Raw genomic sequence first — 115,343 nt, 5'->3', positions numbered from 1 at the left:
CTTTTCCAGTTCGGATTGCGCCGCTTTCATAAACGTTCGGGCACCGACATAATCAAATTCATCAACGTGACCGTAGTATTGGTCGATCAGTTGGGCAATTTTTCCACTTTGTTGCTGTTGCCCGAAAAAAGTGACCATTTCGCTAAATAAGGAATAGTCCCCATCTTTAGGTAAGGCCCAGGCTAAGTGTTGAGGTTCACCAACCGTAAAAGCGATAGCGAGTTCGGTTTTAAAGCGACGGTTTAGATCCAGTTCGACCGAGTCGGTAATGGTGTAGTCGATGGTTTCATCAAGCACCATGTCCAAAAGTTCTTCACTGGTGTGTTCGTCGGTTTCTCGCCAGCTTAATTGTGGAAATTGGCTTTTTACATCCAAAAGCATGGAAGAGTGACTCGAGTTCGCAACCACGCGTAAGTCACCTTGCAATTGACCGAAATGACGTGGCCAGGCTTTGCCTTGTTTGAAAACCAGTTTGGCGGAAATTTCTTGGTAGGGTGGGCCAAAAAGATACTTTTGTTTTCGATCGTCCGTTGCTGAAAGCCCTGCTGCAGCCATATCGACCATGCCATCGTCGAGCGCTTTAAAAATCTGACCGATACTGTCCTCGGTCTCAAAAACCGGCGTTACGCCAAGATAGTCTGCAAATGCGGTCGCTAACTCATATTCAAGGCCAGCTGGACCATCTTTCTGAACGTAATAAGTCGTAGGACTATTGCGAGTTACAATGCGCAACATACCCGATCGCTTTACTTTCTCGAGTTTGCTTAATTGAGGTTCCTGACAACCCGTTAGCAATATGCCTAGGGGAAGCGCCAGTAAAAATGTGAGTAAATATGTAGGTATTTGTCGCAAACTGTCACCAAACTTCGTTAATTGCGTCCAACTATGATGCATACTTTCGGAATCCTTGAGTGAGATTATGGTCCCTGCGTTAGCTAAATTATCGGCGCTCAAAGCGGTAATCGCAAGTTTTTCGTGTGTAAAAATTAACCTTGCTTGTCTGAATTTAGGCTGAATTCCGGGAAATATAGGAGCTGGAAACGAGGTACGAGGAGGTTGATTTGGCTGGTTTAAAACCGAATTTAAGACTCAGTCATTCGGTATTTTTATCAAAATATGTGCTTGTGAGTACATGATTAATACCATTTAGTTATTAAAAGCCAGTGAGAGCGACAATCTTTCATTCAACTATTAAGCTTATCATTGGACGTATTGACCCCAACGAATGAGTGCCAAACAGTCAACTGGCTCTTATCAAGTCGGAGCTTTTCGAGTAGAATTGGCGCTCATTTTATCCCCGACTGCGAACGAGAGTGAATCACATGCTGATCCTGCGTGGTGCCCCCGCTTTTTCTGAATTCCGTTTAGCCAAATTCCTTTCCAATTGCCACAGCAATGGCCTCAAACTAAAAGAAATATACGCCGAGTTCGTACACTTTGCCGATGTCGACGGAAGCTTGTCGGATGATGAAATGGCTGTATTGGAGCGTCTTTTGACCTATGGGCCCGCAATTCCGGCACATGAGCCTCAAGGCTCCTTGCAAGTGGTTGTTCCTAGGCCGGGGACAATCTCTCCTTGGTCATCGAAAGCATCCGATATCGCTCACAATTGCGGATTAACGAAAGTAAAGCGACTTGAGCGTGGCATTGCTTTTTATCTGGTGAATGAGAAAGAAGAGCCGCTTTCTGAAGACGAATTGCAAAAAGCCAGAACATTTATTCACGATCGTATGGTTGAAGCAGTACTTTCCGGCTTTGACGCGGCCGAAGTCTTGTTTAAAGCGGAGACTCCTAAGCCTTTTATGCGTGTTGATATTCTGAAAGGTGGACGCGAGGCATTAGTAAAGGCGAATGGTGATTTAGGGTTGGCGTTGGCGGACGATGAAATTGACTACCTGGTAGAGCGCTTTAACGAACTGCAGCGAAATCCGAGCGATGTTGAGCTGATGATGTTTGCTCAAGCCAATTCAGAGCATTGTCGCCACAAGATTTTCAATGCGTCTTGGACCATCGACGGTAAAGAGCAAGACTTGTCGTTGTTCAAGATGATAAAAAACACCTACGAAGTTGGTCACGAAGGCGTGTTGTCTGCGTATCGTGATAATGCTGCCGTCATTGAAGGATTCGAGCAACCTAGGTTGTGGCCCGATGCTGACACCCACGAATACGAGTACCATTTAGAACCCGTCCATATTTTGATGAAAGTGGAGACTCACAACCATCCAACAGCGATTTCACCCTATCCGGGTGCTGCTACCGGTTCAGGTGGAGAAATCCGTGATGAAGGGGCGACCGGCATTGGTGGCAAGCCGAAGGTTGGCCTTACTGGTTTTACGGTATCGAATTTAAACATCCCAGGGTTTGAGCAACCTTGGGAAGTTGATTACGGCAAACCCGATCGAATTGTGTCTGCGTTAGACATTATGATTGAAGGGCCATTGGGTGGTGCCGCATTTAATAATGAGTTTGGCCGACCCAATGTGTGCGGTTATTTCCGAACCTATGAGCAAGCGCATGAATTCAGTTACGGCAAGGAAGTTCGCGGGTACCACAAACCGATAATGATCGCTGGCGGGATGGGGAATATTCGCGCGCAACACGTTGAGAAGAACGAAATTAAACCGGGCTATAAAGTGGTTGTCTTGGGTGGACCCGCGATGCTCATTGGGTTAGGCGGTGGTGCGGCGTCTTCAATGGCCTCGGGATCCAGCCTGGAAGATTTGGACTTTGCATCCGTACAACGCGACAACCCAGAAATTGAGCGTCGCTGTCAGGAAGTCATCGATACTTGTTGGTCCATGGATCACAACCCCATTGAGTTTATTCACGATGTTGGTGCCGGTGGCCTGTCCAATGCAATCCCCGAGCTGGTTCACGATGGTGAACGCGGCGGAAAGTTCGAGTTACGCCGTGTACCGAACGATGAGCCCGGCATGAGTCCGGTAGAAATATGGTGTAATGAAGCACAAGAAAGATATGTACTGGCTGTCGCTCCGGAAAATGTCGAGCGTTTTACGGCTATTTGTGAACGCGAGCGTTGTCCCTTTGCGATTGTTGGCGAAGCAACCGAAGCGTTGCACCTGTCATTAAATGACGAACACTTTGATAATCAACCTATCGATCTGCCCATGGATGTCCTTTTTGGCAAGCCACCGAAAATGCATCGAGAAGTGACGTCGGCAAAAACAACCAAAAATCCATTATCGATCAATGCCGATGTCAATGAAGCATTGAATCGTGTATTGGCGCTTCCGGCAGTAGCGGATAAAACCTTTCTGATTACCATTGGTGACCGAACGGTCGGTGGATTGGTCAGTCGCGATCAAATGGTTGGTCCTTGGCAAATTCCAGTTGCCGACTGCGCGATAACCGCTTCTACCTTACAAGCTTACACTGGTGAAGCCATGGCGATGGGTGAACGCACGCCGGCCGCTTTGTTAAATTACGGTGCGTCGGCGCGTATGGCGGTGGGTGAGGCAGTCACCAATATTGCGGCTGCGCGAATTGCTCAACTGTCTAACGTTCGATTATCGGCGAATTGGATGTGCGCTGCGGGTTTTGAAGGCGAGGATGCCGGGCTCTATGAAGCAGTGAAAGCGGTGGGTATGGAATTGTGTCCCCAATTAGGCATTACCATTCCGGTCGGTAAGGACTCCATGTCAATGCGTACTTTATGGCAAGAAGGGGACGAGCAAAAATCAGTGACCGCACCCATGTCGTTAATCATAACGGCGTTCGCACCGGTGCAAGATATTCGCAAAAGTTTAACACCGCAATTACGTACCGATAAAGGTGATACGCAGCTGCTATTAATTGATTTGGGCGGCGGTAAAAACCGCTTAGGCGCAACGGCGTTAGCGCAAGTTTTCAATCAATTGGGTGATGAAACCGCCGATGTGGACAGTGCAGAACAATTAAAAGGCTTCTTCGATGCGATTCAGTCGTTAAATGAAGCGGGAATGATTCACGCTTATCACGATCGGAGTGACGGTGGCTTGGCTACAACGCTGATTGAAATGGCATTTGCTGGTCATTGTGGTTTGAACATTGACTTATCTTCTTTAAATGATGATGCATTTGGTGTGTTGTTTAACGAAGAGCTTGGAGCTGTGATTCAAATTGATTCCAATAATTTGAAACAGGTAGAGCGGGTTTTTTCTGATAATGGTCTGACTGATCAAGTGCATTCCATTGGCAGTATTACTGATAATAAGCAAATCAACATCCAACACAATGGCAACACCTGGTTAAATCGAGAGCTCAACGATCTTCGCGCTATTTGGTCGGCTACCACTTACCAAATGCAAAAGCTGCGTGATAATCCGGAATGTGCTGAGCAGGAGCATCAGGCTAGATTAGATATTCATAACCCTGGGTTGCAACCGAAACTTTCTTTCGATATTAACGACGATATTACGGCTGGTTTGGCTCAACAAAATAAGCCCAAAGTGGCCATTTTGAGAGAGCAGGGAGTCAACAGCCATTTGGAAATGGCTGCGGCGTTTATTAAAGCAGGCTTTACGGCCATTGACGTTCACATGAGCGATATTTTAACTGGCCGCGTGACGCTCGACTCGTTTAAAGGCTTGGTTGCTTGTGGTGGCTTTTCATACGGCGACGTTCTTGGCGCTGGTGAAGGTTGGGCCAAATCCATTTTATTTAATGCGGTGGCTCGCGAGCAGTTTGAAAGCTTCTTTAAGCGCGAAGATACTTTCACTCTGGGGATTTGTAATGGGTGTCAGATGCTTTCTAATCTGAAAGAATTGATCCCTGGAGCCGATCATTGGCCGCATTTTGTGCGCAATAAGTCGGAGCAGTTTGAGGCGCGTTTCGCGATGGTGAAAGTGGAAAAATCCCCCTCGATCTTTATGCAGGGTATGGAAGGATCGCATATTCCGATCGCGGTGTCTCATGGCGAAGGGCGTGCGGAGTTCAAAACGAATGACCAGGCGAATAAAACCAATACTTCCGGTTTGGTTGTGGCACGTTTTATCGACAACTATGGTCATGAAACCGATCACTATCCAGCAAATCCGAATGGTTCACCGTTTGGAATCACGGCACTTACCAATGACGATGGTCGAGTAACGATCATGATGCCCCATCCGGAACGTGTACAGCGCAGCGTGCAAAATTCCTGGGTGCCCGATGAGTGGGGCGAAGACGGTCCGTGGGTTCGTATGTTCCGTAATGCCCGTGTTTGGGTTGGGTAACGAGATAAAGAAGTCTCAAATTAAAAAGTCAGCAAATTGCTGGCTTTTTCGCTTATAGAACGACAAGCTAACGGCTTTCGGTTTGAAAAACATTCCGCGCTTTTTAACCATTGGGTGCATATTCCGAGTTTGCACATTCAACCGAAAAAATAGTTTTCGCTCGAGGTGTGTCTGATGAAGCGCGGTTGCAATACCCGTCGCACCTGAGATTCAGGTGTAAGAACTGCCTGAATTTTCGTTTCTGACAAGGCGCGACGAAGTTGCATGGCTGATCCCAGTCAGGAGGAGTAACGCGGTCAAGGACGAAAAGGCGGGTGTTTATAAAACTTAAAACTCAGACGCTTCGGGTATATAATCGCTTCCTCTTTAAACTCTAACTTCGATTACCATGCTTTCAAAACTGTTCAAGCCCAAATGGCAGCATAAGGATAAATCTCAACGCAAGGTCGCAATTGAAGGGTTGGATCCCGCGCAGCAATTGCAAACATTAGTGACCATTGTTGAAACCGAAGCATTACCAGAGCTGCGACAGTTGGCACTGGAAAAAATCAACGATAGAACCGCATTGATTCAGTTATTAGCGGATACTTCTCATCCTTCAGACTGGGTTTTGATCGCTGACCAGCTATTACAACATCAACACATAACGGTTGAACGGTTAACCGGAGAGTTTGAAAAACAACGAAGTCAATGGCCTGCTTTTAATATCATCGATGTGATTGCTGGTTGCCCCAATTTAGACTTATCGCGCGCACTGTTAAACAGCATAAAAGACACCATCGACTGGGTACAGCTGGTTAATCGAGCCAAAAGTTTTGAACTCAAACTTGAAGCTGTCGAGTGCGTTAGTGACATTGAACAGTTGCAGGAACTGCAAAAATCGGCAACGCATAAGCAAGTAGTACAAGTCATTCGCCAAAAATTAACCGAAATTAGGCAGGAACAAAAACTGCAAACGGAGACAAAAGAAACTGCGGATCAGGTGATCGTTGCCTTATCGCGATTAGCGAAGTTGCCTTGGGACAATCAGTTGGAAGGCAAAATGATTTCTTTGGAAAAGAAATGGAGTCAACTCGACTCCCAGTGGCTGACCGAAAAGCACTCGGCTTACCAAGAAGCGTTGTCCGCTTGTCAGGCCATTTTGGAAGCTAATCGCCAGCAAATGCTGACGCAAATGCAACAACAAGCCGCACTGACGAAACAAAAGCAGTTGTGTGAGCAACTCGAACATTTGATCAACGAACTTAAAACGGAAAGTCTTGATTCGGTGCAGTCTATTAAAGATGCCTTGTCAATTCTCGATAAAAACTGGCAGCAGTTGGCGGAAGAATTTAAAGTCGATGCTGAGTTGAGTGGGCAATATCAAGGACGTAAACAAACGCTGGAAAACTATTTTGACCATTGGAACCGATTCGAACAAAACAAACCCCAATTTGAAGAACTGATAGCTCAATTACCGATTGAAGGGTTTTCAGGTTATAAAGAGTGGCTCAATCGCTGGCGGAAATTATCTCGCACTTTGCATTGGCTAAACGACTTACAAATTCCACAAGCGTTACAACAGTGGCAAGAGCAATACCAATCGGTTGAAAAACACTATCAATCACTATTACAAAAACAAAAATCAAAGCTGAGTTATTTGCAAAATAAAGTTCGCGAACTTTCACGACAAATAAAACAAAAAAACTTAATTGCCGCAAATAAACTTTATAACTACATTCAACATCAATACTCAATGCTCGATGAAAGCTTCCAACATCGTGCAGACCGCGCCCTGGAAAAAGTTGTGGACGACTTACAAGAGCTGAGAGATTGGCACAAGTTTGCAACAGAACCTAAAAAGCAAGACCTGTGCGAACAAATGAGGCAACTGGCTAAACAATCCATGTCGGCCACTGAACGAGCAAAAAAAGTGCGAGCGTTGCAACACCAGTGGCAGGAGTTAACCGCATCGGATACGGAAGTCGATCAAGCTTATTGGAATGAATTTAAACAAGCCGCAGATGAAGCTTACCAGCCCTGTTTAGAGTACTACCGTCAACAGGATGCAATTAAAGCGGATAACTTACAAAAGGCAATGGCTTTTTGTCAGCAACTGGAAGATAAGTACTCCACTACCGATTGGAGCAATCCTAATTGGAAAATACTGGATGGTTGGATGAAAGACATTGAAAAACAATGGCGTGAATTTCAACCTGTTCCACAAGAAGAGAAAAAAGTGTTGAGCCAGCGCTTTCATGAAGCAAAACGTGTTTTTCAGAATAAATTAAAGCAGCATAAACAAGAAAACTTGGAAGCGCGTGAAGTATTAATTGAACGAGCGAAAAAGCTCCAAAAACTTGACGACTTAGAACAAGCCGTTGAGCAAGCGAAGCGTTTGCAACAACAATGGAAAGAGTGTGGCATTACTTTTTTTAAAGCTGATCGTCAAACTTGGTCCGACTTTAGGGCGATTATGGATGACGTTTTTGCTCGTCGAGATGCTGCGTATAAAGCCCAAAAGCAACAGCTCCACGATAATGTAAATCGATTGAAGTCGCTTACCGAGCAAGTTGCGCAATTGGCGAAGCTTGACGACGATGAGCTGAAACACAGTTACGATTCTTTTGAGCAACTCAAGCAAAGCTGGCAGGGCGATGAAGCGCTACCAGAAAAACAAAAACGTCAATTACTGCAGCAATTCGATAATGCATGTCGACAATATCAACATCAATTTGATGGTATTGGTGAGCGAGCTAAAGCTTTGCAATGGGAAATCTTTAAAGAGTTTATTCATGATATTAACGCTTGCGAAACACACATTTTGGCTGGAACCCAAGCCGATGTCTCCGAGTTAGAGTCCAAGTTAAGTCAGTTGGATGAAAGCGTTGATGATAATCTTACACAAGTTTTAGCCGCACGGTTGAATTCGTTAAAATTGGGCTCTGTGAAAGCGCCTGAAAATGAAGACACTTTATTGGACTTAATTTTGCAAGCTGAGATCATAGCGCAGGTTGAGTCTCCGCAAGCTTATAAAGCGCAGCGTATGGAAAAGCAATTAAGTTTACTGGCTGATACGATAGGACAAAGCATCAGTAAACCAGAGCAACAAAAGCAAGTTAAGGCGCTTTATTTAAAGGCATCGTCTATTGCATTGATTGCGCCGGAAACCCGAAAGTTGGTCGAGGAACGGTTCGATACGGTTTTTAGTGCTTTTAAACAAAAAAAGTAAGAGAATGCCTTGAAGTAAGAGCGTATTTACATTGTTGCAGAAGCGCGGTTGAGCGAGTGAATTGCGGCTTCGAGTACTGGTAACCGCAGGGGCAGTATGGCATAGTTAAGCCCATTGAAACTTGTGGCTTAAGCGTTAATGTCGATTAAATTTTCATCATCTGCAGAAAAGGATTTCTGGCAACAACAAGCAACTGCTTTACTCAATGGCATTCGTCGTGGTTTGGAAAAAGAAAGCTTGCGCATCTCTCCCGCGGGGCTGATTGCACAAACACCTCATCCTAAAGCGTTAGGCTCAACGCTTACCCATCGATACATCACTACTGATTATTCTGAAGCACTGTTAGAGTTTATAACCCCGCCTAGCACCGAGTTAGGGCAACCATTAAAGTGGTTGCATTACATCCATCAATTTGTTTATCAACATTTGGGCAATGAACTGTTGTGGGCAACCAGTATGCCTTGTGTCATGGGTGAGGAAAAAGACATTCCGATTGCTTATTACGGGACATCTAACAGTGGTCGTATGAAAAGTGTTTATCGAGAAGGCCTTGGCCATCGATACGGTCGTTTTATGCAAACCATTGCTGGTGTTCACTATAACTTTTCGTTGCCTGATGAGCTTTGGCAAGCGTTACATCAACTGACTGATTCAAAACAAACGCTACAAGATTTTAAGTCTGAACGCTATATGGGAATGATCCGAAACTTTTTACGCAATTGTTGGATCATTCCCTTTTTATTTGGGGCATCTCCTGCATTATGTGAGAGTTTTATTAAGGGGCGACCGACTCGTTTGGAGCAATTAATTCCGGGAACACGTTATGGAAAATTTGCCACGTCACTGCGAATGAGTGATTTAGGTTATCATAATAATGTGCAGTCACGTTTAAAAGTCTGTACCAACTCTTTGCCGCAATACATTGCTGATTTGGAACACGCCATTCGTACAGAAGATCCTTATTATCAGTCCATCGGGGTAAAGGTTGACGGCAACTATCGGCAACTTAACGACAATGTATTGCAAATTGAGAATGAGTTTTATAGCAACATTCGGCCTAAGCGTACTACTCAGTCGGGTGAAAGACCATCTAAAGCACTGCGTAATCGAGGCGTGGAATATATTGAAGTTCGTGTATTAGATATTAATCCTTTCAGCCCTGTCGGTATTTCACAGCAACAAATGGATTTTTTGGATGTGTTCTTATTGCATTGTTTGATAACCGACTCACCACCCATCACAGAACGGGAAGAAGCCGAAAATACCAAGAATTTTTCACGTGTCGTAAAAGGTGGACGTGATCCGGAACTGTACCTTTGGAAAAATAATAAACAAGTTTCGCTTACGGAAGTGGCGAAGCAATTATTTTCTGAGTTTTCATTTTCAGCCACGCTTCTTGATAAAGCGTATCAGGTTGAGCAGTTCAGCCAAGTATTAAGTTTGCTCAGTACTCAAATTGAACAAGCGGAACAAACGCTGTCTGGTCAGGTCGTTCATATAATAGAAAAACGAAAAGATGGCTTTTTCCCATTTGCTTTTGAGCTTTCAAAAAATTATGCGAAGCAACTAATGTCGGAGCCGCTACCTGCCGATATTCAATCTCAGTTTGAGGAAGAAGCGCAGCGTTCACTTGCTGCACAGAAAGAAATAGAGCAAAGTGATACACGCACGTTTGAACAGTTTTTAGCGGATTATTTTGCGGACTGATTGAAAATAATTAAAGCGGTTAAGTTGCGGCATGCAATGTATAGTCGCTCTAACGAAAGCGTATGCTTGAACGCATCGGATGTATCCGTGTTCGCTTGTAGAAACTTTCTTTAGAAGCAATAAGAAGATTCAAAAGCGTTTAACAAAGAAATAACAACGTCTAATACCAAGCAATAACACTAACAAATCATTTGGGGCACAACATGTCTACAGCGACATTATCAACGTTTATTTTTTATCTCGCACTGATGATGGGAATTGGGGTTTGGGCCTATTTTCAAACGCGAAACCTTTCCGATTATATTTTAGGTGGGCGAAAACTCGGTAGTTTGGTTACGGCATTAAGCGCCAGTGCATCCGATATGAGTGGCTGGCTGCTGTTAGGATTACCCGGCGCCATTTATGCCAGTGGTTTAAGTGAAATGTGGATCGCGCTGGGGCTTGCCATTGGTGCTTATTTTAATTGGCGAATTACCGCGCCCAGGTTACGTGTTTATACCGAAGCGGTTGATAATGCGATCACATTACCGGATTATTTAAGCGGACGTTTTGAAGATAATTCAAATATGCTGCGTGTTATTTCGGCGATGGTGATCCTTGTCTTTTTTACTGTATACGTGGCTTCTGGATTAACCGCTGGTGCAAAACTATTTGAAGCCTCATTCGCAATGGATTATCACATTGCACTCGTGGTCGGCGCTTTGGTGATTGTAAGCTATACGTTTATCGGTGGATTTTTAGCGGTAAGTTGGACTGATGTTGTACAAGGGTTATTAATGGTAACCGCTCTCGTAATTGCACCGCTTGTGATGGTTTATGAAGTAGGGGGGTTATCCGATGCACAAACAACCATTGCAACCGTCGATGGTTCAAAATCGGACTGGTTTAATGGTCAATCGGCTTCTGATTATTTGCTTTCTATCAGTTTCTTTTCGTTGATGGCTTGGGGACTTGGTTATTACGGACAACCGCATTTACTTGCTCGTTTCATGGCGGCGAGATCCGTTCAGCATGTGCATCAAGCACGTCGCATTGCTATGAGTTGGATGATTGTCAGTATGATGGGAGCCCTGCTCGTGGGTTATTTTGCAATCGGTTATTTTCATGGAAGCGAATATCAATCGTTATTGACTGAAGACAGTGAGAAGGTTTTTATTCTTGCGACTCAAGTATTGTTTAATCCGTGGGTAGCTGGATTTTTGTTGGCTGCCATTCTCGCTGCCGTAATGAGTACGATTGATTCGCAACTGCTAGTAAGCTCCAGCGCAGTGACTGAAGATTTTTATCGTGTATTTTTGCGCAAACATGCGAGTGACTCGGAACTGGTGTGGGTAGGCAGAGTTGCCGTGTTAGTTATCGCAATGATCGCGACTTTAATCGCCACAGATAAAGACTCAAAAGTATTGAGTTTAGTGAGTAATGCTTGGGCGGGATTTGGTTCAGCATTCGGTCCGGTTATTTTACTCAGTTTAACCTGGAAGGGTATGACACGAAATGGTGCGTTAGCCGGTATGATCACTGGTGCATTAACCGTAATTTTGTGGGTGACGTTCAAAAAAGAGGTTGGTGGAATGATGGCCGAGACTTATGAAATGATACCCGGTGTTATTTTAGCGACGATTGCGATAGTTTTAGCGTCGCGAACACAACGTCCGTCTGTTCCTATGTGTGAAACTTTTGAAAGAGTGCAACGCGCCTTGAATTAAAGGGGGCGAGGTACTGAAGCGAGGAATCAAAAAGAATTATTTCGAATGCAACATTTTTGACGATTTAGGAGTCAAGAACAATGTCCATCAATATTAGAAAAGCAGCGCCCAATGATGTGCCAGTCATTTTGAGCTTTATTCAGGCCCTGGCGGATTATGAAAAACTGAGTCACGAAGTCGTAGCAACTCACGAAAAGCTGGAAGAAACCCTGTTTGGTGAGCAGCCTATCGCTCATGTAGTCATTGCCGAATACGAAGGACAACCGGCCGGATTTGCGCTTTATTTTTACAACTACTCAACATTTCTGGCTAAGCCTGGGATATATCTGGAAGACCTATTTGTTTTGCCAGAGTATCGAGGTAAAAAATTGGGTAAAGCGCTACTCATTCATTTAGCCAAAGTTGCGCTTGAACAGGATTGTGGTCGCTTTGAGTGGTCGGTGCTAGACTGGAATACTCCAGCTATCGACTTTTATCGTGCAATGGGGGCGCAAGGCATGGAGGGTTGGACCGTACAGAGAGTGACCGGCGATGCCTTAACTGCGTTGGCTAACAGTGATCTTTAGCGATTGTAGATTTTGGGCCTCATTGATGTAAAGCGCTATACATCTCTTAAAATTTGGTAACTTTTCAATAGGATCTTTCCATGGAGTGTAAATACCATCCCGAAGTTAATGCTTCCTGGTATTGTCATCGTTGCGATGTTGCGTTTTGTATGGACTGTGTTCCCGAAGACAATACCAGTGTTACACCGCGTTGTACTCTGTGCCGGGGCTATCTCGAGCCCATGGGGATCAGCGAAAACATCACTCCATTTTGGCTTAAAATCGGACACTTCTTTATTTATCCTATGGCGTTGCCGCTGCTGGTTATCGCATCGCTCAGTGCAATTTTATTAACCTATTATTCGCAGCCTGGACGATTGAGTTTAATGGCTATTCCCATTCTTATTGCCTGGATGGCCTTCGTTACTAAAGTATTTTTTGCGGTGATGGAATATACGGCCTATGGCAATCTTGATAAGCCAAATTGGAAGAAAATGATGGCGCTTGAAAATGGCTGGATGTTTTTAAAGTTAATGGCCATGTTTGTGCTTGTCGGTGCAGGTCTCTATAAATTAGCTCAACTGAGTATCATTCTAACCATAGGCGTTTCTGCTTTTTTTGTGCTGGCTTATCCTGCGATCAATATGATTCTTTGTATGGATAAAAGCATGTGGAGTGCGTTAAATCCTGCTCGAATTATTTTTGTCATGTCAGCTGTCGGTGGCAGCTATTGGATCTTATTCGCCTTGATCATCATGTTTTCACTGACGGTGTCGTTTGGTACCGAGTTTTTGGCTGGCAATATTTCGTACAAATTTTCGGTTCCGTTAATTCATTTTTTTTCATTGTATGTTTCTTTTTCCATGTATCACATGTTTGGTTATGTGATTTACCAATATCATTATGAATTGGACTTTTCCGTGCACCGTCAAACACTGCATCAAAATATTAAAGCTCACGGTAAGCACACCAGTCATTTAACGAACACTCAAACAAAAGAAGATAAAAGTAGCGGTGTAACAGAGGCTGAAATTTTTATTCAAGAAGGACGCTACGAAGAAGCTGAAAAAACTTTAATTGAAGCCCTTAAACAAGACGAAAATGATAATCAAACGTATGAGCTTTTGTATAAATTATTTGGTTTAAGCGGCAAGGTCGATAGGATGGCCATGCTATGTGACAAACACCTGGGGCTGCTGCTAAAGGCACGATCCGGAAACTTAATGCGGATGCATTATCTTAACACTTTGAAGCACAAACCGGATTTTGTACCGACCGACCCGCAAGTCGCTCACCAACTGATAAAAGTTTTAAATCGTAAAGAAGACGCTAAACCCGCTTTTGCACTATTGAATTACCTGAAAAAACAACATATTGAATACCCAGGGTTGGCCGATGCTTGCTTTGTGTTTGCCAAGTTTCTTACCGAAAAACTGAATAAGCGACAGGAAGCCGCGAAAATTATTCATTGGGGGATCAATATTGCCAGCGGTGACTTAAAAACGGCCATGCAGAATTATGTAAAGCTATTGGTTTAATGTAAGCTCTTAGTGTTTTTTATTATCTCATAGTGGTGATGATTCAGGTTGTTTTGGTGGCTCTGTTCTCATTTGGGGTTTAATATTTAAAATAATTTATCTCATAACGCGACAAAATCTAGAAAAGTGTCTATTCGTTATTACATGGCCGAAGTAAAGCCAGGAAGCAGTAATGACACATTTAATTGAAAGACGTACCGCAAGACGGTACTCGGTTAACCTACCTGCCAGATTAATCACCGCGCAGGAAACCCGCTGTAAAGCGCGAGTTATGAATATTTCCGTTTCTGGTATTCAGTTTGAAGTGGAAAATAGACATATTCCTTTACTCATGCCTGCCGTTGCGCGCGGTAATCCAATTGATACCGTTCCTTTGCTTATTCGCATCGAATTACCTCAACCATTTTTCGAAATAGAAATTAAACTGGGTATTGTTTACTTTAACCGTATTTCACATCATCTATCATCGGTAGGATGTCGGTTTGAAGCTTTTCTTGAAGACAGCGCTGAAAGACTGCAGGCTTATATAGAGAGCATTCAGTACTCCGGTGCCGAAGAGGTTGAAGTACTTTCGGTTGAGCACCAGGAGTAATCAGATTGAGTTCGCTTTAAGCTTTCTTTCGTACATACATTGCCTCATCGGCTTCATGCAGAGCCTGTTCGGGCTCCCCGCCAACCGGTAAATAAGATATTCCAACCGAAAACTGAATACGAGGATGACGCACACTGTGATGTTGCAGATGAGTTCGAGTGGTACTCACTCGTTCTTGAATGTCTTCTGGTTTAACCGATTCTGCCACAACAATAAATTCATCGCCGGCGTAGCGGATAATATGATCTTCCGGCCGAAAGTTGATTTGTAAGGCTTTAGCGAGCCAAGCGCGCACCCATGGGTGTAATTCCACGCGCTTAGTTGAACGTGCCAGCGACAGAAAGAAAAGTGCAATCAACAAGTCGGAGCAGACCTGAACGATTGTGCTCCATCGCCAGAGCAGTCACTCTTCCATTGTGAGTGTCCGCGAGTTGTTGTCCGAGAGTTGGGCTGATAGTTACTCAGAGCGAGTTTTTGTTTATCTCAAAACAGTATGGCCAACCGGTGTGCGATCTACAAGCCGTTGTCACAATTAACGCTTACACTAATTAGGAGCATCAAAGAGGAGAGGGTTTGTTTTGGTGCGCGATAAACTGTGGGATTGGCTTTTTAACTTGCAAGAAATCAAAGAGTTAGACGTTGATAATGAATGGCACGAGTATTTCATAAGCGTTTTCGTTTTTTGTTTAAGTTGCGAGGTGCAACATGAGAATATTGCGATATATTTTTCTAGAATTTTGGCGAGTCGTGCATATTGGCATTAGCCAATGGGATATTGAAGATGAAAATTTTGATGTGCATTCATCCAACCAGGAGCAAGCCGTTTAAGCTCAAATGATAACATTACTCGACGCATTAGATTCCGTATTCTCTTTCAACTTTTGAAATTCGAACGCGGAATGAACGGTACCATTGTTTGCGACCTTGTTTCTGCGCTTCGCGATGTTCGATGTTCGCCTTCCAGTTTTTAATGGACTCAATATCGGACCAATAAGAAACCGTGATACTGAGATCTTCGCGAGCGGACTCGATCCCTAAAAATCCGGGTTGTTGCTCTGCCAGTTTTTCCATACGTTTGGACATCTCGCGATAACCTTTTTCATCGGGAGTTCGAATGGAAGTGAAAATTACGGCGTAGTAGGGTGGTTTGGGTGTTTTTGCAATCTGAGTCATAGGTTAATTGAGTTGGTTCATGATGATGAGCGCAAGCATACATTGACTCTAACTCAATTGTTGTTAAGGAGCAATTATGTGATGTGTTTGCTTTAACGTTAATGGCTCAAAATGTCCTATTGTTGTCTTTCTCCTGTCCTGATTAGTAACACAGACTGGCGTATTCTGATGATTCAATGTTTAAAGTGAGTTGGAGATTTTTATGAAAAATAGCGCGCTGTTAGTCATCGATGTACAGAATTCGTTTCCGGAAACGACCTATTGGCAAAGTGAGCAATTTGAATTGTTTAAAATACCCATGCTAAAGTTAATTGATAGTTGCTTGACGCAAAATGTCCCTATTGTGCAAATATTGCACGCCGAGCGTGATAACAAAAGCAGTCCGTTTTATGAAGGTTCTGGGTTGATACAAGCGATGCCATTTTTACCCGACTGCTTTAATGTGAGTTTCACCAAACATGTTCATAATGCGTTTACCGATACTCAGCTAGCCGATTGGTTAAATCAAAATGATATTCAGCGCTTGCTGATCAGTGGTATTCGAACGGAGCAATGTTGCGAAACGACAGCACGTGTCGGGAGTGACTTAGGTTTTGAAATTGATTTTGTTCTTGATGCCACTCTAACGTTTGATATGCACGATCATCAAGGCAATATCATTTACGCACAAGAAATAAAAGATAAAACGCGATTGGTATTAGAAGGCCGTTTTGCCAATATGACCACGACTGACGAGATCCATGAAAAGTTCAAAAACTGAATTAATCGATTGTTATTTTTTAATTTTACCCGGCTTTTTACCTCTGGATTTAGCCGGGCCTTTGCAAGTATTGCTTACCGCGAACAGTGAACGAAACGTGTACCGACTTCATTACATTGCTCCATTAGCCACGCCGTCTATGCAAGGTGGCTTGGTGGTAAACAATGTCGCACCATTACCTGAAAAACTACCAAAAGCCTGTCGATTAATCATTCCTGGAGTGAGCCAGACGCGTGTATTTTTAACGTCAAAAACAGGGAAACAAACGGTTCAATGGTTAAAACAACAAAAGCGCGTGCCTAACATTTCTTTGGCTACCGTCTGTTCCGGTGCGTTGATAGCGGCAAAAGCTGGCTGGTTGGTCGATAAGATGTGTACAACACATCACGATTTAGTGGACTCTTTAAAGCAATTGGAACCTTCGGCTTCTGTTGTTGATAACCGTTTATTTGTAAAAGACGGCTGTGTTTGGACCAGCGCAGGGATCAGCTCTGGTATCGATTTGATGTTGGCTTTTTTGCAACAAGATACTGATGCTGCATTTACTGCTCGAGTTGCCCGCGAAATGGTCATTTATTTTCGGCGCAGTGGTGATGACCCTCAGCTGAGCCCTTGGTTTTCCGGTCGTAACCATTTGGATGATCGCGTACATCGGGTTCAGGATTTAATTTGTCATTCACCAGAAGTCAATTATTCGATTGAAGAGTTGGCCTCTCAAGTTCATATGAGTCCAAGAAATTTAACGCGCCAATTTCGAAGAATTACCGAACTCACGATTCAAGAGTATCGTGAGAAAATAAAAATCAGTCACGCGGAAAAATTGCTAACCGATACCCAAACGAAAGTTGAACTTGTCGCCGAAGCCAGCGGCTTTCAATCGGCTCGAAGCTTTCGCCGATCCTGGCTCCGTTATCACAAGGAATCTCCGACTCAATATCGAAAGCGTGTTTCTAACTAAATGCCATCTCAACAATGCCTTTTGCCGCTTATGCCGCGTTGCTGACGTTTTTCCTGTGCTTATTGATCGCAGGTAAACTCCGCTCTTTTCAACGTCTGTACCATGTGTCAATAACACCGTTCAATTTTTGAGAGTGCTTCTATTAACCGCTTTTTCCGATTTAAGCAACTTCGGCTTGTGACTCTCGACGGTTAAATAAAGATTCAACCAAAGAGCGCAAGTTGTTTCTGAATTGTTCTTGTTGATGAGCTGCAACGTGTTGCTCATCGGACGGTTGGTTATTAGGTTCTACATTTAGCAAGTTAAGGCCCGAAGTTATATCATCAATAAGCTTAAGCGGTTCGCTGAACTTTTCGGCGTTGTCCAGCAAGGTATTAACCTGACCCAGAAAATCACCCAAGCTTGTAATCGCATTTTGCACCGGCTGATCACTGTTCGACTGATAAGCTGCAATAGCACTTACACTGGTGATCTGTTGCAAGTGCAGATCCATCCTGGAAAGCTCATCTGAATCGAAGTTTAATTCAGTCGCTGCTTTAAACGCCTGGTCCAGATTTCCGCTGTAAAAATCCTGCGCTATGTCATCAACGTCGGAGAGTAAATTGTTTATGGCTTGCAACTCGTCTTCGTCCAGTTCGCCACTCACATTGAGAATAAAAGACCCGGACGAAGACAACTGCTGACCGGCCTGCAAAGAGCTGGCGTTGTTCGACTGATGAAAGGATACGGATTGACTGGCTTGTAAATCTCTGGCGATTTCAATGGTTACGCGGTCTCCGTCTTGCGTGGTGAGATTTAATGAAAAACTTCGGCTTTGTGAAAAGCTTCCGGCTACATCCAGTTGAGTCAGGCGACTGCTGATTTGATCGGTTTGATTAATAGTCTCTCTGAGCTCATCAATACCGCTGGTCACTCTTTGGTACGTATCGTTAATTTCGCCCTCCAGCGTTGGTGTGAGCAGTCCCAGTCCTGTAATAATGTCTTTGGCTTCATTAAAACCTTTTTCAAAGCCAGCCAAAGCTTGGTCGAGTCGGTTATTCAATTCTTTTTGCGAAACGCCGTTGGCTTTGTCTGTTGCCAGCCGTTGTTGAATAAAATCCAGAATATTCGCTGCCGCTTGTTCTGAAGTGATTTTCTCGACCGGCTGAATCGTATAGTTACTCGCTTGTACCGGAGGCTGAACTGCTTGGCTTTGGTTAGGGTTAGATAAAGGGCCTTGAGCGAGCCGTTGGTAGGCTTTTTCGAGAATGCTATTAAACACCTCAAAGCTGTCTCGCGGTTGCCTATTGGGTTGTAAACCGTTCGCTGACGGTAGTGCTTGGCTCGATGGTTTGTTCCCATTTCTGAATATGCCATTAAATGGGCCACGTTCACCAGGTTCCGAAAAAGGAAGTAGGTTTGAGAGGTGATTTAACATGGGACTCGACCTGTAAAAAAGTATCCATTTAGTTTTAAATCGGCCTGAAACATGACGACTTTAGGCTCAATGGAGAAAACACGTTCGATATCTCAAATTTTCACGCATTGGCGTAGCATAAAGACTGTATCTTTTTGATTTTATGGGGAAAGCTTGTGGTTTCAATTAATCAAGCAAAGCGTTTTCTGTTTTTATTCCCCACCTTAAAATAGACTAATATTACAGTATTTATTCGAACGTTTTTGTGCGGGAGACAATATGAACAGTTACGTTATTGGTGTGATCGCAATTGTCGTTCTTATCGCAATTGTGGCGCTTGGCTTCGCTCGGCAAAAAAAGGATGAAGATGAAAAAGAGAAGCGATGAAGGCCTGCTAGGTAGAGTTGTTTATAGCCGTAACTTACCGTTGTATGGCGTATCATGCTGTTGCTGAGCTCGACAAAACATCAAAGATTAGAATAACCGATAATATGCTCTGCTTTGAGAGTAAAGCATTTCAGATCGCGTTGAATACAAACTCGATGACTTCCCAAAGTAGAGGATAAGTCGTTGTAATGAGCTAAAGTCAGTGTGTCTGCTGGTTTATTATTAATAGAAGTAATCAAGTCGCCTACCTGTATATTTACGTGGCTCGCCGGAAGATCTGGGAAAACATATCGTACGACAAATTCACCGCTTTGAATTTTTCGAAGTTCCAGTCCCAGTAAGTTGTAGTCTGTATGAAATGGTTTTTGAGGGATTAAATAGAAAGCGCTCTTTTGATAATCGATAACGGTTTTAAACTGATTCAATAAGGCATTTCCAATGATCCACATTTCATCTTCATCGTTTCCGGGAATTAAATTGACTTTCACATTGTTAAGCTTTATGTCTCCAAGCGTCAAAGAGGGTAAGGTAACGCGTTCGTGCACCGTCATTCCACTGAGGCCAAAGTCGGCCGCGCGTACACGAGTAGAGTGAACTTTGACGTTATTGTTGTCTGTGTAGGCACTGCTGATTTTTAAATAGTGACGGCTGCCCGTGTCAATAATAAACTCCGTTTTAACGCTGTGGTTGTTATTAAAAGCAAGCTCGCCATCAATACTAATTTTGCTAAAAAAGCTATTGAGCGGATACGATTTAGCATTGGCTTCGGGAATATAGTGTTTACTTGAGAGCGCAATGCTGTTTTGGTTGTGGTCGAACTCCCAGGTAAAGTGTTTTAACATGTCGTGACCTATGACACCATCAAATACGGCTTCATCTTCTCGAAGAAAATATTGAGAAGTCGTTATGGGTATATAGGCGGCTTTCATGTTGTCAAAAGCCACACCGCCGAGATCAATGCGCTTAATATCGACTTGATAGGCTTGGCTCTTTTCTTGGTCACCCCAGCCACCCATCGATAAATGAAATCCTGGCTGTAAGTTAAGCTTTCGTACTTTTGGTGAATCCATCAGTACAAGAAAACGAGCACCAGTATCTAAAAGAAACAGCAATTCTTCGCCATTGACTTTTGCATAAATGTAAGGCTTTTCACCCAGGAACACTGATTTTAGGTGTATTCTTTTTTCATTTTCAAATATGGGTTGTGCATTGGAGTTAATTTGCATCATTCGGATAGAGTTTATGGTTTTGCAGCCATCGATGAATAACAATACAACGAGGATTGATATTAGTGTAATAATGATTTTTTTTAACATGGATGAAGGAAGGTCATGAATTTCAGTCCATATTAAACGATAGAATGTGAAACAAATGTGAAATTTTTGTCTTAAGTGAAAACGATGTTTGATTTGCAAAGTTCATTCAGGTTTTTAGGTATCCGCTCGGCTGATGATTGTATAGCTTGATTAATCGCTCTAAAATATTCAACGCACACCCGATTCGAAACAACCATTGCGGTCGACTTTGACGAGTCAGCAAGGGTTAACTTTTCTTCCAGGTTTTTAACTGTTCGCGTGCTGCTTTACCATGAGGTGATTCACCGTAATAATTTGCCAGGTAATTAAGTTCTATGGATGCGCTCCGAATTTTACTTCGCTTGGCCAGCGCAATACTCCACTCGAATAGGAGCTTAGGTAACTTTTCATGCTCGGCGTACACTTTTTTAGCTTCTTTAATTAAGGGTTCACTGGTTTGTACGAGATCGTTCCTGAGCTGTCTGTGCAACAACCCAAAAAAAGCTTCAATGTCTAACTCTTTAACGTTAACGTGCTTTGGGATGGCTTCGTTAGCCACCAATAGAACGAAACCGTCGGCGTTGATGTCTTGCAAATTGAACGCAAAGACGCGATTCACCACCTGTTTATAACTGGGCTGAGCGGGATTTACTTTATCGAGGTTGTATAGGCTTTTAAGCGCTTCGAAATGCGAAGGAACAAGTTCCAGTGTATTCTGAAGTTCATTACGAGCTTCTTCAAACTCCAGTTTGCGAATGTGATCGAGCGCCTTATTATAATGTTTAACCTCTAGGGAGATGTCGTTTTTTTGTTGTTTTTCCTTTCTTACTGCTTTTGATGGCCTAAATAAAAAGCCCAGTAAACCTCCAGCAAGCAAGCCTCCAAAGTGTGCCATGTACGCGACATTACTTTCCGTTTCGGTAACTTGAGACAAGGCTTCTTTGATCAACCAGAAAACCAGAACTAGAAATGCAGGCCACTTAAATTGATTAAAATAAAAGCCAAACCAGGCAAAAAAACGAATCTTTTGTGTTCCATAATAGGCGGCGTACGCACCCATTAAGCCAGAAATTGCGCCTGAAGCACCGACCAAAGGCATGTAGGGCTTGCCGTTTAAATGACTAAAAAGCAGCGCTCCTGTAATACCTGCTGCAAAGTAGAACAGTATAAATTTAAATGAACCGAATAGTCTTTCAACGCCTAAACCGAACAAGAACAAAAACGCCATATTGCCTAACAAGTGAAATATATCGCCGTGTAAAAACGTGTGCGTAATGATCGGCCAAGTTGAAATTGTGTCGGGTCGAACTCCATAAGCGTAGCTTATAATTTTACTTTTCTTCTCCTCCAGTTCTTTTGATAGCCATCGCCATTGTTGAGCGTTATCGGAGTTACTGTTTCCCAGTTGTTCTCGCAAGTATCGACGAAAATCCTGATCATAGATCATAAAATATATACGTGACGGACCTTCCTTATAAATCGCAGATAAATCCGCATAGTGCTTTTTTGCACTGGGTGTTTGCAAGTAATTTTGAAAAGGTTCCAGCTCAACATTAAATAAACCGGAATCTTGATAATATTGAATGGTTTCCTGTTCTTTAATACCATCGTTAAACTGAAATATAAAAAAAGACGCAATGGTAATTATTATGAGGGCAAAGGTAACGTAAGGAATGTGTTTTTTATCGAGTCCGATTTCGGTAGGAATTATCAGTAGCATGTTTATTAACCATCATATGATTGGTGCAAAGAGTCACTTACTGGCGCAAATTGAATCTCTGTGTGAGATATTTTTTGGGGCTGTGTATCGATAACCTTTATGATTTTCTGAGTAAGTTTAGCTCGTTTCACTGATTGGAAACCAGAGAATCGAAAAATATTTATAAGCTTTGAAGAATATAGATGAGTTTTTATTGAGCTTAAATACGTATATACAAGTTAATGAGTTGCTCTGGACTCCGACTTCGTAATGTGTGTTTTAGATTTTAAACTCTGCGCATATTTCACTCACATGGAACATTCCGTTTTGTAAAATATTACCCAAATTCTTAATTTTTATTGATAGGGATATTTCAATATGAGAAACTCGCGCGCTTATTTTTCGGTGAATTTAGTTTAGATAAAAAATTTACGAATTAACTTGTCTTTTTTTTAATAAGTTAAGGTCGATTATGCGGTTTTTATTTTTATTCCTCGTATTGTCTTTTGGTTTTCCATCTACTTCCTATGCGTTTGAACGATGTATACCTTTTAAACAAAGGATGGCCGAAACGTCCATTGATAATCAAAAAGGTAACAAAGGACTCGTTAAGCAAACCAATAAAGAGACGATGTCGGGCGACTCTGGAAAGAAAGGTGATATTGGTAAAAAAATTATTGAATCAGAGAATAAATTTGCGATCGATAATTGTGAGCCCATGGTTATTCCACCAACGGCACCAAGTAACTTATCCGGTAATGCTAAAGTAACATCAGGCACGATAAGTGTAACCTTTACACCGTCAAAGATGCTGACCAAAACGGGGTATTACGTATTACAAGAGTCTTTTAATAATGGCTCTTATACAAATAAAACACCGCCATCACGATCTGTTTCGAGTTTTAATTTGAGTAGCAAAAGTAATGGTAACTATAAATATCGATTAAAAGGGTGTAACGAAGACTTTAATTTTGGGCGTGCTGCGTGTTCAGCTTGGGCGTACAGTAATGATATTCAGGTGATGATAAAGCCTTCCACTCCAAATGCCCCTAAAAATATTAACGATGTGGATGGAAAGTATACGGTCAGTTGGCTTAAACCGGCTGGGCAAGTGACCTACTATAATGTACAAGAGCGCCTGTTAGGTGGGAGCTGGAAAACGATTGCTTCGTCGCACTCTGCGACATCCATCGCTCGTTCTGGTAAGTCCAATGACACGGCTTACGAATATCGAATACAAGCCTGTAACACCTACTCCTGGTCATGCTCTTCTTATAGCGGTGCCAATAGAGTAAACGTTGAGTTTAGGCCAACAATTCCATCGCCTCCAAAGTCTATAAATTCAACCGCTACAAGTTACACCGTAGAGTGGAGTAAACCCGCTGGCTCAGTGAGTTATTATATTGTTCAAGAAAGGGTAGTCGGAAAAAGTTGGATTACCATTGCCAACAGTCATAAATCCATTTCATTGGCGAGAAGTGGTCGTAGCAATAATACAAATTACGAGTATCGAGTTCGAGCGTGTAATTCTTATTCATGGGCTTGCTCTAATTATTCTGCTGTTAATAGCGTAAAAGTGCGTTTAAAACCCTCGCAACCTTCAGCGCCAACGAATAATGCGAGCTCAACAGGGAGTGTGACGATAACCTGGCCTAATGTTATTGGAGCCACCTATTATGATGTTCAAAAACGAGTCAACTCCGGAACTTGGAGCTCGGCTGCAAACGGAGTTTCTGGTACATCGAAAAGTGTTTCCGGCCTTACCGATGGTGTTTGGGAGTTTCGACTCCGAGCCTGCAATGGATACAGTTGGGCTTGTTCTAACTTTGGAAGCGTAGGTAATAAAACAACGGTAAAGGTTAAACCCGCAACGCCTTCTGCTCCAACCGCTCCGAACTCATCGACTGGTAGTTTAACCTTAACTTGGCAAAACGTAAGCCGCGCTTCTTACTACGACATTCAGAAAAGAAAGAGTGGAGGAAGCTGGGTAGCGGCCGCTAGTGGAGTTAAGGCAATAACGCGATCTCTTTCGGGCTTAACGGATGGTAGCTGGGCTTTTCGAATTCGCAGCTGTAACACCTATAGTTGGTCTTGTTCTGGCTACAGTGCAAGTTCAGCGGAATCGATAGTTAGAGTTATCCCTTCTCAGCCTGCGGCTCCTAGTGCTCCATCTAATGATGCGGATGGGAACTATAGCCTTACTTGGAGCAAGCCGCCCGGTACGGTCTCTTTTTACGATCTCCAAGAAAGAAAAAATTCTGGCAGTTGGGTAACGATCGCGAATAATACATCGGCTCTTTCTAAATCAATGACGGGTAAAAGTAACGGGAATTACAGTTATCGGGTAAGAGCTTGTAATGGATTTGATTGGGCATGTTCGAGTTACAGTACTGTTGCTAGCGTGCTCGTTAATGCCGTTCCTGTTGTGAATGCTGGTGTCGATAAAACAGTTGATGAAGGTACTCTTGTTGCTCTATCAGGTTCTGCCGTTGATCGAGATGGAACCGTTGTTCAGTATCAATGGCGTCAAGTTTCAGGTCCAAACGTTAGTTTATCGGCTAACAATAATCCAACGATTCAATTTAACAGCCCTAATGTGGCTAGTGATACATCTCTATTATTCGAGTTAAAGGCAATAGATAATAATGGTGCTGAAGGCAGTGATAGAGTTACCGTTACAATTAAAAATGTTAATTTAGCGCCCGTAGCTAATGCGGGCCCAGACTTGTCTGTAAACGAAAAGACGGCTTTAAATTTAGTTGGAAGTGGTACCGACCAAGATGGACACATCGTCTCTTATCATTGGGAGCAAGTATCAGGTACTGCCGTAACGTTAAATAATAAGACTTCTTCCACGTCTACCTTTACAGCACCTTCGATAAACGAAGATAAAACACTGATCTTTTCTTTAAAAGTGGTTGACAATAATGGAGCGGAACATTCGGACACCGTATCTGTTTTGGTGAAAAACATAAATGAAAAACCGATCGCGAATGCAGGTGGCGATCAAAGTGTTAATGAAGGAACTTTTTTAATACTGAACGGAGAGCAAAGCTATGATCCTGATGGAAGTATTTCGAGCTATTTATGGGAGCAAGTCTCCGGTGAAACGCACTATATCAATAGCAGCAGATCGTCCGTTGCAAATGTTAAATTGCCGTATATTGTAAGTGATCAAGAATTGTCATTTCGTCTTACCGTTACGGATAATGAGGGTGCAACGTCTCATGACATCGTAAAAGTAACCCATAAAAATATTGTCGGGGGCTTAGTCATCGATGCCGGTGAAGATAGAAACTCTCGTTATCATGACAATGCGTTTGTAATCCAGTTTAATGGCGAAATTATTGACAATGACAAGTCGATTGCATCGATAAGTTGGCAGGGACTGCATCACACTAACTTATACACTATGGAGTCTGCAAATTCTTTAAGTGCGAGGGCACGATTTTCAGCTTTGGATCCGAGCTTGGGAGAAATCGAAATCGACTTTAAGCTTACGGTAACGGACTCTTCTGGCAATAAGGCGGAAGATATTATAAAGGTTTCTCTAGAGCCTAACATGCCGGGAGGTTGGTGGAATTTAGGTGAGTGTGATAACAGTACTGGATTGCAAACTCAGATTTGTCGCGACTCGAATAGTTGCGAACAAAATGCGATTCGAAGAGTGAGCGCTTGTGAGAAAATCGAATTTCCTTGTAGTGGTAAGTGATATGAAAGTATTGATGTCTATCTGCTCATTGGTTGTTATGGTTGACGCTTTTGCGGATGAAGTTGTTCTAAAAGATAATACGATCATTCAAGGGCATTTTAATGGTGCGACTGCAGATAGTATTTATTTCATCAGAGATAAGAAACCTTTAGTCATTCCGGTTGAAAATGTGAAGTCGGTTTTATTTCACGATCGGAATACAAAGAAAAAAGCGGTCACTCTAAATAATCTAGAAGAAGCGTTCTATTTGGTTTTGACGTCACATCTAGGAAAGGATAGCAAACCGGGTGATCAAGTGGTTGGTCAATTGGTATCCGATGTTAGTCTCGGTGAGGAAGTGTTTTCAAAAGGAGATGTCATGAAGGGCGTTATTGTCCGCGATGAATCGAACATTTTAAGTGTTGATTGGTTAAGTATTGAAAATCGCACTATCAAGGCCGTTTTTTCGGATAGACAGATTGTGACAACAAACTTGTCGGAACCTGATTGGAATCGCTCGGAGTCAGCTTTGTATACGCCTGGAAAACGTAATGTGGATCTATCAAAGCTAGTTAAGTTAAATGGACATTCCATTCATATACCGCAAGGTATTGTATTAAAAATAGAACTTAAATAACCATTGTAAGGAAATTAAACGTGAAATTTTATCGAAGCGTAAAATTACTTCTGTTGCACGTAGCCATTTTAACTATCCCTACAATTAATGCTAATGTCGCGGTGAAGCCTCAAAATGCTGAGTCTGCAGATGAAATAGTTACCAGTATAAGAGGTGTTGCAGGTGAGGATATCGATCTCATTACGCGCATTGTCTCGTTTAGAAATGAAGACCTTATTGTAAAAGGTAATTCAAAGCAGCTACCAATCAAAGTTATTCGAGTGCACGATGTTACTCGTCAAGCACCTGCATTAAGAGTTCCTTTTGCATTAGGAAACTGGGATATCGAAGTGCCAAGGATTTCTGGTTACCGGGGTATTCTTAGGTCTGACAATACGCGATTTAATGTGAACGACCCAGTTGATGTATGGAGTGCCGGATTTTGTAACAATCCAGTGTACCGGCAAGGTCATTCAGATCCCAAAACGGACCTTTATTACTGGATTGGCCTCAACTTAGAAGTACCCGATAACGGGGCAAGAGAGCTTTTGTTCGCGAAGCAAAATGTAAACGGTCAAGAAACCGTAGTCTATCCCAATATCGTTTCTATAGACGGCACGAAAGGTCAAGTTAAGTATGTGACTACCGACAACTGGAAAGCGGAATGTCTCGACTTACCTCAAGGCAATCGAAGTGGCTTTCTAGTCACTTCGCCAGAAGGTGTTAAATACACATTCGATACTTTTTCAAGTCCTCGTTCACAATGGAATGAGTTGATTCCCGAAGGAGAGGGTAATGATGTTGCCGATGGTTATGTATGGGAACATTCAATGGGCATGAATGTGTATGTGAGTAAAGTCGAGGATGTCCATGGTAATTATCTGGAGTATCGCTATGAGTCTGATGAAAATGGTGGTCTTTACGTTTCTGAAATTGAAGCAAGTGATGGTCGATTTGTTAAATTCAATTATGATCTAGTTGATTTAACAGGACATAAGTTTTGGACGCCTATTGGGAAGGTAAAATTTTTAAGAAGTGTTGTTCATTGGTCTGATGATAGAACAACCGAACTCAGTAAAATTGAATATAATTACACCCAAATCGATTGGAACGATACCTATGCGTCTAATTGGGCACTGAGTTCTGTTTGGCGTCCTGATGGTAATTTCTGGTCATATCAGTACTCGGACCATTCGTACGTTGCAAATTACAGCGAACAACCCGCGACAGAAGGTTACGAATGTGTACGGTGGGAACTCGCATGGGACTTATGGACATGCGGCGCCACATTTTCTACGTTGCCTTCTAAGATCGACAGTGTGTATACGCCTGCAGGAGCCACTGTAAAGTTCAAATACGAAGACGGCAATTCTGCTCAGCATGCGTTTTCGAGACTTGATCAAAGAAACTGGGGCACCCATCCGATTAGAACTTGGGAAGTGACCGCTCGAGGAATCGATCAAAACAATGATAATTTTTATGACTGGACTTATTTTACGTGGTCCGCTCGCAACATGGAGGATGAAGAAGATGCGGTTGCGGAAGGTTTCCAAGAGAGTATTGGTAACCCTAATGCTGCAATGAATCGAGAGTCAATTAAAGTATGGGTTATCAGTCCTTCTAATCGAATTGATGAATATAAGTTTTTTCGGGGGCAAACGATAGCTGAAAATAAAGCAAGGTACAGTCACTTGTTCATGGGGCGACCGTGGAGGCACCGAGTTTACGATTTCGATGGAACCAATAGAACTTTGTTGAAAGAAACAAAGTACAAATGGAAGAGTATTAAGATGGTCGGTGACAATGCGCGAGAATGTTGGATACAGGAATGCGATAAGCCTGACTTATGGCAGACTGTTTTAGAAAAAGTAACGTCAAAAATGAACGGTTCGGTATTTACGAAAGAGTATTCAGATTTTGATGCTTTTGGTAGCGCACGAAACTTAACAACGACAGGGCAAGTAACAAAACGAATTACGTTTACTTACGAGAACGACTTAGACAACTGGATTCTTGGCCTGATTAAGTCTGAGACTTTGGAGGGAGTGGGTACGAAAAGTTTTGAGTATGAAAAAGGGAAAGTTAAAAAAACGAATGTGTTTGGTAAGGTGGTCGAGTATGAATATTATACCGATGGAAGTTTAAAAAAATATAAGTGGGCAAAAGATACTGCTCAACTAGATAATGAAGTGCTGTATGAAGATTATCATCGAGGCGTTGCTCAAAAGGAAACGCATCCTGAAGGCGTTGTACTTGAGAAAAAAGTAGACGACGCGGGTAATATTGAGTGGAGTAAAGACGGAAGAGGCTTTAAAACGAGTTTTAAATACGATGCGCAAAATCGAGTGACCTTTATTGATCCGCCTATTAACGCGGAAACGGAGTTCGATTGGTACGGAGATAATGTGTTTCAGAAAAAAGAAGAGCGCGGAAACTATCGAAAAGTCACCAAAGAAGATGGGTTTGGAAGGCCTATTTGGGAGGCAGTAGCGGATATCACTAATCGGGGTTCTAAAACCGTAATGGCGATGGAATATGATCGTTTAGGTAGAGTGTCATTTTCTTCTAAGCCATCATTTATTGATTGGGATATGACTTCATTTTGCTCTGCTACTTCAACGGGAATTCATAAGAAATATGATGCGTTGGGGCGAGTTGTTGAGACGACTCACAGTGAAACCGGAGATAAAGTGATTCGATGTTATGGCACAAAATGTAATGAAGGTCGTGAAGGCTTGCCTGAAGTAAAGCATGGGTATTTGGTTGTTGATGGCGATGGCTACGAAACTATTTACAATTATAATGCTTCGGGAAGTCCTGACTCTGGCGAACTAAGTGAGATTGTTCATCAAGTTTCAAAGAGTCCTGTTAAGTATATTTCAACAACTTTAGATCGGGATTTATTAGGAAATATCCGAAAGATTAATCAAGGTGATTATGTTCGCGAGTTTGTATATAACTCTAAAAAGTGGTTATGGAAAATTATTGAACCCGAACGCGCTACGGAAGAGCTGATATACGATTATGCCGGAAATGTAAAAGAAAGAAAGGTTGGTAATGTTTCTACTTACTATACTTACGATGACCTAAATCGATTGAAAGTAATTTCATTTGATGATGATACCCCCGTTATCTCTTATCAATATGATAAGAATAACAATGTTGTTAATGCTGATAGTGGTGACGTAAAAATTACTTATACCTACGATGAAATTAATCAACTTACAACAGAGGAGTTGGTTGTCGAAGGGAACAAATTTACGACAGTGATGGATTATGACTATTATGGAAACTTATCAACGGTTACTTACCCGAGCGGTAACTATGTTCGATATGAGCCGAATGCGTTTGACCAGCCAAGCTTTATGAATTACGACTACAACAAATATATTGCTGAAAACATCTATTTTGATGCTTTCGGAAAGGTTAAACAATTTAAATACGGAAATGGACTGACTTATAAGCTCGATAGAAACAGTAAAGGTATGCCAGAACTACTGACGCTAAAGGACAAAGACGAAGCCTCGGTTTTGGAATACGTCTACAATTACGACAAACGTGGTAATTTTATCGGGATTGAAGATAAAGTTTTAACCGGATATTCAAAAGCGATGACATACGACGGGATGTCTCGGCTTACTAGTGCTACGGGAAGCTGGGGAAGCCTTTCATTTGACTATGATAATGTTGGAAATATTAAATCGAAAGTCATTGGAAACAATACAATAACCTATAATTACGATACTTCAAATCGTCTGGAAAGTTTGTCGAGTGGAAAGTCTTTTGATTATGACGGTTTTGGTAATATTACTAGCGATTCGGTGTTTAATTTTGATTATGACTCAATGCAAAACCTTAAAGCCGTGAGTAATGCATCGCATAGTCATGAATATTTATATGATGCGAACCGTAACAAAACCATAGAAATTAAAAATGGTAAGAAACGTTATTTAATTCATAATAAATTGGGGCAGTTGATCTATTCAACAGGCACATCGATAAGAGATGAAAGTAATGAATACGCTTATCTCGACAGTTATTTAATTGCGCGATTCGACTGCAATGTCAACGATAAAGACTGGGACAAAGACGGCATCCCTGGCTGTATAGAAAAGCGGTACGGTGCAAGCGATGAGTTAGCAAGTGATGCTGCGCAAGACTTTGACTTTGATGGTGTTTCAAATTTAGATGAATATAATAACAACACGGATCCTAGCGTATTACTCGATTCAGATAGTGATGGAATGAGTGATCATTGGGAAATGCTGTATGGTTTGAATGAGAATGTAAACGACGCTAACATGGATTTAGATGGTGACGGAATATCGAATCTTGATGAATATTTAAATGGGCTAGATCCAACAGTTGCTGCTCCACCGCATGTGTACAACTTTGACTACTCTGTCAGCTTTGCTGAAGACTCGAGCGGTTCTCCGCATCACTTAAACATGTTGGTAGATAACAACGGAACACTCCATATATCCGGAAATAATTATCGAAATACGGGAGATACCTTTAACTATAAGCTTTTTGCTTTTGATGAAAATGGGACGTTAAGCTGGAAGTCGAACGTTAACCCATCTCGTTCTTATGATTTAATTAACGACTTTGTATTTTTCAATGGGAAAATTGTTGCAACATTATGGTATCAGAATCTGGTTGAAATCAGTTTAGATAATGGAACCGTGCTCTCAGAATTACCAATAAGTGGTAGCTTTGTTGAAACGCATGAAAACAACCTTTACCTAGCCTCCAATACACAATTGAGTAAAGTCAACAGTTCGTACGATTCACTATGGTCTGTTAGCTTGACAGATACAGTGAAGGGATTAGAAGTCGATCCAAACGGTAATGTTTTTGTCATTTATGATTATGAGTATGATGCGTCATCCAACAGTAATACCACGCGATTTGAAAAATACGCAGATAATGGTGCTCTTTTGTGGAGTAAAACTTTAAATGGCATTTATCGGAATATTGCTGTGAATAGTTTAGGTGATATTTATGTCGTTGGTGGTGTTTACAGTACCGTTGTTAAGATTCATCGATTCTCAGGGAATGGAGACATTATTTCCGAAGAGCAAATTAATGGTGCAAACTTAAATATCAGTGACATCATTGTTAAAGGCGTTGATCGTTTAGTGGTTACTGGTTCATTTGGCAACAGTGTTGATTTGGATGTTGACTCACCGGATGGGTACTTTTCGGGAGGTTCTTCGACCAACTCATTCGTTCGATTGTCACAAGGCGGAGAGTATACGAGTGGTTTTATAACCAAGGGCTTGCGAACCAATCGCTTAACCTTTTCTAGCCTAGGTGATTTATTTATTTCTGGGTATGGAACAGGCACTGTTGAGTTCGATGGCGAAAGCCAGTCAATGGGCAACAAAGCATTTATCTTAAAGTTAAAGTCAGCAATACAATAAGGGATATGGGTGATGAATAATTTGAAAAAACTATTTGGCTACTTGTTATCGCTTGTTTTGTTGAGCTTTCATTTATCGTTGAGCGCAGAACAAATCACTTTTTATCATTATGACTTGCTAGGCTCTCCGGTTGCCGCAAGTGATGAGGCAGGAAATATTAAGTGGCGGCAGGACTATAAGCCCTATGGAGAAAAAACCAATAAATCACAAGACGTTAGTAAAAACGAAATGTGGTATACCGGAAAATTGCATGATGATGTTACTGGTTTAACCTATATGGGTAAACGGTATTATAATCCAGAGATCGGTCGCTTTATGGCTATCGATCCTATTCTACCGAATCAAGCTGCTCCCCATACATTTAATCGTTATGCTTACGCAAACAATAATCCGTATAAATATACTGATCCAACAGGTGAGTTGGCATTTTTGATTCCTGTTGTAATCTTTGCGATCAAAGCGTATGACGTATATGACACCGCAAGCACTTTGGCGGATCCGAATGCAACGAATGCGGAGAAAGCTGTCGCATTAGGAAGTAACGTTATTCCTGGCAAAGCAATCATTAAAAAGCTGGATAAAATCACTGGAGGCTACGGAGAAGAGGCGATAAATAAAGCGGCAAATAAGCTGGCTAAAACGTGCTGTTTTGTAGCTGGAACGAAAGTGTTGTCCGAGAAAGGATACGTTAATATAGAAGAGTTGAAAGTTGGAGACAAAGTATGGTCCAAGAGTGATGAAAGTGGTGAAGAAGCGTGGAAGCCAATCATTAATACTTGGGTTAAGCAAGATCGTCTGATATGGAAACTGATACTTGCGAATGAAGAAACTAAAACCACGCTTGAAACTACGGATGATCATCCGTTTTGGGTAGTCGGTCAGGGTTGGACACAAACCCAAGATTTGAAGGTTGGCGATGTTGTTGAAAGAAAAGGTGGTTTGCTCGCCGAGGTGAGCTTCGTTGAGCAGCTTAATTCCAAACAGGTGACTTATAATTTAAACGTTGCCGATTTTCACTCTTATTTTGTTACGCAAGACAATATTTGGACACACAACAGCAATTGTGACCCCGCATCTAAAGGTAAAAACGTAACAAAAGTTGCGGATAAAAGCGTTTCGAAAGGGTTAGCTGCCTATCAAAAGCATAAGTCTGAAGTGGATAATCTAGTCGCAGAACTTAATTACACAAAGCGAAAGAACGCTAAACTGGAAGTTGATGGCGGCGTAATTGGAGCGATTGAGTATACTAAAAAGACCGGAAATAAAGTGAAAGGCTCCGATCACCTTCAGAAAGGTCGAGATATTAGAAATAAAATGAATAAGATCAAGAAGCGTGTTGAAAATGCTCGTAGTATGTCTGAAGAACATAAAGCTGAATTGCTTAATACGTTAAACCATTATATCAAACGTTTAAACTCTGCATTGCAAGGTACTAAGTAAGTGACGTCTCTCTCTGAATTAGAAACGAGAATCAATGAAGATGGACCTTTTGAGTGGGTCGAACCCGACTCCGTAAGAGGTATTGATTGTGACTTAGTGTTAAGAACGAATCAGATTAAATGGTTTAACATTAACGAGGATCAAGAGTCTGCAGATGAATTGATTGCTGATTATATGAGTGAGTGCTTGAAGGAAAAAGAGTGGCTAATCAAAAATCGCTTAAATGTCCCTGAGAGCATAGACGTTGACGGAACCCAATTCTTTGAAGGGGTGTGTTTTCTGATCGGTCGGCTCGGTTCCAGTTATTCCGCGAGTACTTTAATAATTTATGATAATTTATTGTCAGAAAACAATGCTTCTGAAATTTTTGATTTGTTGGAGGTTGAATACAATAAACACAATCATTTTATTAAAGATATATACCGTAACTTTATTTTGGATTTGGTAGAACGGAACGAGACTTTATTAATGAAAAGTGGCGTATTAAAATTAAGCCATAAACTGTTTATTTCTATGGTAGATAAGAGCGGTTTCGTTACAATCGATAATGACGATTTACGATACTTTACTTCTGGAGAATCGCGCTTGAGTTCTTAAAGGAGTAATGTTTTGAAATTTGACTGTGAAGTTCACTGAACTGTATAAAAAAGGGCGTTGTTAGCGCCCTTTTTTTGTTAGCCGTTTATTGTACCATTCACAATGGGCTCGAAAGCGGTGAGGCTGTCCAGCATCGTGTTATTCCCCAGACCATGGGTTGGGAATAAGCTGGCAAATTGACCTTGCTCACCGTGCAATGCCATGTAATTAAGAATGACGGTTTCAACCAGAAGATTCACGTTGTTTGCGGCTGGGGTAGCCGACGTTTCAACAGAAGCATCTGGACGCATATAACCCAATTGCTGATGACGGGCTTGAGCGTCAGCGTTCGCACCGATTAACCGTGGAGCACTTCCTGGGTTATAAACCAAGAAGAAGGAGGCTGCGGTTGAGGAATTGTCTCCCGTCCACTGACCTTTACCGCGACCATCTTCGGAGTTGTCGATCATGCCATTGCTGGCAACGGATCCATCACTGAAAATATACATCATGAGCGGTTTACCAACACGGGCTGCGTATTCAAGACAAGCGCCCATACATCGACCGGCACGTAGGTCTCGTATTTCACCGGTACGACGATCACCTGTATGGTAATCGTATCCACCCATTGTTATTGTGCCTGCACCCGCAAAGCCATTAATGACCATTTTCATGACCGAAGCGGTTTTGCGAAACTCTCCATCAGAGTCAAACTCTTGCTGAGTAAAAATACCATTTGGTCCAACAATATCGGAATCCAGTGATGGATCCAGTGTTGCTGGATTACCAAATCGGTCAGCTAGATCGGCACTTTTAACGTAAGAACAAGTTACAGAGTCTTCGATGTCTTGCTGGCGAGCTACCTGTGTATCCACTTGCGCCATTTTCCTACGCGATATACGTTGAATGGTTTCCATAACCCGTACCGCATCGTCTTGGCCAAGAACATTCAGCAAATCACCAACGTCAACCAGTCCAGTCACATCCGATGGGCGGTCGACTTTTGTTGGGAGAGCAGCGGGAAGAATCATGGAAGCAGGTGCCATTGAGTTCCCTCCCGACTCTGAGCTTCGAGAACCAATCAAATCGAGAAGGGAGCCTCCTGCACCCGCTTTAAATATTCCATACATAGGGTTATGTGGATTGTTGCCGGTATCGTTGTCTGAACGTGCAGGTATGATCGCGCCGTTGATATTGGCTCGGTTACCAATCGATACTTTCTCAAGAATGCCTCGTAAAAATGCACTGTCGCTGTGAAAAGCTAAGCCGAGTTCAGTGTTAATAAATTCTCGATTTTGTGTATCGGGATTCACAAGGTTGGGAACCATGTCACCGGGTAAGCCAAGCTTGCTGTAACCTTCGGTTGTGAGAAAGTCCATTTGGCCACCTGGACCCCCAACGAGTACGTTTGAGCCCGAAATATTAACGCCGCCAGCTAAATCAAAACAGATAAATGGGATTTTATCGTTACCTTCGGCTTTTAGGTTGCATAAGCCATCCCGAAGATCCGCGGTTTCACCGATGAGATCAGCGTAAAGTGGATTAGAAAGTACACTTAAAACTGACGCACCCACTAAAGTCCCCGTTCCGGCAAGGAGCCCTTGCGCCAGCATGTCACGACGGGTAACAGGACGTTTATGAGCCGCATGCAATAAAGGTGCATCCGGGTGAAGTGTTTGTTTAATACGTTTCATGATCGTTCCTCACCTCGAATTATTGAACCAGCATGATGGCGCTTCCAGCGGCAGCGGCACATACGGCTTTCGTTACTTTTACGGTTCGACCTGCTTCACAAGCGTTTCCACAGGTGGTCAGTTGGTCAATTAATGTGTTCAGTTCATCTTTAACATCTGCCGATTGAGGCTGAGTGGATAATCCTGTTCCCATCACTCTTTCGAGTAAAGGATCGATCAGCGCGTCACGACCTGAAGCATCGAAGGATACGCCAACTGAGCCTGTAAAGTTAAAGTCTGGGAAGGTACTCGCTCGCAAGTTCGTGTCGTCCATTAAAGCCGAGCAATATTCAATAGCCAATTGCGTCACTCCCATTTGGTTTGACGACAAGAAGCTTTCTACGTCTTCTTTGGTGGGCAACTGTTGTTTTACCGTGAGATAGATGTTTCGAACGTTGCTGTTGTTCATGTCTACACCGGTCATTTGGCTCAACGTCGCGTAAATTTCGTCAAAAGTACGTACACCTATTCTTGGCGCAACGGGATTCGCGTCAGGTGGATCGGGTAATGGTTGCGGATCGGCTTCAATTCGAACATTGGTTTGGTCCGCCAGTTGTTCAAATGTCAGGAAAAACTCGTCATTCGAAGGACCGTTTTCCAGAGCGATGACAGTGCCGAGCGTCGAAATGACTTGGCCAGAGTTTGGACTGTAATCATTGCTGTTTAACGTTATATCAATGTTGCGATAAGCCTGTCCTACATCGGCTTCTTTTCCGTTAATTCCAATGCTTATGCCTCTTACTGGGATATTCTCCGGGGTGAACTCAGAGTCAAGGCTGATAAAGAAAGGCTCGGTAAATAAGTAACTGTAGCTGTCCCACTGCGCCACTTCAAAAACGATGTAAGCGCGCGCTGCGTTGGTAGTGTCACTAGGATCCAAAACTTCAGAGATATTGAACAAGAGGTAGAAGCGTTCGCCTACACCGGCTTCAAAGTTTTGGGTGATTTGTTCTTGAGTGAGCGCGCGATTATGGATACTTAAGAACTTGATAACACCGGCCCAATTAAAGTCGTTGTTGGTTTCTGCGCCAAGCACAAGTGCGTAGGTGTCGTTCCACTCATTGAGTGTACCAGGGTCAGAGCCATCGATATCACCGGTATACTCACCGTTGACATAGATGCGACGGCCATTTACTGGGTCGTAGGTAACCACTACGTGTTGCAGTGTTGCTTGCAAACGTTCGTCTGCGTCCGCAGTTGAAAGGGCAGGTTCTCCGTTGGCATCTGACTCCGAAGTACGGTTCAGGAAATTGTAGTTGTAGAGGGTTTGGCCAAGCGTGAAGTTTCGGGTCATCGCTCCACCGGAATAAGTTACGATACGTGCCGGACCTTCTTGAGTGACATTCGCTGGTGCGATCCAACCTTCAATGGAGTATTCGTTTGTCGCGGTGATTTGATCAAACAACTTTTTACTGTTGGAGGTACTACCTCGCGCACTTCCGCCCTTGAGGTCGATACCCCAGCCACCAACCCATTCAAATTCACCGTCGATAATCAGTTTTAACGCAGGCTCAACACCGCTGGTATCGTTGGCTTCATTTCCTGTTCCTTCTTTGAATTGCCAGGTCGCAATAGCGTTGGCTTCAAATCGACCTCCAGAAGAAGCTGGAATGCCGTCTAGTAGTCTCATGGCTTTACTGTGAATGGCATTTTCATCCAGTGTTGCCACTTCAATATTTTCGGAGAACTGGGTAATCGCAGCTTCCATTTCATTGCTATTCGATTGGCAGTCATCCCAGCAATTGTGGAATTCACTGCGTAACCGTACAACGAATCGGGAGCTAGCTGGCGTATCTAAATTAATTCGACTGCGAGCAGCTGCATAGGCCGTATCTAAATTGCTGCTTGCAAAATAGGGTGAGGTTGCTGGTGAACCTGATTCCGAATGGCAACCCGAGCAATATTGAGTGAGTAGGGGGTAAACGGTACTTTCAAAAAGACTGGGATCGTCTGGAAAGGTTTTGGTAGCACCCGGATCGGAAAGCGTGGGCGGATCCGTGAGGACAATTTCCGTGGTTGCGCTGGCCGTTGCACCCGCCCAGTTACTGATATAGGAGGTCATTGTATCTGCGCAAGCGGTGTTACTGGACAGCCAGCAATTATGACCACCACCCACTTTCACTACCACACGTGAATCGACAGGAGAGCTGAGATCGACAACGGTATTCGCTTCTGCGTAGGCAAGGTTAACATCATCCTGCCGTGCAAAAGTAGGAGATTGCCCACCTTCATTATGGCAGTTACCACATTTGTCGAGTACATTGTTCCAAAAATGAGTTTGAAAACGTTGCACATCATCGGTTGCGGGAGGTGGACCAGAGTAATTGCTGCCACCGCCATTGTTGTTGTTGCTATTGTTTTGATCCACTTCGGGACCGCCGCCGGTACAAGCTTGCAGCAATAAGAGTGGAAAGAAGATTACCGCACTTTTTTTAACGAGAGCGGTAACAGAGTTGGGTTGTTTTACAGTGTTCATCATTGTCTCCAAGTTCTGTTATACCGCTTAATTGCCTTTGCAATAAAGCGCGGATTCAGCGAAAACCTGTTTCAGGTTATATCCATTATTTTTGAAACTGGTGACCATCGTATTGACTTGAGTGCGGTCTGCCGCATCGCCCGGCGGACGTAAGCAAACTGCCTTGAAGACTTTTTTAACTTGGCATTGAGCGAATCGTTCGGAGTAGGCAATTTCTTGACCCATTGATTTGGCACCATTTCCACCGCCTGGTAGGGATGCATCCCAACCTAAAATGGCGTTTTGGCCTTTGCGCCAGTAGTTGTCCCAACGATCATCGGGTGTAATAAAGCCGTATTTAAAGTTGTTTTCATTGATGTGATATTTGGGTTGAACTTGGTCTGGGGTATAAACAATATTGCCGACTTCTCCTTCTGGATCATTTTCTGGGTCATAGTTCCATTCGTAGTAAGCAAAGGCTTGAGCCATGGGGTCCATTCCAGCGTGACAACCGAGGCAATTGTTAAGGAAGATTCGACTGTCGCCCCCTGGGCTACGTGTGACATCTTGGCGAATACGATCGGGAGTCCGAGTGTTGTCTTTTAATTGTTCCAGGTCGTCACACATGTGATTGAGTAAAGTGAAACGGAACATGGCGCGGTTCGTACCGGCACTGAAAAAGGCTTTGGCTGCAGCGCGAGTGGTCATTACACCAGCGGTGGCATCTGTGGGTAGTCCGGTTACGCTCGATTGAGCGCGTCGTTCAAGTCGGTCTTTTAAGCTGACATTATTGTCTTCGAGATACTCATAATGGTCGTTATTATTGAGCGCGTAGCTTGGCGCACCGGAGCTGCTGTCACCGACATAAATCACATCATCAAATAAAATCGTTCGAAAATCTTCTTCATCACGAATAATGCCGATGACCGTCGCTGTGTAATCATTGAGTGGCGCGAAAACTGTTTGTGGCTCGTTGGTCCAGGGAGTGATAAAGTTTTTTAGAGTGACGTTATAGAAAGCATCGTTTTCCATTGCCAGATTTGCGGCGGCAATTGCATCCGCTTGACTACCGGTTTGTAACAGGCTTTCCATCGCATCGAGCATTGTATTGCTTGGGTGAGTGCCTGCTAGCCTATCATGGATAACTTTCGCTTGTTCTCGCGGCCCAGCCCATGTGTTTGCGCTGATGATACCGGATAAGCCCGCTACCGCCATCCAGCGTAAGGCACGCTTGAGCGAATTGTTATTTACTCCACGGGCAGTGGAGTCGGATGTTGTTTTCATAGCCAGCCTCATTTTCTGTCTCGATAAAATTTTCCGCTCATCTAGGGATGACGAAAATTTGAATCTAATATTACAAATATTATTTTTTTATTAGAGTCTTGGCTGATTGTAGTGTTAAACCACATTCGTTTTCGTGATATTCACCACAGAATAATCATTCAACTCGGTCATAATAAGTAGAATGTTGGTTATTGTGCGGTTCGGCAAAGCACGAAACGGTTGTATACCGCTAATTTGGAGCTCTTAGAGCTTCTACGAACTGGACGAAAAAGTCTAGATACGGTACATAAATATGCGAAAAACCTGTGTTAAAAAGTTAACAAATCAGTGCTTTTTATTGGTGTGCGCGATATTGTTGGTTGCTGGCTGTACCAGTGATGACCCTATTGCTGACAGTTCTCAAAGCCCAGATCCTACCGTGTCGGACTTCCCTGTTGCTTATATTAAACGACCTGTACCGGTCGATGAAGACGAAAATCCGGTTTCTGAAAACATTAACGACCCGACCGCATTTAATCCCGGTGCCGTGCTTTATATTAAAGACCGAGCACTGCCGAGTGCTCGAGAACGCGATATATCAACTCAGGCATTTATCGATCCTAACGCGCCTGATCAAATCCCCTTGTATGATGTAAAAGACCTTTCCATATCCCCCGATGGTTTACGGCTTGTATTCGCTATGCGTGCGCCGGAAATTCCAGATGCCGACGATGACGATCAGCCGAAGTGGAACATTTGGCAGTACGAACTTGAAACGAATACCTTAAGCCGGGTGATCAGTTCGGAAATTGTGGCGGAAGAGGGACACGACATCCAACCCAGCTATTTGGCGGATGGACGAATCGTATTCACGTCAACGCGGCAACGCCAGTCGAAAGCCATTTTGCTCGATGAAGGAAAACCTCAATTTGAAGGCCAAGAAGAGAGTTTAAATACCGATGCCTTTGTTTTACATGTGATGAATGACGATGGCTCGGAAATAAAGCAGATTACCTTTAATCAGAGTCATGATCTTTACCCCACATTAATACGTGATGGTCGTATTGTCTTTTTAAGGTGGGATCAAATGGGAGCGTCCGATTCACAGTCTTTATATTCCATTAAGCCAGACGGTACCGACTTACAGCGTCTATACGGATATCACAGTCAGAATACAGGTAATGGCGGTGTGCGAGCCATATTTACCAAACCACAACAAATGCCCGATGAATCCTTATTAGTGCTCAGTAAACCAGAGCAAAGCTTGAGTTTTGGTGGTGACCCGGTTCGAATCGACCACAACAATTATTTTGAAGCCAACTTGATGACGGATGGTACTTCAGGTAGCGGACAAGAATCGATTTCAGCAGACACCGTGAATACGGATAATACGCCTTCTCCAGGCGGGCTATTTCATAGTGCATTTCCATTGTGGGATAACACCGATAATCGGGTTTTGATCAGCTGGTCTCCTTGTATGCTGAGAGAGGTTGTCGCTGAAACTCAAGAAAACATTATTCACAGTTGTTCCGAAGAAAACCTAGGCGCATTTGCCAACGGTGAATTGCTGACTGCTACACCGCAGTACAGTATTTGGATGTGGAACCGAACGCAAAATACCTTATCGCCTGTTGTGATTGCAGAAGAAGGGCTTTGGATCACGGAGCCGGTGGTTTTTCAAGAACGACTTAATAACCCGAGTTTTATTAATGATGGCGTTCCGGGGGTAGACACCAGCCAAGAGTTGGTGAATGAAAATGTAGGGGTGCTGCATATTCGTAGCGTTTACGATTTTGATGGCGTTGACAGTACCGCTAATGGCATTGCAGCTGTCGCCAACCCTGTTCAAACACCGCCGGATACACGACAAGCCCGATTTTTACGCATCGTTAAAGCGGTGAGTATGCCTGACGACGACGTGTACGATTTTGACGGCTCTGCATTTGGTGTAGGGCGTGGGCAATTAATGCGTGAAATTTTGGGGTATGCACCAATCGAGCCTGATGGCTCTGTTAAGGTGAAGATACCGGCAAATGTCGCATTTACGATTCAGGTTCTGGATGAGTTTGGCCACAGTTTAAATAATGATCGTCATGAACATTGGTTGCAATTAAGGTTAGGTGAAGAAAAAGAGTGCGCGGGTTGTCATGCCCCGCAAAGTGAAGCGCCTCATGGGCGAGCCAATGCGGAGGCGCCTTCTGCATACTTGGGAGCGCTAGGTAATTCTGAATTCCCAAACACCGAACCATCTTTATATAGGGATGCGAACGGCGATCCTGCTTTTCCACAAGATGGCGAAACCATGGCAGAGTTTTATACTCGCTTAAACGGCGTACCATCACCGTCTCTTGATGTTGTGTTTTCTGACATTTGGACCGACCCAAGTGTGGCGACACCGGGCGCCGATATCAGTTATCGGTATCAGGATTTACAAACACCAGCACCGATCGCTTCGGCATGTGCCAATCAATGGCACTCCGGTTGTCGTATCACAATCAATTACCCCGAACATATTCAGCCAATATTTGACTTAGAACGAATCGTTTACGATACCGATGGAATGACGGTTCTTGAAGATAATACATGTACAACTTGCCACAGCCTGGTAGATACCGTTAATAACCAGCCTCAAGTTCCGGCTGCACAATTAGAGTTGACTAGTTTACCGTCTGCAGATGAACCCAATCACTTTCGAAGTTATCGAGAATTATTTTTTGGTGATGATCAGTTAGAAGTGGTGGATGGTGTGGTGGTCGATCGTTTAGTGCCTCGAGTGATCGTCAATGCTGACATTGATGGTGATGGAAGCGGTGATGGTGACTTTTTTATCTTTCAAACCACTGATGTAAACGGTCAAGTTATTTTCTTCCTTGATGACGACGGGATGTTTATCTATGAGCCTGACTCGAACACAGGGTTACCAACAGAGTTGCAAGATACCGACGGCACAGTGCGTTATCAAACGGATGCTGACGGAAACCTATTAAGAGATCCGGCAGACAACAGTCTGATTACCATTGCGCTTCCTGTTCCGGAACCGAATCAGATCATGGTGACCGAAGCTGTTGAAGAAGCACCTTACCTTTCGTCACAAGGAGCCGCTGGTAATGCCAATCGCTTTTTTGATTTATTCAGGTCTGGTTCCCATCAAGGGCGTTTATCCGATGCTGAGCTAAGATTAATAGCGGAGTGGCTTGATATTGGCGCGCAATATTTCAATAATCCATTTCTTGCACCAGAAAATTAACAATAAAAGGCTTTTCATTGATGTTTATGGTTTTCCGGCGAAAGGAAGGGCGGAGTATTCAGTATCAGCGTTTATCATTGAGATGGGTGCTGCTGTTAGTTGCATTGATCACTCGTTTCGGTTTTGCCGAGGAAGAAGCGATTCAGCCATTATCAGCGAATCAAGAGCTGCAGCGCGTCATTGTGGTAGAACCTTTCGCAAATATCCAAACTGGACCTGGTCGTGGCTTTCCGGTTTTCCATATTGTTGAACAAAAGGAGTCACTCTGGATTATCAAGCGCAAAATGAATTGGTTTCATGTGCGTACTCTAAAAGGGGTTGATGGCTGGGTACCCTTAGAAATCATGTTAAAAATGCAAAATCCAGATGGCACGGCCGTCAATTTTTCTTCCTATACTGACCAAGACTATGTAAGGCGTAGTTGGGAGTACGGCTTTCGTGCCGGTGATTTTGGAGGCGCCAATGTGTTGGCGATTTCAGCGGCTTGGCAATTTACTGAAAACCTAGCCACTGAGTTAGTGATAGGGCAAGGTTTGGGTGATTTTTCTGAAGTACGACAGTTTACTTTGAATGTTACTAATACTCCTTTTCCAGAGTGGCGTTATTCTCCCTACTTTGGCATTGGCGGTGGTATGGTAAAAGTCATACCAAATGCTGCTTTGGTTCAAGAAATTGATCGCGAAGACGAAGTTGTCTTCGCAACGATGGGGTTAAAGTCTTACATCACTGATAGATTCCTTTTCCGAATGGAATATCGCAGCTATGTGATTTTAACGACTCAAGAAACTAACGAAGAAATTGAAGAATGGACAGTTGGATTCAGCGTATTTTTCTAAAAATTATTATTTGTAGCCTGTTGTTTGCATCGGGTGTTGCGTGGTCTGCGGATGCGACACCTCGTAAACCCAATGAAATATACAATCCCGAGTTGGAGCGGCAGCAGATCGATGAAGCTTTAATTGATGATGAAGACTTCGATATTGGATTGTTTTTTGGCACACTCGGTATTGAAGACTTTGGTGCTTCTGAGCTTTATGGCCTTCGTTTTAACTATTTTATAAATGAAGATTTTTTCCTTCAGGCGAATATTGGAGAGGCAAAAGCCGGGCTTTCCAGTGCGGAACAGTTATTTCCTGGTAACGCCGTTTTCTCCAATGATAAAAACTATCGCTATTATGATTTAAACTTGGGCTGGAATATATTTCCAGGGGAAGCGTTTTGGAGTGATAACCTCGCGATAAATACGGCCTTTTATTTTGTTGCTGGCGTGGGCAATACGTCATTTTTGGACAATGAAGAGTTTACGTTAGTTTATGGGGCTGGTTATCGCGCTTTAATTTACGATTGGTTTTCTTTTGCTGTAGATACACGTAACCATCGATTCAACACCGAATATCCAGTTGGCGAAGTGAAGGCTACTCACAACCTGGAATTCAGTTTTACATTTTCCTTCTACTTTTAACTTGACGGGTGAGACTTATGAAGGTTTTAAAATTTTCCCTTATTTTTGCACTGTTCAACTTTGGACTTTCTTTTGCAAAAGAGATCAATCAACCAGCTCCGGATTTTACATTAAAGAGCATGACCGGTGAAAACGTAAAACTCAGCGAGCTTCGTGGAAATGTGGTGATGATAAATTTTTGGGCGAGCTGGTGTGGACCCTGTCGTCAAGAAATGCCGTTACTCGACGAGTTTTATAAAAAATACAAAAAACTGGGCTTTGTCTTGCTCGGCGTGAATGTCGAAGAAGACTCTTCCAAAGCGGCAGGCTATTTAAAAGAGGTACCGGTGACTTTTCCTATTCTTTACGATAACACCAACAGCGTGAGTAAAATGTACGATGTTGATGCGATGCCCAGTACCGTTCTTGTCGATCGCAATGGTAACATGCGTTTTTTGCATCGTGGTTACAAACCTGGCGATGAGCGTGAATACAAACGTTTGATGAAGAAGTTGATGCGAGAGTAATTCTGTGTCGACTACTTTTAAAAGAATACTTTTTAAGTTGTGCTTGGTATTGGGCCTAAGTGGTTGTGCTATTGAGCCTTGGGTAAAACCCTATGAGCGCGACAACTTGGCCGATCCCATTATGAGCATGAGTCGTGACGCTATTTCGATGAACTATATGCATCACGTTTATCAGGCTCGTGAAGCTGCGCGAGGGGCTGAAGGCGGCGGTGGTGGTGGCTGTGGTTGTAACTGATGTGATTTTGTTTGAGTCTTTTTGAAAGAGCGATGTTGAACTGTGTTTAAATTGTTTAAACCTACTCTTATTTTACTTATTGCGTTATGTAACACGCTGAATGCCGCAGTATTACCGGAAGATCGCAGTGATGTGATGTATCACAGTTACGACGGCGGTGGTATGAAAATCGATGGACCTTCGATTTTGGTGCGAAAATCTTTAAAGGATAAGTTTTCGGTTTTTGCGAATTATTACATTGATAATGTCAGTGCGGCATCAATAGACGTTGAAGCAAACGCTAGTCCTTATATAGAAAAACGAAATGAATACACGGTAGGGCTTGATTATTTATTCAATAAAACAACCATAAGCACCAGTTATACCAACAGTGAGGAAAACGACTATGTGGCCAATACGGCTTATTTAGGCATTTCCCAAGACTTCTTTGGTGACTTATCGACGCTGTCTATTGCGTACATGAAAGGGTGGGATGACGTATTTAAAAGAGGCGATCCAGAATTTCAAGAGGAAGCCGGGCGTCAAAATTATCGAATAAACTGGACTCAGGTGCTCACTAAAAACTGGACAGCTACCGCAGGTTTTGAAACCGTTACTGATAAGGGCTATTTGAATAACCCTTATCGTGTGGTTCGTTTTCTTGATCCAAACTCTCCCTTAGGCTTTAGTAAAAAAACAGAAGTTTATCCTCGTACGCGAACCAGTTCTGCATTTTCAATCAAATCCATTTATTACTTGCCATACCGGGCTGCGATTAAGTTTGATGCGCGTACGTTTAGTGATACTTGGAAAATTAATGCGACTAACTTTGAATTAGCCTATATTCACCCTTACGGAGATCATTGGTTTTTTGAAGGAAAGTACCGAACTTATCAGCAGACGCAAGCTGAGTTTTACAGTGATCTATTTGACTCTAGAGATGCACAAAACTTTATGGCTCGTGACAAAGAAATGAGTGCTTTTTCAGATTACACGATAGGTTTTGGAGTCAGTTACGAGCGAGAGTTTAAAGAACTAAATTATTTTAAAAAATTCAGTGTGAACTTATTTGTCGATTATATGCAATTCGACTTCGATAATTTTCGTAATGAAACGATACGAACAGTGAATGGAGAAACGGTAAATCCTGGGCAGGAGCCACTTTATCAATACGATGCAACTGTTACGCGCTTATTTTTTTCCATTTGGTACTAATTTTTGCTGAGAACAAAAACCGAGTTATTGAGTGACAATAATTGAATTTGCTCATTGACTGACTTACCTAGGTTCTCTCCGCAAAATAATTAAACAATGGAATGCGTTTCGCGCCAAATAAGCCGGGATGTTGATCGAAATATCCGGGAATCGGTTCGTCGCAAAACTCGCAACATCCGTTATTTAAATGCCATTGCCCTAATACGTACCAATCCCGCTCGATAATAAGCTTTCCACAATTCGGGCAATAAGTACTGCTGCCAACGTTATCGTGTACATTACCGGTGTAAACGTACCGCAATCCGTTCTTGATGGCTAAGTTTCTAGCACGCGTGAGTGTTGTGGGTGGAGTATGAGGTGTATCCATCATTTTCCAGTCCGGGTGAAAAGCGGTGAAGTGAAGCGGTACATCGCTTCCCAAGTTTTCGAAAATCCAATGTGTCATTTCATCAATTTCCTTATCACTATCATTTTGCTCGGGTATTAAAAGCGTCGTGATTTCCATCCAGCAATCGGTTTCGAAGTGAATGTATTTCAAGGTTTCTAAGACATTTTCTAAGTGACCGCCACAAATTTTCTTATAAAAACTTTCGGTGAAGCCTTTTAAATCAATATTGGCGGCATCCATGTACCGATAAAACTCGATCCTGGGTTCTTCACAAATATAACCTGCGCTAACCGCTACGCTTTTTAAACCTCGTTCATGGCAGGCGATGGCGGTGTCACGGGCGTATTCGAGAAAAATAACCGGATCGTTATAGGTAAAGGCGACGCTTAAGCAGTGATGATCGACGGCTGCTTGGGCAATTTGTTCAGGGCTTGCACTAGAAGCGAGAGTGTCCATTTCGCGGGATTTACTCATGTCCCAGTTTTGGCAAAATTTGCAGGCAAGATTGCATCCAGCGGTGCCAAAAGAAAGCACCGGTGTGCCAGGGAAAAAGTGATTTAACGGCTTTTTCTCAATCGGATCAATACAAAAGCCGGACGAGCGACCATAACTGAAGAGCTTTATTTGGTTATCTTCCCGACCACGTACGAAACATAGGCCCCGTTGACCTTCGCTTAACTTACAAAGTCGAGGGCACACATCGCACTGGATCTTGTCTTGATGTTTGTCGTCGGTAACGACGTGCCAATATTTCGTCGGGACTGTACTCATGATGAGCTCCGGATTCGAAAAATAAATGAAATAGGCGTATATTTGAATAAATTGTAATCAATTTAACCTTTTCAAGTCGAGCTTTTGGCAATGTTAAGGAGACCGTGTGAGTACACGACAAACGGCTGTGGCAGGGTTGTTTTACCCCAACGACTCAAAACAACTTATTGACGAAGTAACCCAGTACCTGGAGAACGCAATACTTTCGCCAGTTCGTGGCGTTAAAGCGCTGGTCGCACCTCATGCTGGTTTTGTTTACTCGGGTGCTATTGCGGGAAGCGCTTACAAAGCGTTAGCAAAGCGGAAAACTCCGATCCGACGGGTTATTTTGCTGGGACCGGCCCATCGTGTTGCGTTTTCTGGAGTGGCTGACAGTCAGTACGACCGGTTTCAGTCGCCACTTGGCGATGTGGAATTAGACCGAGTAACGTTAAGTCACTTGGTAAGCCAAGATCGAGTGGTTCCCTTGGAAAAGGCGCATCATCAAGAGCACAGTCTTGAAGTTCAGCTGCCGTTTTTGCAACAGGCCATTGAGCACGAGTTTACTTTAATCCCTTTAGTCATCGGTGATGAGGAGCCTCATCGTGTGTGTGAGCTATTGCATTCCATTTGGCAGGAAGATGACCTAATCGTTGTTAGCAGCGATCTCAGTCATTATTTAAGTTATGAAGACGCCGTTGTTAAAGACAGAACGACCAGTAGTACAATATGTCAGTTGGTTTCGACTCTGAATGGTTCTCAGGCATGCGGTTGCAATCCTCTGAATGGACTGATTGAATTTGCACGACAAATGCAATGGCAAGTCCAATGCATTGATTTGCGAAATTCCGGCGACACGGCGGGCGATAAATCACGTGTAGTGGGGTACGGCGCGTATGTTTTTTACTGAAGAACACAAGTTAAAGCTATTGAGTGTGGCGCGTACCAGCATCGAGTACTATCTGGATAATAATGAAAAGCTCAATATTTCGCTTGAAAAATATCCTATGGAATTAGTTGATGAAGGCGCTTGCTTTGTGACTTTGCGCAGGCAAGGCGAGTTGCGTGGCTGTATAGGGCATTTGAATCCTTATCAGTCTTTGATTATTGATGTATCCGACAACGCGGTCGCCGCCGCCACATTAGATTACCGCTTTCCTCAATTGTGCTCAGAAGAGTTATCTAAGATACATATAGAAATATCCGTTCTCACGCCAGCCAGGCCCATAAAGGTTGATAATGAAGCGGAGCTTTATCGTAAATTGCGTCCCGGAGTGGATGGGTTAATTCTTGGAGAAGCACATCAACAGGCAACTTTTTTGCCGAGTGTTTGGCAGTCTTTAAATTCTGCTGAAGATTTTGTAAAACATTTAAAGCGAAAAGCAGGATTACCTGAAAACTACTGGAGCGATGAATTGAGTTTTTCAACCTATCAAACGGTAGGTATTTCGGAAGAATCGGTGCGTAGTTCATAAACCGTTTGTGCTATTTATCACAAAAATAGGAAGAATATTGCAGATCGGATCTGTGAATGATCTTGAGTTGTTACATAATTACCAAGCAATATTGGACCGTAATTCAGAGATAAACACACTCTATTTTTAGTCCAATTTGTTTTTACTGGGAAAATTGCGTTTTGTTGGAGAGCCTCCTAAGCTTTAAAAACAGGATGTGTTTTACGAAGATGTATTTCGTGACCCTACCAACAAGAACAACACGGAAGAGTTGAGTAAGCAAACATTTCCTCAGTAGGGCTTTGTATTCTTATAAAAATAAAACATTGTAATGCAAATCATGGCCCAGTTAGTTTTGATGTGAAATCGCAAAAAAGGGCAGTATTATGATCGCTACTCAATCTCGTTCAAGACCATTTCGACCTATGGAACCTATTGACTATGACTCAAAGACTACACGCGTATGTTTCCGGGCGGGTTCAGGGAGTGTGGTATCGGGCAAGCGCGCAACAAAAAGCGAAGCAACTTCGGTTAGTCGGTTGGGTGAGGAATCTTAAAGACGGTCGTGTCGAGCTGGTGGCCGAAGGATCGCAAACTTTACTGAATCAATTAATAAATTGGTGTCGGCAAGGGCCGGAGTTGGCAGAGGTCTCGGATATAGAAAGTCAGTGGCTTGAAGCGACAGGCGAGTTCAATGACTTTGAAACGCGCCCAACCGTTTGATTTTCTTTTCGAACCTCGAACCTCGAACCTCGAGCTTTGCTAGTATTGCCGAGTGATATCGACGTAGAGCGTTAGCTTTTGTCCGGGTTGAAGGTATTTTTCAGGATTGATGCGGTTCCATCGAACCACATCGGCGACTTTAACTCGGAACTTACCGGCAATGCGTGCTATCGAGTCACCGCGTCTCACCTTGTAGCGGATCTTCCGTGTTTTGTTTTTGATGCCTCCGTTTTGAGCAACTTGTCCGTGCTCACTCCAAACAACCAGTTTTTGACCAATTCTCAGTGGGTCGGTTGGCGCCATGTTGTTCCAGCTGGCGAGTTGACGCATGCCAACCTTATATTCACGTGATAATGACCAAAAAGAGTCTCCCTTTTGGACAAAGACTTCACGCTTTTCGCCTTTACGCTGGCGATTCTGTTTGGCGGCTAATCGGTTCGAGCTGCTTTTCAAATAACTGCCTGACTTATAAGACGCTGTAGGGATTAATAAGGCTTGCCCTTGGCGTATGAGGTTGCCTCGAATTCCATTGGTAGAGCGGAGTAAGTCGACCGTTGTGTTGAATTTTTTCGAAAGACTTAACAAGCTGTCTCCTGGCTGAATTACATAGCGTTTAAAGGCGATTCGATCTTTTGGTGCCGTTTTCTTGAGCGCATTTTCAAAGATTTCCTTGTGAGCGACTGGTACCAGTAAGTCTGTATGCTTTTTGGGTTCGGTGGCCCAATGATTAAATGCTGGGTTTAAAGTATAAAACTCATCCATTTCCAGCTCGGCCAACTCGGCAGCGACAATCAAGTCTATTTGTGAGTCTACGGTCACTTTTGCAAAATAAGGTTTGTTTTCAATAGGTGTCCACTCTAACGCGTATTGCACGTCATTTTTTAATAAATCAGCCAAGGCCAGAAGTTTAGGTACATAGGCTTCGGTTTCGCGTGGAAGATCCAGGTTAAAAAAATCGGTCGGCTTGTTCTTCTTTTTGTTCTTTCTAATGGCTCGTAGTACATTGCCTTCGCCAGAGTTGTAAGCGGCAATTGCGTGCAGCCAGTCACCGTTAAAACGATTGTGCAGATACTCCAAATAATCCAGCGCTGCAAAAGTAGAGTAATAGACATCACGGCGACCGTCGTACCACCAATTTTGTTCCAATCCAAAACGACGTGCCGTTCCAGGAATAAATTGCCACATGCCGGAGGCGCGGCCGTGCGAATAGGCGAAGGGATCAAACGCGCTTTCAACAATTGGTAACAATGCCAGTTCTAACGGCATTTTCCGCTGTTGCAGCTCATTCACTATATGGTAGAGGTAAGGCGTCGCTCGTTCACTTACCCGGCTAATATAGGCAGGGTGTCGTGCATACCAATTACGCTGTGCAACAACACGTGGGTTATCTGGAATGTCGAGTTGAAACTGCTCACGGATGATCCACCATAAATTATTGGTATCCGCTACCTCGTTTTCGAGCTCTTCCAACAAGATTTCTTCAGCGTTTTCTTCCAAAGGGGGGCGACTTTCAAGCTGAATGTTTTCGATTGGCGTTGAAGGAGCGATTTGCTCGTCAATTAAGCTACCTACGGCTTTATTGTTTTGTTTTTTCTGTGGTGCTGAAGATATAAGACTGCAACCGGAAAGTAGAAAAAAGGCAAAAATCGTAATCAGCGGAAATCCTCGCGTGATAAATACAGGTAAATTGAAGAGTTTGAGAATCATTGTCCGATTTATGGTCCTTTTTTCTGGCGATTAGGCTAACACGCTGAGGTCGCACATGTTATTTTCTGTTGAGATAAGTGTCAAATGTCAGAAGCCATCTTTCCACTGCCGGATCACGGCAAAAACCTCCGTATCGGTTGACAACGAGTGGCCACAGAAAGTTTCAGCCGCTTGTTTAACCTGTGATAGGTTTGCCCTTAAAAAGGGGTTGGTCGCGCGCTCCAAGCCGATGGATGAGGGGACGGTTGCTTTATTTTGCGCCCGCATTTCTTGTACATTTTGTATTCGTTCAAGTAATTCGATGTTATACGGCTCAACCGCTTCGGCAAACGTTAAGTTTGCCTGAGTGTACTCGTGCGCGCAGTAAACCTGGGTTTGCGATGGTAACTGCGACAGCTTCTGTAAGGAGTGCCACATTTGTTGGGGAGTGCCTTCGAATAAGCGACCACAGCCGCCGGCAAACAGGGTGTCACCGCAAAACAGTCGATTGTCTCCGTAGTAGGCGATATGGCCTAAGGTGTGCCCGGGTACTTCGATAATCTGAAATTGGCAACCCAGCGACTCGATGGTAATTTGTTCATCTTCGCGCAGTGAATAATCCACCCCTTTGATGGACTCTCCTGCAGGACCATAAACCGGGCAGGCGTATTCTTGCTTTAGATCGTTCAATCCGCCCACATGATCGAAATGGTGATGGGTGATTAAAATAGCACTTAAATTTAACTTATGTTGCTGTAGGTATTGTAAAACGGGTGCGGTTTGACCCGGGTCGACAAGTACACAATTTGAGTTCTGCTTTGTTCTAATTGCCCAAATATAGTTATCGGAAAAGGCATGGATTCTGTCGACAAATATCATTTTTGCAAGCTCTAAAGTTTGTGTTGGAATACTTTAAATGTTCTGTTGAACTGTCAAATGCTATACTGAACAGGCGTCGCTCAGCTGTATTTACACGAAAGTATTTATATCAGCCGACATCTTAGAAAAGAGTATATCATGCTTAATCGACCCATCATCGACACCACACAAATTACTGAACCACTCGAGTGGAATCTGTTAGCTGGGGGACAAAAAGCCAATACTCATATGCAGCAGGCATTGGAGCAGATTCTACCTGAATGTTTTGGTTATTATGGAGTAACGCTTGGGCCACTTGCCGATAGTCTGGTTTTGGAGCAAAGCCCGGTGAAACACTGGTTTCATTTAGCCAGGCAGTCCAGAGGTCCTGTCGATGCGGTTATTGATTACGATACGGTGCCTATTGCATCAGATTCCGTGGATTTGGTGGTTGTGCCGCATTTATTAGAGTTTATTTCTGAGCCGCACGCACTATTACGTGAAATTGAACGAATTATTATTCCCGACGGAAAAATGATTATTTCCGGAATCAATCCGTTGAGCCTCTATGGTTGCCGGGCTCTGAGTTGTCGAGTCATGCGAAAAAGTTGCCGTGAAAAACGACTGATTGGGTTGTCGAGGTTAAAAGATTGGTTGATGCTGCTAGGCTTTTCGATTGAGCATTGTTGCGGTTTGGATGCCAATGTGTCCGAAATTTCCATGGACCCTTGGTGGCGGCCTTTTACCTCAAGATTTAACAGCCATTATCTGGTGATCGCCAAAAAAAGCGTTTCTACTTTAACACCGATTCGACCGAGTTGGCGTGATAACCGAAAACTGGTTCCTGCCCGATTTGCTGAACCGGGTGTTCGTCGATTGGTGGAGCGTGAGTTGAAAAAAGTTCAAAATTAACGCTTTCAATTTTCCTTATCGAGTTTCTTCTCTGATTTGTTTTACAATAATGCTCGTTATAAGCTCGGGTCACTCCTATTAAGACTTGATAAAAAGAGACATTGCGTGGAAAAAGTAGAAATTTTTACTGACGGTGCCTGTAAAGGTAATCCGGGGCCTGGTGGTTGGGGGGCATTGCTTAGAATGGGTAAACATGAAAAGGAGCTTTGTGGAGGAGAGCTAAATACCACCAATAATCGAATGGAGCTGATGGCGGCAATTGAAGCTTTAAAGGCGTTAAAGCGGCGTTGTCACGTGGTCATGACAACCGACTCCCAATACGTTAGGAAAGGAATTACCGAGTGGATGGCGGGGTGGAAGGTGAGAGGTTGGAAAAACGCAGCTAAAAAGCCAGTGAAAAATGCGGATCTTTGGCGACAATTGGATGAGTTGGCACAACAGCATAAAATCGATTGGCATTGGGTAAAAGGGCACAGTGGTCATGAAGAAAATGAACGCGCTGACGAGCTCGCAAACCTCGGTGTACAACAAGTGTTAAACCATTAATACGAAAGAAGATATCAGATGCGACAAATTGTACTGGATACTGAAACGACCGGGCTGGATCCATCTCAGGGTCATAAAGTCATTGAAATTGGCTGTGTTGAACTGGTGGACCGTAAGTTAACGGGAAGGCATTACCACCAATACATTCATCCCGATCGTGTGGTAGAACAGGAAGCGATCGACGTTCACGGAATCACCAATGAATTTCTTGCTGATAAGCCACGGTTTGTCGAAATTGCCGATGAGTTTATGGCCTTTGTTGAAGGTGCCGAATTGGTTATTCATAACGCACCTTTCGATATTGGGTTTTTAAATTGGGAACTGCAATGTTTGGATGATGGTCGTGGCAAAATGGAAGATTATTGCAGTGTTCTCGATACGTTAGTATTGGCGCGACAAATGTTTCCCGGTCAAAAAAATAACCTGGATGCCCTTTGTCGCCGTTATGGAATCGATAACTCCCATCGTACTTTACACGGCGCATTGCTCGACTCGGAAATTCTGGCAGATGTATACTTATTGATGACAGGAGGGCAAACCTCTTTAACGTTGTCTTCCCACCAGGATTTTTTGAACCAGAGTAAAGAAGGTGCCGGAATTCGCAGAGTTCGAAAGTCATCACCGTTAAAAGTGATTGTTGCGGATGAAGGTGAGCAGGAAGCACACAAGATGAAAATGGAAACCATACGAAAGGCGGCAGGTGGACACGTGGTTTGGGATCAATTCGAGTAAATTTACTTTACATTAATTTCGATAAGAAAATTTTGTATCTGGCTTTAATAGTCAATCGGTTTTCGCCTTTTTAAAGCGTTTCTTACGTTTAATGATTGAGTTAAAACTAAAAAAGCGGCCATTGCCGCTTTTTTAGTTTGTACAGCGATTATCTAATTCATCAATGCCCAGAACTCTTTACCTTATTTAAAGAGCACTTACCGTCTTTCCACTCACCTTGCATATTGTCACATAACGCTTGCAAATCGTGATGGTTAATCAATTTCTTCTCATACATGCTGGCGGTGGAAGGTTCCAGCGTGTTGTACACCATAATCAAGCCGACAATACTCATGGTAATGGTGTAAGGAAATGCCATAACGACCATACGACCGTAGGACAATCGTATGAGCGGTGCTAATGCGGAAGTCAGTAAGAATAAGAATGCCGCTTGGCCATTAGGCGTAGCAACACTTGGGATATTGGTTCCGGTATTGATGGCAACGGCTAACATATCAAATGTATCACGATCGATAGTGCCATCTAGGGCGGCTTTGGCTACTTCGTTAATGTAAACCGTGGCAACGAAAACATTATCGCTGACCATCGATAAAATACCATTGGCTAAATAGAACATGGCAATTTGGTCAGTGCCTTCCATTTGCAGAACGGCATTAATGATCGGAGAAAAAAGCTGGTTGTCTGCAATTACTGCAACAATCGCAAAAAAGACCGTGAGCAGTGCGGTAAAGGGTAAGGCTTCTTCAAAGGCTTTACCAATACTATGTTCATCAATTACGCCTGTAAATGCGGTTGCTAATACAATAACGGAAAGCCCAATGAGTCCAACCTCGGCTACGTGAAACATCAATGCAATCACTAACCAAACAGCGGTCAATCCTTGTAAAGCCAGAGAAACTTTGTCTCGAAGATTTCGTTTTTCATCTTCAACTTGGGCGAACTCTTCCATAATACTGCGCACGTTTTCTGGAATTTGTTCTCCGTAACCAAATTTCTTAATTTTTTCCAACAAAAAGCAAGTAATCAGCCCTGTGATTAAAACCGGAATAGTGATAGGAGCCATTCGTAAGAAAAACTCACCAAATCCCCAACTTGCACGTTCAGCAATGAGTAAGTTTTGAGGCTCTCCCACTAAAGTACAAACGCCTCCGAGTGCCGTACCCACGGCAGCATGCATTAATAAACTCCGTAAAAATGAGCGAAATCTATCAAGGTCGTCGCGGTGAAGTTCATGCACGGCTTCATCGTCACTGTGATCATGATCGTGATGAAACTTCTTACCCGATGCAACTTTATGGTAAATCCCATAAAAGCCAACCCCAACCGAAATGACGACGGCTGTGACCGTTAAAGCATCTAAAAATGCTGATAATACGGCTGAAACCGCACTAAACATGAGCGACAAAACCGGTTTAGAACGGATACCTAATAATATCTTCGTGAAAGTAAATAGCAGCAAGTCTTTCATGAAGTAGATCCCTGCAACCATAAAAACCAATAATAAAATTACAGGTAAATTCGATTGTATTTCATGGTAAACCGTATCTGGACTCGTTAAACCAATGAAAATCGCCTCCAGCGCCAACAAACCTCCCGGTTGAAGGGGGTAGCATTTTAAAGCCATTGCTAGCGTAAAGATAAACTCTAAAATCAGAGCCCAACCAGCGATGGTTGCACCGGCTTCTCCAGCACCAAAGTAAATGATAGGGTTAAGAATAAGAAATCCGACAATTGAAACTTTGTACCAGTCGGGTGCGTTCCCAAGAAAGTTATCCAGAAAAGCTACTCGTATTGATTGAGACATTAATAGATCCTATTACCGAGTTCGATTATTTTTCGTTTATTTTCATGCAAATAGCCATGCTCTACGCGATTTTAGTCGGTTTTACCACTTTTGCCCAGTGATATAGGGCGTGAGTGAATAATTGTTTGGCTAATTGGTTTTTCTTTGAGCAGCGAATGCAAAAGAAAGGCTCTGTTTTTTTAAGGTGACGATGATGCATTGCGCCATTCAACTAATTCACTTTGGCGGTGAGTCGAGACTTTCAAAATGATGGTATAAGGTATATCCTTAACATTCCAGGTTGGAACTCAGACCAGTTGTCTATCGTAGAATATTGCAATGACCGATAATCAAAACAAAGTTACTTATCATATGACCACGCCTATCAAGGCGAAAAGTCCTGCGGCCTTTGCCGAGCAGTATATTGTGGAATCTATTTGGCGCGGAAAATTTGCCGCGGGCAGTATTCTACCAGCAGAACGTGAATTATCCGATTTGATCGGCGTGACACGAACCACATTGCGAGAAGTGTTGCAACGTTTAGCACGGGATGGCTGGTTAACGATTCAACACGGTAAACCTACGCAGGTGAATAATATTTGGGAAACCGCAGGTCTCAATATTTTGGATACTATTGTTCGCTTGGATGATGAAGGATCATTAACCATAGCGGATAAGCTGTTAAACGCGCGTACTAATATGAGCGCGATTTATTTAAGGTTAGCGGCGAAAAGTAGCCCCGATCAACTGATCGAATTATTGAAAGAGCTGGATCATGTAGAAGATACAGCGAAAGGGTTTATTGATTATGACTGGCGGTTCCACCACCAAGCTACAGTAGCCGCAGGAAATCCAGTTTACACTTTAATGCTGAATGGATTTAAGAGTATTTATTATCGGATTGGAGAGTATTATTTTTCCAGCGACAAAGCCAGAATGTTGGCTCGCGATTTTTATTCGGAGTTATCCGATATTGTTAAGCAAGGTGATCTTGAAGCCCTTATAGAAAGGTTGTGGAAGTACGGTCATGAGTCTGGTGATGTTTGGTTGGAGATGCGAAACAAACTGAACACATTGGGTGACTTAGAAGACGATAATTAACACGTTAGATAAACGACAGGTAACCTACAGAGTTTTCTTTTCGTTACGTTGTCGCGGCAGCCTTTTCCTGTTCTTTCAAGATTTCTTTTGGGATGGCATCGAGTAGAAAAGGCTGATCGTTTTCATCAAGACTTTCCAATTTTACACTGAACCCCCAAAGTTGATGTAAATGCTTGAGCACTTCTGTTCGGCTCTCCGCTAAGGGGACACGGTTATGAGGGGTGTGACGAAGGGTAATGGCTCGATCGCCTCGTACATCTACATCGTACACCTGAATATTGGGCTCATTCATGCTTAGATTGTATTGATTGCTCAATACTTCACGAATTTCTTTATAGCCAGATTCGTTGTGAATGGCTTCAATGGATAACGTGTTTTCTCGATCATCATCAAGAATTGCAAACAGTTTAAACTCACGAATCAAGTGCGGTGATAAAAATTGTGCGATAAAACTTTCATCTTTAAAGTTTTTCATGGCAAACATCATGGTTTCTAACCAATCTGAACCCGCAATATCCGGAAACCACTTTTTGTCTTCTTCTGTCGGATTGACACAAATACGCTTTATATCTTGCATCATTGCATATCCCAATGCGTAGGGGTTTATGCCTGAGAAATAAGGGCTGTCAAAGTCCGGCTGATAGACCACATTGGTATGACTTTGTAAAAACTCAATCATAAACCCATCGGTTACTAATCCTTGATCATAAATGTCATTTAAAAGAGTGTAATGCCAGAAACAGGCCCAACCTTCGTTCATAACCTGGGTTTGACGTTGTGGGTAGAAGTATTGCCCAATTTTTCGAATGATGCGCACAATTTCACGCTGCCATGGCTCAAGAAGTGGGGCGTGTTTTTCTATGAAATAAAGAATGTTCTCTTGCGGATCTTTGGGAAATCGTTGTCTCATTTTTTCAATATCGTCTACTGCCTTTTTGGGAATTGTCCGCCAAAGTTCATTAACTTGAGATTGTAAAAATTCTTCTCGTTCTTTTTGGCGTCTCTTTTCTTCACGCATTGAAATTGGGTAAGGTCGTTTGTATCGATCAACGCCATAATTCATTAACGCGTGGCACGCATCCAACAGTGATTCGACTTCGTCAATTCCGTAGCGCTGTTCGCATTGTGAAATGTAGTTTTTGGCAAACAATAAATAATCAATGATGGCTTCTGCATCGGTCCAGGTTTTAAACAGATAATTGTTTTTAAAAAAAGAGTTATGGCCAAAGCAGGCATGCGCCATGACCAAAGCTTGCATCATCATGGTGTTTTCTTCCATTAGGTAGGCGATGCAAGGATTGGAGTTAATTACAATTTCGTACGCAAGACCCATACGGCCACGACGATATTGTTGCTCATTGGTTATAAAGTGTTTGCCAAAGGACCAATGGTTGTAACCAATTGGCATCCCAACGCTGGCATAAGCATCGAGCATTTGTTCCGCAGTGATAACCTCGATTTGATTCGGATAGGTTTCCAAACCAAACTTTTCCGCAGTTTGCTCAATAACATCATAATATTCTTCAATCAGTTCGAACGACCACTCTGATGAAGTCGATATTGGTTTTTTACGCTTCTTCATGCCGCTTGTTTCCTGAAGAATTCTCGGAATACTGGATATATATCACTTTGTTGTTGGATATGTTGAATGGCAAAATTATCAAACTGCTTTAGCAAGTGTTCGTATTGATGCCACAGACTTTGATGCTCGCGCTGCGTAATTTCAACATAAGCGTAATAACGTACAACGGGTAAAATATTTTGTGCCAAAACTTTCCCACATAATGGTGAGTCATCATTCCAGTTATCACCATCGGAAGCTTGCGCAGCGTAAATATTCCATTCGTTTGGTGGGTAACGTTTTTTCACAATTTCATCCATCAGTTTTAACGCACTCGATACAATGGTGCCACCCGTTTCTTGTGAGTAGAAAAACTCTTGTTCGTCAACTTCTTTGGCTTGCGTATGGTGGCGAATGTAAACCACCTCAACGTCTTTGTAACTGCGTGTTAAAAAAAGGTACAACAAAATATAAAACCGCTTGGCCATATCTTTGGTGGCTTGGTCCATGGAACCTGATACATCCATTAAGCAAAACATGACTGCTTGAGAAGTCGGATCGGGACGTTGTACGTAATTGTTAAATCGTAAGTCAAAGGTATCAATAAATGGAATTTTTTTAATGCGCTCCTCTAGAGCTTTGATTTTTTTCCGGAGTGTTTCTGCTTCTTCCTCAGAGTAAGGCGGATTTTCTAATAGCTCGGAAAGCTGATTCTCCAGTTCTTTTTTTTCCCTTTTCGGCTCCGAGGTTAAAGCAATACGTCTAGCCATTGCTGACTTAAGTGAACGAATGACACTGATATTAGTGGGTACTCCATCGGTTGTATACCCGGCTCGAACGGAGCGTGTTTTGGTCATTTTCTTTAATTGATTCTTTTTCAGATTTGGTAGTTCAAGATCGTCAAATAAAAGATCGAGATACTCATCTTTTGAAATTTCAAAAATAAAATCGTCGGAGCCTTCACCGGAATCACTCGCCCGTCGACCACCTTGGCCTGCACCTCCGGAAGGCGGTCGCTTAATTTTATCGCCAGTAACAAAATCCTTGTTACCCGGGTATATGCGCTCCTTTTCGCCCCCATCACCATGACGGAATGTGGGTTCTTTAATGTCTTTGGACGGAATCGATATATTCTCACCTTTTTCCATATCGGTAACACTTCTTTTACCGATTTGGTCGGTGATGGCTTTTTTTATCTGCTTTTTATAGCGTCGCAAAAACCTCTGTCGATTTACCGTACTCTTATTTTTCGCATTCGGTCGCCGATCGATCAGTTGCGCCATTTTTTACTCCGAGTGTTAATAACTATTGGTTTATGACGATTTTCTGACACGGAGGTACCATTCGCACAAAAGTCTTACCTGCTTTTCGGTATAACCTTTTTCGACCATACGCGACACAAAGTTTTCATGTTTCTTTTTATCTTCTTCCGAGGCCTTAGCACTAAAGGAAATCACAGGAAGCAATTCTTCGGTATTTGAAAACATTTTCTTCTCTATGACTGTGCGTAACTTTTCGTAGCTGGTCCAATTCGGGTTGTTTCCTTGATTATTTGCTCTGGCCCTAAGAACAAAGTTAACCACTTCGTTACGAAAATCTTTAGGGTTGGAAATGCCGGCGGGCTTTTCGATTTTTTCCAGTTCTTCATTGAGTGAGGCACGGTCGAAGTTTTCACCCGTTTCCGGATCTCGATACTCTTGATCTTGTATCCAGAAGTCGGCATAAGTCACGTAACGATCAAAAATGTTTTGACCGTACTCGGAGTAGGACTCTAAATACGCGGTTTGGATCTCTTTGCCAATAAACTCAATGTAATTGGGAACCAAAAATCCTTTAATGTGTTCCAAGTATTTTTCGTAGGCTTCTTGAGGAAACTGCTCACGCGCAATTTGTTGTTCGATGACATAAAGTAAGTGGACTGGATTAGCTGCTACTTCGGTTTGATCGAAGTTAAATACACGAGATAAAATTTTAAACGCAAAGCGAGTGGAAAGTCCGTTCATGCCTTCGTCAACGCCAGCATAATCGCGATACTCTTGATAAGATTTGGCTTTAGGGTCGGTATCTTTTAGACTTTCTCCATCGTATACCCGCATTTTAGAATAGATGCTAGAGTTTTCAGGCTCTTTTAATCGGGATAAAACACTGAATTGCGCCATCATTTTTAAGGTGTTTGGCGCACATGGTGCTTCAGATAAAGAACTGTTAACTAACAGCTTCTCGTAAATGCGTATTTCTTCTGAAACACGCAAGCAATAAGGAACTTTAACGATAAATACTCGATCAAGAAAAGCTTCGTTATTTTTATTATTTTTAAAACTTTGCCACTCCGATTCGTTGGAATGCGCAAGAATTGTTCCTTCAAAAGGGAGTGCTGATAATCCTTCGGTACTGTTATAGTTACCTTCCTGAGTCGCAGTAAGTAAAGGGTGTAATACTTTAATGGGGGCTTTGAACATTTCTACAAATTCCATTATGCCCTGATTTGCGCGGCATAATGAACCAGAATAACTGTAAGCATCGGGGTCGTTCTGAGCAAAGCTTTCAAGCTTTCGTATATCGACTTTACCAACCAGTGATGAAATGTCCTGATTGTTTTCATCACCTGGTTCGGTTTTAGCAACTGCGATTTGGTCCAGTATCGACGGTTGCAATTTTACGACTTTAAACTTGGTAATATCACCTCCGTATTCATGCAGTCGTTTCACTGCCCAAGGTGACATGATTTTATTTAAATAACGTTTTGCGATTCCATAATCTTTTTGCAGAATGGCGCTGTCTTCGTCGGGGTCAAACAAACCTAAAGGTGACTCAAAAACGGGAGAGTCTTTCAAACAATAAATGGGATTCACTTCCATCAGTTTTTTTAGCTTTTCAGCTAAAGAAGATTTACCACCACCGACCGGACCCAATAGATAAAGTATCTGCTTTTTCTCTTCCAATCCTTGCGCGGCATGTTTGAAATAAGAAACAATTTGCTCGATGGAGTCTTCCATGCCGTAAAACTCCTCGAACGCGGGATAACGAGCAATCACTTTATTAGAAAAAATCCGAGAAAGGCGTGGTTTACGCGATGTGTCGATCAGCTCTGGCTCGCCAATCGCTCTTAACATGCGTTCTGCCGAAGTAGCGTAAGCCAGCGTATCTTTTTTACACAGGTTGAGGTATTCCTGCAGCGAAAATTCTTCCTGTTGGTGGTCTTCGTAACGTTGTTGATATTTATCAAATATGCTCATTTCGCACCTCTTTGATGTTTATTCAACCTGTCGGATGGGTTGACTCTAATACTCGCCCTAAAGTGTTCCTCCTAGCTCAACTGATACGGTTGGCTGTTCGGAATTATTCTCATTAGTTGTAACGTCAGCCAGTTCTATTCCAGTTATCTTTAATCTTAGTTAATAAATGGTTTTTTGGTATTGAAATCTAATGATTATTTTTCAATATCAGGGGATGAATAATTTTTGAACGGTTTCAAAAATTAATCGCCAGTTGTTGGTGCGCTGCAAAAAATATGAAATTAAATCTCAGAATATAAAGTCTTTTATTTTCAAGTGGTTGGTACCAATTGCCAATAAACTGGTCTGCCCACTTGCGTTGCTTTTCAACTGTGGTTAGCATTGGTAGCGGATAAAATTAGAAATCAATTCGAATAATACCAATAAATGTGTCTTGGGTTATTTTTTCACCATCTGTTTCGGCTAATGAATAGCGTTTTTAGGTGGTTGAACTTCGACCTGGCACGACTAGCCTAACTGGGAGAGTTAAATGAAAAAATTCACGCTAGGAATGTTAACCCTGGGGAGTTTGATTCTAGCTGGGTGTAGCAGCGATAAAACAACAGAGCCAACTGCACCGAATAGAGCATGGGCGGTTTTTAAACCTTCAGAAGCCGATATTCCAGTTCCTAATGATTTACTTTTTAGTGGTACTGAAGATTTAACTCTTAATATTCCAGTTGCCGATCCGAATGACTACAGCGATCCTTTAAACGCAGTGTCTGCGTTAGATGGCTGGTCAACCGTAGCGCCGGTCGCATTTGATTTTGCGCACACTGATGACACCATTACTTTAGATGCAGGGAGTGTTTCGGCTGGCTCAACGGTTCGAGTGTTCGAAGTCTTAGCGGATACCGATTACAATAACCCTCTAAATGGTGTGGCGCCTACTTTTGCGCCCTATGGTTTAGTTGGTGAAGTTCCAGCCACTGAGTTTACTGCAGTCGCGCAAGGAATGACCGTTGCAATTATTCCCTTAAAACCATTAAAGCCTCGTTCAACTTACGTGGTTGTAGCGACCAGTGACATTACTGCAGGTGGTGTTAATGTCACTGCTGATACGCAATACGGCATTGTGCGATCTGACACGCCGGTTTCAGGAAGTTTAGCTGGGCTGGCACCGGTTCAAACGTTAGTCAATATTTATGAAGATTTGGCATCCGCTGCAGGTGTTGATAAAGACTCCATTGTTCTCTCTTTTGCGTTTACCACTCAATCAGTTGGAAATGTTGTCGGTTCTGCCAAAAGCTTTTACATCGACCTTCCGTTTTCAATGGGCAGTTATCCTGCGACAACATTCAGTACGCTTATGACGGATACCACGCCTATCACTGGAATTGGTGCTGCTGACTTATACGAAGGCACAATTGATCTGAACTATTACCTTTCCGCACCTTCCATGGCAAACCCTTTGGCACCCATCAACGAGTTCTGGAAAGCGGCTGAAATGGTCCCGGTAAACGGTAGTATGGTTCCGAACCCTGGTGCCGGTGGACATTTAACTTATGTTAACTCTTTACCTCAGGTGACGGGAGTTGAAACGGTGCCATTGCTCGTATCGATGCCAAAAGTTTCATTGGGGTGTACCAAGCCCGCTGAAGGCTATCCGGTGATGCTGTTCCAGCATGGTATAACGTCTAACCGAACGGCTATGTTAGGCATTGCCGATACGATGGCTGCACCTCCATTGTGTACGGCGGTTGTTTCTATGGATATGCCGCTTCATGGTATCGATGAAAATAATGCGTTACACCTTGCATTACAACAAGCTTCAGGCGGGTTAATTGGTGTTTTTGAAGGTTATGATGGCTCCACTTTACACGAAAGAACGTTTGGCGTTGATTATTTGAATAATGAAACCGGGGCAGCAGGACCCGATGGTATACCGGATTCATCGGGTGCTCATACTATTAACCTTCAAAGCTTGTTAACCTCACGCGATAATTTACGTCAAGCGGTTATGGATTTATTGACGCTTGAAAAAGCGGTACCTGCCATGGACGTTGACGGAGGCGGCCCTGACTTTGATGCGAGCCGGATTTCGTTTATGGGGCACTCGTTAGGGGGTATTGTTGGTTCAACTTTTGTTGCAAACGCTGACTTGGTATCCGTTAATGTGTTAGCGAACCCAGGTGGTGCAATTGCGGAATTGCTTGATGCTTCCGATACGTTTGGTCCACGAATAAGAGCTGGAATTGCGGCTGCGGCTGGCTTGGAAGTAAGCGACCCAGAGTTTGCTGGCGTATACGCACAGTTTAAGTTTGCAGCGCAAACGGTCATTGACAGTGGCGACCCTATCAATACAACCGATATCGCCATTGCGAACAATATTCCAACCTTTATGCTTCGTGTTGAAGGCGATGCGGTAGTTCCTAATAATTCTGCGACCGCTCCTTTGGCAGGAACGGATCCGTTAGCAGCGTACCTTGGATTAAGTACTGTTTCAGGCTCTATTCCTGGAGATGGAATGACAGGGTTGCGGTTGATTTCGCGGTTTAACCAAGGCACGCACAGTACGGTTCTTTCACCTGATGTACCGGCTGCGACTGCGGAAATGCAAACACAAATCGCAACCTTCATAGGAAGTAGTGGCACAGCAATCACTGTATCCGACGCGACATTACTTGACTAATCTCCCAATAAGTTAGGTACAATGCCCTCGCCAATTGGCGGGGGTTTTTTGTTTTTAAAGTTGAATCATTGGAGATAACACTTGGAATTTTTAAGTGAATACGGGCTATTTTTGGCTAAAGCAATCACAGTCGTTGTTGCGATTGTGGTCATCATTGGTGCCGTTGTCAGCGCCGGCCACAAAAATAAAACGCAGCACGCAGGGCATATCACGGTTACCAATTTGTCAGAAGAGCTGAAAGATCTGGAAGAAGGGATCCGAAAAGAGACGCTGAGTAAAGATGAGTTTAAAGCGTTTCAAAAGAAAGAAAAGGCTGAGCAAAAGCAAAAAAACAAACAACAAAAACAAATGGCGAAAGAAGAGGACTCTGCGAAAGAGTCACACTCCAGTCGTTTGTTTGTGATTGACTTTGAAGGTGATGTTCAAGCCTCTGCGGTTGAAAATTTGCGAGAAGAAATCACCGCCATATTAAGTGTGGCGGATGAAAATGACGAAGTATTAGTTCGTTTGGAAAGCCCCGGTGGAATGGTTCATACCTATGGCTTGGCTGCCTCGCAATTGAAGCGGATAAAAACCAAAGGCATTAAACTGAATATTGCAGTGGATGAGGTGGCGGCCAGCGGTGGTTATATGATGGCTTGTGTTGCCGATAAAATTTTAGCGGCACCATTTGCAATTATCGGGTCGATTGGTGTGTTGGGGCAGATCCCTAATTTCAATCGATTACTGAAGCACAATAAAGTGGATTTTGAACAGCATACTGCAGGCGAGTATAAACGTACCTTAACCATGTTTGGTGAAAACAGCGATAAAGCTCGCGAAAAGTTTAAACAGGAGTTGGAAGAAACGCATCAGCTCTTTAAAACTTTCATTCACGAAAACCGAGCAACTCTCGAGCTGGAAAAAGTGGCTACCGGTGAGCACTGGTACGGCACTCAAGCGTTAGAACTTAATTTGGTGGATGATATCAGTACCAGTGATGACTTTATTGTGAACTGGGCTTCCGAAAAACCCGTTTTTAAAGTGAAATATGAGATTAAAAAGCCTTTATCTGAGCGTTTACCTGTTTCTCTTGCTCATGGCGTTCAAAAGGCTTTGCTGAATTCGTGGCAAAAGTCGGAAAGTGCCAAGCTGTTTAAATAGAGTAAGAAAGCCTTCGTGTCATGGAAAGCGATTGAATGCTCTATAATTTAACAATGAGTGCTAATGGTTAGCATGTGAACGGCGGTTATTGAATATCGAGTCAATGCTTTGGAGCATTATCATTCCATTTAAGAGTCGCGAACAATGAATAAAACAGAAAAACCTTTTGGTAGCTGGTCATCACCTGTAAGTGCCGAGTTGGTTGCGGATAAAGGCACGCGTTATGGCCACATGCAAGTATTTCAAGGAAAGGTTTTTTGGTTGGAGAGTCGGCCTCAGGAAAAAGGTCGGGGCGTTATTGTCTGTTGGGATGGTTCGAACCGAAAAGATATGATCCCTGAGACTTACAGCGTGCGGACCAAAGTACATGAAATGGGCGGCGGTGATTTTCTGGTAAGTCATGCGGGAATCTTTTTTTGTAACGATAAAGATCAAGCCGTTTATTTAAGAGAATGGTCCGGCAATGTTCGAGCAGTAACAGACATAACTGGAATTGCTGGTGAACATCGGTTTGCTGACTTTTCAATAACACCCGATGAACATTTCCTTTTTGCTGTTCGTGAGCGGCATGATCGTCAACCTGTAAAAAATGAGATTGTTGCAATTGACGTTACAACCGGAAAACAACAGGTTGTTGCAGAAGGCTTTGATTTTTACAGTTATCCACAGGTTTCTCCAAAAGGACATCGCCTATGTTGGACTTGTTGGAATCAGCCTGAAATGCCTTGGGATGGAACTGAGCTTTGGGTTGCTGATATTAACCCGGATGGTAGCCTGCAAGCCGCTCACAAAGTTCGAGGTGGTAGTGAGGAGTCTATATATCAGCCTTCATGGAGCCCCGATGGTGTTTTGCATTATGTGGGGGATGCCTCCGGCTGGTGGAACCTTTACTCGTTTCGCGATGGGGTGATTAATGCGCTGACACCGACTAACAATGACTGTGGATTACCTCAATGGGTATTCGGTACTTCAACCTATTGTTTTGGTGCAAATAACAACATTTATTTATGTTACTTCGAAGAAGGACAGCAATACCTTGCGCGTTTAGAAGCGGACAACGGCCATATCGAACCTTTAGCACTACCGTTTCGTGAGTTTCCTGGGCAAGTTCACTTTCATCATGGTTACCTCTATTGTTTGGCCGGTGCGCCGGTCATGCCGATTGGCGTTTATCAAATCGATCTCAAAAATTTGCACTATGACAGGCTTTGTTCAGAAAGTAGGTTGCCGGTATCACATGAGTTTGTCTCTTTAGCGAAACCGGTTTGTTTTACGTCAGCATCCGGCTATCAAGCGCACGGCTATTTTTATGAACCTCTGCATCCTCAGTTCTGCGGTACTCAAGGTGAAAAACCACCATTAATTGTCATGTCTCATGGCGGACCGACAGGGGCTACGGCGACAACTCTGGACTGGGCCATTCAGTATTGGACTACGCGAGGTTTTGCGGTGGTGGATGTGAACTACGGAGGAAGCAGTGGGTTTGGACGAGAATACCGCAATGTGTTACGTGAGCACTGGGGCATAAACGATGTTAACGACTGTGTCTATGCGGCGCGTTTTTTAGTGGAAGATAACTTGGTGGATGAGGCAAGGCTTGTGATTCGTGGTGGTTCAGCAGGCGGCTTTACAACACTGTGCGCGTTAACTTTTTTCGATGACTTTGCTGCCGGTATGAGCCGGTACGGAGTTGCTGACTTGGAAGCTTTAGCTGTGGACACTCATAAATTTGAAGGGCGATACTTGGACACGTTAGTCGGACCTTTTCCGCAGGCGCGCAAAACCTATCAAGAACGCTCACCAATCCATCATACCGATAAACTCTCTTGTCCAATATTATTGTTACAAGGCAGTGATGATAAAATAGTGCCGCCTACACAATCGCAACAACTGGCGAAGGCTTTGGCTGATAAAGATATTCCGCATGCCTATATCGAATTTGAAGGTGAAGGGCATGGTTTTCGGCAAAAAAGCAACATTATTAAAGCCTTTAAATCGGAGTTGGCTTTTTATCGAAAAGTATTTGGTATTGAAAGTGAAGAAGCACTGCCTGACATTTCTTTTCAATAAACCGAACCCTGATATTGGATGACCAAGGTTCGGTGCCATTAAAGAACATCTATAAGATTTTCTGTTAAAAATAATAGCGGAAATCGACGCCAGTCATTCGGGGTTTTCCACGAGCCGTTGCCTCAGAGCCCACTGGGCTAGCAATACCACCACGGAAAGTTAAGTAATTCTCATCGGTTAAATTGGTTCCCCATAGTGAAACGTCCCAGTTGCCGGAGGCATCATAATAACTGATTCGGGCATTTAACAAATCGTACCCAAGAATGCGCTCATCGCGCGGAGTCGTCGGCTCCGAAATACGATCGCCTATGTGTGAATAGTTCGCTGCAAATACTAAGTCACCTGCTCCCAGATTCAAATTGTATTCAAAGTCGAGATTCCAACTTTGTTTAGGGGTAGAGGCTAATGGCTTTCCAACCAGTGATTCCGTTTCACCAGGAAAATCATCGGGATTGTAACGGGTGTATTCGGTATCCAGGTACGCCCAGTTGGCACTCATACGGAAGTTTTCATTCACCTGCCAGAAAAGTTCCAGTTCGGTTCCGCTTCCTTCAGCATCGGCGTTACCCACATTATAAGTTGGGACCGATCCTTGTGGGCCGGTGAGCTTTAATATTTGCAAATCTTCGTAATCGTAAGCGAACAATGCCAAGTTAAATCGTAAGGTGTTATCCATCCAAGAAGATTTAAACCCTGTTTCGTAACTCAGGACTTGTTCTGATTTGAAAGCCGGATCGAGACCCAGCGAGTTAAACCCACCCGACTTAAAGCCTTTGGAGGCAGAAAAATAAGTCATAAAGTCGCTGTTCCATTGGTAATCAATCACTAAACGTGGTGTCCAGTCGGTCCAGCTGTCTTTTTGTCGAACATTATTAAACTGATCGTAAAAAGCAAAGCCAAATGGCACGCCGCCACCAATATAACTGGGTAACAGAATTTCATTTTGCCATTGCGAATGAATGATTAAGGTTTTTTGATCGTGGGTGTAACGCATTCCGGTTGTGAGATCCAGCTTTTCGGTCAATGCCCAGGTAATATCAACAAATAACGCCATGGATTTAAAGTAACCGTCATTGTAGGTTTGTTCATGCCACTCAGAATCGGGACGAGTGAGATTCGCTGCCGTCATATCGGCCGCTAACTGATCAACAGGAATACCGGTTAGTTGTGATAAAACGGCCAAATCGCTGGCAAAGTTTTCGCTTAGGAAACTTTGAATACCGGCACCCACAGGCATAAACCCAAGCTCTCCCGGATTGGCGATACCATCAGCATTCATATCGGGCCACATGTTTGCCGCGAGTAAATTGCTACGGTTATCCCACAAAATAAACGAGTCTAGCGTTTGAATATCCAAAATCACGTTGTGCGTTTGCTCGGCGTGTTCGTTAAAATAATTGGCGCCAAAGGTCCAGCGGTGTCCTCCATCGCTTACACCCGCCAACCGAAGTTCTTGACTGAACTGACTTTGCGTTTCTTCATTCGCGGTAGCAAAGCGATAGCGTGGGTTCGCACTGCCGTCTTCCTCTTCAAAATTTAAAGAGTCAAACTCGCGGTACGCGGTGATGGAAGTGAATACAGCACCTCCTAGATCCTTTTCGATTTCTAGTGAAGTTCCCGCCACATCGCGCGTTTCTTCACCTGGGTCGTCGGCTTGATAAGCACCAAAAGATTCTACCGGGTCGTAAGCATCCAAAAACAAGGCATTGGGGTTCAAAGAAGTAACGAGCGGGGGATCATTATCCAGTTTTGACCACTCGGCTCGCCAGGTCACTTCGGTGCCTTCTTGTGGAATATAAAGGAAAGCCATGCGTGCCGACTGATCGCTTTCTTCACCCAAATCACTGGTACGCAACCCTTCGTTGTAGGGTGCAGGAACAGACGCATTGTTATTTTCAACGTATCCGTCCATTTGGTTTATATTGATGCTACCGCGGAAAAAAAGGTTGTTGCTGATCGCCGAGTTAAGTAAACCTTCAAACTTTCGTTTTCCGTATTCACCCAAGGTTAAGCTGATATTGCCTTCGGTATCTTGAGTTGGCTTTTTTGTGATCACATGGATCGCGCCGGCGGCGGCGTTACGCCCAAACAAGGTTCCTTGTGGCCCTTTTAAAATTTCTACGCGCTCGATGTCATTAAAATTAAGTTGTGCACTACCGCTACGGCCTACGTAGACGCCATCGATATATACCGCTACCGCTGGATCGGAACCAATTCCGAAGTCATTGGTTGCAATACCACGGATCCGATACTTAGGCTGTGTTACGGAAAGATTATTGGTTTCAAGACCAGGTGTATAGTTACCTAAATCATCGATGTTTTCTGCGGCTAACGACTTTAATGTCTCACTGTCGAAAACAGCAATGGCAATAGGAACTTCTTGTAGGTTTTCTTCTCGGTGTTGGGAGGTGACGGTTATGACATTATCTTTTTCTTCGTGCTGCTTTTTATCTTCCGCATACAGTAAAGGGCTGCCTAAAATGGAAGTGACGGTTATGGTCAGCAACGAACGTTGAAAACAGGGAATGGCCAACATAGAGAGTCTCCCAGCATGTTTGGTTGTATTTTTGTTTGAATTCTTTTGTTATATGGAACGAAGGTACTACAACTTCAGGCTAGGGAATACTGAATTAAAAGTCGCCTCTTCGTTTAGAGTTCTAACCCCTTGTTATTGTTGATTAAAATGGGAGCGTTGGCCGTGGTCTGCGTGTTGCGATGCGACGAAGAAGGAAACTTAAACGATGTTATGATTTTGCAAGTGCGAGTGTAATGGTTTGTAAAAGGCAGCTTTTCGCTTCGTTTTGATTGATCATGCCTAATGTGAGTTCATACTCCAAACGTAAAATTTGCGTATAGACAATGCGTGCACGGCCTTCAACCTGATCGAGACCTAGTGCATTAAAAAATGCAATGATGGTGTTGATTTGTCGTTGCTCAATCGCTTTTACCAAAGGAGCAAATCGCTTATCACGTAACCCTTGGGTGCGAAACGTATGCTCTAAAATTCGAAAGTCGCGTTGCGCGGCTTGCGAAAGTATGTGTTGATAGGTGAAATCGCTGAGTGTGTCGATTAATTGCTGATCCGCCATCGGGTGTTGCTTCATTTGTTGTAACACACCAAACGCTTGTTTTTCGAAAATCTCTACGTCAGCAACGGCTTTCTCACTAAAGTGGACGAAAGCATCGTGTATAAGATCGAATATGTCTTTGAAATAGTAGGTGGTTGCGGCGAGAGGGACCTGAGCCGCTTCCGCCACGGCACGATGACGGACACCGCGCACGCCTTCTTTAATGATGATAGCCAATGTGGCATCAAGAATGGCTTCGCGGCGCGCTTTTCCGTCGGAACGAGTGGGCAAACGCCCGCGGTAACTGATCGCGGTTTCATTCATAACCGAGTCTTTATCGCAGAGTTTGTATTATTGTAGCTTACGCTGAGCGCTCAAACTCATGACCAGCACTTGGATTGTTAAAGGTCGCTAAGTCGAGGTCATTTTCGGATTTGCTGACGATGCAGGCAACCGTCGCATCACCGGTGATGTTGACCGCGGTACGCATCATATCCAGAAACCTGTCAATTCCGAGCAACATTCCTATCGCTTCGGACGGTAAGTTGACCTGGTTCAATACCATAGTGAGCATCACCAAACCCACGCTTGGTACGCCGGCTGTTCCAATGGACGCCAGTGTGGCCATTAAAATTACGGTTAGGTATTGCGTCATAGTGAGATCAACGCCGTACATTTGCGCTATGAATACCGTCGCAACACCTTGCATAATTGCTGTACCATCCATGTTTATTGTTGCGCCTAACGGCAGGGTAAAAGATGCGGTTGTCTTTCCAACGCCTAATCTTTTACGAGCGACCTCCATGGTTACTGGTAATGTTGCTGCGCTGGACGATGTACTAAAGGCAAACAGCAGCGCCGGGCGCATTTTCATGATTAATGTGAGTGGGTTAAGGCGTGCAAACAAGGTAAGTAAAATTGGGTAAGTGAGTGAAGCATGAATGACGAGAGTCACCGCAACCAAAATGAAATAAACAGCTAATTCACTTATGGCATCCATTCCTGTTTGATACACCACTACTGCCATAATGCAAAATACGCCGTAAGGGGCAATGTGCATCACTATGGTAACCAGCTTTAAAATTACATCGTTTAATGAATTAAAAAACTCAGCCACTTTCTGCCCGCTGGTACCTGCTCGAGAAATAGCAATTCCAAATAAAATGGCGAAAATAATCACTTGCAGCATATTACCAGACGCCATTGCTTTAATTGGGTTATCCGCCACCAGGTTACCAAGAACATCTGTTAATGAAGGTGCATTTTTTATTTCGTAATCGGTGGCCTTTAAAGTGATATTGGCACCAGGGTCGAAAATATTGGCCAAAAGTAAAGCAAGTGAGATTGCGATGGCGGTGGTCAATAGGTAAAGCAAAATACTTTTTCCACCCAGCGCACCGAGTTTTTTGGGATCGCTCAGCGAACAGGTGCCACAAATCAAAGACACCAGTACTAAAGGAACCACGACCATTTTCAGTGCATTAATAAAGAGCTTTTTAATAATATCAAAGCCCGAGATCAAATAGGTGCTAACAAATTGGTCTAGGCCAGCACTGAATTGGCCGACAAAAGAAAGCAGGATTCCAAAAACAATACCTGCTGCAAGGCCGGTGAAAATCTGACCGCTCAAACTCATCTTTCGAAAGCTGGAGAACATAATAATCCCAATGATTTGTTGTCGTTATTTTACTGAAGCTGGGGCCATACGAGTGCCTACTTGAGCTTCAAATCTGTGCCGCAAGACTATCAGGAATTATGCGTAGGTAAAAGTCAGATGAGTAAAACGGCTTAATTAATGAGCGCCACAACAATGCTTAAACTTTTTTCCGCTACCACAGCGGCAGGGATCGTTTCGGCCAATTTTGGGGGCGACTCGCTTAAATGGCTCGACCACGCGATCTTTTTCCGGGCGTTGTGCAAACCAGTGTTGATAAATGGCGCGAGCTGCCGAAGGAATTTGATCTTTCCACTGCAGAATCTGTTCTCGTGTTGCGTTTTCTCTAACACCTGCGCCAGAGCGGCCACTGAAAATCATGATAGGATAAAGCCATTCTTGTAAGGCGGATTGCGCCGACTTCCAGTCTTCGGCTGTTAAGGTGATGCCTTTCATATATCCGCGGCACCAGTTTTCGACCACCAGATCGATGGAGTCGTGTAAGTCACGCTCTAAAAACAGCGGGTGAAACTTGTCGGGTGCGCGTGACAAGATGGTTTCGATGCCATTGAGGTGCCGAACTAACAGTGAAAACATGGCTTCGAACTCTTCGATATTATCGCCTTGCCATTTTTCCGTTTGAAAAACAAGAGGTAACCATTGCTCTGGGCTTATCATTTGAGGAGAAGAAGCGAGTGCAGTAAATAAGCCATCGATGGTTGACAGATCGAGCGCTTTTTGCTGCTTGAGATACGTTTCGAGTTGGGTCAGCTCGTGATCATTCAGTGGTGTAATAATTTGCATAAAGGGGCCAGCCTGCGCTCGGTTGAATAAGCAATATCAATGTTATCAGAAGTTAGGTATTGATGGGTATTTGAAGCTTTGAGAGTGCATGTTGGCACTCTCGATTGATAGGCTTCAGGTGCGTTGGAAAGGGTAAACTGAACCTAAGTCTAGTATCTGTGTTAACTCATCCAGTGCCGTTCGAGACTCTACCAATAATTGAGGGTCACTGAGATCTTCGGCAACCAGGCTGTCACGATAATGTTTATCGACCCACTGATTTAAAGTGTCAAACAGCTGATCATTCATAAAAACGTTAGGGTTTGTCGCTGCCAGCTCTTGTTCATTCAATACCACGCGTTGACGTAAACAAGCGGGTCCACCACCGTTTTTCATGCTTTGTTTCACATCGTAAATTTTAACCTGCTTAATCGGTGTGTTTTGGGTCACCAGTTGATCCAGGTAAGCTTTTACTCGCGGATTTTCGTCGCATTCACCCGGGGCTATAATCGCCATGGTTCCGTCATTTAAAGAAACCAGTTGACTGTTGAAGAGGTAGGTATTAACCGCGTCGAGAACGGATACCTCTGCGGTAGGCACTTTAACGAAGAAAAACGCCTGATCACCATAGGCTTTTTGAATCGCCGCGAAAGTTTCGTCGGTATTGAGAAAAGCTTCTTCATGATAAAAAAGCACATTCCGATTACCGACAGAAATCACGTCGTTATGGAAAACACCCGAATCAATAACGTCTGGGTTTTGTTGTGCAAATACGACTTTTTCAGGATCTAACTGATGCAACCGCGCAATGGCTTGTGAAGCTTCAAAGGTTTGACGGGCAGGAAATTTTTTCGGTTCTGGATGACGTGTATCGAAAGCGTACTTGCCAAACACAAAAAACTCCACACCATGACTGCCATACTCCGAACAAAAGCGCGTATGATTCGCTGCACCTTCATCTCCAAAATGGTCGCCTAACGGCAATGGTTCATGGTGGGCAAAATGAGCTGGGTTGCTAAAAATGCTCTTTAAAATGCGGGCAGTCGTGGGAGACTCAATGGAACGATGGAATTTGTTGGCCAAATTAGCTGCAGTGAAATGAACCTTACCGTCTTGGGTATCGGCACTGGGTGATACAGTACAAGCATTGGCTGTCCACATGCTGGAAGCGGAACAAACAGCCACAAATACTTGAGGCGCCTGCTGATAAGCTGTTTTTAAAACCTGCTCGTCGGTACCGCTAAACCCTAATTTCCGAAGCGTAAAAACATCGGGACGCTCCAGAGGTGGAAGGAGCGCTTGTTTTAATCCCATATCGTGCAAAGCTTTCATTTTTTGCAGCCCTTGCTTGGCACCTTCTTTTGGGTTCGATGCCTGAGCAGCATTATTTAACGAAGCAACATTACCCACCGATAGGCCTGCGTAATTGTGAGTGGGCCCTACCAGACCATCGAAATTCACTTCAAAAGCATTCATAATTATTAATCCTACTGACAAGCGCCGACAAAGAGTTCATGCAGCGCGCAACAAAAGCAAAAAGGGTGTATACCCGAAGCGTTCGAATTTTAGGCCTTATAAGCACCCGCCTTTTTGTCCCTGACTGCGTTGATTCTCTTTACTGGGACCAGCCATGTAGCGTCATTGCGCCTTTCCAGAAATGAAAGTTCAGGTACTTCTAACACCTGAAGTTCAAACGCTTCGGAGCTCTGAATAAATATCGAACGTAATTGTTCGAATGCTTCCGTAACATTTTAGCTCAAGTCGGAAACCGATAGGTTAGCCTAGCAGGAAATTATAAAAAACAAAAGTTTTTGGCAGATTTGAGTAAATGAGTTATGTTTTTATAAGTTTCTTCGTTGGAATTTAGATCTTAAGCGAGAAAATTATGGGTAAACTTTGTGAAACGATTCCAATGCAAGTTTAACTCGGTATAATGTTTTTTAAATCGCTTAAACCCCGCTATTTACAGGCTTTGAGAATAAATATGCAAGAACAGTTGAATAATATTCTAGTGCAGGATGGGTTATTAAAACTGACCCAGAAATTCCCTCAACCTTTCGAAAAGCAAAGCCCGATAAAAATCAATGAAAACTTGAGTGTCCAGTTACTGGATACTGGTGTTTTGTTGGTGGAGCCAACGACAAACAATGGATGTGACCTGGTCATTTCTTCCGGCGTGCATGGCAATGAAACAGCACCGATAGAAATTGTGGATAAGTTGGTGTCTTGTATTGTCGAGCAGCAGCTTTCAGTTAAAGCACGTGTGCTCTTTATTATTGGTAATCCGATTGCGATGAATATCAGTGAACGATTTGAAGTGGAAAACATGAACCGATTGTTTAATGGTAAGCATCAAGGAAAAAATCATCATGAAGCAAAAAGAGCGGCTAAGCTAGAAGGCTATGTGATGGATTTTTTTCAAGAACACAATAATCATTTACGATTGCATTACGATTTGCATACTGCCATTCGAGCATCCAAATACAAAAAGTTCGCTGTATACCCTTTTCCTGATGATCGCACTTGGAGTAAAGAGCAACTTGAGTTTTTTCTCGCCAGTGATATCAATACCATTTTATTAGGCCACAAACCTTCAGGAACCTTTTCTTACTTCACCAGTCATCGATTTAAAGCGCATGCCTTTACGGTAGAGTTAGGTAAGGTGAAACCGTTTGGTGAAAACAATATGCAAGAGTTTGATGCGATATCGAATAATCTGGCGCTCCTGATTGCCGGAGAAAAAGTAAAAACTAAACCATTTGATAATCAGGACTTTAATTTATTTCAGGTGAAAGACGAGTTGGTTAAACAGTCGGATAATTTTGAGTTAAACATCGAAGACGATGTTGAAAACTTCACGGCCTTCGAAGAAGGATTTCAATTAACGGATGATATTGATGGAGGCTATCAGGTTCAGGAAAGTGGTGAAGCGATTGTGTTTCCGAATGCGAAAATTCCAGTTGGCCAAAGAGCCGGACTTTTAGTGGTGAAAACCCAAATTTAGATTGATAACAGTTTGTACAAACTACAGGAGCTATTATGAGCAAAGTTAAAGTTTCGATAATCGGTGGTGCAGGTTACGGCTCTGCGGAAATTTTACGACACCTGTTGGTTCGAGATGACGTAGAAATTTTACGTATTTCCAGTAAAGATTATGTCGGCGACCCGATCAGCAAAGTGCATCGGTCTTTGGTTGGATACGATGACCTGATATTACAAGATATTTCTCCGCGTGAATGTGCGCAAGGTGCTGATATTGTATTTTTGGCCATGCCGCATATTATAACCGCTAAAGTTGCTATGGAACTCTTCGATTTAGATGTTCGAATCATCGATTTATCCGGCGACTTCCGCTTGCAAGATCTACAAGATTACACACGCGATTATGCACCAGAGCATCCTTGTCCTGAGCGCCTTGGTACTTTTGTTTATGGAATGCCTGAGCTGAATGAAGCCACCATTAAAGACGCGAAACATGTTGCGAGTCCTGGATGCTTTGCTACCGGGATTGCTATGGGCTTATTACCGTTGGCCAGTGCCGGATTATTAAAAGGCGTTAACGTGCGAAATGTTTCTATGACCGGATCTTCGGGCTCTGGTGTAAAACCACAAGCGGGTACGCATCATGCGATTCGTGTAAACAATTTAAAAACCTATAAAACACTGCATCATCAACATCGTTCAGAAATTATTCAAACGTTAAAAGCTGCTGGTGGTGATAAAATTGCACTTGATTTTGTACCTGTATCAGCACCATTGGTGCGTGGAATATTAGCGGTTTCACAATTGAACTTACCCGAAGGGCACGATGCTGAATCCATTCAAAAAATATATCAAGATTATTACGACGGTCATAAACTCGTTACTGTAATGCCGGTTGGTGTTTCTCCGGAAGTGGTCGCGGTAGCGGGTACCGCGAGAGTGGAAATTGGTATAACTGTTCGTGTGGACGAAGAAACGGGCGTCAAAACGTTGTGCTGCACGTCGGCGATTGATAATTTAATCAAGGGTGGTGCAGGTCAAGCGATTCAAAGTTTTAATTTGATGACTGGAAAGCCTATGCATTATGGTCTGGATAATCCGGGAATGTGGCCTTAGTTTTTCGGACGATTTTTTCTTATTCGGCAAATTCTGGTAATGTAAACGTTTAAAAAAAAGACGAATAGCTCCAAAGTAAAGCGTTACGTTATCCGAATTTGTCGAAATTAATTGGCAACAATGAAAACAATACTATGACAAACACAAACAAAATTGCAGTTATCAAAGTAGGTGGTGACGTATTACTGGACGTAGCCGAGCGTGAAGGATTGGCTGCTAATGTTGCGTCACTTGTCGAAAAAAATTGGCGCGTGGTTTTGTTGCATGGTGGTGGCCCACAAACCAATCGATTACAGGAACAGGTTGGCCTGACTCCGAACAAAGTGGGTGGACGTCGCATAACAAGCGAAGCCGATTTGCGAGTGGTGAAGCAGGCAATCGCAGGTGAAGTGAATGTCGAATTAACCTCTGCCTTGTTAAGGGTTGGTTTGAAAGCGTTCGGTTGCCATGGTGCATCTGGCCAATTAATTCAGGCGGTGAAACGCCCACCACGAGTGATGTCAGGTGCGGGTCCCGAACCGATTGATTTTGGCGAAGTAGGTGACGTTACAACGATTAACGCCGAGTTGCTTAATGGTTTGCTTGCCTTAGACTTAGTTCCTGTAATAGCGACGTTAGGTGTCGGTGAAAAAGGTCGCGTGTTCAATATCAATGCCGATACAACGGTGGTACAAATTGCAAAAGCTTTAAAGGCGGATCTATTATTGCTAACAACGCAAATTGGTGCTGTTTTTGAAGACTTAAATAAACCGGAAACTCGCATTACCGATATTACGCCCGGTACTGCAAAACAATTCATCGAGCAAGGCGTTATCCAAGGTGGGATGATTCCAAAAGTGGAAGAAGCCGTTTCATTATTGGATGAAGGTGTCGGTACCATTGCCATTGTTTCTGGTCGAGAGTCGGGCGCTTTTCTTTCCGTTGCAATGGGCGAAAGCCGGTTTGGCACCCGTATTCATCTTTAGTTTTTAGTGGCGTTTTCACAGCGATGTCTTGCTGGTGGGTTTATATCATTCGTGCCAATGATGGTTCTTTGTATACCGGAATTACAACCGATTTAGAACGTCGTTTTCAACAACACTTACATGGAAAAGGTGCGAAGTTTTTTCGCGGTAGAAAGCCGAAGGAAATCATTTTTAGTGAAGGAGAGCATACTCGAAGTACTGCGAGTCAACGTGAAGCTGAAATAAAATCTTTGACTCGTCAGCAGAAGCTTGAACTCATTACTAAGGGGTGTAGCAACCCTTTGTGACATACTTTTGAAAAGCCGTATATTCCATACGGCCTATAACATTTCAGTCACTGTAACCGAATCACCATTGGATATACTTAATAGCTCAGCCGTAGTGTCATCAATTTGAATTTTATTGTCGCTTATTTTGGCTGACGTTAAGACGCAACGAAAGTCAGAAATGCTTTGGTTAGCAATCAAGTAATTTTTCCCTGTGTGACTTTTACCTATAAAACTTACTTTTAATTGCTGACAACGTTTAATCGTGTCGATTTTGTCTGGAGTGGTTTCAATGGTTGGGCCTGCATCGAAAATATCAACATAACCTTTGTACTCAAAACCTTCCTTCTTTAATAGTTCTAACGCTGGTTCAGTATCAGGATGAACACGTCCCAAGGCTTCTTGGGCATCTGGAGTGAGCATAGGAACATAAATAGGATACTTTGGCATAAGTTCAGCAATAAACTCGTTACTTTCTTCTCCGCTCATGGTGTCCGCAACATCAAAGTCCATATCAAAAAAGTGACGACCCAAGCTTTCCCAAAAAGGAGAGATACCATTGTCATCGGAGTATCCACGCATTTCAGCAATGATGGTATCTGCAAATCGATGGCGTTGGTTTGCCATAAACAAAAACCGGCCTTTTGAAAGTAACTTTCCGGCACCACCACCGCGGTGGTTGGGAGACAGGAACAACGTACAAATTTCGGTTGTGCCTGTGTAGTCGTGTCCAAGAATTAAAGTCGGAATGGTTTTGTGAATCCCTAGTTTGGGACTGGCATGTACCGTTGTGCCTATTTTGTAAGTGTAAAAGGGTTGTTCCAAACCAACGGCTGCTGCCAACGCAGAGGTGCCAACAACCTCGCCTGTATCCATATTTTCAAGAACAAACAAATAATTTTCCGGACCGGGCTCAGTGACTTCTTTAGAAAAAGATTCCAACGAGAGTTGAATTCTTTCTTTCACTTTATCCGGATCTTTTGGCAGTGTGGTTAACCCGGTACCGGTCGTTTGTGCAAGCGCAGCGATTTGATCCGCATCGGCCTCTGCAACGGGACGAAATAGCATCATGTCTGGCTTAACTCCTATGAATAATTTTGAGTCTATGCAAGCGCTTAAGTCGAGAGTGCAGTGAGCGAAAAATTATCGCGCAGTCAGATTGGACGACTTGAAAGCTAAAGCTAAAAGCTTCAGGTAACCTGTTGTTAACCTTCAAAATTTTAAATGAACTTCCGTTCAATTGACGGTGTTCGAAAGCTTTTGCTTGCATGAAATAAACTGATTGAACGGAACATTATAGCCACAAACTTAAAATTTAGGTAAGTGCTTATTTTTATTGAATAAATATACAGCACGAAATGAATAAATATTTTTCGTTGAAAAGGCTGGAAATCTGCTGTTAAAAAAGCCAAGATACGGATACTTTAGCACACGAACTTTTGGCCGTTTCAGGTCTGTTTCTTAAAGCCAAATCAGTTAATACAGGTACACACTATGAGTAATGTTTCGCGCGAGACTTTTGATCAGGTAATGGTTCCCAATTACGCACCAATGCAAATGATACCCAGCAAAGGTGAAGGCAGTCGCGTTTGGGATGTCGAAGGAAAAGAATACATCGATTTGGCTGGCGGTATTGCGGTTAATGCATTAGGGCATTGTCACCCAGCAATGGTTCAAGCATTAAACGAACAGGCTAACAAGTTATGGCATATGAGTAATGTGTTCACGAACGAGCCAGCGCTTAAGTTAGCAAAAAAATTAATTGATAATACATTTGCTGACAAAGTCTTTTTTGCTAACTCAGGTGGTGAGGCAAACGAAGCGGCTTTTAAATTGGCGCGCAAATACGCGAAAGATCATTACGGTGAAGAGAAGAACCAAATCATCGCGTTTTACCAAGGCTTTCACGGTCGTACGTTGTTTACTGTGAGCGTAGGTGGACAAGAAAAATACACTAAAGGCTTTGAACCCTTACCTGCCGGTATTAATCATGTGGAATACAATAATCTTGATGCTTTAAAACAGGTTATTTCCGACAAAACCTGTGCGGTAGTGATGGAACCTGTGCAAGGTGAAGGTGGAATCATCGTTCCTGACGCCGAATTTGTTAAAGGCGTTCGTGAACTGTGCGATCAACACAATGCTTTATTAGTATTTGATGAAGTACAAACCGGTATGGGGCGTACCGGAAAACTTTATGCGTATATGCATACCGGTGTTACACCGGATATTTTATCGTCGGCGAAAGCCTTAGGCGGAGGCTTTCCGATTGGTGCCATGTTAACAACTGAAAAAGTTGCAAAGAGTTTTGTGGTTGGTACACATGGTAGTACTTATGGTGGCAACCCCCTGGCATGTGCGGTCGCCAATGCGGTGTTCGATATCATCAGCGATCCCAAAGTACTCGAAGGAGTGAATGAACGGCACGAGAAAATTAAAGCTAAACTTAATGCCATCAACGAAAAATACGCTGTGTTTTCCGAAACTCGTGGGCAGGGCCTTTTGATGGGAGCTGCGCTAAACGAGACGTACAAAGGTCGCGCTCGCGACTTTATGAATGCCACTTTGGAAGCTGGAGCTTTGGTTTTAATGGCAGGCCCCGATGTGATCCGTTTGGCGCCTTCTTTGTTAATTTCGGACGAAGAAATTGAAGCGGGATTAAATGCGTTGGAGCAGGGGGTTGCTAAGGTCGCCGGATAACGGACAGTTTCTAGAGATGAGTTGCTAGAATTGAGTTAAATACTTTATAGGGGCGGGTTACAAACCCGCCCCTACTTGACTGGATGAATTAAAATTTCATAATTTTCATGCAACTCGTAACTCGTAACTCGTAACTCGCTCATCCTTCCCGTTTAATTGCTGCTTCTATATGCGGCCACATATTATCCAATACCAAGGGTTGCGCTTCCGCTGTGGGGTGAACACCATCGGCCTGCATCAGGTCCGGGTTGTCGCCAACACCATCGAGAATAAAAGGAACAAACTCGGTTTGATATTTATCCGATAACTGCTTATATGCGTTATAAAAAATCTGAGTGTAAGCGGGGCCATAATTCGGAGGGACATGAATACCGGTGAGTACAACGTGTGCACTTTGGTTTTTGGCAAGCTGGATCATCTGTTCGATATTGCGTTTGATATCGGGCAGTTTAAAACCTCTGAGTCCGTCATTTCCACCCAGTTCGATCACAACAATTTGCGGTTTGTATTTTTGCAATAAGTCGGGCAGTCGCTTTAACGCATTGCCGGTGGTTTCTCCGCTGATACTGGCGTTAACGACTTCAAACTCTGGGTACTCTTGTTTTAAACGTTTTTCCAGTAGTGGCACCCAACCCGATTCCAGCGGAATATTATAAGAAGCGCTGAGACTGTCACCCAGTATCAAAAGGTTCTGTGCCGTCACTTGGATACTGCATAAAGTAATAACCGTTAACAAAATTCGGCTAAAAAAGTGATGTGATTTCATGTAGGCTCTAAATTTGTTTATCCTGGATATGAGAGAAATATGCTATCAGTGTCGCTGCTAAAAAAACAAGTCAATACCTATTCAGGTCCTTTAACGATACTTGATGAAGTCAGCTTCGAAGTGGCAGAAGGTGAGTCGCTGGCCATTGTTGGCGCTTCTGGTTCGGGTAAGTCTACATTGCTCAGTCTTATGGCAGGGTTGGACACACCGACCACAGGGCAAGTGGTGTTACTGGATAACGATTTGACACAAATGGACGAAGACCAGCGCGCCGAATTCCGCGCCCACAATGTGGGTTTTGTTTTTCAGTCGTTTCACTTGTTATCGACGCTAACGGCACTGGAAAATGTGGCGTTACCAATGGAACTCAAACGAGGAAAAAGCGCAATTGAACAAGCGCAAAAGCTTTTGGAGCGAGTCGAGCTTTCTCAGCGGGCTGGTCATTATCCAAACCAATTAAGTGGCGGTGAGCAGCAGCGTGTGGCTATAGCGCGTGCGTTTGCAGCCAGTCCGAAAATATTATTCGCCGACGAGCCGACCGGCAACCTTGATACTCACACGGGTGAACGCATCGCCGACCTGTTATTCGAGTTAAACCAGTCGCAAGGAACCACATTGGTTTTGGTGACGCACGATAAAACTCTGGCCGATCGCTGCGACCGCCAAATTGAATTATCAGCGGGTCAAATTTCCAGACAGTCATCAAAAAAGCCTTCTGAATCTACGGTGACTTCACATGCTTAGTTTGAGTTTGGCTTGGAAACTGTTTTGGCGCGATTGGAAAAGCGGCGAATTGAAAATTCTAATATTCGCTCTCTGGATCGCTTTAGGCGGTTTAACCGCTGTCACTTTATTGGTGGACCGCATTGATCGAGGCATGACCAAAGAAGCGGCTCAGGTTTTAGGTGCGGATCGTCTAATCTCATCGCCGCGAGAGTTATCCTCTGAACTTGCTCAACAAGCGGCACACTTTCAACTAAAAACGTCTTCGATGCTCTGGTTTTCCAGTGTCCTGGTTGCTGGCGATGAGTTTCATTTGGCAACGGTAAAAGCCGTAGATGAACAATTTCCCTTAGCTGGCACGTTGGCGTTAGCCAATCAACCTTTCGTGGTAGGCGAAGAGAGTCGCGGTGCTCCGAATCAAGGTGAAATTTGGTTGTCTCCTCGTTTGCTTAACCTATTGAAAGTGAAAGTAGGTGATAGTGTGCAGGTCGGTGTTGCCAATTTTAAAGTATCGGCAGTGATCGTCACCGAACCGGGAGGGAGTAGCTTTTTCAATTTTTCGCCCACCATGATTATGTCTCTGGCCGACGTCCCACAAACGCAAGTGGTGCAACCGGGCAGCCGACTCAGTTATCGACTGGCGTTATCGGGAAGCGAAACGGCTCTGCAAAAGTTTGATGAATGGGTGGAAGGCAAGTTGGACTCATCACAACGTATCATTGGTGCAACGTCCGAAAACCAACAGTTAGGGTCGGCCTTGGGGCGCGCGAAAAATTACTTAAACTTGTCCGGTGTGTTGGGATTGTTATTAGGTGGAATTGCAATCGCAATAGCGGCGAATCGTTACGCTTTGCGCCACTTTGATCACAGTGCTTTATTACGCTGCATGGGACTTAAGAAGAATCAGGTATTGGCCATATTTTGTCTGGTGCTGGCATTGGCAGGAGTATCGGGATCGATTTTAGGCAGTGGTACCGGATATATCGTCAACGAAGCCCTTGTATTGGGTTTAGCCGAACTGTTACCTGAGCAACTGCCTGGGCCTCAATGGCAAACGTTTGCGATCAGTATCATAACTGGGCTTACCGTACTTTTGGGGTTTGCCTTACCTGCGCTTTTGAAAATTCGCTCGGTTCAACCTATGCGTATTTTACGACGTGACTTAGAGCCTTATTCACTGAGCAGTTGGGTAACGATTTTGATCGCCGTGTTATCACTCGCGCTGATTCTTTATTGGTACGCACAAAACCTGCGGTTGGTTGGCGCTGTCATTATTGGAGGTGGCGTATTGACTATCGTGAGCTTACTCGTGGCGTCAGGGTTGTTGAAGCTGGCACGCCACTTTACACGTAACAGCAGCATCGCGTTTAAGTTTGGCATTGAGCATTTACAACGTCATAAAAGTGCATCATTGATCCAAATCTCTGCATTTGGCCTAACGCTTACCTTAATCTTGACCATATTACTGGTACGCAACGAACTGATTGCCGATTGGCAAGCGCAATTGCCAGATGATGCGCCCAATCATTTTATGGTCAATATTCAGCCTGAAGAAGTCGAACCGCTTAACCAACTTTTTTCGCGTGAAACGATAGTTGCAGCCGATATTTTTCCGGTGGTAAGGGGGCGTATTGTTGCGTTAAATGGTGAGGAACCCAAAAGTGTATTACCGGAAAAGTCACAACAACATAATACGCTTCGTCGCGATTTAAACCTAACGTGGTCCGAAACGTTTCCCGCTGCAAATACTTTGATTGAAGGTGAGTGGCAAATGGTTGAGGCCACTCAGCCCGAAATCTCCATGGAACAGGAAATGGCGGAAGCTTTGCAATTGGCTTTGGGTGATGAAGTGACGTTCAAGATTGGCGCTGAAGAAATCACTGCAACTTTGACATCTATCCGAAAAGTGGACTGGGACTCGTTTCAACCCAACTTTTACGTCATTTTTAATCCGCCTGCGTTGAAAAATGCACCGGCTACTTACATTACCAGTTTTTACTTATCGGCTGATCGTAAGCTTTTACTCAATCGCATTTTGGAGCAGTTTCCGACAACGTCGGTCATTGAGCTGGATCTGATATTAAATGAAGTTCGTAGCGTGTTGGATAAAGCTTCTTTGGCGGTAGAAGTGGTGCTGGTGTTTGTTGTGCTCGCAGGATTGGCTGTCCTATTTGCGACGACACGCGCTACCCTCGATGAAAAGCTCTACGAGTCAGCGGTATTAAAAACGTTGGGAGCCAACCGAAAGTTTGTTCGTAAAACAACGCTGGTTGAGTATTGGGTGTTAGGTATTCTTGCCGGCGGATTAGCAGCGATGGCCGGTGAAGGCTTGGCCTGGTCACTTTATACTCAAGTATTTAAAATGGAGGCTGAGTGGCATTGGTGGCTATGGATCACCGCTCCGGTTTTAGGTTTGTTGATGGTTGTTCCTGCAGGCATGATCGGCAATCGTAAAGTATTGCGACTCCCACCGATTGCTATTTTGAACCAAAATTAAAAACGTCATTGGGCTACCGAATTTACTAACGGTAGCCGGTTTGCATTCAATGTCTGATTAAAACTTATTCAGATAACGAGGTGCTTATTCAACTAACTAATTGAAAAAGTTAAGAAAAAAACTGGGACACTGTCGCCAGTTTTTGTAAAAGTTCTTAGGTTGAGTAAAGTTTTATTTGATTTCATTTTCGGTTTCGTCCAAAAATAAATAAGCCTTAGACTTGATCCATTAGAAAAACAAATTACACTGCAACGCCATAGGCTGCTTAAATCACCAGCCAAAATCGACGGTAAACTGAATAACGTTTGCCTGAGTGCGTTCAATTATAGGTTGTATGAACTTCTCGATAAAAATTTCTGGAGCACATTGATCTCACATGGGAAAATCACTGGTAATTGTAGAGTCTCCTGCAAAAGCGAAAACGATAAACAAATATTTGGGAAAGGACTTCATTGTTAAATCAAGTGTGGGGCACGTGCGTGACCTGCCCACTGGGGGAGGATCTAAGTCTACAGTTGACCCCAAAGAGCGTGCTCGGCAAGCGGCCATCACTCGTAAAATGGCGCCAGAAGAAAAAGCCAGGCACAAAGCTGAAAAGGCCAAGCAGCAACTGTTTAATCGAATGGGGATCAACCCGGAAAAAGGCTGGGAAGCCCACTATGAAGTGCTTCCAGGCAAAGAAAAAGTCATTAAAGAATTAAAAAGTCAGGCAGAGAAAGTCGACCAAATCTATCTCGCAACGGATTTGGACCGTGAAGGAGAGGCCATTGCCTGGCATTTAAAAGAAATCATCGGTGGAGATGAGCAGAAGTTTCAACGTGTTGTCTTTAACGAAATCACCAAAAAAGCCATTCAAGCTGCCTTTTCTAAACCCTCTCACCTCGATCTGAATTACGTTAACGCGCAACAGGCACGACGTTTTCTTGATCGTGTCGTCGGTTTTATGGTTTCTCCGCTGTTGTGGAAAAAGGTTTCTCGCGGTTTGTCAGCAGGCCGAGTGCAGTCGGTTGCGGTTAAATTGATTGTCGAGCGTGAACGTGAAATTCGAGCCTTCAACCCAGAAGAGTACTGGGAATTACAGGCGGATCTGAAAGCGGCTAAAACCGAGTTGCGCATGCAGGTTGCACGTAAAGCCGGTGAAAACTTCCGCCCCAAGTCGGAGTCGGAAGTCAAACAAGATATGGCGGCGATAGAACAATCGGCCATTTCGATTGTTTCGCGCGAAGACAAGCCCTCTCGCAGCAAACCCGGTGCGCCTTACATTACTTCGACTCTACAGCAAGCTGCCAGCACACGATTAAAGTACTCGGTTAAAAAGACCATGATGTTGGCGCAGCGCTTGTATGAAGCCGGTTACATTACGTATATGCGTACCGACTCTACGTTTTTAAGTGAAGACGCGTTAAACACATGCCGAGATCACATAGCGACTGCGTACGGTGAAAAGTATTTGTCCGACAAGGTGATGCACTACGCCAATAAAGAGGGTGCGCAAGAAGCGCATGAGGCGATAAGACCGACGAACGTTTCAACAACCGGTAAAGAATTAATGGGTATGGAGCCCGATGCGGTAAAACTTTATGACATGATCTGGCGTCAATTTGTCGCCTGTCAGATGAGTATGGCACAGTATGACGTAACCACGTTAACAGCAAAAGCCAATGACTATGAGTTGCGAGCAAAAGGTCGCGTGATGCGCTTTGATGGTTGGACGCGTGTGCAACCACCGATGAAGAAAAATGATGACGAGGTGACATTACCGGATTTAAAAAGTGGCGATGCCTTAAAGTTAAAAGAATTGCTTCCGAAACAACATTTCACTAAGCCTTCTCCTCGTTACAGCGAAGCCGCATTGGTAAAGGAGTTGGAAAAACGTGGCATTGGTCGGCCATCAACTTACGCTTCGATTATTTCAACCATTCAAGATCGTGGTTATGTCAGTTTACGCAGTCGCCGTTTTTATGCTGAAAAAATGGGCGAAATTGTTACCGACCGATTGAACGATAATTTTAAAGAGCTGCTTGACTATTCTTTCACCGCCAATATGGAAGAAAGTTTGGATGAAATTGCGAAAGGTCACGCCAATTGGAAACAAACACTAGATGCCTTTTATAAAGATTTCAGTCACCAGCTAGCCGTTGCCGAAAAGGCGCCGGAAGAAGGTGGCATGAAAAACAATAAAGCGGTGGAAACCAACATAGAGTGCCCGAGTTGCGGTAAAAACAAAATGGCAATTCGAATGGCGACGACGGGAGTCTTTCTTGGTTGTGCGGGCTACGCGCTGCCCAAAGATGAACGCTGCACTCACACCATGAACTTGATCCCCGGAGAAGAAGCCGAGGCCGTCGATAAAGATGAAGAGGCAGAATCGCGCAACCTCATGCTAAAAAATCGTTGTAAGTTGTGCGGTACGGCAATGGATTCTTTCTTGCTCGATGAAACACGAAAATTGCACATTTGCGGTAATAGCCCAACCTGCGATGGATTTGAAATTGAGCAGGGCACGTTCAAAATCAAGGGGTATGATGGCCCTATTATCGAGTGCGATAAATGCGGCTCTGATATGGAATTAAAGTCTGGTCGTTTTGGCAAATACTTCGGTTGTACCAACACTGAATGTAAAAACACTCGAAAACTATTGAAAAATGGTGAGCCGGCACCGCCAAAAGCGGATCCTATTCCCATGCCAAACCTGAAATGTCAAAAAGTGGATGATACTTATGTGTTACGCGACGGTGCATCCGGTATTTTTCTGGCAGCGAGTCAGTTCCCAAAAAATCGAGAAACACGGCCACCGTTAGTTGAAGAAATACTCATGGTGAAAGATAAGCTGGATCCTAAATTCAGCTACTTAACGAAAGCGCCGGTCGAAGATCCTGACGGTAATAAAACGGTGATCCGCTTCAGCCGAAAATTCAAAGAGCAATACATCATGAGTGAAAATGATGGTAAAGCGACAGGATGGAGCGCGCACTTTAAAAATGGCAAATGGGTGGAAACCGAGAAAAAGTCAAAAAAGAAATAATTTCTATTTTTGATGACTTCGTTAGCGCCAGATACGCAGGTTAAAAAACTTGCCGAACCTAGGAGAGAAATCGGCGAAAATGCTGGCGCAAATTCAGGTGCATACATTAAAAGATATTGAGGACCTTGGTACAGTAAGTGGTTATAAAATACTGAAAGCCAGTGGTGCTAATGTCAGCCTAAATATGTTGTATGCACTGTATGGTGCAATACGTGGTACTCACTGGAATCGATTGCCTCCAAAAATCAAGAGTGATCTCATCCGAGCGGCTCAGTCTGAAGACACTCCTTTTCGCAAAAATTAATGGTTAGGAATTATCATGTTCAGTTTACTTTATCCCATGATTCGTTCTGTATTGTTCCAAATGGAACCGGAAAAATCGCATGACCTTTCGTTGTCATTGATGGGTAAACTGCAAGACTCCCCATTTCGTTTTTTAATGGCACAACCCAGAGTTTCGGATCCCTTCAGTTTGTGGGGGCTTAGTTTTCCAAATCGAGTGGGACTTGCTGCCGGACTGGATAAAAACGGAGCTTACATTGAAGCTTTAGCGGCATTGGGCTTTGGGTTCATTGAAGTCGGTACGGTTACGCCACGCCCTCAAGTTGGAAATGACAAACCTCGATTATTTCGTTTACCAGAGTCGCAAGCCATAATTAACCGCATGGGCTTTAACAACCTTGGTGTCGATCACTTAGTAGAAAATGTTAAGCAATCGCAATTTGATGGCGTTTTAGGGATCAATATTGGCAAAAATAAAGATACACCAGAAGAGCGTGCGGTAGATGATTATATGATCGGTATGGAAAAAGTTTACCCTCATGCTGATTACATCACGGTTAATATTTCTTCTCCCAACACCCCGGGCCTTAGAGATTTGCAGTTCGGCGAGGTGTTGAATGTGCTGTTGCGCTCAATCAAAGAAAAACAGCAAGCATTGACGACTCAATACAGCAAGCAAGTTCCAGTGCTCGTTAAAATTGCACCGGATTTATCGGAAAGTGAAATCGAACAAACAGCCGACCGTTTTCTTGCTTATCAAGTGGATGGTGTGATTGCGACCAATACCACGCTTTCACGCGACGCGGTACAAGGCCAAACACACGCAAACGAAAACGGCGGTTTGAGTGGACAACCGCTTACGGAAATGAGTACGCAGGTGCTTGCAAAATTAAACCAAGCATTAAAAGGAAAAATTCCAACCATTGGAGTGGGTGGTATTTATAACGGTGATTCCGCTGTCGATAAAATTCGAGCGGGTGCTAGCCTTGTTCAAATTTACAGCGGCTTTATTTACAGCGGACCTGCGTTAATTCAGCAAACTGCCAATGCGTTAAAGTTGGCGCAAAGTTAATTATTGAAATGACCGATCTTGATACTCTGGAAGATTTACTTTATCGCTCTTTTGACGACTTTAAATTGTCGAGCGAAGAAAAGTTCAGCTTGACGTTTTTGTTACAACATGAAAATAACCACGAGGTATTCAACTTTGTACGTAACAAAGCATTTGTAATCGCTAATGAGCATTGTCGTAAAAGTCATACGACTAGCTTAAAAGCGTTAAAATGGCTAGAGCAAGTCATTAAAACTCTGGATGCTTTGCGGGTAGGAGACGGTCCTGGTCGTGCAGAAGCTTACTTTAGTCCGGGCAATCGTTGTGTGGATACTATAATGTCGCTTTGCCGAAAAGCCAAACAAAGTATCAATGTTTGTGTTTTTACAATTTCAGATGATCGCTTATCTCAATCGTTACTTGATGCCTATCGTAAAGGAGTTGAAGTAAAAATTATTACGGACAACCACAAGTCGGATGATCTTGGTAGTGATATCAATTGGTTGGTTGAGCAAGGCATTCCAGTTAAAATGGATTTAAGTTCAAATCATATGCATCATAAATTTGCCATTTTTGATAATGCTACTTTAGTTAATGGAAGCTTTAACTGGACTCGAAGTGCGAGTAAGTACAATCAGGAAAATATCGTGGTGGATACTGATTTTCATTTGATAAATGAATTCAACAACCAATTTAATAAACTTTGGAATCAATTTTAGCCGAACGATCTTATGATTCATTACTTTTTATGAAATAAATATTCATTTCGTCGGACTCATCATTTAAGTTGGAATTAAAAAGAAGGATTTATTATGACGAATAGGCGAAAGAGTCGTCTTAGACAAAGCGGTTATCGAATTGTTTTTTTTATTTGGATTGCTTTGATTATTTCTTCCATATGTTCGCTTTTTCCTGCTTTGGCAGGCTGGTACACTCCTTTACTCATCTTCTTAAGTTTATTGGGCGCTATGCTCATTGCCTTATGGCCATGCCATTTTTGTAAAAAATCTAACGGGTTGAAGGTTCAGCGACATGAACTTCCTTTTCTGATTTATCTCTATCCAAGATTATATTGCTGTCATTGTCATAGCGCACTTTTAAGTGGAGATTAAAGTAGTAAATCTCAGCATGAGAATGTCGTGGGCAAAATAACTCCATAGCTCATATTGTGCATCCACCACAAGTTCATTAACGTAATATCGCAATCCATTGTTTTAAAAGATTTATTTGTAAATTCTTAATTAACATCTACTCTTATTGTTGAGGTTTAAACCTAAATTAATTACCAGAACCACTCTGCTTGCTGTAGCTGATTCGTTCAGAAGATGATTTGTGGCTCAGTTGAGTTTTAAAGCATTTACTTCTATTTAAAGCGGTCAACGGATTAATTTAGGTTAAGTAGCCAGTTAAACAACAATCAGGACGGGTGGGTGAGTATGAAAGAATATGCTATCCGAGCTTTGCATAGAACCGTTGTATGTTTTTGCATGGCCGTATCGTTTCAAGCAGTGGCATCGGAAGATGAAATTGGTGCGATTTCGTTAGAGGACTTACTGAATATCGAAGTGGTGACGGCTTCTAAATCTGCTCAAAAAGTATCTGATGCTCCGGCCACAGTCTATGTCGTTACTGACGAACAAATCAGTCGTCGTGGTTATCGGCACCTTGTCGAATTATTGGAAGATATTCCTGAAATTGAGATTCAACATCGAGCGGTTGCTGAATACAACAACTTTTATACCTTTCGAGGCATCAGTGGTAATGAAAAATTTGTTGTTTTACTCGATGGGTTTCGAATTAACTCGCCACACGGAACTCCCCATGCTGTCGCCACCAATTATGGATTATCCGATGCAAAACGTGTTGAGGTGATACTTGGCCCTGCGTCGGCATTATACGGTGCTGATGCATTTGGTGGCATTATTAATATTATTACTAAAACGGGAGAGCAAGGGCAAGGAGCTAAGGTGCATATTGGATCAGGTTCGTTTGGTACGAAAGACCGTTCCATTAATTATGGTTTTTCTAAAGATGACTTCTCTTTAATGTTCACTGCACAATTGTATGACAGTGATGAACCGAATATGGCGCAAGAATATCCTGAGGAGTTCAGTTGGTACAATGAGCGATATGCGACAAATGGTGAAGTTAGACTCGCTCCTTTTTTGCCTGACATTATTTTGGATCTCGGTGATCCTCGCCCTTACGCGACACCAACCGAGTCACACTTTTACCATTTAGGTGCTAGGCTCGGAAATCTAGAAGTCGGTTATGCGCAAGCGTATGAGTCTCATAATAACTCGGTTGGAATGCTACCCGATTATAATCTTTATGTTGAAGATGCCGTGTTCAATACGAAGATTTCTAATTTGTTTATGCGCCATACTTATGAGTTCAATGAAAATGTAACCATTCAAAGTTCTTTTTCTAGAGGAAAGTATGAGCTATTGCCGGAAAGTAAGTTTTTGAACACATTTACAAGTTATCGAGATGGCTATAAGTATGGCTATGGGTTAGTCAATAAGTTTGAAGAGCAGGTGAACTGGGTTTTGAGTGATGTGCACTCGATGGTATTCGGTGTTAATTTTGATGACATATCTGCTCTACCCAAAACAGGGGATTTACCTAAACCATTCGATCAAAGTGTTCCGGCCGATCTTCAAGGTCAATATTATTTAGGAACCAATATTGAAGATCTTGATGGTAATGATTTAACGGTTTTTCAAGCTTTTTACAATATTAACTACAAAAACTTTGGCGCTTACTTTCAATGGCAAGCTGTGTTGTCTGACATTGTCAGTTTAACTGCCGGTGCTCGTTACGATGATAATACTCGGTATGGAGATACTGTGAACCCCCGAGTCGGCGTTGTCATCAAACCGTTAGAAAAAATGACAATGAAAGTGCTGTACAGTGAGGGCTTTTTGGCCCCATCACCTTATGTTACTTTTCAGCATTACGGCGGATTTATTCCAACAACGAATGCCAATGATGAAGTCACAGGTTTGTTTGGTCCTTTCTGGCACTTACCAAATCCGGACTTGCAGCCTGAAGAGCTCAGCTCGCAAGAGGTTAGCTTTGCCTATTCCTTTTCAAATAATTTGAAACTGTCGTTTAACTATTATTGGTCTGAAATTGAGCAGCTGATTACGCCTGTCATTTTCGTCTATAACGGAAGTGAAACATTTCAAGGTGTGCCAATTGATGTTGCAGAGCAGCCCGTCAATGCAGGTAAAGCGGACATAAATGGCGGTACATTGAGGTTGGATACATTACACTTTATTGGAGATTGGACGTTTAATGGATACGCGGCTTACAGTGTTTCCGATGGTGACATTGCCGGTAACGACCTAACCTATAGCGCCGATAAAACGGCAAAAGTAGGAATGGAAATTTCAAGCGGTAATTGGAGTATTTTTCCCAAAGTGTTAAAGCGATCAGAATCTTTGCATCAACGAGTGGATGGCAATGGCAATCGACTCTCTGTACCTGGTTTTACTCGTGTTGATCTTTATGCGCATTACAAACATAAAATAAGCGATGATATTCAACTCAAGTATTTTCTAAAGATTAAAAATGCGACCGACAAAAAACATTACAACCCAACCTTTGGGCAAGATGAAGCCTTTGTCGGATCACCTCAAGACCCACGAAGAATTATTGCTGGTGTAGAAATGGAGCTTTAGAGTAAAAGAGATACAGCTCCAGTTTCTGGAGCTGTACTTGCGGGGGTTACCACATCAAATCATCAGGAATTTGATAGTCGGCATAAGGGTCGTCTTCTTCGGCGACCTTGTCTTCTTTTTGATGCAGTAAAACAATTGAAGAGTCGTCGCGTTCCGCAATTTTATCTGCAACCTTGCTGGGAACGAGTTCATAGCCTTCGGTAAGCTTAACGATTGCCAACTGTCCTTTTGCAATTTGACTTTTTAATTTTTCATCCACCATGATTTGTTTCACTTTATTTTGATCGGTGAATTGATAAGCAATATCGCCTTTGCCGCGCTCTACCTTATTCATTTCTATAAGTTGTTTTATTTGAGCGGCAATCGCTTTTTGTTCTGCGGCCTGCTTTTGTTGCAAGTTTAACTTGCGATCGCGAGCGGCTTTTTCAGCCATTGCTTTTCGAGCCAATCGTTTAGCCTCATCTTCTTGTTGGTGGCCTTTGGGCTGTTGTTTGGCTTTTTTACGTTTTTCGGTTTTTATTTTTTGAGCTTTTTGCTTGTCTACCAAGCCTGCGCTGAGTAATTGTTCTTGAAGTGATTTTGCCATTTTGTGTAAATATAAGAGTGGTTATTTGTTATGCGTTATTATGGTGAATTGAAGTTTTATGATCAATATGAAGTGGCATTTAACCTGTAAAAGTTTCCATAAAATCTCTGACGCTTTGTTTAAATGTAATTGCAGCGGAGCGACGATTAGCGGCGGGGTTTGGGTTTGAACCACTGACCTTCGGCGAGATGGAGGTATGAGTCTGAGCCCGACACTTTCTCGTCGGCTCATACCCGAAGAAACAAAAAAGCCCGAGTAAGAACTCAGGCTTTTCGTTTAAATTTGGTAGCGGGGGTTGGGTTTGAACCAATGACCTTCGGCGAGATGGAGGTATGAGTCTGAGCCCGACACTTTCTCGTCGGCTCATACCCGAAGAAACAAAAAAGCCCGAGTAAGAACTCAGGCTTTTCGTTTAAATTTGGTAGCGGGGGCCGGATTTGAACCAACGACCTTCGGGTTATGAGCCCGACGAGCTACCAGACTGCTCCACCCCGCATCAATGTGTTTTAAACGTCGTACTTCGTCGACGAGGCGCGTATAATACTGGCATGAATTCTTTATTGCAAGCCTTCTTTTAACATGCCGCGATTTATTATTACTTGTCCACCTGGTTTTGAATACTTATTAGTCGATGAACTCAATGCGATAGGCGTTGAACAAGCGAAAGAAGGTTTAATGCAGGTTAGCATCGAGTGTGATTGGCCTATTCTATATAAAGTGTGTTTGTGGAGTCGACTGGCCAACCGTGTGCTTTATCCGCTAGCGGAGTTTCATGCAGAAACCGATGAAGAGCTGTATCAAAAAGTGAAAGAGGTGGATTGGGGCGTACACATTTCGCATCAGGGAACGTTAGCGGTCGATTTTGTTTCGCGTAAATCGCGTATTGATCACGAACAGTACGGTGCTTTAAAAATTAAAGATGCGGTAGTGGATTATTTTCGTGAAGAATTCGGTGAGCGTCCTTCTGTCGATACACAAACGCCAGATGTACGGCTACATTGCCGTATTAATAAAAACCAAGCAACGTTATGCATTGACCTTTCAGGGCAAAGTTTGCATCAACGTGGTTATCGCCAAAAAGCAGGTGAAGCGCCACTGAAAGAAAATTTTGCAGCGGCTATGTTATATCGTGCGGGTTGGCCAGAGCTTGCGAAACAAAATTATTGGCTGCTCGATCCCATGTGCGGCTCTGGTACTTTGGTTATAGAAGCTGCAATGATGGCTCTCAATATTGCCCCTGGTTCATTAAGAGGCTATTGGGGTTTTAAAGGCTGGAAATTATTTCAGTCCTCACTTTGGCAGCAAGTGCTTGATGAAGCTCAAACATTACAAAAGTCGACAGCGGAAGGTGTGGCATTTTTTGCGAGTGATCAAGATCCACAAGTTTTAGCCATTGCACGTCATAATGCAGAGTTGGCAGGGGTGAAAGATGCCATTGAGTGGCAAGTGAGTACTTTTCAAAATGTGAAACGACCATTACCCGAACAACACGGTTTAATTGTAACGAATCCTCCCTATGGAGAGAGATTGCAGGATTCTGAGCGGGCAGCGAAGCTGTATGCCGACTTTGGTATGTGGTTGAAGCAAGAGTGTGAAGGTGAAAAGGCGCTTGTGCTGTCCACGCAAAAAGCACACGGACATGCATTAGGAATTCGGGCGAAAAAGATTTACCGGTTAATGAATGGGCCAATTGAATGTGAACTCTTGAGGTTGTCGATTGAGCCAAAGCTTTATGTCGAAGCCCGAAACGAAAGTTCCGAGCAGTGGGATAAGGCGCTCTCGTCTTCAGCACAAATGTTGGCCAACCGGTTGCAAAAAAATTTAGCGGGTATTAAAAGTTTTATTAAGCAGAACAAGCTCAGTTGCTATCGCCTATACGACGCCGACTTGCCGGAATACGCAGCCGCAATCGATGTTTATGACGGACATTTACACATTCAGGAATACGCGCCGCCAAAAACCGTAGACAAACATAAAGCATTACGGCGATTAAAAGATATAGAGCGTGTTGCTGCCGGAGTGATGGGAGTTGAACGCGACAAAGTGTTTGTGAAAACGCGAATGAAGCAAAAGGGGGACACTCAGTACGTTCGTCAAGCAAAACAAGGCCAGGTTATCATAGTAAAAGAGGGCAACGCTAAACTTGAAGTCAACTTGTCGGACTATTTGGATACCGGTTTATTTTTGGACCACAGGAAAATTCGTCAGTCGATGGCAAAATGGGTAAATTCGGGCGATAGATTTTTGAATTTGTTCTGTTATACGGGAACGGCCAGCGTACACGCAGCAATGGCTGGCGCAAGTACCACGAGTATCGATATGTCGAATACCTATCTGCAGTGGGCGGAGCGAAACTTCCAGCTCAATGGGCTTGATCTTACGCGACATCAATTCATTCGAGCCAATTGTGTGGTATGGCTTAAGCATCAGGCTGAACAAAATAAAGAAGGTTATGATCTGATATTTATGGACCCGCCAACTTTTTCCAATTCGAAAAAGATGGAAGGGCATTTCGATATTCAGAAAGATCATGAGCTTTTGTTACAATCGGCGTTACAGGTGCTGAATCCAAATGGAAAGCTGGTGTTTTCCAATAACTTTAGAAAGTTCAAAATGACCTTTGAAGCACCAGAAGGTGTGCGCATGTCGGAAACAACCCGCGAGACAACTTCACGGGACTTTATGAAAAAGCCACTCCATCGAAGTTGGCTTTTTGAGTGCTTATAAAAAAGGCCGCTTTTAGCGGCCTTATTTATCCAAAGCTTTGCTCAGAGATTACGCGGCAACTTCTTCGGTAACGACTGTCGCTTCTTCTACTTTCGGTGTTTCTACCACAGTCACCTTTGCTTTTTTCGTGGCTTTTTTGGTTGCTTTCTTAGCTTTGCTTTTCGCTTTTGCCGCTTTAGCTGCTTTTTTGGCTTTCTCGGCTTCTTTTTTAGCCAGCTCTTTTTCCATTTTAACAATGGCTTTCACTTTAGCGCTTACCGCTTTTGCAGTCGCTTTAGCGGCTTTTACAGCGTCTTTAGCTTCTGCTTGCTCAGCGGTTGCCGCTTTTGCGACTACGGACAACTCAGCGACTTTGGCTTTATTGGTTTCTACCGCTTTAACTGCAGCGGCTGTTTTCTTGGCTTTAACCTTGGCTTGAGCTGCTTTCAATTTGGCTTTGGCTTTAGCCAGTTTATCTGTGGCAGCTTTAGCAGACTTGTCTGCTTTAGCAGCGGCTTTTTCTAATGTCGCTACTTCGGTAACTGCAGCTGCGTTTAATTCCGCTAGAGCTTTCTCGAAAGAAGCAACGGCTTGATCAAGAACAGATACCGGAGCGGCTTTTTTCGCAGTTTTGGCTGCGGTTTTTTTTGTGGTTTTTTTCGCTGTCGGTTTAGCAGCAGGTTTTTTTGTTACGGTTTTTTTTACGGCTTTTTTTGCTCGTGCCATGAGTGTAGTCCTCGATGATTAAAAAATGCGCGAGGATTATACGAAGTGCGATTTAAAAAGTGAATATATTTACTTCTGAAATTGCAAAAAAATCGGTAAATTGTTTTGATTCTCTGTAGTATTTGAAAAAAATCGACCGGTTTTCGAAAAAGCCAGAAGCAAATGGTGGAAATGTGGGAGGTCGTAAAGCAAGAAAAAGGCCGAGCGATGATCAAATTTTGGCATTACATTTGCCATTAAAAAACGACGCCTGTAATTTTTCAAGTTTGAAAACAGAAAAAAGGCGACACCTGATAAACTGGCTTTCTTGGTCGGTCGTTTCAATTTTGGGGTGAGCTCGGGTTGAGTGTACGGTCTGGTAAAACTATCATTTAAGGTAACACCGAATGAAAATTCAAATCATGTCAACCGATGGTTGTCACTTATGCGAGCAGGCCATCGGACAATTTTATTTTGCCAAGCAACAAAAGCTGATTCCTGAGGGAATGACTCTGGAAATGATTGACATCATTGGGAGTGGTGGGTTGGTAGAAGTTTACGGGGAAAGAATTCCGGTATTGGTTAACCCGAGTACGGGTGAGGAACTGGGTTGGCCATTTGATGTTCAGCAAATGGTTGATTGGCTTACATCGTAGTGAACCATCTTGTTGACCATTTTGAAGGCCTTTATTCGATTTATCTTAACCAATGTATACAGTGCCCTTTGTCGACATGGTTTAATCCGGCTGCTTCAAAAACTTCGCAAGCAGTAAGTAAAGCCAGTCAGCGCAATGAATACAAGTACCGGGCCATAAAGTATAAGTAAAAGTAAAACTCCTCATTTTCAAGCGAAGTATCACTGACACATCGAAGAGTTAGGCGTGCAGTATGTTTACATCAAACTGATTTTAATAGCGAGGACGAGCGCTTTCATCTGACCGACAAACAGGAGTTCTATCAACTTACTATTTTAAAGGAGGGATTTACAAAAGAAATAAACGAAATGTGTGGGTTAACAACCTTCTAAGGCGACATAGTTGCTTTAAAGACAAAACGCCTTATGAGCTACTTTGTGAAAAAGGGGGACTAAATTGGGGTGTCAGACAAAGCCTTGTAATGCACTTAATTGTGGGTTTGTTTAATCGTATTATTCGGGCGTTGGCTGAACTGGAGAGCGGCGGGTTTTTAAGGTCTAAATAATCTAAAGGGAGGTGACCGTTGGTCTGATTAATCGTTTCTAGAGTTTTGAAGCGCTTATACTGTTGGTAGTGGAAGATTTTTCACGGGAGAATATAAAATGGCTATAAATATCAATCCACAAGAAGAGTTTTATCACGAACTTGTTGTTCATGCAGAAGTATCTGAAACGGTTATTCAAATTTCTGATCTTGATGGATTTCCAATCAGTGAAAGTCAGGGGGTCTATGCAGCGGCGTTGTTACCCGGTCGTTATGTTATTCGTTTCGACTCTGGAGCACGGTTTTTATACGACTTACGCGATGACGCTGATTTGGAACAAATGGAAGTTGAGGCTTTGCCGGGTGCTCCACCCCTTTTATTCTAATCGTAAATAAAAACTACTAAATGGTTAAGAGTAAACCTTAAGGGGTATTTGATCTTCCTCTTTGTTCTGCATTCCTTAGGCTTTAAACATGGGTTTGCTTGATAATTTTCTTACGAGGAATATACAAAATTGTAACGAGTGCTGCGCCTGCGATATCGGCTGCCCAGTCCAATAAACTGAAGCTTCGGTTCGCTAACGTATATTGAGCGATTTCAATGGCAATACCCAATAACACCATTAAACCAAACAAATACCACCGCTGAATACGAATAAAAGCACTCATCATTAAAAAGGTAACGCCTGCAAAGGCGATAAAATGAAATAGCTTATCGGCATGAGGAAACATCATGCTGCCTTTTACTGCTGGGCCCAAAGTTAACATTAATAGGAGCGCAAGTGACAATAGCGCACTGACCTTCCAAAAAGGATGGCCCAGGCGAGGCAGTAGTTTATTGAATATAAAGTCAGTCAATGGCTTATTCCTTTATTAACGTCTTATTTTTTGGCTTAACGAGTGATACTGTGTATTCAAGTAATACTGTAAGTTGTTGAGTATTAGTCCACATCCAACAAAAGTCTTGAGCTTCATTGGCTGTAAATATGGTCGGTTTAAACTCTGGCGTTAAGTGTTCGGCAATGGGATAGATAACTTCATTGCCCTGATGATAGTGAATATTGAACTTAAGTGGATCGCTTGCTTTAAAGGAAAACTGTATTTGCTGGTTGGCGTTAAGCGAAAAGCACTCTTCAAATATTCGAGTGGGCTGTATGGAGTATTTATTTTGAATGGGTAGCTTGCTCGAGGCAAAGCTTGTGCTAATTAAGAAAAGCAGTGAAATCCCAATATTACGCATTTTATTTGTCTTTCGGCTCCTTTACTAATCATCTATTTCGAAAGGTGCAAATGGAACACCTTTCGAAATAAAGGAAAAAAGTTAGAGGTTTTCTAACTGCTTCGCTTGTTCTTTCAATTTGCCTAGGGCTGATTCAACTTCCGCCAATTTTTCCTTTTCTTTATTAACCACCGCTTCGGGTGCTCTATCGACAAAGTTCGGGTTTTGTAGTTTGGCAGCAAAGCGCTCTTTGTCTTTCGACAGCTTTTCTATTTCTTTGTTCAATCGTGTTTTTTCTGCGGCAATGTCGATTAAGCCCGCCATTGGGATCAAAAGATCCATTTCGCCAACCAATGCAGTAGCCGCTGCTGGTAATTCATCGCCTTTATTTTTCCACTCAATGGATTCAAGCTTGGCTAAAGACATTAGAAAATTGCGATTTTCAGTCAGTCGACGTTGATCGTCGCTGGAACCATTATGCAAAATCAATGGTACCGACTTAGCCGGAGAAATGTTCATTTCTCCGCGAATATTACGTACGCCTACCACAACGTCTTTGACCCATTCCAGATCGTTAACGGCAGTAGCGTCACTGCGTGATACATCATAAGCTGGGAATGATTGCGTCATAATCGTATCCGCATCAATACCGGCCAATGGCGCTAAGCGCTGCCAGATTTCTTCAGTGACAAAAGGCATCATCGGATGAGCTAATCGTATGACTTGTTCTAATACGTTTACCAAAGTATGGCGCGTGCCACGTTTGGCCGCGTCGGTTGCATCATCAGCCGTTAAAGCGGGTTTAGAAAGCTCAAGATACCAAGAGCAATACTCGTTCCAAATAAAGTCGTATACGGCTTTGGAGGCTAAGTCGAAACGGTATTCGGTAATTTGCTTTTCAAATTCTTTTATGGTGGTTTGCAAGCGAGACCAAATCCAACGATCGGCCAGGCTAAGCTCTAAATTGTTATTGTTTTGCCCGCAGTCTTCGCCTTCCGTATTCATCAACACGTAGCGTGCGGCATTCCAGATTTTATTACAGAAATTTCGATAACCTTCTACGCGACCTAAATCGAAATTAATATCGCGACTGGTAGAGGCTAGCGCGCAAAATGTAAAACGTAGTGCGTCGGTACCGTAGGCTGCAATGCCTTCTCCAAACTCTTTACGGGTCCGTTTGGCAATTTTTTCAGCCATTTTAGGCTGCATCATACCGCTGGTGCGCTTTTCAACCAATGCATCGATCCCAATACCATCGATTAAGTCGATAGGATCCAGTACGTTACCTTTCGACTTCGACATTTTCTGGCCGTGCTCATCGCGAATCAATCCGGTGATATACACTTCTTTAAAAGGCACCTTTCCGGTGAATTTTTTGGTCATCATAATCATTCGGGCAACCCAGAAGAAAATGATGTCAAAACCGGTGACCAAGACGGAAGAGGGGACAAACGTTTCCAATTCTTTCGTTTGCTCTGGCCAACCTAATGTGGCAAAAGGCCATAATGCAGAAGAAAACCAAGTGTCGAGCACATCGTCGTCCTGTTTCAACTGCACATTATCCGCCAAACCGTATTTACTGCGTGCATCAGCTTCGTTACGTGCGACATACACATGACCATCGCTATCGTACCAGGCGGGTATGCGATGGCCCCACCACAATTGACGACTGATGCACCAGTCTTGAATGTTGTACATCCACTGGTAGTAAGTTTTGCTCCAGTTTTCTGGAACGAATTTGATCTCACCACTTTCTACCGCTTCGATGGCGGGTTTGGCTAAAGACTCAACGGCAACATACCACTGATCGGTCAAATAAGGTTCGACAACGGCATGACTTCGGTCACCGCGCGGCACTTGAAGCGTATGGTCTTTGATCGAGTCGAGCAGCCCGACTGCGTTAAAGTCTTCAACAATTTTTGAGCGCGCTTCGAATCGATCTAATCCAGCGTAACCTTCCGGAATTGTCAAATTAATATCGGTAATGGCTTGGCCTTTGTAGTCAAAGGCTTCGGCTTTTTCGAGAATCGCCGCGTCTGGAGTAAACACATTCACCAGTGGTGCGTTATGCCGCTTACCGACCTCATAATCGTTAAAGTCGTGCGCGGGTGTAATTTTTACGCAGCCGGTACCGAATTCTTTATCAACGTATTCGTCAGCAACAATTGGAATTTCACGGCCGACTAATGGGAGTAAAACGGATTTACCCACTAATGCTTGATATCGTTCGTCTTCAGGGTGAACGGCTACGGCTGTATCGCCGAGCATGGTTTCTGGCCGCGTGGTGGCAACGACAATATAATCTTTTCCATCGGCAGTTGTGACGCCATTTGCAAGAGGGTAACGGAAATGCCACAGGAAGCCTTTTTCTTCTTTATTTTCCACTTCGAGGTCGGAAATGGCGGTGTGGAATTTGGGATCCCAGTTGACCAGTCGCTTACCGCGATAAATGATGTTTTCATCGAACAAACGCACAAACACTTCTTTTACCGCATTGGAACAGGTGTCATCCATGGTAAAAGCTTCGCGTTCCCAATCGCAGGAATTGCCTAAACGACGCATTTGTCGCGTGATGGTTCCGCCCGATTGCTCTTTCCACTCCCAAACTTTTTTTACAAAATCTTCGCGGCCTAAATCTTGACGGCTTTTGCCTTCTGCTGCCAGCATTCGCTCAACAACCATTTGTGTAGCGATACCCGCATGATCGGTACCCGTTTGCCACAAAGTGTTGTCACCTTTCATGCGGTGATAGCGGATCAAGGTATCCATTATGGTGTGCTGAAAGGCATGACCCATATGCAGGCTGCCGGTGACATTGGGTGGCGGGATCAAAATGCAATAAGGGTTACCTTCACCTGAAGCCTGGAAATAGTTATTGGTTTCCCAGGTTTGGTACCATTTTTGTTCAATGTCTTGCGGGTTGTATGCCTTGTCCATATTGAGTCTTTATTGATTCGTTGGTCGTGGATAAAATAAATTGGATCTACAATTAAAGATGTAGGGGGCGTATTCTAAGGGTTCAACACTACCCTCGCCACTGTTTGTCTCCGAAATCAACGAAAAACTTAGCAGATTATGGCCATTTCCAGTCAGTACGATCCAAAATCCAACTTATTGACCGTGACCCTGAGCGGAAATATATCAATGGAAGATATGGTTTCTGCCTTCCAGCAATACTACGGAGGAAATTTTCCACCTAATATGGATGCACTATGGGTAGCGCTGGATTGCCAGTTTGACCTGGACGTCATGGAGATTTTTTCTTTAGCTAAATTCAGTCAGTCGCAACGAGAATTTGATGGGTATCCTGGAACAGCGCTCGTAGCTGAACAGCGACTGGTAAGGGACTTTTGCAGAGAATATATTACTTTGGTTCAGGAGGCGCCTTACGAAGTAAGGCTATTCGATAATGAGTCGGACGCACGTTATTGGTTGAAGCATCGCCAAAATTAGCGAGGTATTTAAGCCGCGGAATGTTTGAAATGCTTTAATGGGTAACCACGATCTCTGTAGTGCTTAAAGCGCTCGCGCGCTTTTTCTTTTTTCTCTTCATCACCAAACGCAAATTCAATGACGGTAGCAAACTGCCCGTGAAAAGGCGGTATTTCATCGGAAAGATTCACTAACACATCGGGTCGAATTTGCGGTTCTTGTCCGTACCCTATTTGGATGGGCGGGTAAATGCCTTCGGCTTCCCCAATGAGCAGGTGCGGCAGAAAACTGCTGGGATCCTGAGTCCAGAGCATTTCGTCCATATATTCGGCATCACGTTGTGAAGCGGTATGAATAAAAACGCGCTTTTTCGCCTGATACGCTTTTTGTATAAGAGCTACCGACAGACGAAAAGCCGAACGTGGCTTGTCGTCTTCGAGAATGTGAAATTCAATGTGCGTCATTCAAACTTTCCATCAGTCTTTGTCTTTGTCTTTGGCTGATTTGGCGTGGACTCGATCAATCACATATTGAGTGAGTAATGAAACGGGACGCCCGGTTGCACCTTTGTCTTTGCCACTTTTCCAAGCTGTTCCGGCGATGTCCAGATGGGCCCATTGGTATTTCTTGGCATAGCGTGCCAGGAAACAAGCCGCGGTTATCGTTCCGGCGGGTCGGCCACCAATATTAGCCATATCCGCGAAATTGGTGTTAAGTTGTTCTTGATATTCATCCCAAAGTGGCAGACGCCAAGCGCGATCACCGGCGGTTTCGCCAGCATTAAGCAAATCGTGCGCTAACGGGTTATGGTTGCTTAATAATCCAGACGCGTGTGCACCCAATGCAATAACGCAGGCTCCAGTTAACGTCGCAACATCGATCACGACATCGGGGTTGAACTTTTCGATGTAGGTTAATGTGTCACATAAGACCAATCGGCCTTCGGCGTCGGTGTTTAAAATTTCGATGGTTTGACCGCTCATGGAAGTGACGACATCTCCAGGTCGGCAAGCATTTCCTCCTGGCATATTTTCAGCCGCTGCTACAGCCATTACTACATTGATCGGTAATTTTAGCTGCACAATGGCTAGAAAAGCGCCGAAAACGCCGGCAGCGCCGCCCATATCATACTTCATTTCGTCCATGGCTTCGCTGGGCTTAATGGAAATACCACCACTGTCGAAGGTCAGTCCTTTACCGACCAATACAATTGGGTTGGCATCGGCTTCACCACCGTGATAATTCAAAAGGACCAGTTTGGCCGGTTGCGCCGAGCCGCGCGCTACTGCCATAAACGCGCCCATACCCAGTTCGGTCATCTCACTTTCTTCGACAATGGAACATTCTACTTTTTCGTAATTGTCGGCGATTTCTTTTGCTTGCTCGGCCAGGTAACTCGGCGTGCAAATATTGGGTGGCATATTGGCTAAATCTTTTGCCAACTTAACGCCTTCAGAAACTGCTAGCCCTTCGGTAATGGCTTGTTCGCCAATGGTGAGATCGCGTCGGGTTGTGACGTTAAAAACCAGTTTACGTAAAGGACGACGTGCGGTGTCGGTTTTGCTTTTTAATTGGTCAAAAGTGTAGAGACAGCCGTGAGTCGCTTCGACCGCGTGTTTTACTTTCCAGTGCGTATCACGGCCCTTAACATTTAACTCACTTAAGAAACAGACGGCTTCCATGGAGCCTGTGTCATTGAGTGTGGAGATGGCTTTGGCCATGACTTTTTTATATTGGGCTTCGCCAAAGTCGCGCTCTTTACCGCAACCGATTAATAACACACGATCGCACAAAGTGTTTGGGACGTTGTGCAAAAGTAAAACTTGGCCCAGCTTGCCTTCCAGATCGCCACGCCGCAGAATATTGCTGATGTAACCTTCGCTGACTTGATCCAATTGTTCACCAACACTGCTGAGTTTTCGTGGCTCGAAAACGCCGATAACAACACACGCACTGCGTTGTTTTTCCGGACTTCCGCTTTTTACGTGAAATTCCATAGGTACTCCTAAAAGTGGGCATCGGGTGGTTGAGCGTTAAGAGTTTGCTCTCCACGGGTTAAAAATTCATGCTATATTAAGCACAAAATTAACGATATAAACCTTTGAAAATAGGGATTTTAGACCAATCTTGTCGAAAAATCACTAAAAGTATAAGTTTTGAGTAGAGTTCTGTGCGATTAAAACGTTACCTCAATAAGGAGATTTTATTAGCCTCGGCGGCAATTTTGCTGGTGCTGATGTTGATCTTTACCAGTCAACAATTTGTGCGCTTTTTGAGCGATGTGGTTGATGGAAAAATTGCACCTGAATTATTGCTCAGTATGGTGGGATTGCAAATGCCACCTCTGATCGGTTTTTTACTTCCGTTGTCTTTGTTTCTGGGTATTTTACTGGCTTACGGTCAACTTTATGTTGAAAATGAATTGACTGTTGCGCGCAGCATCGGGATCGGCAATCTCGCTCTCGCGCGAATGATACGTCCTTTGATTTTATTTTTTTTCCTAATCGCGGCCATATTTAGCTTGTGGGTAGCCCCTTGGGCTGCAAATACGCAACAATCGTTGTTAAAGCAGCAGGACAGCCAGTCTGAGTTATCGTTTTTAAGTCCTGGAAAGTTTCAACTCAGCTCGGATGGCAGTCGTGTTCTTTACGCTGCCGATCGTGATACGAATGGCGAGTTTCAACAACTCTTTTTTGCCAGTTTACCGCAACAAAATCGTAATCAGTGGCAATTGGTATCGGCGCAAAAAGGAGCCTATACAGTGAATGAAGCGGGTCAGAGTTTTCTACGGTTGGAACAAGGAGAAAGTTACCTGATTCCAGATTCATCACCAGGATGGAGTATTTCCGCTTTTGGCAATTATTTGATGCGAGTACCACCGGCGGATGACAGTGATCGCAAACAAAAATTAAAAGCGCTTTCAACATTTTATTTGCTCGCCCATTTGTCTCCAGAGCATTGGGCAGAAGTGCATTGGCGATTAGCCATTCCCATCAGTATTCCGTTACTGATGTGGTTGGCAATTCCTTTGTCGCGAGTAGAACCTCGGAAAGGTAAGTTTGCACGAATGCTTCCCGCGATTTTGGTGTATCTCAGCTACATGATTTTTTTACTGCTGTCTCGTGGATTAATTGAAGACGGTAAAATCCCAGGAGTGATAGGGCTTTGGTGGATTCATGGATTATTTGCTCTTTATGTAATATGGCAATACCGTAATCCGCACAAGTCACGCAGAAAAATCAGACCTCGCAGGAAAGCATCATGATCGGTGTTTCAATACTGGACCGTTACATAGGCCGACAAGTCTTGTTGAGTGTGGTGTTTACATTACTTGTTTTAATTGGATTGCGTACTTTATTCACGCTTTTGGATGAAGCAACAAAGATCGGTGAGGGTGACTATCAGTTTTTTGATGCACTTTATTATTCTTTGCTATTGATACCATCGAGGCTGTATGAGTTCTTTCCGATGGGCGTGTTAATTGGTGGATTGTCTGCACTGGGTGTTTTAGCTGGTCAAAACGAATTAACGGTAATGCGTGCTGCCGGAATTAAAACGTTTCGCATTGTCATGAGTGCGGTGAAAGTGACCGTCATAATGATGTTGCTGGTGATATTAACGGGGGAGTGGATTGCTCCAGCTACCAGTCAAAAAGCACATCAAGCTCGAGCACAAGCACTCAGCGGATATAGCTTGAGTGAAACCAAAAGCGGAGTTTGGGCGCGCGACAAAAACGATATTTTGCATATTGAGCATATTATCAGCCAGTCTAATTTGTCAGGGGTAACGTTGTTTCGATTGGATGCCAACGCACGCTTGCAGGAATTGATCAATGCCGAAAGTGCGGTTTTTGTGGATGGTTATTGGCATTTACAAAACGTTCTACGTCAAACGCCGCAAAAGGATGAAGTGAAACAAACGATTCAGCAGCGTTTGATTTGGGAAGGCGATTTAAATCCAGGGCATGTGGAAGTGTTAACGCGCGATCCGGAAATGCTCAATTTGGCCGGCCTATATGAATACCAACGCTATCTTGACAATAATCAACTCGACAGCCGGCGTTACCAACTCGCTTTTTGGCGAAAGTTAACTCAACCTTTTACACTGATTGTGATGATTGTACTGGCCAGCTCGTTCATTTTTGGGCCGATGCGATCGGTCAGTATGGGGGCTCGCCTCATGACGGGTATCGTTGTTGGATTTGCTTTTCATATTGTGAATAACTTTTTTGGCCCTATGAGTTTGGTGTATAAGTTTCCGCCGATTCTTGGTGCAACGATGCCTATTTTGGTATTTGCCGTAGTGGCAGGTTTTTTGTTGAAACGGGCAAGGTGAAAAACAGTTACGAGTGACGAGTTTCGAGTGAAAATTAGTTACCCGACTTGACAGTCGGAATAGGGCGGTCATCATATTTGTCGCAACTCGCAACTCGCAACTCGCAACTCGCAACTCGCAACTCGCAACTCGCAACTCGCAACTCGCAACTAAATCAATGGCTTGTTTTCTTCCGCCGTTTTTTCTCTTTTCGGTAATTGCACCACATAAGCATCAACCGCGATATCGTGCCAGCCTCGATGATCGGCGTCGATAAATGCCCAAAGGTTGGCCACACCACCGAAAGAAAGAAAGGCGCGTATTAAACAGTCTTGGGTGGATAATAATGTGCCGTCACTTTTTAATAATTGAATGCGCCAGGTACGCATACCCACCGTTTGCCCACCTTTACGCCAACAATAGAGATAATAGAGCGACGTTCCGATTATAAGGTAGACCGCCCAGAACGGATGGTTACGCACGGTTTCCGAGATTTGGTCCGATGGCATAAAACTGAAAAGCACTAAGTTCAGTAAAGCCAAACCGATAGCGAACACCAATACCAGCACACCGGCCGCAGGAAGCCAGTCGTACACCCAGGCAAACAGTCGCTTCCAGGGAGAAGCCGGGGAAACCTGAACTTTCGTGGTTTGTGCGTTCATATTGTCATGTCTCGTTTTAGTCACGCCGCGCAGTCTATCAAAAAGCTTCTATTGGCTCTAGAGCGTGGTACAATGCGCGGCTATGCAATTAAGGGATGGTCTCTCGGCTCCCCTCACTAAAAAACTTATAAACTTCAGGACAATAACTTTCAGGATTACATCATGTCGCATAACCGTAAAATATCAGTGATTGGTTTAGGTTACGTGGGTTTGCCCGTTGCGGTGGCTTTTGGGCAGACGCAACCGGTGATCGGTTTCGATATCAACGCCGAACGTATTGAAGAACTGAAAAAAGGCTTTGATCGCACGTTAGAAGTGGAGTCGACCGAGCTTAAGTCTGCGGATATTGAGTTTTCGGACAACATTGAAACTTTGGCCAAAGCTGACTTTTTTATCGTTGCGGTGCCAACGCCGATTAATGAAGCGCGTCGCCCCGATTTTCGACCGCTGTTATCCGCCTCTAAAACGGTCGGACAAGCGCTGAAAAAAGGCGACATCGTGGTGTTCGAGTCGACGGTTTATCCTGGCGCAACCGAAGAAGATTGCGTACCGATTTTAGAAGAAGTGAGTGGTCTTAAATGCGGTAAAGATTTCACTGTGGGTTATTCGCCTGAGCGGATTAACCCGGGTGATAAAGAGCGTACTTTTACCAAAATTATGAAAATTGTTTCCGGGCAGGATCAAGAAACGCTCGATATCGTCGCGGCAGTATATGAAAGTGTTGTAACCGCAGGTGTTTATCGCGCGTCCAGCATTAAAGTTGCGGAAGCCGCTAAAGTCATAGAAAACACTCAACGTGATTTAAACATCGCGTTAATGAACGAACTGTCGTTGATTTTCCAGCGTATGAATATCGATACGCTGGATGTGCTTGAAGCGGCAGGAACCAAATGGAATTTCTTGCCATTTCGTCCAGGGCTTGTTGGCGGTCACTGTATCGGTGTGGATCCATATTACTTGACGCATAAAGCGGAATTGATTGGTTATCATCCTGAGGTCATTCAAGCCGGTCGTCGCGTCAACGATGATATGGGTAAAACCATTGCGCAGTCAGCGATCAAAAAACTGATCAAAGAAGGTGCTTATGTTAATAATTCAAAAGTTGCTGTGTTGGGGTTAACCTTCAAAGAAAACTGTCCGGATCTACGTAACTCCAAAGTGATCGATATCATCGAAGAAGTGCGCAGTTTTGGTATTGAGCCGATGGTTTATGATCCAATGGCCGACAGCGAAGAAGCGCAACACGAATACGGTGTCGAGTTAGCCAGTCGCGAACAATTAAATGACTTGGATTTGGTGTTTGTCGCTGTGGCACACAATGAATTTAAAGAGTGGGACATGGCTGACTTTGAGCGCATGTTAAAATCAGGCGCCCACGTTTGGGATATTAAGGGTATTTTGGATCGCGAAGGCTTTAAGCATTCCAGCTTTAAGTTGTCCAGAATTTAAACGTTTCGATTGCTTTTTCATCAATCAGAAACAATTGGTGGAGGAGTGGATAAATAGAGTTGCAATCGGCAGTCGATTGATTATAATTGCCCGCTCGTGAGGCAACTCGCGACTCAAGCCAGACCCGAAAGGGTGCTACCAAATGGCTTGCAGTAATTACACAATGCCAGAGTGGTGGAATTGGTAGACACAGGGGATTCAAAATCCCCCGCCTTTGCGGGTGTGACGGTTCGAGTCCGTCCTCTGGTACCAAATTTATAAAAGCCGACGTTTTGTCGGCTTTTTTGTGCGTATTAATTGCTTAAACTTACAAAGCTAACTGGAAATTAATAGAGTTTAAATTCAGTTTAGCAATCACCAATACGCTTAGCGTCCCAGTTCCTATTCATTTCCATTGCCCAAAAGTTTAGACAATAATCGTTGCACTTCTTCACGTGAAAACACAACGGGTAATCGCTCTTATTCGCGGCGCGAGCCATTTTTGAAAAGTCACCAATATCAACAGCGAGAACACGTTTGTACAAAAATACTAACGCATTCAATGCGACATTTTGGGTAGCACCGGACACATTTTCGTTAACCGCGAGATGACTTAAAAATGCGCTGATATGCGTATGGTCCGTTTCTAACGGATGCGTTTTCTGGTAAAAAAGAATATAGCGCTTGATCCAGTGTTTGTATGCCGCTTCGTTACGTGGACTATAGCGGAGCTTTCGGAAGGTAAAGTGAATTTGATCAAATAGCCTTGGACCTTGAATCGCGGTCCGCACTTTTTTTATCGTGGTAGGAAACTCTCTATAATGTATTGAAATAAAAAGAAAATATTTTGAGTGGAAAACACCCACTCGTATTATAACGAAACTGGGTCCGCTTTTTCCCATTGCATTATGAGAATTGGTAATCTTAACTGTATGTTATAAGTAAGAAATATGAGAAAATTTCAATAGTGAGATAAATTAATATGCGGTTCTTAGGGTCCGCATATCACTAATGTTATAAATCAAAATCGGAATAGTAATTTTATGCTTAAAAATTTAATTTTTATTTTCCTGTTATTACTTAGTCATACGGCATTCGCATCTGTAAATTGGACTGCTAAAATTTCAAAGGTAATAGTATACCCTTCGGGTAAGGCTGCCGTTTATTTAAAGGATTTATCGTTGCCGAATCCAGCAGGAAGTACATGGGACTGCACAGCTGACAAAGCTTTATTAGGAGATCCTGCAAATAGCTCCTTATTATCAATAGCACTTACGCTTTATACAACGCAAAAAGACGTAAGAATTGGTGTATTAGGCTCTGAAACTAATTGTACTGTTACATATATAACCGGTTTATAACAAACAAAGGCAGCGGATCAGGTACCGCTGCTTTGAACGTTAAGTACAAATAGGAAATTTCATGTTAAAAATAAGTTTAATATTTATATCTTTGTTGTCATTCAACTCAATGGCGAACGAAAGATTTCTATTGCCAATACTTCAAGAACATCAAGCGCTATTGAAAGTTGAGGAAACTAGTGGAGATGCTCTTCTATTATGGGAGCCTACTAAGCGAGCACAACTAGAAAAAATCTGGGAAGTAACTTCATTGATTTTTAAAGATATGGTTTTGATTGAATCCAGTGTAAAGGAATCATGTAAATCAACAAAATGTGAACTTCATATAATGGCGAATATTATGAAAGAGAGAAAGAAGGTAACTGTAAGCTTTGCAAAAAGCGATGACAAATATTGGATCACCAATATTCAAACTAAAAATACTTAACCAGGCATTGTTTCAGATTTTCAACAGTCGCTTCACTCCTGTTAAAATTTGAAAAATTTGGCGTTAAGCAATAAAATGAACTGCGAAATATGTCAAAGCAAGCTTAATCCTATCAGGATCAAATTATTGGTGACGATAGGGGTAAAAGCTAAATGTAAAAACTGTGATGCTCGATATTCAGGTAATCGCTGGGTAAAGGCTGCATCACGCTTTTTTGAAAGTGTTGGGATAATGTGTTTGTTATTTTTATCTCTATACTATTCGTCTTTCATACCAGCAATACTAGGAGTTTTAACTTTGTTAGCGGTTTTGTCAGCACTCCCTGTTTCGCTTGACGAGTCTGATGGTATAAACAAAAGAATACGTAATACTTATGAAAGGGCTTGACAATAAACTGTTGCGTGACTGCGAACCGCTCCTTGCAGTCGTTAATCAAAGCCGCAAAGTAACGCGTTGGTATGACTCCCGTTGTCAATAGATACAAAACAACACCTGCTTTTTTAACAAAGCCTCACTAAAGTTAGATCAAGTCAATGCATTCGATGAAGCCAGTAATGTCGTCGATTAACTTGCTGGTATTCGTGGGTTACTTTTAAATTTCTAAAAGCCTATCCAACCTTACTTGTTACGTCGTGGTACCGGTCTTCAGTCTATGCACGTGGTTCTACACTACTGTATTAAGGGTAGCCACCTAACGCTTTCGAGATTTGTACCATAACCGTAGCTTGATCGATTGCATTGACTCGAAACGCTTTCATGCAAGTACTCTCGCAAGTCGCTGTTTAGGGTTAACCGGGGAGAGCACAACTTCGTGGGCGATTGCCCAGAAGTAGGCAATGATTTCTCTGGCGATAGCTGTCACAACCACATTGTAATGCTTACCTCGTTTGATGAGTCGTTGGTAACGTTTGCATAATCTCACTTGAGCATTCCAGGCGATGTCGATGATGACTTTGCTTAAGTCTTCCTGGCGCTTTTGTAATTCCGTTGACACATTGGCCGGGTATCGATAACTGTGCGCACTTTCAATCAGTAACCGACGAGCACGACCATTTCCACACTTTGTAATTGCTCCGAGTTTTCGGTTGCCTCCACTGGAATATTCACTGGCGGTTAAGCCGACATAACTCATCAGTTTTTTAGGCGAATCAAAACGAGTGAGGTCACCTAACTCAGCGATGACACTAACGGCAATTAAAAAGCGAACGCCACGCAGCACTTGAACAGCCTTAACTAATGGATAATATCGCCACTTAGTCGCTTGATGATATAGCTCTTCATCCAGTCGTTTTAATCGTTTCGTGCGTTCTGAAATAGTTTGAAGCATCTCTTGCAGAACAAATTGCTGTGCCGGATGAGACAGTACGAGTTCCGTGAGCCATCGCAAATGTTTTTTGGACCAGTTAGCTGTAGCTGGATAACGAATATTATTTCTTAGAAGTAATGATTTTAGTTGGTAACGAGCGTCGTTTAGGTCATGCATTGCAACTTCACGAGCACGAGTTAAATCTCTAGTCGATTCATCTTCGGATTCGGGAACATAAATAGGATATGCATCACCGTTTTTTAGTAATCTGACCAGCATTTCGGAGTCTCGCTTATCGGTTTTTACTCGATCCCCTGGTCGCTTAGGTATAAGAGACGGCGCTAATAAAAAGCATTCATGCCCGAGTTTAGTCAGGAGCCGATAGACCCAATATCCACAGGGGCCAGCCTCATACACGAAGTGAAGTGTTGCTTTTGGATACTTGGATTGAAGCTGACGGGCCAATCGAGTAAAACCTGGTTTGGTTGAACGAATTTGACCAAGATGCTCGACAAGAGCCTCTCGATTTAATTCCGAATAGCTTACTGATGTAAACTCTTTATGAGTGTCCAATCCAATAAATAATATGGTATCGTTATTCATGCTAGCCTCCGCTTATAGGGTATCTCTGCCTATAGTATGGCTCTGGCTTTGCTAATCCACGGTTGGAGGCTAGCGCTGAATGAAAACTAGACTCCTAGGGAGTCATTATGTCTATGCATCTTGAGGTAAGGAATGCATTGGAAAATATTTACTGACGCAAATACATCAGAAAAAGCTAGTAAAGTATTGCACAAAGTAATTGCTCAGTTAGAAGTAGAATGTGGTTCTGAGAAAGTAGAGCCTTACCACAAAGGTGGTTTTCTTTGCTCGTTTAGTTCCTCAAACGAAACATTGAATTGGTCACAGTCGGTGCTTGAAGCTTTGTCATTGGCACAAAAAATTGGTCGTGGCTGGGTTCTATCTGGGGATATCTCAGAAGAATTGGACGCTTGGTCAAACGAATCTTCAGTTGCCGGCGTTCAAAATATACATTTGGTGGTGCTAAATAATGCATAACAAAACGTGTAAGCGAGGGCACTTCGTGCCGGGACGTCCAAAACTATACTTTGGCCGCCCCTTCACTCTGCGTTAGGTGTCTGAAGAATGAATCCTCTGCACAAATATGAAGCTTGGCTCGATACTCTCGATGCTCGCTTTAACATAAGCGGTCAATCTATAGGGTATTCTTTTGATAAACAGCATAAGTTTCCGCTCGAGGCGTTACAAAACAGGCAAGAAATCTTTGAGCAAGCGGAAATACTAAAGTCTCTTGTTCGGGAAAATTCGGAGGGCCTCCCCTTGGAATATATGTGCAAAAGGCTAATTAGGTTATCCATCAAAGCAAATGGCCTTGATTTAAACATTGATGAAACGCTGAATGGGCTAAAAGAAAAGTGGTCCGGTTTCAACAAATGAACATAAAAATGGATCACAGAAGTAAAAAGAACCAAGGGTGTTATCGAAAGCTGTTTAAAATATAACAATTCAAAGCAGTAGATGAACTACTGTTTGAGGCGTTGAACTTTTGCTTTTGGTCGAAAGCTGAACGTCTTGTGCAACCAATGCAAACTCATAATAAAGGATTGTTAGATTAAGCGTGAACTACATTTAAGTGCAGTATTTCTGCTTCCGAATAATTTTTTTTGAAAGAATGTAACCAATTGATATTCTTACAAAGAAAATTATTTTAGATATTCGGAAAGTAGCGCCTAACATATTGAGTTTATTAGTATTTATAGGGAATTCAAAATCCCCCGCCTTTGCGGGCGTGACGGTTCGAGTCTCCAAATCAATTTTTCAAACAATCGTACTGTGCATGATCACATTAGGGCTTTATGTTGTCTATCGCCTTTTTACACTCACAGCTAAAGCTAATCGCTACATTAAAAATCCTATTCCCAATTGGTTCGTTTTGACAGCGATTTCGGTGCATTTGATTTCATTTTTTAGCTTAGTATTCTTTTTTACTGCAAATGGGTCACAAGAATTGCTCATATTTTCTAAAGGAATGCATGTTGTATCTTCCATTTTTCATGTCGTTTGGCTTGTAAAGGTAAGAAATAGAATTAACTCAATAAGTGGTGTGCAAAAGAAAAGCCCGTTTTGGCTAAACCCGTTCTTAAGTACGTTCTTTCATGTTATTTACATTCAGTACAAAATCAATCAATCTGTAAATGCAAATTTGCGTGCTGTTGAAAATGCGATATAACAAGGCGCATAAAAAAGGCCAACTATCGCTGGCTATGACCTTCACTACGCAGCTTTTCGTTTCGGCGCCTGGGCGCGACATTAGGGTAGGTAAGGAAATGATACTCACAATAATTACAGGAGTTGCGATTTTTGTTTTCGGACAAATTACTTATCAAAGTATGGATTGAGCCTCTCCAAGAATTTAGGAAAATAATTACTGGAGGCGCATGTTATCAAGTCGGTAATCAGACAATATTCAAGCGCTGTAAGCCGACCCAAATTAAACACCTTCTAATATCTGTCAATGCCTGAAATATGAACAGCAAGGTATGTTGCAAGTCGTAACGCGTAGGTAAAATCTGTTAGGTTGAATTTATTGTTATTTATAGAAAGCTTAAAATCCATACCTTTACGGGTTTTGACGGTTCGAGTCCGTCCTCTGGTACCAAATTAAAAAGCCGGTTGGTAGTGTTTAGAAATCTGTGTCATTTCAGTAAACTGTTAAAAACAGGAATGACCTATGACTCAAGAATTCGACTTTAATAAAGCATTAGAACAACTTCAATCAGGTAAGGCGCTGACCGG

The 115,343-nt window shown here is 43.2% G+C and carries 87 protein-coding genes and 2 tRNA genes (1 of these 89 running past the window's edge); 55 read left to right on the top strand and 34 right to left on the bottom strand.

The window, feature by feature from the left end; genetic code table 11:
• Positions 1-894, bottom strand: partial view of a membrane-bound lytic murein transglycosylase MltF gene (gene mltF, locus ACTUJY_RS13870; RefSeq protein WP_463616700.1) — the 5' portion only. Its footprint begins 636 nt before the window's first position; 894 of the gene's 1,530 nt are visible here — the first part of the coding sequence; it begins with the start codon at positions 892-894; the stop codon falls past the left edge of the window.
• A 428-nt stretch (positions 895-1,322) separates the two neighbouring features.
• Between mltF and purL the strand changes: the two genes are divergently transcribed.
• The 7 genes from purL (at position 1,323) to ACTUJY_RS13835 (ending at position 14,512) form a co-directional block, all read left to right on the top strand.
• On the top strand, positions 1,323-5,213 hold the full coding sequence (gene purL / locus ACTUJY_RS13865; RefSeq protein ID WP_463616699.1) for a phosphoribosylformylglycinamidine synthase: 3,891 nt from the start codon (positions 1,323-1,325) through the stop codon (positions 5,211-5,213).
• Between the two features lie 388 nt (positions 5,214-5,601).
• On the top strand, positions 5,602-8,424 hold the full coding sequence (locus ACTUJY_RS13860; RefSeq protein WP_463616698.1) for a DUF349 domain-containing protein: 2,823 nt from the start codon (positions 5,602-5,604) through the stop codon (positions 8,422-8,424).
• A gap of 138 nt (positions 8,425-8,562) precedes the next feature.
• The gene (gene gshA, locus ACTUJY_RS13855) at positions 8,563-10,131 is read left to right on the top strand and encodes a glutamate--cysteine ligase (protein ID WP_463616697.1); all 1,569 of its coding nucleotides are present in this window, start codon (positions 8,563-8,565) and stop codon (positions 10,129-10,131) included.
• A 203-nt stretch (positions 10,132-10,334) separates the two neighbouring features.
• Positions 10,335-11,837 carry a sodium/proline symporter PutP gene (gene putP, locus ACTUJY_RS13850; RefSeq protein WP_463616696.1) on the top strand — a complete coding sequence of 501 codons (1,503 nt, stop codon included), beginning with the start codon at positions 10,335-10,337 and terminating at the stop codon, positions 11,835-11,837.
• An 80-nt stretch (positions 11,838-11,917) separates the two neighbouring features.
• A complete protein-coding gene (locus tag ACTUJY_RS13845; protein ID WP_463616695.1) occupies positions 11,918-12,403 on the top strand; it encodes a GNAT family N-acetyltransferase in 486 nt (161 codons plus the stop codon).
• An 80-nt stretch (positions 12,404-12,483) separates the two neighbouring features.
• Positions 12,484-13,920 carry a hypothetical protein gene (locus tag ACTUJY_RS13840; RefSeq protein WP_463616694.1) on the top strand — a complete coding sequence of 479 codons (1,437 nt, stop codon included), beginning with the start codon at positions 12,484-12,486 and terminating at the stop codon, positions 13,918-13,920.
• 172 nt (positions 13,921-14,092) lie between these two features.
• Positions 14,093-14,512 (top strand): PilZ domain-containing protein, encoded by a 420-nt coding sequence (locus tag ACTUJY_RS13835; RefSeq protein WP_463616693.1) that lies wholly within the window; start codon positions 14,093-14,095, stop codon positions 14,510-14,512.
• A 16-nt stretch (positions 14,513-14,528) separates the two neighbouring features.
• Here ACTUJY_RS13835 and ACTUJY_RS13830 read toward each other — a convergent pair whose 3' ends face one another.
• The gene (locus tag ACTUJY_RS13830) at positions 14,529-14,873 is read right to left on the bottom strand and encodes a diguanylate cyclase domain-containing protein (RefSeq protein ID WP_463616692.1); all 345 of its coding nucleotides are present in this window, start codon (positions 14,871-14,873) and stop codon (positions 14,529-14,531) included.
• 344 nt (positions 14,874-15,217) lie between these two features.
• Between ACTUJY_RS13830 and ACTUJY_RS13825 the strand changes: the two genes are divergently transcribed.
• Positions 15,218-15,340 (top strand): hypothetical protein, encoded by a 123-nt coding sequence (locus ACTUJY_RS13825; protein WP_463616691.1) that lies wholly within the window; start codon positions 15,218-15,220, stop codon positions 15,338-15,340.
• 27 nt (positions 15,341-15,367) lie between these two features.
• Here ACTUJY_RS13825 and ACTUJY_RS13820 read toward each other — a convergent pair whose 3' ends face one another.
• A complete protein-coding gene (locus ACTUJY_RS13820) occupies positions 15,368-15,685 on the bottom strand; it encodes an antibiotic biosynthesis monooxygenase family protein (protein WP_463616690.1) in 318 nt (105 codons plus the stop codon).
• 202 nt (positions 15,686-15,887) lie between these two features.
• On the opposite strand from ACTUJY_RS13820, the gene ACTUJY_RS13815 reads away from it, so the two are divergent.
• The gene (locus ACTUJY_RS13815) at positions 15,888-16,445 is read left to right on the top strand and encodes an isochorismatase family protein (RefSeq protein WP_463616689.1); all 558 of its coding nucleotides are present in this window, start codon (positions 15,888-15,890) and stop codon (positions 16,443-16,445) included.
• A complete protein-coding gene (locus tag ACTUJY_RS13810; protein ID WP_463616688.1) occupies positions 16,426-17,403 on the top strand; it encodes a GlxA family transcriptional regulator in 978 nt (325 codons plus the stop codon). Before ACTUJY_RS13815 ends, ACTUJY_RS13810 begins: the two co-directional genes overlap by 20 nt.
• 160 nt (positions 17,404-17,563) lie before the next feature.
• Here ACTUJY_RS13810 and ACTUJY_RS13805 read toward each other — a convergent pair whose 3' ends face one another.
• The 3 genes from ACTUJY_RS13805 to ACTUJY_RS13795 form a co-directional block, all read right to left on the bottom strand.
• A complete protein-coding gene (locus ACTUJY_RS13805; RefSeq protein ID WP_463616687.1) occupies positions 17,564-18,820 on the bottom strand; it encodes a DUF5610 domain-containing protein in 1,257 nt (418 codons plus the stop codon).
• 446 nt (positions 18,821-19,266) lie between these two features.
• On the bottom strand, positions 19,267-20,415 hold the full coding sequence (locus ACTUJY_RS13800; RefSeq protein ID WP_463616686.1) for an aspartyl protease family protein: 1,149 nt from the start codon (positions 20,413-20,415) through the stop codon (positions 19,267-19,269).
• A gap of 313 nt (positions 20,416-20,728) precedes the next feature.
• Positions 20,729-22,201, bottom strand: coding sequence for a rhomboid family intramembrane serine protease (locus tag ACTUJY_RS13795; RefSeq protein ID WP_463616685.1), 1,473 nt, complete (start codon positions 22,199-22,201; stop codon positions 20,729-20,731).
• 451 nt (positions 22,202-22,652) lie between these two features.
• Between ACTUJY_RS13795 and ACTUJY_RS13790 the strand changes: the two genes are divergently transcribed.
• The 5 genes from ACTUJY_RS13790 to ACTUJY_RS13770 are packed head-to-tail and all read left to right on the top strand — an operon-like array spanning position 22,653 to position 33,950.
• Positions 22,653-25,892 carry a PKD domain-containing protein gene (locus ACTUJY_RS13790; protein WP_463616684.1) on the top strand — a complete coding sequence of 1,080 codons (3,240 nt, stop codon included), beginning with the start codon at positions 22,653-22,655 and terminating at the stop codon, positions 25,890-25,892.
• 1 nt (position 25,893) lies between these two features.
• A complete protein-coding gene (locus tag ACTUJY_RS13785; RefSeq protein ID WP_463616683.1) occupies positions 25,894-26,508 on the top strand; it encodes a hypothetical protein in 615 nt (204 codons plus the stop codon).
• 20 nt (positions 26,509-26,528) lie between these two features.
• Entirely contained in the window at positions 26,529-31,913 is a 5,385-nt protein-coding gene (locus ACTUJY_RS13780; RefSeq protein WP_463616682.1) for an RHS repeat domain-containing protein, read from the top strand.
• Positions 31,914-31,925: 12 nt separating this feature from the next.
• Positions 31,926-33,353, top strand: a complete 1,428-nt coding sequence (locus ACTUJY_RS13775; protein ID WP_463616681.1) for an RHS repeat-associated core domain-containing protein — start codon at positions 31,926-31,928, stop codon at positions 33,351-33,353.
• Positions 33,354-33,950 (top strand): hypothetical protein, encoded by a 597-nt coding sequence (locus ACTUJY_RS13770; protein ID WP_463616680.1) that lies wholly within the window; start codon positions 33,354-33,356, stop codon positions 33,948-33,950.
• 77 nt (positions 33,951-34,027) lie between these two features.
• Here ACTUJY_RS13770 and ACTUJY_RS13765 read toward each other — a convergent pair whose 3' ends face one another.
• From ACTUJY_RS13765 to ACTUJY_RS13755, 3 genes are read right to left on the bottom strand one after another with little or no spacing between them, the layout of a single operon-like run.
• On the bottom strand, positions 34,028-35,623 hold the full coding sequence (locus ACTUJY_RS13765; protein ID WP_463616679.1) for a hypothetical protein: 1,596 nt from the start codon (positions 35,621-35,623) through the stop codon (positions 34,028-34,030).
• Between the two features lie 19 nt (positions 35,624-35,642).
• Positions 35,643-38,138: a LamG domain-containing protein gene (locus ACTUJY_RS13760; RefSeq protein WP_463616678.1), complete on the bottom strand. Its 2,496-nt coding sequence runs from the start codon at positions 38,136-38,138 to the stop codon at positions 35,643-35,645.
• 27 nt (positions 38,139-38,165) lie between these two features.
• Positions 38,166-39,401: a hypothetical protein gene (locus ACTUJY_RS13755; protein ID WP_463616677.1), complete on the bottom strand. Its 1,236-nt coding sequence runs from the start codon at positions 39,399-39,401 to the stop codon at positions 38,166-38,168.
• A gap of 292 nt (positions 39,402-39,693) precedes the next feature.
• On the opposite strand from ACTUJY_RS13755, the gene ACTUJY_RS13750 reads away from it, so the two are divergent.
• From ACTUJY_RS13750 to ACTUJY_RS13725, 6 genes are all read left to right on the top strand, one after another.
• Positions 39,694-42,627 (top strand): HzsA-related protein, encoded by a 2,934-nt coding sequence (locus tag ACTUJY_RS13750; protein ID WP_463616676.1) that lies wholly within the window; start codon positions 39,694-39,696, stop codon positions 42,625-42,627.
• Positions 42,628-42,704: 77 nt separating this feature from the next.
• Complete coding sequence (locus ACTUJY_RS13745; protein WP_463616675.1) at positions 42,705-43,463, top strand: hypothetical protein; 759 nt, start codon at positions 42,705-42,707, stop codon at positions 43,461-43,463.
• Positions 43,433-44,089 carry an outer membrane beta-barrel domain-containing protein gene (locus tag ACTUJY_RS13740; RefSeq protein ID WP_463616674.1) on the top strand — a complete coding sequence of 219 codons (657 nt, stop codon included), beginning with the start codon at positions 43,433-43,435 and terminating at the stop codon, positions 44,087-44,089. Before ACTUJY_RS13745 ends, ACTUJY_RS13740 begins: the two co-directional genes overlap by 31 nt.
• A 17-nt stretch (positions 44,090-44,106) precedes the next feature.
• The gene (locus ACTUJY_RS13735) at positions 44,107-44,595 is read left to right on the top strand and encodes a TlpA family protein disulfide reductase (RefSeq protein ID WP_463616673.1); all 489 of its coding nucleotides are present in this window, start codon (positions 44,107-44,109) and stop codon (positions 44,593-44,595) included.
• A 4-nt stretch (positions 44,596-44,599) separates the two neighbouring features.
• Positions 44,600-44,830, top strand: a complete 231-nt coding sequence (locus tag ACTUJY_RS13730) for a DUF4266 domain-containing protein (RefSeq protein WP_463616672.1) — start codon at positions 44,600-44,602, stop codon at positions 44,828-44,830.
• A gap of 42 nt (positions 44,831-44,872) precedes the next feature.
• Positions 44,873-46,024 carry a DUF3570 domain-containing protein gene (locus tag ACTUJY_RS13725; RefSeq protein ID WP_463616671.1) on the top strand — a complete coding sequence of 384 codons (1,152 nt, stop codon included), beginning with the start codon at positions 44,873-44,875 and terminating at the stop codon, positions 46,022-46,024.
• Positions 46,025-46,091: 67 nt separating this feature from the next.
• Here the strand turns inward: ACTUJY_RS13725 and amrS are convergent, their stop codons facing one another.
• The gene (amrS, locus tag ACTUJY_RS13720) at positions 46,092-47,183 is read right to left on the bottom strand and encodes an AmmeMemoRadiSam system radical SAM enzyme (RefSeq protein ID WP_463616670.1); all 1,092 of its coding nucleotides are present in this window, start codon (positions 47,181-47,183) and stop codon (positions 46,092-46,094) included.
• Positions 47,184-47,289: 106 nt separating this feature from the next.
• Here amrS and amrB point away from each other — a divergent pair, with 106 nt between their 5' ends.
• The 3 genes from amrB to ACTUJY_RS13705 all read left to right on the top strand — a co-directional run bounded on the left by amrB (position 47,290) and on the right by ACTUJY_RS13705 (position 49,339).
• The gene (gene amrB / locus ACTUJY_RS13715) at positions 47,290-48,072 is read left to right on the top strand and encodes an AmmeMemoRadiSam system protein B (protein WP_463616669.1); all 783 of its coding nucleotides are present in this window, start codon (positions 47,290-47,292) and stop codon (positions 48,070-48,072) included.
• Positions 48,059-48,637 (top strand): AmmeMemoRadiSam system protein A, encoded by a 579-nt coding sequence (amrA, locus tag ACTUJY_RS13710; protein ID WP_463616668.1) that lies wholly within the window; start codon positions 48,059-48,061, stop codon positions 48,635-48,637. Before amrB ends, amrA begins: the two co-directional genes overlap by 14 nt.
• Before the next feature lie 420 nt (positions 48,638-49,057).
• Complete coding sequence (locus tag ACTUJY_RS13705) at positions 49,058-49,339, top strand: acylphosphatase (protein ID WP_463616667.1); 282 nt, start codon at positions 49,058-49,060, stop codon at positions 49,337-49,339.
• Positions 49,340-49,378: 39 nt separating this feature from the next.
• On the opposite strand, the gene ACTUJY_RS13700 is transcribed toward ACTUJY_RS13705, so the two are convergent.
• Both ACTUJY_RS13700 and gloB read right to left on the bottom strand, forming a co-directional pair.
• Positions 49,379-51,046, bottom strand: a complete 1,668-nt coding sequence (locus ACTUJY_RS13700; protein ID WP_463616666.1) for a LysM peptidoglycan-binding domain-containing protein — start codon at positions 51,044-51,046, stop codon at positions 49,379-49,381.
• Between the two features lie 87 nt (positions 51,047-51,133).
• Positions 51,134-51,904: a hydroxyacylglutathione hydrolase gene (gene gloB / locus ACTUJY_RS13695; protein ID WP_463616665.1), complete on the bottom strand. Its 771-nt coding sequence runs from the start codon at positions 51,902-51,904 to the stop codon at positions 51,134-51,136.
• A 138-nt stretch (positions 51,905-52,042) separates the two neighbouring features.
• Here gloB and ACTUJY_RS13690 point away from each other — a divergent pair, with 138 nt between their 5' ends.
• From ACTUJY_RS13690 to dnaQ, 3 genes are all read left to right on the top strand, one after another.
• Positions 52,043-52,795, top strand: coding sequence for a methyltransferase domain-containing protein (locus ACTUJY_RS13690; protein WP_463616664.1), 753 nt, complete (start codon positions 52,043-52,045; stop codon positions 52,793-52,795).
• Between the two features lie 105 nt (positions 52,796-52,900).
• Positions 52,901-53,341, top strand: a complete 441-nt coding sequence (gene rnhA / locus ACTUJY_RS13685; protein WP_463616663.1) for a ribonuclease HI — start codon at positions 52,901-52,903, stop codon at positions 53,339-53,341.
• Between the two features lie 18 nt (positions 53,342-53,359).
• Positions 53,360-54,073, top strand: a complete 714-nt coding sequence (gene dnaQ, locus ACTUJY_RS13680) for a DNA polymerase III subunit epsilon (RefSeq protein WP_463616662.1) — start codon at positions 53,360-53,362, stop codon at positions 54,071-54,073.
• A gap of 160 nt (positions 54,074-54,233) precedes the next feature.
• On the opposite strand, the gene nhaB is transcribed toward dnaQ, so the two are convergent.
• Positions 54,234-55,877: a sodium/proton antiporter NhaB gene (gene nhaB, locus ACTUJY_RS13675; protein WP_463616661.1), complete on the bottom strand. Its 1,644-nt coding sequence runs from the start codon at positions 55,875-55,877 to the stop codon at positions 54,234-54,236.
• Between the two features lie 318 nt (positions 55,878-56,195).
• Here nhaB and fadR point away from each other — a divergent pair, with 318 nt between their 5' ends.
• Positions 56,196-56,957, top strand: coding sequence for a fatty acid metabolism transcriptional regulator FadR (gene fadR, locus ACTUJY_RS13670; protein ID WP_463616660.1), 762 nt, complete (start codon positions 56,196-56,198; stop codon positions 56,955-56,957).
• 43 nt (positions 56,958-57,000) lie between these two features.
• On the opposite strand, the gene ACTUJY_RS13665 is transcribed toward fadR, so the two are convergent.
• Genes ACTUJY_RS13665 through ACTUJY_RS13655 form a run of 3 tightly spaced genes read right to left on the bottom strand, consistent with a single transcriptional unit; the run spans position 57,001 to position 61,754 of the window.
• Positions 57,001-58,539: a SpoVR family protein gene (locus ACTUJY_RS13665; RefSeq protein ID WP_463616659.1), complete on the bottom strand. Its 1,539-nt coding sequence runs from the start codon at positions 58,537-58,539 to the stop codon at positions 57,001-57,003.
• The gene (locus tag ACTUJY_RS13660; RefSeq protein WP_463616658.1) at positions 58,536-59,801 is read right to left on the bottom strand and encodes a YeaH/YhbH family protein; all 1,266 of its coding nucleotides are present in this window, start codon (positions 59,799-59,801) and stop codon (positions 58,536-58,538) included. The genes ACTUJY_RS13665 and ACTUJY_RS13660 overlap by 4 nt, the downstream gene beginning before the upstream one ends.
• Positions 59,802-59,831: 30 nt before the next feature.
• Positions 59,832-61,754: a PrkA family serine protein kinase gene (locus tag ACTUJY_RS13655; protein ID WP_463616657.1), complete on the bottom strand. Its 1,923-nt coding sequence runs from the start codon at positions 61,752-61,754 to the stop codon at positions 59,832-59,834.
• Positions 61,755-62,283: 529 nt separating this feature from the next.
• On the opposite strand from ACTUJY_RS13655, the gene ACTUJY_RS13650 reads away from it, so the two are divergent.
• The 3 genes from ACTUJY_RS13650 to ACTUJY_RS13640 all read left to right on the top strand — a co-directional run bounded on the left by ACTUJY_RS13650 (position 62,284) and on the right by ACTUJY_RS13640 (position 67,638).
• Positions 62,284-64,425, top strand: a complete 2,142-nt coding sequence (locus ACTUJY_RS13650; protein ID WP_463616656.1) for a hypothetical protein — start codon at positions 62,284-62,286, stop codon at positions 64,423-64,425.
• Between the two features lie 81 nt (positions 64,426-64,506).
• Entirely contained in the window at positions 64,507-65,568 is a 1,062-nt protein-coding gene (gene sohB, locus ACTUJY_RS13645; protein WP_463616655.1) for a protease SohB, read from the top strand.
• Between the two features lie 144 nt (positions 65,569-65,712).
• Positions 65,713-67,638 carry a S9 family peptidase gene (locus ACTUJY_RS13640; RefSeq protein ID WP_463616654.1) on the top strand — a complete coding sequence of 642 codons (1,926 nt, stop codon included), beginning with the start codon at positions 65,713-65,715 and terminating at the stop codon, positions 67,636-67,638.
• Between the two features lie 64 nt (positions 67,639-67,702).
• Here the strand turns inward: ACTUJY_RS13640 and ACTUJY_RS13635 are convergent, their stop codons facing one another.
• From ACTUJY_RS13635 to astB, 5 genes are all read right to left on the bottom strand, one after another.
• Entirely contained in the window at positions 67,703-70,174 is a 2,472-nt protein-coding gene (locus ACTUJY_RS13635; RefSeq protein WP_463616653.1) for a TonB-dependent receptor, read from the bottom strand.
• Positions 70,175-70,382: 208 nt separating this feature from the next.
• The gene (locus ACTUJY_RS13630; protein ID WP_463616652.1) at positions 70,383-71,030 is read right to left on the bottom strand and encodes a TetR/AcrR family transcriptional regulator; all 648 of its coding nucleotides are present in this window, start codon (positions 71,028-71,030) and stop codon (positions 70,383-70,385) included.
• 37 nt (positions 71,031-71,067) lie between these two features.
• Positions 71,068-72,342 carry a dicarboxylate/amino acid:cation symporter gene (locus ACTUJY_RS13625; protein WP_463616651.1) on the bottom strand — a complete coding sequence of 425 codons (1,275 nt, stop codon included), beginning with the start codon at positions 72,340-72,342 and terminating at the stop codon, positions 71,068-71,070.
• Positions 72,343-72,498: 156 nt separating this feature from the next.
• On the bottom strand, positions 72,499-73,164 hold the full coding sequence (locus ACTUJY_RS13620) for a UPF0149 family protein (protein WP_463616650.1): 666 nt from the start codon (positions 73,162-73,164) through the stop codon (positions 72,499-72,501).
• A gap of 114 nt (positions 73,165-73,278) precedes the next feature.
• Entirely contained in the window at positions 73,279-74,619 is a 1,341-nt protein-coding gene (gene astB / locus ACTUJY_RS13615) for an N-succinylarginine dihydrolase (protein WP_463616649.1), read from the bottom strand.
• 508 nt (positions 74,620-75,127) lie between these two features.
• On the opposite strand from astB, the gene astE reads away from it, so the two are divergent.
• The 4 genes from astE to ACTUJY_RS13595 all read left to right on the top strand — a co-directional run bounded on the left by astE (position 75,128) and on the right by ACTUJY_RS13595 (position 78,493).
• The gene (gene astE, locus ACTUJY_RS13610; RefSeq protein ID WP_463616648.1) at positions 75,128-76,147 is read left to right on the top strand and encodes a succinylglutamate desuccinylase; all 1,020 of its coding nucleotides are present in this window, start codon (positions 75,128-75,130) and stop codon (positions 76,145-76,147) included.
• 35 nt (positions 76,148-76,182) lie between these two features.
• The gene (gene argC / locus ACTUJY_RS13605; protein WP_463616647.1) at positions 76,183-77,241 is read left to right on the top strand and encodes an N-acetyl-gamma-glutamyl-phosphate reductase; all 1,059 of its coding nucleotides are present in this window, start codon (positions 76,183-76,185) and stop codon (positions 77,239-77,241) included.
• A gap of 134 nt (positions 77,242-77,375) precedes the next feature.
• Positions 77,376-78,206, top strand: coding sequence for an acetylglutamate kinase (argB, locus tag ACTUJY_RS13600; RefSeq protein ID WP_463616646.1), 831 nt, complete (start codon positions 77,376-77,378; stop codon positions 78,204-78,206).
• Between the two features lie 23 nt (positions 78,207-78,229).
• Positions 78,230-78,493: a GIY-YIG nuclease family protein gene (locus tag ACTUJY_RS13595; protein WP_463616645.1), complete on the top strand. Its 264-nt coding sequence runs from the start codon at positions 78,230-78,232 to the stop codon at positions 78,491-78,493.
• A 33-nt stretch (positions 78,494-78,526) separates the two neighbouring features.
• Here ACTUJY_RS13595 and astA read toward each other — a convergent pair whose 3' ends face one another.
• Positions 78,527-79,543 carry an arginine N-succinyltransferase gene (gene astA, locus ACTUJY_RS13590; RefSeq protein ID WP_463616644.1) on the bottom strand — a complete coding sequence of 339 codons (1,017 nt, stop codon included), beginning with the start codon at positions 79,541-79,543 and terminating at the stop codon, positions 78,527-78,529.
• A gap of 423 nt (positions 79,544-79,966) precedes the next feature.
• Between astA and ACTUJY_RS13585 the strand changes: the two genes are divergently transcribed.
• Positions 79,967-81,172: an aspartate aminotransferase family protein gene (locus tag ACTUJY_RS13585; RefSeq protein ID WP_463616643.1), complete on the top strand. Its 1,206-nt coding sequence runs from the start codon at positions 79,967-79,969 to the stop codon at positions 81,170-81,172.
• Between the two features lie 139 nt (positions 81,173-81,311).
• Here ACTUJY_RS13585 and ACTUJY_RS13580 read toward each other — a convergent pair whose 3' ends face one another.
• Positions 81,312-81,938 (bottom strand): arylesterase, encoded by a 627-nt coding sequence (locus tag ACTUJY_RS13580; RefSeq protein ID WP_463616642.1) that lies wholly within the window; start codon positions 81,936-81,938, stop codon positions 81,312-81,314.
• Positions 81,939-81,977: 39 nt separating this feature from the next.
• Between ACTUJY_RS13580 and ACTUJY_RS13575 the strand changes: the two genes are divergently transcribed.
• From ACTUJY_RS13575 to ACTUJY_RS13545, 7 genes are all read left to right on the top strand, one after another.
• A complete protein-coding gene (locus tag ACTUJY_RS13575; protein WP_463616641.1) occupies positions 81,978-82,682 on the top strand; it encodes an ABC transporter ATP-binding protein in 705 nt (234 codons plus the stop codon).
• On the top strand, positions 82,675-85,158 hold the full coding sequence (locus tag ACTUJY_RS13570) for an ABC transporter permease (protein ID WP_463616640.1): 2,484 nt from the start codon (positions 82,675-82,677) through the stop codon (positions 85,156-85,158). Before ACTUJY_RS13575 ends, ACTUJY_RS13570 begins: the two co-directional genes overlap by 8 nt.
• Before the next feature lie 376 nt (positions 85,159-85,534).
• A complete protein-coding gene (gene topA / locus ACTUJY_RS13565; RefSeq protein WP_463616639.1) occupies positions 85,535-88,183 on the top strand; it encodes a type I DNA topoisomerase in 2,649 nt (882 codons plus the stop codon).
• 31 nt (positions 88,184-88,214) lie between these two features.
• Positions 88,215-88,487, top strand: a complete 273-nt coding sequence (locus ACTUJY_RS13560) for a TfoX/Sxy family protein (RefSeq protein WP_463616733.1) — start codon at positions 88,215-88,217, stop codon at positions 88,485-88,487.
• Between the two features lie 15 nt (positions 88,488-88,502).
• Positions 88,503-89,537 (top strand): quinone-dependent dihydroorotate dehydrogenase, encoded by a 1,035-nt coding sequence (locus ACTUJY_RS13555; protein ID WP_463616638.1) that lies wholly within the window; start codon positions 88,503-88,505, stop codon positions 89,535-89,537.
• 8 nt (positions 89,538-89,545) lie between these two features.
• Entirely contained in the window at positions 89,546-90,235 is a 690-nt protein-coding gene (locus ACTUJY_RS13550; RefSeq protein ID WP_463616637.1) for a phospholipase D-like domain-containing protein, read from the top strand.
• A 717-nt stretch (positions 90,236-90,952) separates the two neighbouring features.
• A complete protein-coding gene (locus ACTUJY_RS13545; RefSeq protein ID WP_463616636.1) occupies positions 90,953-93,202 on the top strand; it encodes a TonB-dependent receptor plug domain-containing protein in 2,250 nt (749 codons plus the stop codon).
• 46 nt (positions 93,203-93,248) lie between these two features.
• Here ACTUJY_RS13545 and ACTUJY_RS13540 read toward each other — a convergent pair whose 3' ends face one another.
• Complete coding sequence (locus ACTUJY_RS13540; protein ID WP_463616635.1) at positions 93,249-93,788, bottom strand: DUF2058 domain-containing protein; 540 nt, start codon at positions 93,786-93,788, stop codon at positions 93,249-93,251.
• A gap of 419 nt (positions 93,789-94,207) precedes the next feature.
• A tRNA-Met gene (locus ACTUJY_RS13535) sits at positions 94,208-94,284 on the bottom strand.
• 83 nt (positions 94,285-94,367) lie between these two features.
• Between ACTUJY_RS13535 and rlmKL the strand changes: the two genes are divergently transcribed.
• Entirely contained in the window at positions 94,368-96,515 is a 2,148-nt protein-coding gene (gene rlmKL, locus ACTUJY_RS13530) for a bifunctional 23S rRNA (guanine(2069)-N(7))-methyltransferase RlmK/23S rRNA (guanine(2445)-N(2))-methyltransferase RlmL (protein WP_463616634.1), read from the top strand.
• A 48-nt stretch (positions 96,516-96,563) separates the two neighbouring features.
• Here the strand turns inward: rlmKL and ACTUJY_RS13525 are convergent, their stop codons facing one another.
• Complete coding sequence (locus tag ACTUJY_RS13525) at positions 96,564-97,220, bottom strand: hypothetical protein (protein ID WP_463616633.1); 657 nt, start codon at positions 97,218-97,220, stop codon at positions 96,564-96,566.
• A 386-nt stretch (positions 97,221-97,606) separates the two neighbouring features.
• Here ACTUJY_RS13525 and ACTUJY_RS13520 point away from each other — a divergent pair, with 386 nt between their 5' ends.
• Together ACTUJY_RS13520 and ACTUJY_RS13515 are read left to right on the top strand one after the other, a co-directional pair.
• The gene (locus ACTUJY_RS13520; protein ID WP_463616632.1) at positions 97,607-97,855 is read left to right on the top strand and encodes a glutaredoxin family protein; all 249 of its coding nucleotides are present in this window, start codon (positions 97,607-97,609) and stop codon (positions 97,853-97,855) included.
• 641 nt (positions 97,856-98,496) lie between these two features.
• Entirely contained in the window at positions 98,497-98,763 is a 267-nt protein-coding gene (locus ACTUJY_RS13515; RefSeq protein ID WP_463616631.1) for a hypothetical protein, read from the top strand.
• A gap of 82 nt (positions 98,764-98,845) precedes the next feature.
• Here the strand turns inward: ACTUJY_RS13515 and ACTUJY_RS13510 are convergent, their stop codons facing one another.
• The 3 genes from ACTUJY_RS13510 to ACTUJY_RS13500 form a co-directional block, all read right to left on the bottom strand.
• Positions 98,846-99,235 carry a VanZ family protein gene (locus ACTUJY_RS13510; RefSeq protein ID WP_463616630.1) on the bottom strand — a complete coding sequence of 130 codons (390 nt, stop codon included), beginning with the start codon at positions 99,233-99,235 and terminating at the stop codon, positions 98,846-98,848.
• Between the two features lie 4 nt (positions 99,236-99,239).
• Positions 99,240-99,617: a hypothetical protein gene (locus ACTUJY_RS13505; RefSeq protein WP_463616629.1), complete on the bottom strand. Its 378-nt coding sequence runs from the start codon at positions 99,615-99,617 to the stop codon at positions 99,240-99,242.
• A gap of 81 nt (positions 99,618-99,698) precedes the next feature.
• The gene (locus tag ACTUJY_RS13500) at positions 99,699-102,533 is read right to left on the bottom strand and encodes a valine--tRNA ligase (protein ID WP_463616628.1); all 2,835 of its coding nucleotides are present in this window, start codon (positions 102,531-102,533) and stop codon (positions 99,699-99,701) included.
• Positions 102,534-102,671: 138 nt separating this feature from the next.
• Here ACTUJY_RS13500 and ACTUJY_RS13495 point away from each other — a divergent pair, with 138 nt between their 5' ends.
• Positions 102,672-103,049, top strand: coding sequence for an STAS/SEC14 domain-containing protein (locus ACTUJY_RS13495; RefSeq protein WP_463616627.1), 378 nt, complete (start codon positions 102,672-102,674; stop codon positions 103,047-103,049).
• An 8-nt stretch (positions 103,050-103,057) separates the two neighbouring features.
• Here the strand turns inward: ACTUJY_RS13495 and ACTUJY_RS13490 are convergent, their stop codons facing one another.
• Together ACTUJY_RS13490 and pepA are read right to left on the bottom strand one after the other, a co-directional pair.
• Positions 103,058-103,492 carry a DNA polymerase III subunit chi gene (locus tag ACTUJY_RS13490; protein ID WP_463616626.1) on the bottom strand — a complete coding sequence of 145 codons (435 nt, stop codon included), beginning with the start codon at positions 103,490-103,492 and terminating at the stop codon, positions 103,058-103,060.
• 12 nt (positions 103,493-103,504) lie between these two features.
• On the bottom strand, positions 103,505-105,025 hold the full coding sequence (pepA, locus tag ACTUJY_RS13485) for a leucyl aminopeptidase (protein WP_463616625.1): 1,521 nt from the start codon (positions 105,023-105,025) through the stop codon (positions 103,505-103,507).
• A gap of 173 nt (positions 105,026-105,198) precedes the next feature.
• Between pepA and lptF the strand changes: the two genes are divergently transcribed.
• On the top strand, positions 105,199-106,293 hold the full coding sequence (gene lptF / locus ACTUJY_RS13480; RefSeq protein ID WP_463616624.1) for an LPS export ABC transporter permease LptF: 1,095 nt from the start codon (positions 105,199-105,201) through the stop codon (positions 106,291-106,293).
• Positions 106,290-107,363 carry an LPS export ABC transporter permease LptG gene (gene lptG, locus ACTUJY_RS13475; RefSeq protein ID WP_463616623.1) on the top strand — a complete coding sequence of 358 codons (1,074 nt, stop codon included), beginning with the start codon at positions 106,290-106,292 and terminating at the stop codon, positions 107,361-107,363. The genes lptF and lptG overlap by 4 nt, the downstream gene beginning before the upstream one ends.
• A gap of 149 nt (positions 107,364-107,512) precedes the next feature.
• On the opposite strand, the gene ACTUJY_RS13470 is transcribed toward lptG, so the two are convergent.
• Positions 107,513-108,004: an RDD family protein gene (locus ACTUJY_RS13470; RefSeq protein ID WP_463616622.1), complete on the bottom strand. Its 492-nt coding sequence runs from the start codon at positions 108,002-108,004 to the stop codon at positions 107,513-107,515.
• Positions 108,005-108,166: 162 nt separating this feature from the next.
• Here ACTUJY_RS13470 and ACTUJY_RS13465 point away from each other — a divergent pair, with 162 nt between their 5' ends.
• Entirely contained in the window at positions 108,167-109,453 is a 1,287-nt protein-coding gene (locus tag ACTUJY_RS13465) for a nucleotide sugar dehydrogenase (protein ID WP_463616621.1), read from the top strand.
• Positions 109,454-109,618: 165 nt separating this feature from the next.
• Positions 109,619-109,705, top strand: a tRNA-Leu gene (locus tag ACTUJY_RS13460).
• Positions 109,706-109,800: 95 nt separating this feature from the next.
• Here the strand turns inward: ACTUJY_RS13460 and ACTUJY_RS13455 are convergent.
• A complete protein-coding gene (locus ACTUJY_RS13455) occupies positions 109,801-110,223 on the bottom strand; it encodes a site-specific integrase (RefSeq protein ID WP_463616620.1) in 423 nt (140 codons plus the stop codon).
• A 252-nt stretch (positions 110,224-110,475) separates the two neighbouring features.
• Here ACTUJY_RS13455 and ACTUJY_RS13450 point away from each other — a divergent pair, with 252 nt between their 5' ends.
• Positions 110,476-110,793: a hypothetical protein gene (locus ACTUJY_RS13450; protein WP_463616619.1), complete on the top strand. Its 318-nt coding sequence runs from the start codon at positions 110,476-110,478 to the stop codon at positions 110,791-110,793.
• Positions 110,794-110,854: 61 nt separating this feature from the next.
• Positions 110,855-111,220: a DUF2652 domain-containing protein gene (locus ACTUJY_RS13445; protein ID WP_463616618.1), complete on the top strand. Its 366-nt coding sequence runs from the start codon at positions 110,855-110,857 to the stop codon at positions 111,218-111,220.
• 754 nt (positions 111,221-111,974) lie between these two features.
• Here the strand turns inward: ACTUJY_RS13445 and ACTUJY_RS13440 are convergent.
• Positions 111,975-113,129, bottom strand: coding sequence for an IS110 family RNA-guided transposase (locus ACTUJY_RS13440; protein ID WP_463616617.1), 1,155 nt, complete (start codon positions 113,127-113,129; stop codon positions 111,975-111,977).
• 132 nt (positions 113,130-113,261) lie between these two features.
• Here ACTUJY_RS13440 and ACTUJY_RS13435 point away from each other — a divergent pair, with 132 nt between their 5' ends.
• Positions 113,262-113,585 carry a hypothetical protein gene (locus tag ACTUJY_RS13435; RefSeq protein WP_463616616.1) on the top strand — a complete coding sequence of 108 codons (324 nt, stop codon included), beginning with the start codon at positions 113,262-113,264 and terminating at the stop codon, positions 113,583-113,585.
• Between the two features lie 700 nt (positions 113,586-114,285).
• Entirely contained in the window at positions 114,286-114,777 is a 492-nt protein-coding gene (locus ACTUJY_RS13430) for a hypothetical protein (protein ID WP_463616615.1), read from the top strand.
• Positions 114,778-115,343 lie beyond the last annotated feature (566 nt).

The organism is Pleionea sp. WD8-19 (assembly GCF_055326765.1).
Note: the sequence above shows the minus strand (reverse complement) of the source record. Positions and strands in the feature narration are given on the sequence as shown.

Coding starts and splice junctions, on each gene's coding strand:
- purL (WP_463616699.1), top strand. CDS start 1,323: ATGCTGATCCTGCGTGGTGCCCCCGCTTTTTCTGAATTCCGTTTAGCC.
- ACTUJY_RS13860 (WP_463616698.1), top strand. CDS start 5,602: ATGCTTTCAAAACTGTTCAAGCCCAAATGGCAGCATAAGGATAAATCT.
- gshA (WP_463616697.1), top strand. CDS start 8,563: ATGTCGATTAAATTTTCATCATCTGCAGAAAAGGATTTCTGGCAACAA.
- putP (WP_463616696.1), top strand. CDS start 10,335: ATGTCTACAGCGACATTATCAACGTTTATTTTTTATCTCGCACTGATG.
- ACTUJY_RS13845 (WP_463616695.1), top strand. CDS start 11,918: ATGTCCATCAATATTAGAAAAGCAGCGCCCAATGATGTGCCAGTCATT.
- ACTUJY_RS13840 (WP_463616694.1), top strand. CDS start 12,484: ATGGAGTGTAAATACCATCCCGAAGTTAATGCTTCCTGGTATTGTCAT.
- ACTUJY_RS13835 (WP_463616693.1), top strand. CDS start 14,093: ATGACACATTTAATTGAAAGACGTACCGCAAGACGGTACTCGGTTAAC.
- ACTUJY_RS13825 (WP_463616691.1), top strand. CDS start 15,218: ATGAGAATATTGCGATATATTTTTCTAGAATTTTGGCGAGTCGTGCAT.
- ACTUJY_RS13820 (WP_463616690.1), bottom strand. CDS start 15,685: ATGACTCAGATTGCAAAAACACCCAAACCACCCTACTACGCCGTAATT.
- ACTUJY_RS13815 (WP_463616689.1), top strand. CDS start 15,888: ATGAAAAATAGCGCGCTGTTAGTCATCGATGTACAGAATTCGTTTCCG.
- ACTUJY_RS13810 (WP_463616688.1), top strand. CDS start 16,426: ATGAAAAGTTCAAAAACTGAATTAATCGATTGTTATTTTTTAATTTTA.
- ACTUJY_RS13805 (WP_463616687.1), bottom strand. CDS start 18,820: ATGTTAAATCACCTCTCAAACCTACTTCCTTTTTCGGAACCTGGTGAA.
- ACTUJY_RS13800 (WP_463616686.1), bottom strand. CDS start 20,415: ATGATGCAAATTAACTCCAATGCACAACCCATATTTGAAAATGAAAAA.
- ACTUJY_RS13795 (WP_463616685.1), bottom strand. CDS start 22,201: ATGCTACTGATAATTCCTACCGAAATCGGACTCGATAAAAAACACATT.
- ACTUJY_RS13790 (WP_463616684.1), top strand. CDS start 22,653: ATGCGGTTTTTATTTTTATTCCTCGTATTGTCTTTTGGTTTTCCATCT.
- ACTUJY_RS13785 (WP_463616683.1), top strand. CDS start 25,894: ATGAAAGTATTGATGTCTATCTGCTCATTGGTTGTTATGGTTGACGCT.
- ACTUJY_RS13775 (WP_463616681.1), top strand. CDS start 31,926: ATGAATAATTTGAAAAAACTATTTGGCTACTTGTTATCGCTTGTTTTG.
- ACTUJY_RS13765 (WP_463616679.1), bottom strand. CDS start 35,623: ATGAAACGTATTAAACAAACACTTCACCCGGATGCACCTTTATTGCAT.
- ACTUJY_RS13760 (WP_463616678.1), bottom strand. CDS start 38,138: ATGAACACTGTAAAACAACCCAACTCTGTTACCGCTCTCGTTAAAAAA.
- ACTUJY_RS13755 (WP_463616677.1), bottom strand. CDS start 39,401: ATGAAAACAACATCCGACTCCACTGCCCGTGGAGTAAATAACAATTCG.
- ACTUJY_RS13750 (WP_463616676.1), top strand. CDS start 39,694: ATGCGAAAAACCTGTGTTAAAAAGTTAACAAATCAGTGCTTTTTATTG.
- ACTUJY_RS13740 (WP_463616674.1), top strand. CDS start 43,433: ATGGACAGTTGGATTCAGCGTATTTTTCTAAAAATTATTATTTGTAGC.
- ACTUJY_RS13735 (WP_463616673.1), top strand. CDS start 44,107: ATGAAGGTTTTAAAATTTTCCCTTATTTTTGCACTGTTCAACTTTGGA.
- amrS (WP_463616670.1), bottom strand. CDS start 47,183: ATGAGTACAGTCCCGACGAAATATTGGCACGTCGTTACCGACGACAAA.
- amrA (WP_463616668.1), top strand. CDS start 48,059: ATGTTTTTTACTGAAGAACACAAGTTAAAGCTATTGAGTGTGGCGCGT.
- ACTUJY_RS13705 (WP_463616667.1), top strand. CDS start 49,058: ATGACTCAAAGACTACACGCGTATGTTTCCGGGCGGGTTCAGGGAGTG.
- ACTUJY_RS13700 (WP_463616666.1), bottom strand. CDS start 51,046: ATGATTCTCAAACTCTTCAATTTACCTGTATTTATCACGCGAGGATTT.
- gloB (WP_463616665.1), bottom strand. CDS start 51,904: ATGATATTTGTCGACAGAATCCATGCCTTTTCCGATAACTATATTTGG.
- ACTUJY_RS13690 (WP_463616664.1), top strand. CDS start 52,043: ATGCTTAATCGACCCATCATCGACACCACACAAATTACTGAACCACTC.
- dnaQ (WP_463616662.1), top strand. CDS start 53,360: ATGCGACAAATTGTACTGGATACTGAAACGACCGGGCTGGATCCATCT.
- nhaB (WP_463616661.1), bottom strand. CDS start 55,877: ATGTCTCAATCAATACGAGTAGCTTTTCTGGATAACTTTCTTGGGAAC.
- fadR (WP_463616660.1), top strand. CDS start 56,196: ATGACCGATAATCAAAACAAAGTTACTTATCATATGACCACGCCTATC.
- ACTUJY_RS13665 (WP_463616659.1), bottom strand. CDS start 58,539: ATGAAGAAGCGTAAAAAACCAATATCGACTTCATCAGAGTGGTCGTTC.
- ACTUJY_RS13660 (WP_463616658.1), bottom strand. CDS start 59,801: ATGGCGCAACTGATCGATCGGCGACCGAATGCGAAAAATAAGAGTACG.
- ACTUJY_RS13655 (WP_463616657.1), bottom strand. CDS start 61,754: ATGAGCATATTTGATAAATATCAACAACGTTACGAAGACCACCAACAG.
- ACTUJY_RS13650 (WP_463616656.1), top strand. CDS start 62,284: ATGAAAAAATTCACGCTAGGAATGTTAACCCTGGGGAGTTTGATTCTA.
- ACTUJY_RS13640 (WP_463616654.1), top strand. CDS start 65,713: ATGAATAAAACAGAAAAACCTTTTGGTAGCTGGTCATCACCTGTAAGT.
- ACTUJY_RS13635 (WP_463616653.1), bottom strand. CDS start 70,174: ATGTTGGCCATTCCCTGTTTTCAACGTTCGTTGCTGACCATAACCGTC.
- ACTUJY_RS13630 (WP_463616652.1), bottom strand. CDS start 71,030: ATGAATGAAACCGCGATCAGTTACCGCGGGCGTTTGCCCACTCGTTCC.
- ACTUJY_RS13625 (WP_463616651.1), bottom strand. CDS start 72,342: ATGAGTTTGAGCGGTCAGATTTTCACCGGCCTTGCAGCAGGTATTGTT.
- ACTUJY_RS13620 (WP_463616650.1), bottom strand. CDS start 73,164: ATGCAAATTATTACACCACTGAATGATCACGAGCTGACCCAACTCGAA.
- astB (WP_463616649.1), bottom strand. CDS start 74,619: ATGAATGCTTTTGAAGTGAATTTCGATGGTCTGGTAGGGCCCACTCAC.
- astE (WP_463616648.1), top strand. CDS start 75,128: ATGCAAGAACAGTTGAATAATATTCTAGTGCAGGATGGGTTATTAAAA.
- argC (WP_463616647.1), top strand. CDS start 76,183: ATGAGCAAAGTTAAAGTTTCGATAATCGGTGGTGCAGGTTACGGCTCT.
- argB (WP_463616646.1), top strand. CDS start 77,376: ATGACAAACACAAACAAAATTGCAGTTATCAAAGTAGGTGGTGACGTA.
- ACTUJY_RS13595 (WP_463616645.1), top strand. CDS start 78,230: ATGTCTTGCTGGTGGGTTTATATCATTCGTGCCAATGATGGTTCTTTG.
- astA (WP_463616644.1), bottom strand. CDS start 79,543: ATGATGCTATTTCGTCCCGTTGCAGAGGCCGATGCGGATCAAATCGCT.
- ACTUJY_RS13585 (WP_463616643.1), top strand. CDS start 79,967: ATGAGTAATGTTTCGCGCGAGACTTTTGATCAGGTAATGGTTCCCAAT.
- ACTUJY_RS13580 (WP_463616642.1), bottom strand. CDS start 81,938: ATGAAATCACATCACTTTTTTAGCCGAATTTTGTTAACGGTTATTACT.
- ACTUJY_RS13575 (WP_463616641.1), top strand. CDS start 81,978: ATGCTATCAGTGTCGCTGCTAAAAAAACAAGTCAATACCTATTCAGGT.
- ACTUJY_RS13570 (WP_463616640.1), top strand. CDS start 82,675: ATGCTTAGTTTGAGTTTGGCTTGGAAACTGTTTTGGCGCGATTGGAAA.
- topA (WP_463616639.1), top strand. CDS start 85,535: ATGGGAAAATCACTGGTAATTGTAGAGTCTCCTGCAAAAGCGAAAACG.
- ACTUJY_RS13555 (WP_463616638.1), top strand. CDS start 88,503: ATGTTCAGTTTACTTTATCCCATGATTCGTTCTGTATTGTTCCAAATG.
- ACTUJY_RS13550 (WP_463616637.1), top strand. CDS start 89,546: ATGACCGATCTTGATACTCTGGAAGATTTACTTTATCGCTCTTTTGAC.
- ACTUJY_RS13545 (WP_463616636.1), top strand. CDS start 90,953: ATGAAAGAATATGCTATCCGAGCTTTGCATAGAACCGTTGTATGTTTT.
- ACTUJY_RS13540 (WP_463616635.1), bottom strand. CDS start 93,788: ATGGCAAAATCACTTCAAGAACAATTACTCAGCGCAGGCTTGGTAGAC.
- rlmKL (WP_463616634.1), top strand. CDS start 94,368: ATGCCGCGATTTATTATTACTTGTCCACCTGGTTTTGAATACTTATTA.
- ACTUJY_RS13525 (WP_463616633.1), bottom strand. CDS start 97,220: ATGGCACGAGCAAAAAAAGCCGTAAAAAAAACCGTAACAAAAAAACCT.
- ACTUJY_RS13520 (WP_463616632.1), top strand. CDS start 97,607: ATGAAAATTCAAATCATGTCAACCGATGGTTGTCACTTATGCGAGCAG.
- ACTUJY_RS13515 (WP_463616631.1), top strand. CDS start 98,497: ATGGCTATAAATATCAATCCACAAGAAGAGTTTTATCACGAACTTGTT.
- ACTUJY_RS13505 (WP_463616629.1), bottom strand. CDS start 99,617: ATGCGTAATATTGGGATTTCACTGCTTTTCTTAATTAGCACAAGCTTT.
- ACTUJY_RS13500 (WP_463616628.1), bottom strand. CDS start 102,533: ATGGACAAGGCATACAACCCGCAAGACATTGAACAAAAATGGTACCAA.
- ACTUJY_RS13495 (WP_463616627.1), top strand. CDS start 102,672: ATGGCCATTTCCAGTCAGTACGATCCAAAATCCAACTTATTGACCGTG.
- ACTUJY_RS13490 (WP_463616626.1), bottom strand. CDS start 103,492: ATGACGCACATTGAATTTCACATTCTCGAAGACGACAAGCCACGTTCG.
- pepA (WP_463616625.1), bottom strand. CDS start 105,025: ATGGAATTTCACGTAAAAAGCGGAAGTCCGGAAAAACAACGCAGTGCG.
- lptG (WP_463616623.1), top strand. CDS start 106,290: ATGATCGGTGTTTCAATACTGGACCGTTACATAGGCCGACAAGTCTTG.
- ACTUJY_RS13470 (WP_463616622.1), bottom strand. CDS start 108,004: ATGAACGCACAAACCACGAAAGTTCAGGTTTCCCCGGCTTCTCCCTGG.
- ACTUJY_RS13465 (WP_463616621.1), top strand. CDS start 108,167: ATGTCGCATAACCGTAAAATATCAGTGATTGGTTTAGGTTACGTGGGT.
- ACTUJY_RS13450 (WP_463616619.1), top strand. CDS start 110,476: ATGCTTAAAAATTTAATTTTTATTTTCCTGTTATTACTTAGTCATACG.
- ACTUJY_RS13445 (WP_463616618.1), top strand. CDS start 110,855: ATGTTAAAAATAAGTTTAATATTTATATCTTTGTTGTCATTCAACTCA.
- ACTUJY_RS13440 (WP_463616617.1), bottom strand. CDS start 113,129: ATGAATAACGATACCATATTATTTATTGGATTGGACACTCATAAAGAG.
- ACTUJY_RS13435 (WP_463616616.1), top strand. CDS start 113,262: ATGCATTGGAAAATATTTACTGACGCAAATACATCAGAAAAAGCTAGT.